The 115,343-nt window shown below is 38.2% G+C and carries 103 protein-coding genes, 10 tRNA genes, 6 rRNA genes and 4 pseudogenes (1 of these 123 only partly in view); 48 read left to right on the top strand and 75 right to left on the bottom strand.

Going from position 1 to position 115,343, the window contains the following annotated elements; genetic code table 11:
- A protein-coding gene (gene yafC, locus ACPT9C_RS01695; protein WP_038439516.1) for a DNA-binding transcriptional regulator YafC crosses the window boundary here: on the bottom strand, nt 1–617 show its 5' portion. Its footprint begins 271 nt before the window's first position; only the first 617 of its 888 coding nucleotides appear in the window; it begins with the start codon at nt 615–617; its stop codon lies beyond the left edge, outside the window.
- A 110-nt stretch (nt 618–727) separates the two neighbouring features.
- On the opposite strand from yafC, the gene ACPT9C_RS01700 reads away from it, so the two are divergent.
- Nucleotides 728–1,306: an NAD(P)H-dependent oxidoreductase gene (locus ACPT9C_RS01700; RefSeq protein WP_050949059.1), complete on the top strand. Its 579-nt coding sequence runs from the start codon at nt 728–730 to the stop codon at nt 1,304–1,306.
- Between the two features lie 62 nt (nt 1,307–1,368).
- Here the strand turns inward: ACPT9C_RS01700 and rimO are convergent, their stop codons facing one another.
- Nucleotides 1,369–2,706: a 30S ribosomal protein S12 methylthiotransferase RimO gene (gene rimO, locus ACPT9C_RS01705; RefSeq protein ID WP_425627474.1), complete on the bottom strand. Its 1,338-nt coding sequence runs from the start codon at nt 2,704–2,706 to the stop codon at nt 1,369–1,371.
- 152 nt (nt 2,707–2,858) lie between these two features.
- Between rimO and ACPT9C_RS01710 the strand changes: the two genes are divergently transcribed.
- The 9 genes from ACPT9C_RS01710 (at nt 2,859) to ACPT9C_RS01750 (ending at nt 10,646) form a co-directional block, all read left to right on the top strand.
- Nucleotides 2,859–3,575, top strand: a complete 717-nt coding sequence (locus tag ACPT9C_RS01710) for an MgtC/SapB family protein (protein ID WP_005650876.1) — start codon at nt 2,859–2,861, stop codon at nt 3,573–3,575.
- A gap of 165 nt (nt 3,576–3,740) precedes the next feature.
- Entirely contained in the window at nt 3,741–4,856 is a 1,116-nt protein-coding gene (asd, locus tag ACPT9C_RS01715; RefSeq protein ID WP_012055145.1) for an aspartate-semialdehyde dehydrogenase, read from the top strand.
- A gap of 53 nt (nt 4,857–4,909) precedes the next feature.
- A complete protein-coding gene (locus ACPT9C_RS01720; RefSeq protein ID WP_050949061.1) occupies nt 4,910–5,845 on the top strand; it encodes an alpha/beta fold hydrolase in 936 nt (311 codons plus the stop codon).
- 184 nt (nt 5,846–6,029) lie between these two features.
- Entirely contained in the window at nt 6,030–7,130 is a 1,101-nt protein-coding gene (locus tag ACPT9C_RS01725; protein ID WP_050949062.1) for a NapC/NirT family cytochrome c, read from the top strand.
- Nucleotides 7,131–7,155: 25 nt separating this feature from the next.
- Nucleotides 7,156–9,633, top strand: a complete 2,478-nt coding sequence (gene torA / locus ACPT9C_RS01730) for a trimethylamine-N-oxide reductase TorA (protein WP_050949063.1) — start codon at nt 7,156–7,158, stop codon at nt 9,631–9,633.
- Between the two features lie 280 nt (nt 9,634–9,913).
- Nucleotides 9,914–10,008: transfer RNA gene (locus ACPT9C_RS01735), tRNA-Ser, on the top strand.
- 20 nt (nt 10,009–10,028) lie between these two features.
- Nucleotides 10,029–10,105, top strand: a tRNA-Arg gene (locus tag ACPT9C_RS01740).
- 57 nt (nt 10,106–10,162) lie between these two features.
- Nucleotides 10,163–10,239, top strand: a tRNA-Arg gene (locus ACPT9C_RS01745).
- Between the two features lie 95 nt (nt 10,240–10,334).
- A complete protein-coding gene (locus ACPT9C_RS01750) occupies nt 10,335–10,646 on the top strand; it encodes a DUF5389 family protein (protein ID WP_044345235.1) in 312 nt (103 codons plus the stop codon).
- A 34-nt stretch (nt 10,647–10,680) separates the two neighbouring features.
- On the opposite strand, the gene glmU is transcribed toward ACPT9C_RS01750, so the two are convergent.
- The 5 genes from glmU to hflD form a co-directional block, all read right to left on the bottom strand.
- A complete protein-coding gene (gene glmU, locus ACPT9C_RS01755; protein ID WP_050949064.1) occupies nt 10,681–12,051 on the bottom strand; it encodes a bifunctional UDP-N-acetylglucosamine diphosphorylase/glucosamine-1-phosphate N-acetyltransferase GlmU in 1,371 nt (456 codons plus the stop codon).
- A 157-nt stretch (nt 12,052–12,208) separates the two neighbouring features.
- Complete coding sequence (gene rplL, locus ACPT9C_RS01760; RefSeq protein WP_005650892.1) at nt 12,209–12,580, bottom strand: 50S ribosomal protein L7/L12; 372 nt, start codon at nt 12,578–12,580, stop codon at nt 12,209–12,211.
- 54 nt (nt 12,581–12,634) lie between these two features.
- Entirely contained in the window at nt 12,635–13,126 is a 492-nt protein-coding gene (rplJ, locus tag ACPT9C_RS01765) for a 50S ribosomal protein L10 (protein ID WP_005626605.1), read from the bottom strand.
- 271 nt (nt 13,127–13,397) lie between these two features.
- The gene (purB, locus tag ACPT9C_RS01770) at nt 13,398–14,768 is read right to left on the bottom strand and encodes an adenylosuccinate lyase (RefSeq protein WP_050949065.1); all 1,371 of its coding nucleotides are present in this window, start codon (nt 14,766–14,768) and stop codon (nt 13,398–13,400) included.
- A 22-nt stretch (nt 14,769–14,790) separates the two neighbouring features.
- Complete coding sequence (gene hflD, locus ACPT9C_RS01775) at nt 14,791–15,408, bottom strand: high frequency lysogenization protein HflD (RefSeq protein WP_021034556.1); 618 nt, start codon at nt 15,406–15,408, stop codon at nt 14,791–14,793.
- 128 nt (nt 15,409–15,536) lie between these two features.
- On the opposite strand from hflD, the gene trpS reads away from it, so the two are divergent.
- From trpS to ACPT9C_RS01795, 4 genes and pseudogenes are all read left to right on the top strand, one after another.
- A complete protein-coding gene (gene trpS, locus ACPT9C_RS01780; RefSeq protein ID WP_050949066.1) occupies nt 15,537–16,541 on the top strand; it encodes a tryptophan--tRNA ligase in 1,005 nt (334 codons plus the stop codon).
- A gap of 22 nt (nt 16,542–16,563) precedes the next feature.
- Nucleotides 16,564–16,854, top strand: coding sequence for a YfcZ/YiiS family protein (locus ACPT9C_RS01785; RefSeq protein WP_050949067.1), 291 nt, complete (start codon nt 16,564–16,566; stop codon nt 16,852–16,854).
- Nucleotides 16,855–17,206: 352 nt separating this feature from the next.
- The gene (locus tag ACPT9C_RS01790; protein WP_425627475.1) at nt 17,207–20,470 is read left to right on the top strand and encodes a TonB-dependent hemoglobin/transferrin/lactoferrin family receptor; all 3,264 of its coding nucleotides are present in this window, start codon (nt 17,207–17,209) and stop codon (nt 20,468–20,470) included.
- A gap of 52 nt (nt 20,471–20,522) precedes the next feature.
- Nucleotides 20,523–20,627, top strand: a pseudogene (locus ACPT9C_RS01795) (DUF406 family protein); the annotation flags it as partial.
- Between the two features lie 53 nt (nt 20,628–20,680).
- On the opposite strand, the gene dusA reads toward ACPT9C_RS01795, so the two are convergent.
- The 7 genes and pseudogenes from dusA to ACPT9C_RS01830 form a co-directional block, all read right to left on the bottom strand.
- On the bottom strand, nt 20,681–21,664 hold the full coding sequence (dusA, locus tag ACPT9C_RS01800; RefSeq protein ID WP_050949453.1) for a tRNA dihydrouridine(20/20a) synthase DusA: 984 nt from the start codon (nt 21,662–21,664) through the stop codon (nt 20,681–20,683).
- A gap of 2 nt (nt 21,665–21,666) precedes the next feature.
- A pseudogene (locus tag ACPT9C_RS01805) lies at nt 21,667–22,023 on the bottom strand (chloride channel protein); the annotation flags it as partial.
- Between the two features lie 189 nt (nt 22,024–22,212).
- Nucleotides 22,213–23,397 carry an elongation factor Tu gene (gene tuf, locus ACPT9C_RS01810; RefSeq protein ID WP_005667564.1) on the bottom strand — a complete coding sequence of 395 codons (1,185 nt, stop codon included), beginning with the start codon at nt 23,395–23,397 and terminating at the stop codon, nt 22,213–22,215.
- Nucleotides 23,398–23,501: 104 nt separating this feature from the next.
- Nucleotides 23,502–23,577, bottom strand: a tRNA-Thr gene (locus ACPT9C_RS01815).
- Between the two features lie 3 nt (nt 23,578–23,580).
- Nucleotides 23,581–23,655 (bottom strand) — tRNA-Gly (locus ACPT9C_RS01820).
- Between the two features lie 42 nt (nt 23,656–23,697).
- A tRNA-Tyr gene (locus tag ACPT9C_RS01825) sits at nt 23,698–23,782 on the bottom strand.
- A 29-nt stretch (nt 23,783–23,811) separates the two neighbouring features.
- Nucleotides 23,812–23,887: transfer RNA gene (locus tag ACPT9C_RS01830), tRNA-Thr, on the bottom strand.
- A 214-nt stretch (nt 23,888–24,101) separates the two neighbouring features.
- Here ACPT9C_RS01830 and coaA point away from each other — a divergent pair.
- Nucleotides 24,102–25,037, top strand: a complete 936-nt coding sequence (gene coaA, locus ACPT9C_RS01835; protein WP_005667563.1) for a type I pantothenate kinase — start codon at nt 24,102–24,104, stop codon at nt 25,035–25,037.
- Nucleotides 25,038–25,130: 93 nt separating this feature from the next.
- Here the strand turns inward: coaA and rseB are convergent, their stop codons facing one another.
- From rseB to ACPT9C_RS01920, 17 genes are all read right to left on the bottom strand, one after another.
- Nucleotides 25,131–26,075: a sigma-E factor regulatory protein RseB gene (gene rseB, locus ACPT9C_RS01840; RefSeq protein ID WP_050949283.1), complete on the bottom strand. Its 945-nt coding sequence runs from the start codon at nt 26,073–26,075 to the stop codon at nt 25,131–25,133.
- Between the two features lie 79 nt (nt 26,076–26,154).
- A complete protein-coding gene (locus ACPT9C_RS01845; RefSeq protein WP_005651258.1) occupies nt 26,155–26,742 on the bottom strand; it encodes an RseA family anti-sigma factor in 588 nt (195 codons plus the stop codon).
- A 24-nt stretch (nt 26,743–26,766) separates the two neighbouring features.
- Entirely contained in the window at nt 26,767–27,336 is a 570-nt protein-coding gene (gene rpoE / locus ACPT9C_RS01850) for an RNA polymerase sigma factor RpoE (protein WP_005658683.1), read from the bottom strand.
- A 107-nt stretch (nt 27,337–27,443) separates the two neighbouring features.
- On the bottom strand, nt 27,444–27,701 hold the full coding sequence (locus ACPT9C_RS01855; RefSeq protein WP_005658682.1) for a succinate dehydrogenase assembly factor 2: 258 nt from the start codon (nt 27,699–27,701) through the stop codon (nt 27,444–27,446).
- Nucleotides 27,702–27,790: 89 nt separating this feature from the next.
- Nucleotides 27,791–28,177, bottom strand: coding sequence for a large-conductance mechanosensitive channel protein MscL (gene mscL / locus ACPT9C_RS01860; RefSeq protein ID WP_005658680.1), 387 nt, complete (start codon nt 28,175–28,177; stop codon nt 27,791–27,793).
- A 72-nt stretch (nt 28,178–28,249) separates the two neighbouring features.
- Nucleotides 28,250–29,626: a Trk system potassium transporter TrkA gene (gene trkA / locus ACPT9C_RS01865; RefSeq protein WP_042600616.1), complete on the bottom strand. Its 1,377-nt coding sequence runs from the start codon at nt 29,624–29,626 to the stop codon at nt 28,250–28,252.
- 12 nt (nt 29,627–29,638) lie between these two features.
- Nucleotides 29,639–30,991, bottom strand: coding sequence for a 16S rRNA (cytosine(967)-C(5))-methyltransferase RsmB (gene rsmB, locus ACPT9C_RS01870; protein ID WP_050949282.1), 1,353 nt, complete (start codon nt 30,989–30,991; stop codon nt 29,639–29,641).
- Complete coding sequence (gene fmt / locus ACPT9C_RS01875) at nt 30,991–31,947, bottom strand: methionyl-tRNA formyltransferase (protein WP_050949281.1); 957 nt, start codon at nt 31,945–31,947, stop codon at nt 30,991–30,993. Before fmt ends, rsmB begins: the two co-directional genes overlap by 1 nt.
- A 93-nt stretch (nt 31,948–32,040) precedes the next feature.
- A complete protein-coding gene (gene def, locus ACPT9C_RS01880) occupies nt 32,041–32,550 on the bottom strand; it encodes a peptide deformylase (RefSeq protein ID WP_050949280.1) in 510 nt (169 codons plus the stop codon).
- A 189-nt stretch (nt 32,551–32,739) separates the two neighbouring features.
- Entirely contained in the window at nt 32,740–33,162 is a 423-nt protein-coding gene (locus ACPT9C_RS01885) for a YbjN domain-containing protein (protein ID WP_041175255.1), read from the bottom strand.
- A 464-nt stretch (nt 33,163–33,626) separates the two neighbouring features.
- Nucleotides 33,627–33,742, bottom strand: a 5S ribosomal RNA gene (gene rrf / locus ACPT9C_RS01890).
- 152 nt (nt 33,743–33,894) lie between these two features.
- A 23S ribosomal RNA gene (locus ACPT9C_RS01895) occupies nt 33,895–36,792 on the bottom strand.
- A 421-nt stretch (nt 36,793–37,213) separates the two neighbouring features.
- Nucleotides 37,214–37,289 (bottom strand) — tRNA-Ala (locus ACPT9C_RS01900).
- Nucleotides 37,290–37,374: 85 nt separating this feature from the next.
- Nucleotides 37,375–37,451, bottom strand: a tRNA-Ile gene (locus ACPT9C_RS01905).
- A gap of 79 nt (nt 37,452–37,530) precedes the next feature.
- Nucleotides 37,531–39,069, bottom strand: a 16S ribosomal RNA gene (locus tag ACPT9C_RS01910).
- A gap of 355 nt (nt 39,070–39,424) precedes the next feature.
- Entirely contained in the window at nt 39,425–40,888 is a 1,464-nt protein-coding gene (locus tag ACPT9C_RS01915) for a TrkH family potassium uptake protein (RefSeq protein ID WP_423717195.1), read from the bottom strand.
- A gap of 2 nt (nt 40,889–40,890) precedes the next feature.
- Nucleotides 40,891–41,511, bottom strand: coding sequence for a YigZ family protein (locus tag ACPT9C_RS01920; RefSeq protein WP_050949416.1), 621 nt, complete (start codon nt 41,509–41,511; stop codon nt 40,891–40,893).
- Between the two features lie 115 nt (nt 41,512–41,626).
- Between ACPT9C_RS01920 and tusA the strand changes: the two genes are divergently transcribed.
- Nucleotides 41,627–41,866: a sulfurtransferase TusA gene (tusA, locus tag ACPT9C_RS01925; RefSeq protein WP_021034490.1), complete on the top strand. Its 240-nt coding sequence runs from the start codon at nt 41,627–41,629 to the stop codon at nt 41,864–41,866.
- A gap of 167 nt (nt 41,867–42,033) precedes the next feature.
- The gene (locus ACPT9C_RS01930) at nt 42,034–43,368 is read left to right on the top strand and encodes an NAD(P)/FAD-dependent oxidoreductase (protein ID WP_021034491.1); all 1,335 of its coding nucleotides are present in this window, start codon (nt 42,034–42,036) and stop codon (nt 43,366–43,368) included.
- 79 nt (nt 43,369–43,447) lie between these two features.
- Here the strand turns inward: ACPT9C_RS01930 and plsB are convergent, their stop codons facing one another.
- Nucleotides 43,448–45,883, bottom strand: a complete 2,436-nt coding sequence (gene plsB / locus ACPT9C_RS01935) for a glycerol-3-phosphate 1-O-acyltransferase PlsB (protein WP_050949415.1) — start codon at nt 45,881–45,883, stop codon at nt 43,448–43,450.
- A 253-nt stretch (nt 45,884–46,136) separates the two neighbouring features.
- On the opposite strand from plsB, the gene lexA reads away from it, so the two are divergent.
- Both lexA and dapF read left to right on the top strand, forming a co-directional pair.
- A complete protein-coding gene (lexA, locus tag ACPT9C_RS01940; RefSeq protein ID WP_005648504.1) occupies nt 46,137–46,760 on the top strand; it encodes a transcriptional repressor LexA in 624 nt (207 codons plus the stop codon).
- 142 nt (nt 46,761–46,902) lie between these two features.
- Nucleotides 46,903–47,727, top strand: coding sequence for a diaminopimelate epimerase (gene dapF / locus ACPT9C_RS01945; RefSeq protein WP_005648501.1), 825 nt, complete (start codon nt 46,903–46,905; stop codon nt 47,725–47,727).
- A 219-nt stretch (nt 47,728–47,946) separates the two neighbouring features.
- On the opposite strand, the gene tpx is transcribed toward dapF, so the two are convergent.
- The 7 genes from tpx to infA all read right to left on the bottom strand — a co-directional run bounded on the left by tpx (nt 47,947) and on the right by infA (nt 51,211).
- Nucleotides 47,947–48,444 (bottom strand): thiol peroxidase, encoded by a 498-nt coding sequence (gene tpx, locus ACPT9C_RS01950; protein ID WP_050949414.1) that lies wholly within the window; start codon nt 48,442–48,444, stop codon nt 47,947–47,949.
- Nucleotides 48,445–48,586: 142 nt separating this feature from the next.
- Nucleotides 48,587–48,802 (bottom strand): DUF1440 domain-containing protein, encoded by a 216-nt coding sequence (locus ACPT9C_RS01955; RefSeq protein ID WP_050949413.1) that lies wholly within the window; start codon nt 48,800–48,802, stop codon nt 48,587–48,589.
- Between the two features lie 602 nt (nt 48,803–49,404).
- Complete coding sequence (rplI, locus tag ACPT9C_RS01960) at nt 49,405–49,854, bottom strand: 50S ribosomal protein L9 (RefSeq protein WP_005660979.1); 450 nt, start codon at nt 49,852–49,854, stop codon at nt 49,405–49,407.
- A gap of 16 nt (nt 49,855–49,870) precedes the next feature.
- A complete protein-coding gene (gene rpsR, locus ACPT9C_RS01965; RefSeq protein ID WP_005598105.1) occupies nt 49,871–50,098 on the bottom strand; it encodes a 30S ribosomal protein S18 in 228 nt (75 codons plus the stop codon).
- Between the two features lie 12 nt (nt 50,099–50,110).
- A complete protein-coding gene (priB, locus tag ACPT9C_RS01970) occupies nt 50,111–50,437 on the bottom strand; it encodes a primosomal replication protein N (RefSeq protein ID WP_005639404.1) in 327 nt (108 codons plus the stop codon).
- Nucleotides 50,424–50,801 carry a 30S ribosomal protein S6 gene (rpsF, locus tag ACPT9C_RS01975; RefSeq protein ID WP_050949412.1) on the bottom strand — a complete coding sequence of 126 codons (378 nt, stop codon included), beginning with the start codon at nt 50,799–50,801 and terminating at the stop codon, nt 50,424–50,426. The genes priB and rpsF overlap by 14 nt, the downstream gene beginning before the upstream one ends.
- Before the next feature lie 191 nt (nt 50,802–50,992).
- Complete coding sequence (infA, locus tag ACPT9C_RS01980) at nt 50,993–51,211, bottom strand: translation initiation factor IF-1 (protein WP_005627617.1); 219 nt, start codon at nt 51,209–51,211, stop codon at nt 50,993–50,995.
- Between the two features lie 212 nt (nt 51,212–51,423).
- Between infA and ACPT9C_RS01985 the strand changes: the two genes are divergently transcribed.
- Genes ACPT9C_RS01985 through rsmA form a run of 3 tightly spaced genes read left to right on the top strand, consistent with a single transcriptional unit; the run spans nt 51,424 to nt 54,030 of the window.
- Nucleotides 51,424–52,101, top strand: coding sequence for a glycosyltransferase family 25 protein (locus tag ACPT9C_RS01985; RefSeq protein WP_050949411.1), 678 nt, complete (start codon nt 51,424–51,426; stop codon nt 52,099–52,101).
- Nucleotides 52,094–53,125, top strand: a complete 1,032-nt coding sequence (locus ACPT9C_RS01990; protein WP_080358491.1) for a glycosyltransferase family 9 protein — start codon at nt 52,094–52,096, stop codon at nt 53,123–53,125. Before ACPT9C_RS01985 ends, ACPT9C_RS01990 begins: the two co-directional genes overlap by 8 nt.
- Before the next feature lie 41 nt (nt 53,126–53,166).
- A complete protein-coding gene (gene rsmA, locus ACPT9C_RS01995) occupies nt 53,167–54,030 on the top strand; it encodes a 16S rRNA (adenine(1518)-N(6)/adenine(1519)-N(6))-dimethyltransferase RsmA (protein WP_050949409.1) in 864 nt (287 codons plus the stop codon).
- 39 nt (nt 54,031–54,069) lie between these two features.
- On the opposite strand, the gene ACPT9C_RS02000 is transcribed toward rsmA, so the two are convergent.
- Nucleotides 54,070–54,978, bottom strand: a complete 909-nt coding sequence (locus ACPT9C_RS02000) for a glycosyltransferase family 25 protein (protein WP_114893702.1) — start codon at nt 54,976–54,978, stop codon at nt 54,070–54,072.
- A gap of 118 nt (nt 54,979–55,096) precedes the next feature.
- Here ACPT9C_RS02000 and apaH point away from each other — a divergent pair, with 118 nt between their 5' ends.
- Together apaH and ACPT9C_RS02010 are read left to right on the top strand one after the other, a co-directional pair.
- Entirely contained in the window at nt 55,097–55,924 is an 828-nt protein-coding gene (gene apaH, locus ACPT9C_RS02005; protein ID WP_050949407.1) for a bis(5'-nucleosyl)-tetraphosphatase (symmetrical) ApaH, read from the top strand.
- A 9-nt stretch (nt 55,925–55,933) separates the two neighbouring features.
- The gene (locus ACPT9C_RS02010) at nt 55,934–56,557 is read left to right on the top strand and encodes a glucose-6-phosphate 1-dehydrogenase family protein (protein WP_050949406.1); all 624 of its coding nucleotides are present in this window, start codon (nt 55,934–55,936) and stop codon (nt 56,555–56,557) included.
- Between the two features lie 124 nt (nt 56,558–56,681).
- Here ACPT9C_RS02010 and gnd read toward each other — a convergent pair whose 3' ends face one another.
- The 8 genes from gnd to ACPT9C_RS02050 all read right to left on the bottom strand — a co-directional run bounded on the left by gnd (nt 56,682) and on the right by ACPT9C_RS02050 (nt 64,818).
- Nucleotides 56,682–58,136, bottom strand: coding sequence for a decarboxylating NADP(+)-dependent phosphogluconate dehydrogenase (gnd, locus tag ACPT9C_RS02015; RefSeq protein ID WP_423717202.1), 1,455 nt, complete (start codon nt 58,134–58,136; stop codon nt 56,682–56,684).
- A gap of 115 nt (nt 58,137–58,251) precedes the next feature.
- Nucleotides 58,252–58,794, bottom strand: a complete 543-nt coding sequence (locus tag ACPT9C_RS02020; RefSeq protein WP_005690234.1) for a transposase — start codon at nt 58,792–58,794, stop codon at nt 58,252–58,254.
- A gap of 60 nt (nt 58,795–58,854) precedes the next feature.
- Nucleotides 58,855–59,205, bottom strand: coding sequence for a DUF1304 domain-containing protein (locus ACPT9C_RS02025; RefSeq protein ID WP_005690236.1), 351 nt, complete (start codon nt 59,203–59,205; stop codon nt 58,855–58,857).
- Nucleotides 59,205–59,903 (bottom strand): 6-phosphogluconolactonase, encoded by a 699-nt coding sequence (pgl, locus tag ACPT9C_RS02030; protein ID WP_050949404.1) that lies wholly within the window; start codon nt 59,901–59,903, stop codon nt 59,205–59,207. The genes ACPT9C_RS02025 and pgl overlap by 1 nt, the downstream gene beginning before the upstream one ends.
- 84 nt (nt 59,904–59,987) lie before the next feature.
- Nucleotides 59,988–61,472 (bottom strand): glucose-6-phosphate dehydrogenase, encoded by a 1,485-nt coding sequence (gene zwf / locus ACPT9C_RS02035; protein WP_050949403.1) that lies wholly within the window; start codon nt 61,470–61,472, stop codon nt 59,988–59,990.
- A gap of 74 nt (nt 61,473–61,546) precedes the next feature.
- Complete coding sequence (cysQ, locus tag ACPT9C_RS02040; RefSeq protein WP_050949402.1) at nt 61,547–62,356, bottom strand: 3'(2'),5'-bisphosphate nucleotidase CysQ; 810 nt, start codon at nt 62,354–62,356, stop codon at nt 61,547–61,549.
- Nucleotides 62,357–62,360: 4 nt separating this feature from the next.
- Nucleotides 62,361–62,777: a hypothetical protein gene (locus tag ACPT9C_RS02045; RefSeq protein ID WP_050949401.1), complete on the bottom strand. Its 417-nt coding sequence runs from the start codon at nt 62,775–62,777 to the stop codon at nt 62,361–62,363.
- A gap of 52 nt (nt 62,778–62,829) precedes the next feature.
- The gene (locus tag ACPT9C_RS02050) at nt 62,830–64,818 is read right to left on the bottom strand and encodes an OPT family oligopeptide transporter (protein WP_061671432.1); all 1,989 of its coding nucleotides are present in this window, start codon (nt 64,816–64,818) and stop codon (nt 62,830–62,832) included.
- A gap of 227 nt (nt 64,819–65,045) precedes the next feature.
- Here ACPT9C_RS02050 and hslR point away from each other — a divergent pair, with 227 nt between their 5' ends.
- Nucleotides 65,046–65,444: a ribosome-associated heat shock protein Hsp15 gene (gene hslR / locus ACPT9C_RS02055; RefSeq protein WP_050949398.1), complete on the top strand. Its 399-nt coding sequence runs from the start codon at nt 65,046–65,048 to the stop codon at nt 65,442–65,444.
- A 24-nt stretch (nt 65,445–65,468) separates the two neighbouring features.
- On the opposite strand, the gene asnC is transcribed toward hslR, so the two are convergent.
- Nucleotides 65,469–65,921 carry a transcriptional regulator AsnC gene (asnC, locus tag ACPT9C_RS02060; protein ID WP_005649540.1) on the bottom strand — a complete coding sequence of 151 codons (453 nt, stop codon included), beginning with the start codon at nt 65,919–65,921 and terminating at the stop codon, nt 65,469–65,471.
- A 153-nt stretch (nt 65,922–66,074) separates the two neighbouring features.
- Between asnC and asnA the strand changes: the two genes are divergently transcribed.
- Nucleotides 66,075–67,067 (top strand): aspartate--ammonia ligase, encoded by a 993-nt coding sequence (gene asnA, locus ACPT9C_RS02065; protein WP_005692036.1) that lies wholly within the window; start codon nt 66,075–66,077, stop codon nt 67,065–67,067.
- Between the two features lie 64 nt (nt 67,068–67,131).
- Here the strand turns inward: asnA and ACPT9C_RS02070 are convergent, their stop codons facing one another.
- The 4 genes from ACPT9C_RS02070 to ACPT9C_RS02085 form a co-directional block, all read right to left on the bottom strand.
- On the bottom strand, nt 67,132–67,806 hold the full coding sequence (locus tag ACPT9C_RS02070) for a phosphoglycolate phosphatase (protein ID WP_050949397.1): 675 nt from the start codon (nt 67,804–67,806) through the stop codon (nt 67,132–67,134).
- Between the two features lie 45 nt (nt 67,807–67,851).
- Nucleotides 67,852–68,526 carry a ribulose-phosphate 3-epimerase gene (gene rpe / locus ACPT9C_RS02075; RefSeq protein ID WP_050949396.1) on the bottom strand — a complete coding sequence of 225 codons (675 nt, stop codon included), beginning with the start codon at nt 68,524–68,526 and terminating at the stop codon, nt 67,852–67,854.
- A 146-nt stretch (nt 68,527–68,672) separates the two neighbouring features.
- Nucleotides 68,673–71,093 (bottom strand): DNA topoisomerase (ATP-hydrolyzing) subunit B, encoded by a 2,421-nt coding sequence (gyrB, locus tag ACPT9C_RS02080; protein WP_050949395.1) that lies wholly within the window; start codon nt 71,091–71,093, stop codon nt 68,673–68,675.
- Between the two features lie 125 nt (nt 71,094–71,218).
- Nucleotides 71,219–73,531 carry a Tex family protein gene (locus tag ACPT9C_RS02085; RefSeq protein ID WP_061671431.1) on the bottom strand — a complete coding sequence of 771 codons (2,313 nt, stop codon included), beginning with the start codon at nt 73,529–73,531 and terminating at the stop codon, nt 71,219–71,221.
- Between the two features lie 94 nt (nt 73,532–73,625).
- Here ACPT9C_RS02085 and greB point away from each other — a divergent pair, with 94 nt between their 5' ends.
- The gene (greB, locus tag ACPT9C_RS02090; RefSeq protein ID WP_423717205.1) at nt 73,626–74,102 is read left to right on the top strand and encodes a transcription elongation factor GreB; all 477 of its coding nucleotides are present in this window, start codon (nt 73,626–73,628) and stop codon (nt 74,100–74,102) included.
- Between the two features lie 70 nt (nt 74,103–74,172).
- Here greB and fabR read toward each other — a convergent pair whose 3' ends face one another.
- The 3 genes from fabR to ACPT9C_RS02105 all read right to left on the bottom strand — a co-directional run bounded on the left by fabR (nt 74,173) and on the right by ACPT9C_RS02105 (nt 76,231).
- Nucleotides 74,173–74,790, bottom strand: coding sequence for an HTH-type transcriptional repressor FabR (gene fabR, locus ACPT9C_RS02095; protein ID WP_005629669.1), 618 nt, complete (start codon nt 74,788–74,790; stop codon nt 74,173–74,175).
- A complete protein-coding gene (gene oxyR / locus ACPT9C_RS02100) occupies nt 74,790–75,695 on the bottom strand; it encodes a DNA-binding transcriptional regulator OxyR (protein ID WP_050949392.1) in 906 nt (301 codons plus the stop codon). The genes fabR and oxyR overlap by 1 nt, the downstream gene beginning before the upstream one ends.
- Before the next feature lie 314 nt (nt 75,696–76,009).
- Nucleotides 76,010–76,231: a SlyX family protein gene (locus ACPT9C_RS02105; RefSeq protein ID WP_423717206.1), complete on the bottom strand. Its 222-nt coding sequence runs from the start codon at nt 76,229–76,231 to the stop codon at nt 76,010–76,012.
- Nucleotides 76,232–76,329: 98 nt separating this feature from the next.
- On the opposite strand from ACPT9C_RS02105, the gene fkpA reads away from it, so the two are divergent.
- The 5 genes from fkpA to ACPT9C_RS02130 all read left to right on the top strand — a co-directional run bounded on the left by fkpA (nt 76,330) and on the right by ACPT9C_RS02130 (nt 78,841).
- On the top strand, nt 76,330–77,055 hold the full coding sequence (gene fkpA, locus ACPT9C_RS02110; RefSeq protein WP_423717207.1) for an FKBP-type peptidyl-prolyl cis-trans isomerase: 726 nt from the start codon (nt 76,330–76,332) through the stop codon (nt 77,053–77,055).
- Nucleotides 77,056–77,143: 88 nt separating this feature from the next.
- Nucleotides 77,144–77,809 (top strand): helix-turn-helix transcriptional regulator, encoded by a 666-nt coding sequence (locus ACPT9C_RS02115; protein WP_021034516.1) that lies wholly within the window; start codon nt 77,144–77,146, stop codon nt 77,807–77,809.
- On the top strand, nt 77,809–78,189 hold the full coding sequence (tusD, locus tag ACPT9C_RS02120) for a sulfurtransferase complex subunit TusD (protein WP_021034517.1): 381 nt from the start codon (nt 77,809–77,811) through the stop codon (nt 78,187–78,189). Before ACPT9C_RS02115 ends, tusD begins: the two co-directional genes overlap by 1 nt.
- Nucleotides 78,186–78,545 carry a sulfurtransferase complex subunit TusC gene (gene tusC / locus ACPT9C_RS02125; RefSeq protein WP_423717208.1) on the top strand — a complete coding sequence of 120 codons (360 nt, stop codon included), beginning with the start codon at nt 78,186–78,188 and terminating at the stop codon, nt 78,543–78,545. Before tusD ends, tusC begins: the two co-directional genes overlap by 4 nt.
- Before the next feature lie 8 nt (nt 78,546–78,553).
- Entirely contained in the window at nt 78,554–78,841 is a 288-nt protein-coding gene (locus ACPT9C_RS02130; RefSeq protein WP_042593277.1) for a DsrH/TusB family sulfur relay protein, read from the top strand.
- Between the two features lie 120 nt (nt 78,842–78,961).
- Here the strand turns inward: ACPT9C_RS02130 and tuf (ACPT9C_RS02135) are convergent, their stop codons facing one another.
- The 5 genes from tuf (ACPT9C_RS02135) to mnmG all read right to left on the bottom strand — a co-directional run bounded on the left by tuf (ACPT9C_RS02135) (nt 78,962) and on the right by mnmG (nt 85,470).
- Nucleotides 78,962–80,146 carry an elongation factor Tu gene (gene tuf, locus ACPT9C_RS02135; RefSeq protein WP_005667564.1) on the bottom strand — a complete coding sequence of 395 codons (1,185 nt, stop codon included), beginning with the start codon at nt 80,144–80,146 and terminating at the stop codon, nt 78,962–78,964.
- Between the two features lie 64 nt (nt 80,147–80,210).
- A complete protein-coding gene (fusA, locus tag ACPT9C_RS02140; protein WP_021034550.1) occupies nt 80,211–82,313 on the bottom strand; it encodes an elongation factor G in 2,103 nt (700 codons plus the stop codon).
- Nucleotides 82,314–82,396: 83 nt separating this feature from the next.
- A complete protein-coding gene (gene rpsG / locus ACPT9C_RS02145) occupies nt 82,397–82,867 on the bottom strand; it encodes a 30S ribosomal protein S7 (protein ID WP_005626581.1) in 471 nt (156 codons plus the stop codon).
- A gap of 157 nt (nt 82,868–83,024) precedes the next feature.
- Nucleotides 83,025–83,399, bottom strand: a complete 375-nt coding sequence (gene rpsL / locus ACPT9C_RS02150; RefSeq protein WP_005543325.1) for a 30S ribosomal protein S12 — start codon at nt 83,397–83,399, stop codon at nt 83,025–83,027.
- Nucleotides 83,400–83,580: 181 nt separating this feature from the next.
- The gene (gene mnmG, locus ACPT9C_RS02155) at nt 83,581–85,470 is read right to left on the bottom strand and encodes a tRNA uridine-5-carboxymethylaminomethyl(34) synthesis enzyme MnmG (protein ID WP_118879956.1); all 1,890 of its coding nucleotides are present in this window, start codon (nt 85,468–85,470) and stop codon (nt 83,581–83,583) included.
- Between the two features lie 505 nt (nt 85,471–85,975).
- Between mnmG and ACPT9C_RS02160 the strand changes: the two genes are divergently transcribed.
- Together ACPT9C_RS02160 and ACPT9C_RS02165 are read left to right on the top strand one after the other, a co-directional pair.
- The gene (locus ACPT9C_RS02160; protein ID WP_112125160.1) at nt 85,976–86,653 is read left to right on the top strand and encodes a cation diffusion facilitator family transporter; all 678 of its coding nucleotides are present in this window, start codon (nt 85,976–85,978) and stop codon (nt 86,651–86,653) included.
- Between the two features lie 24 nt (nt 86,654–86,677).
- Complete coding sequence (locus ACPT9C_RS02165) at nt 86,678–87,070, top strand: MerR family transcriptional regulator (protein WP_112125162.1); 393 nt, start codon at nt 86,678–86,680, stop codon at nt 87,068–87,070.
- A 106-nt stretch (nt 87,071–87,176) separates the two neighbouring features.
- Here the strand turns inward: ACPT9C_RS02165 and cpdB are convergent, their stop codons facing one another.
- Complete coding sequence (gene cpdB, locus ACPT9C_RS02170; protein ID WP_118879955.1) at nt 87,177–89,150, bottom strand: 2',3'-cyclic-nucleotide 2'-phosphodiesterase; 1,974 nt, start codon at nt 89,148–89,150, stop codon at nt 87,177–87,179.
- Between the two features lie 228 nt (nt 89,151–89,378).
- Here cpdB and ACPT9C_RS02175 point away from each other — a divergent pair, with 228 nt between their 5' ends.
- The 4 genes from ACPT9C_RS02175 to potE all read left to right on the top strand — a co-directional run bounded on the left by ACPT9C_RS02175 (nt 89,379) and on the right by potE (nt 93,720).
- The gene (locus ACPT9C_RS02175; protein ID WP_076773263.1) at nt 89,379–89,528 is read left to right on the top strand and encodes a peptide transporter; all 150 of its coding nucleotides are present in this window, start codon (nt 89,379–89,381) and stop codon (nt 89,526–89,528) included.
- A 159-nt stretch (nt 89,529–89,687) separates the two neighbouring features.
- A complete protein-coding gene (gene speFL, locus ACPT9C_RS02180; RefSeq protein WP_197532058.1) occupies nt 89,688–89,882 on the top strand; it encodes a leader peptide SpeFL in 195 nt (64 codons plus the stop codon).
- A gap of 252 nt (nt 89,883–90,134) precedes the next feature.
- Entirely contained in the window at nt 90,135–92,297 is a 2,163-nt protein-coding gene (gene speF / locus ACPT9C_RS02185) for an ornithine decarboxylase SpeF (protein ID WP_111688826.1), read from the top strand.
- Nucleotides 92,298–92,403: 106 nt separating this feature from the next.
- A complete protein-coding gene (potE, locus tag ACPT9C_RS02190; protein ID WP_050949423.1) occupies nt 92,404–93,720 on the top strand; it encodes a putrescine-ornithine antiporter in 1,317 nt (438 codons plus the stop codon).
- Between the two features lie 103 nt (nt 93,721–93,823).
- Here potE and ACPT9C_RS02195 read toward each other — a convergent pair.
- The 4 genes and pseudogenes from ACPT9C_RS02195 to pepE form a co-directional block, all read right to left on the bottom strand.
- A pseudogene (locus tag ACPT9C_RS02195) lies at nt 93,824–94,078 on the bottom strand (transposase); the annotation flags it as partial.
- Nucleotides 94,079–94,118: 40 nt separating this feature from the next.
- On the bottom strand, nt 94,119–94,397 hold the full coding sequence (locus tag ACPT9C_RS02200) for a helix-turn-helix domain-containing protein (RefSeq protein ID WP_230304898.1): 279 nt from the start codon (nt 94,395–94,397) through the stop codon (nt 94,119–94,121).
- A gap of 154 nt (nt 94,398–94,551) precedes the next feature.
- Nucleotides 94,552–95,847, bottom strand: coding sequence for a C4-dicarboxylate transporter DcuC (gene dcuC / locus ACPT9C_RS02205; protein ID WP_042603616.1), 1,296 nt, complete (start codon nt 95,845–95,847; stop codon nt 94,552–94,554).
- A 17-nt stretch (nt 95,848–95,864) separates the two neighbouring features.
- Nucleotides 95,865–96,569, bottom strand: coding sequence for a dipeptidase PepE (gene pepE, locus ACPT9C_RS02210; protein ID WP_012055130.1), 705 nt, complete (start codon nt 96,567–96,569; stop codon nt 95,865–95,867).
- A 122-nt stretch (nt 96,570–96,691) separates the two neighbouring features.
- Between pepE and ACPT9C_RS02215 the strand changes: the two genes are divergently transcribed.
- Complete coding sequence (locus ACPT9C_RS02215) at nt 96,692–97,927, top strand: Zn-dependent hydrolase (protein ID WP_005692794.1); 1,236 nt, start codon at nt 96,692–96,694, stop codon at nt 97,925–97,927.
- A gap of 36 nt (nt 97,928–97,963) precedes the next feature.
- Here ACPT9C_RS02215 and ACPT9C_RS02220 read toward each other — a convergent pair.
- The 4 genes and pseudogenes from ACPT9C_RS02220 to ACPT9C_RS02235 form a co-directional block, all read right to left on the bottom strand.
- Nucleotides 97,964–98,431: pseudogene (locus ACPT9C_RS02220) on the bottom strand (Lrp/AsnC family transcriptional regulator).
- Nucleotides 98,432–98,520: 89 nt separating this feature from the next.
- Nucleotides 98,521–100,050 (bottom strand): YfcC family protein, encoded by a 1,530-nt coding sequence (locus ACPT9C_RS02225; RefSeq protein WP_050949420.1) that lies wholly within the window; start codon nt 100,048–100,050, stop codon nt 98,521–98,523.
- A 105-nt stretch (nt 100,051–100,155) separates the two neighbouring features.
- Entirely contained in the window at nt 100,156–101,088 is a 933-nt protein-coding gene (arcC, locus tag ACPT9C_RS02230; protein ID WP_050848028.1) for a carbamate kinase, read from the bottom strand.
- A 9-nt stretch (nt 101,089–101,097) separates the two neighbouring features.
- Nucleotides 101,098–102,102 carry an ornithine carbamoyltransferase gene (locus ACPT9C_RS02235; protein ID WP_050949419.1) on the bottom strand — a complete coding sequence of 335 codons (1,005 nt, stop codon included), beginning with the start codon at nt 102,100–102,102 and terminating at the stop codon, nt 101,098–101,100.
- A 414-nt stretch (nt 102,103–102,516) separates the two neighbouring features.
- On the opposite strand from ACPT9C_RS02235, the gene ACPT9C_RS02240 reads away from it, so the two are divergent.
- Together ACPT9C_RS02240 and crcB are read left to right on the top strand one after the other, a co-directional pair.
- Nucleotides 102,517–103,335, top strand: coding sequence for a Cof-type HAD-IIB family hydrolase (locus ACPT9C_RS02240; protein ID WP_021034534.1), 819 nt, complete (start codon nt 102,517–102,519; stop codon nt 103,333–103,335).
- Complete coding sequence (gene crcB / locus ACPT9C_RS02245; RefSeq protein WP_021034533.1) at nt 103,335–103,721, top strand: fluoride efflux transporter CrcB; 387 nt, start codon at nt 103,335–103,337, stop codon at nt 103,719–103,721. The genes ACPT9C_RS02240 and crcB overlap by 1 nt, the downstream gene beginning before the upstream one ends.
- On the opposite strand, the gene recX is transcribed toward crcB, so the two are convergent.
- Together recX and recA are read right to left on the bottom strand one after the other, a co-directional pair.
- Nucleotides 103,718–104,176, bottom strand: a complete 459-nt coding sequence (gene recX, locus ACPT9C_RS02250) for a recombination regulator RecX (protein ID WP_050949418.1) — start codon at nt 104,174–104,176, stop codon at nt 103,718–103,720. The genes crcB and recX overlap by 4 nt on opposite strands.
- A 78-nt stretch (nt 104,177–104,254) precedes the next feature.
- Nucleotides 104,255–105,319, bottom strand: a complete 1,065-nt coding sequence (gene recA / locus ACPT9C_RS02255) for a recombinase RecA (protein ID WP_050848032.1) — start codon at nt 105,317–105,319, stop codon at nt 104,255–104,257.
- Between the two features lie 371 nt (nt 105,320–105,690).
- Between recA and tfoX the strand changes: the two genes are divergently transcribed.
- The 7 genes from tfoX to ACPT9C_RS02290 all read left to right on the top strand — a co-directional run bounded on the left by tfoX (nt 105,691) and on the right by ACPT9C_RS02290 (nt 113,004).
- A complete protein-coding gene (tfoX, locus tag ACPT9C_RS02260) occupies nt 105,691–106,344 on the top strand; it encodes a DNA transformation protein TfoX (RefSeq protein WP_076773806.1) in 654 nt (217 codons plus the stop codon).
- A gap of 294 nt (nt 106,345–106,638) precedes the next feature.
- Nucleotides 106,639–108,177, top strand: a 16S ribosomal RNA gene (locus tag ACPT9C_RS02265).
- A 131-nt stretch (nt 108,178–108,308) separates the two neighbouring features.
- Nucleotides 108,309–108,384, top strand: a tRNA-Glu gene (locus ACPT9C_RS02270).
- A gap of 269 nt (nt 108,385–108,653) precedes the next feature.
- A 23S ribosomal RNA gene (locus ACPT9C_RS02275) occupies nt 108,654–111,551 on the top strand.
- Nucleotides 111,552–111,703: 152 nt separating this feature from the next.
- Nucleotides 111,704–111,819, top strand: a 5S ribosomal RNA gene (rrf, locus tag ACPT9C_RS02280).
- A gap of 180 nt (nt 111,820–111,999) precedes the next feature.
- A complete protein-coding gene (gene yihI / locus ACPT9C_RS02285; RefSeq protein WP_061671326.1) occupies nt 112,000–112,560 on the top strand; it encodes a Der GTPase-activating protein YihI in 561 nt (186 codons plus the stop codon).
- A gap of 3 nt (nt 112,561–112,563) precedes the next feature.
- The gene (locus ACPT9C_RS02290) at nt 112,564–113,004 is read left to right on the top strand and encodes a DUF2489 domain-containing protein (RefSeq protein WP_061671325.1); all 441 of its coding nucleotides are present in this window, start codon (nt 112,564–112,566) and stop codon (nt 113,002–113,004) included.
- 63 nt (nt 113,005–113,067) lie between these two features.
- Here ACPT9C_RS02290 and ACPT9C_RS02295 read toward each other — a convergent pair whose 3' ends face one another.
- The 3 genes from ACPT9C_RS02295 to lptM all read right to left on the bottom strand — a co-directional run bounded on the left by ACPT9C_RS02295 (nt 113,068) and on the right by lptM (nt 115,311).
- Nucleotides 113,068–113,694, bottom strand: a complete 627-nt coding sequence (locus ACPT9C_RS02295; RefSeq protein ID WP_021034485.1) for a response regulator — start codon at nt 113,692–113,694, stop codon at nt 113,068–113,070.
- 204 nt (nt 113,695–113,898) lie between these two features.
- Nucleotides 113,899–115,146 (bottom strand): diaminopimelate decarboxylase, encoded by a 1,248-nt coding sequence (gene lysA, locus ACPT9C_RS02300; RefSeq protein ID WP_061671324.1) that lies wholly within the window; start codon nt 115,144–115,146, stop codon nt 113,899–113,901.
- Nucleotides 115,147–115,194: 48 nt separating this feature from the next.
- Nucleotides 115,195–115,311, bottom strand: a complete 117-nt coding sequence (lptM, locus tag ACPT9C_RS02305) for an LPS translocon maturation chaperone LptM (RefSeq protein ID WP_021034483.1) — start codon at nt 115,309–115,311, stop codon at nt 115,195–115,197.
- Nucleotides 115,312–115,343: the final 32 nt, after the last annotated feature.

Raw genomic sequence — 115,343 nt, forward strand, 5'->3', positions numbered from 1 at the left:
TCTAGAACCGCCCATGTATTTAGAGAACTAGGTTCAGTGAAGCCTAAACATTGATGGTTGGCAAGATCTTCAGTTGATTGTGGTGTACCGTGTTTTGCCAAGTATTCTGGACTGGCAACTAATCGGAATTGGCTATCAAACAGATGACGAGCACGCAACCCAGAATCATTCAATTCTCCAGCTCGTAAAGCAATATCGACTTTGCGTTCAATCAGATTGATATAGCCTTCGGAAGAAACTAGCGAAAGTTGGATATGCGGATAACGTTCGTTGAATTTCGCTGCTAATGGCACTAGCAGATGTAACACCATCGGCATGGCGGAATCTACGCGTAGTACGCCTTGTGGTACTTCGTGCACAGCCAACATTTCAGCTTCTGCTGCAGCCATTTCTTGCAGAATTTTCTGCACTCGGCGAAAATATTGTGAACCTTCTTCTGTTAGTCTTAGCTGTCGCGTGGTGCGGTTGATTAGGTTAACGCCTAATTTTTCTTCTAACCTTTTCACCACACGGCTTACAGCAGAATTTGCCATCGCTAGCTGTTTGGCCGCACGGCTGAAACTACCATTTTCGACTACTTGTACAAATACGGTTAATTCTTCAGAAGTTGTTTTCATTTTATTATTCTGTTTAACGCAAAAGAGTTTTTTTATTTTTGCACTTTTTAAGTATAAAGTAAAACAGCATAATAAAGCTCTCTTTGGATTATTGCTTTAGGAGCAAAAAGATGAATATTTTATTATTAGACGGTGGTAAAGCGTTTGGACATTCTCACGGCGAGTTGAACCACACGCTTCATAAAAAAGCGAAAGAAGTTTTGACCGCACTTGGACACAATGTAAAAGAAACTGTGATCGATGCTGGCTATGATGTTGAAGCAGAAATCGAAAAATTCTTGTGGATGGATGCCGTGATTTGGCAAATGCCGAGCTGGTGGATGCACGAACCTTGGACAGTGAAAAAATACATAGACGAAGTATTAACCAGCGGACACGGCAAGTTATATCACAGTGATGGCAGACACAGCGTTAATCCAACCGAGGGCTATGGCACAGGCGGCTTGTTGCAAGGCAAAAAACATATGCTTTCACTTACTTGGAATGCACCGATTGAAGCCTTTACTCGCGAAGGCGATTTCTTTGAAGGCAAAGGTGTGGATGTGTTGTATATGCATTTCCACAAACTCAATGAGTTCATCGGCTTGACCCGTCTGCCGACATTCTTATGTAACGATGTGGTTAAAAATCCACAAGTAGAACAATATTTATCAGACTACCAAGCACATTTGGAAAAAGTGTTTGGCTAATAAAAAATCCATCTTCAATACGAAGATGGATTTTTTGTTTATTTCCTTGAGATTGTTGTTATTTAACAACTTCCCCACAAATCATATTCATCAGAATTTGTGATGGTTACTTTAATCACGTCGCCCACTTTGACATTGATTCCGCTTAAATTATCTACATAAACTAAACCATCCACTTCAGGGGCATCTGATTTGGAGCGGCCAATAATGCCTTCTTCGTCAATTTCATCCACTAATACATCAAGAGTTTTACTGATTTTTTGTTTTAAACGGTTTGCAGAAATTTCCTGTTGTAATTGCATGAAACGATGGAAACGTTCTTCTTTCACATCTTCTGGCACTTGGTCAGCCATATCTGTTGCAGGTGCGCCTTCAACGGGGCTGAATTTGAAACAGCCTACGCGATCAAGCTGGGCTTCTTTTAAGAAATCGAGCAATAATTGGAAATCTTCTTCTGTTTCTCCTGGGAAACCTACAATGAAAGTGGAGCGTAATGTTAAATCAGGGCAAATTTCACGCCATTGTTTAATGCGTTCTAAAGTGCGGTCAATACTGCCCGGTCTTTTCATTGCTTTTAAGATTTTCGGGCTGGCGTGTTGTAATGGAATGTCTAAATACGGCAAGAGCGTGCCGTCTGCCATTAATGGAATTAAATCATCCACATGCGGATAGGGATACACATAATGTAAGCGAACCCAAATGCCAAGTTTGCCAAGCTGTTTACAAAGGGTCATTAAATCATTTTTAATTGGCATGCCATTCCAGAAAGCCGTTTTTACACCGCCCTCTTGGCGTTTTAAATCCATGGAATAAGCGGAAGTGTCTTGTGATACCACAAGTAATTCTTTTACGCCTGCTTCGGCTAAACGTTTTGCTTCGTCCAAAACTTGCGTAATAGAGCGGCTTTCCAAATCGCCACGCATAGATGGAATAATGCAGAACGTACAACGGTGATCACAGCCTTCAGAGATTTTCAAATAGGCATAATGTTTTGGTGTCAGTTTTACGCCTTGTTTTGGTACTAAGCTGGTGTAAGGGTTATGTGTCGGCTTTGACACGTATTTGTGAACTTGAGCCATCACTGTTTCATAACTATGTGGGCCGCTAACTTCCAAAACTTTAGGATGCACTTCACGAATTTGGTCTTCTTTTGCCCCCAAACAGCCAGTTACAATGACGCGCCCATTTTCTTCTAATGCTTCGCCAATCGCTTCGAGGGATTCCTGCACCGCGCTGTCAATAAATCCACAAGTATTCACAATCACTAAATCAACATTTTCATAGCTTGGCACAATGTTGTAACCATCGGTGCGTAGTTCCGTTAAGATTCGTTCAGAATCTACTAAGTTTTTGGGGCAACCAAGGCTTACAAAGCCAATGCTTGGAGTTGAATTTTGCATAAAAATAACCGTTTTTTCGCTCTATAAAATTTCAAGCACAAGATTTTACTCAATTTTCGCAAGAAAGGCGATAAATTAAAGGCTTGGAAGAGTAAAGATTTTAAGCTAAGTGATGTAGAATAGATGGTTATGTCGGAATCATTTTTATCATTATGGAAAATTCATCCTTACTTTTAACCGCACTTTTCGATCCTGATCACTTAATTATTTTTAGCAAAATGCTATTGGCGATGGTGCTTGGTAGTATTATTGGCTTAGAGCGTGAACTTAAACGTAAACCTGTGGGTGTAAAAACCTGCGCTATTATTGCCGTCACCACTTGTGTGCTAACCATTGTTTCGATTCAAGCCGCAGAGCATTATGCACAAGTTTCAGACAATATTCGTACGGATCCGATGCGTCTTGCGGCTCAAGTGATTAGTGGAATCGGTTTTTTAGGTGCTGGTGTGATTTTGCATAAGAAAAATGATGCGATTTCAGGTTTAACCACTGCGGCGATTATTTGGGCTTCTGCGGGGATCGGTATTGCTGCTGGAGCAGGTTTCGTATTCGATGCGGTCATTGCAACTGTGATGATTTTGGTGTCTATTCGATTAAGTCCGTTGGTACAACGTTGGGTACATCGTAAATCGCAACGTCGTCGGACAAAATTCAATATTCTTGTCAATGGTGCGGAAAGTATTGGAAAAGTCACTCAATTGTTAGTAAACAATCAGTATCGTATTGAACATATACAAGTGAAAGATCAAAGTAGTGGTGAAGTGCGGTTACAAATCTGTTGTTTTTCCATTGATTCCACAATGTTGAAAGATGCGTATGCGTTGTTGAAAGCGGAAGAAGGTGTAATGAGTGTGGAAGTAGATAACTAGAAAAAGAGTGATTAAATTAAATTTTCTTTTAAATTAACCACACTTTTTTATTTTTTATTTAATTTCTTTCACAACAGATCAATTTTCATTAAAAATACTTGATTTTGCTAACGCTATCTTGTAATTAGTAATTCTATTCAAACACAACAAACTAAGGAAACAACAATGAAAAATGTAGGCTTTATCGGTTGGCGCGGAATGGTCGGTTCCGTATTAATGGATCGTATGTCGCAGGAAAATGATTTTGAAAATCTTAATCCTGTATTTTTTACAACTTCACAAGCAGGTCAAAAAGCCCCTGTATTTGCAGGTAAAGAAGCGGGTAAGCTTAAAAATGCATTCGACATTGATGAACTTAAAAAATTAGACATTATCGTGACTTGCCAAGGTGGCGACTATACCAATGAAGTCTATCCAAAATTAAAAGCAACAGGTTGGGACGGTTATTGGGTTGATGCTGCTTCCGCATTACGTATGAAAGATGATGCAATTATTGTTCTTGATCCAGTAAACCAACACGTGATTTCTGAAGGCTTGAAAAAAGGCATTAAAACTTTTGTAGGCGGTAACTGTACGGTAAGCTTAATGTTGATGGCTATCGGTGGTTTGTTTGAGAAAGATTTAGTGGAATGGGTATCTGTCGCAACTTATCAAGCGGCTTCGGGTGCAGGCGCAAAAAATATGCGTGAATTACTTTCACAAATGGGTTTATTAGAACAAGCGGTTTCTAGTGAATTAAAAGACCCAGCTTCTTCTATTTTAGATATTGAACGTAAAGTGACTGCAGAAATGCGTTCTGATAACTTCCCAACGGATAATTTTGGTGCAGCATTAGGCGGTAGCTTAATTCCTTGGATTGACAAACTTCTTCCTGAAACAGGGCAAACTAAAGAAGAATGGAAAGGCTATGCAGAAACCAATAAAATCTTAGGTTTAAGCGACAATCCAATTCCTGTTGATGGTTTATGTGTGCGTATCGGTGCATTACGTTGCCACAGCCAAGCGTTCACCATCAAACTGAAAAAAGACTTACCATTAGAAGAAATCGAACAAATTTTAGCGGCTCACAACGAATGGGTTAAAGTGATTCCAAACGACAAAGAAACCACATTGCGTGAATTAACGCCAGCGAAAGTAACTGGTACATTAAGCGTGCCAGTGGGGCGTTTACGTAAATTGGCTATGGGACCTGAATATTTAGCAGCCTTTACTGTAGGCGACCAATTATTATGGGGTGCGGCAGAGCCAGTTCGCCGTATTTTAAAACAATTAGTGGCATAGTTTTACTTTCACTACAAAGGGCGTATTTACTACGCCCTTTTCATTAGAAAATTATGATCAGAGAACCTTATTTTCATCAATTTGCTCTTAAAGAATTACTGCCTTTTTTTAAGCAATTTCCGACGCAATATCTTTCTGGTAAACAAAATATAAAATTAGCTTATCGTCATTTGATTCAACCTGAAAGTGCGGTCAGAAAATTGATGATTTTAGTAAATGGTCGAGCAGAAAATATGCTGAAATGGACTGAATTGGCTTATGATTTTTATCATCAAGGCTATGATGTGCTGCTATTTGATCACCGTGGTCAAGGCTATTCACAGCGTATTATTCCTCAAAAAGGGCATTTAGACGAATTTCGTTTCTATGTCGATGATATGGCGAAAATCATCGAAAAAGTAACCGCACTTTTCAGCTATTCAACACAGCATTTGCTTGCTCATTCAATGGGCGCATTGATTTCCACCTATTATTTGGCAAATTGTGATCATCGCATTAATAAAGCGGTACTTTCTTCGCCTTTTTACGGTATTCCTTTAAAACATCCAATTAGAGATGAACTGATTATTGCCCTAATGAATATTTTAGGACAAGGCGAGCGTTATGTTTTTGGCAAAGGCGATTATCAACAAACCCACTTGGAATACAATGAATTAACTTTCTGTAAAACCAGAATGAAATGGATGAATCGTGTAAATCGTAAAAATCCAGCAATTAATCTTGGCGGGCCAACATTCCGTTGGGTGCATTTGTGTTTGAATGCAATTAAACGTTTGCCGAAAGTTATTCCTAAGATTGAAATTCCAATCCTAATTTTACAAGCGGAAAAAGAAAAAATCGTAGATAACAAAAATCTTGAAAAATTAACCGCACTTTTTCCTCATGCAGAATCCATGCTTGTATCTCAAGCAAAACATGAAATCCTTTTTGAAAAGGATAACGTGAGAAAAGCAGTGCTTGAACGCATGAATCAATTTCTTCATTCTTAAATTTTCCTAATTAGATTAAATATAAAACATTATATATTTATTTATGTAATGTTTTTTTATTTTTATCTCATGAGTGTTTAAGCTTTTATTGAGCAAGATCATAGTTTCTTTCTCACTATATCCCTACAATCCATAATACTTATTTATAGTTATACTTTTTATTGTTTGTATAGTTGGAGTGTCTATGTCAAAAATGAAGAAAATTGTCACCGCACTTTGCTTGGTGGGTGTCGGTGCTGTAGCATTGTGGGGAACGCAGTGGGTTATGCATAAAACCAGTACAACTGAGTTTTGTGTAAGTTGTCATTCAATGAGCTATCCAAAAGCAGAATGGGAAGGTTCGAGCCACTTTGCGAATACAAAAGGCGTGCGAGCACAATGTTCAGACTGCCATATTCCAAAAGAAGGTTGGCATTATGTCAAAGCGAAATTTATTGCTTTAAAAGACTTGTGGTATGAAGCACAAGGCAAGATTGAGAATAAAGAAAAATATGAAGCTCATCGTGAGGAAATGGCACAACGAGTGTGGGACGATATGAAAGCCAACGATTCAGAAACCTGTCGCAGCTGCCACAGTTTTGATGCAATGGAGCTTTCAAAACAAACTAAATTAGCAAAACAAACTCATACAGATGCCCAAAAAAATGGCCAAACCTGTATTGATTGCCATAAAGGTATTGTTCACTTCCTTCCTGAAGCACATGGCGATCAAAATGCGCAAAAATCCTCTGCTGTACAAGGTGATACTCTCTCTGATGGTTCAGCCATTTTTGCCACTGAAATGATGAAAGCGACTAATGATAAAGGAAATGAGGTTCGCTTAATGCCTTATGCAGAATTAATGCAATGGAAAGTAAATGGCGATCAAGTTCAAGGCACCTTGCATGGTTGGCAACAAGTAGGAGCTGAAGCGCTTGTTTATCAAGAGTTAGGCAAACGTATCACGCTTGCTTTACTGGATGAAGATGCACGTAATCATGTTCAAGTATTAAAAACAGTTCATGATGCAGTAACAGATTCTGACTGGAAAGAAATCAATGTTGCGGTGAATGTTAAAAAAGAAAAAATGACATCAGATTTAGCCGCACTTAATCAATACGGTAGTCAGTTAAATCAAACTCAATGTAGTAGTTGTCACGCAGCAATTAGTGCGGACCATTACACGGCTAACCAATGGATTGGTGTGGTGAATTCTATGAAAGACCGTACATCAATGAACAAAGATGAAGTACGTGCATTAACTATTTATCTGCAACGCAATGCCAAAGATATGGCAAAAAAATAATTACTGAGTATCTAACGAGGCTGAAATGAAAAAAAATAACGTAAACGAACAACGTCGTGATTTTCTGAAAAAAACATCTTTAGGCGTGGCTGGTAGTGCCCTTTCCGGTGGTATGGTGGGCATTGTATCAAAAAGTGCTGTAGCAAAAGAAGCTGAAATGAAAACGGTAGTGACTGCCGCTCATTGGGGATCTCTTGGGGTTGTTGTACAAGATGGTAAGGTCGTGAAATCTGGTCCTGCTATTGAGCCTGCAGTGCCGAACGAATTGCAAACAGTTGTTGCCGATCAATTGTATAACGAAGCCCGCGTGAAATATCCAATGGTGCGTAAAGGCTTTTTAGCTAACCCAGGAAAAAGCGATACTACAATGCGTGGTCGTGATGAATGGGTGCGTGTTTCTTGGGATGAAGCGTTAGATTTAGTACACAATCAGCTTAAACGCATTCGTGACGAACATGGACCAACAGGTATTTTTGCCGGTTCTTATGGTTGGTTTAGTTGTGGTTCATTACATGCTTCTCGTACGTTATTACAGCGCTATATGAACGCTACTGGTGGTTTTGTGGGTCATAAAGGGGACTACTCTACGGGTGCCGCACAAGTCATCATGCCGCATGTGCTTGGTACTATTGAAGTCTATGAACAACAAACCAGCTGGGAATCCATATTAGAAAGTAGTGATATTATTGTGCTTTGGTCTGCAAATCCACTCACAACCATGCGTATTGCTTGGATGTCTACTGACCAAAAAGGGATTGAATATTTCAAAAAATTCCAAGCGAGTGGAAAACGCATTATTTGTATCGACCCACAAAAAAGCGAAACTTGCCAAATGCTGAATGCAGAATGGATTCCGGTGAATACAGCAACGGATGTACCATTAATGCTTGGTATTGCGCATACTTTAGTTGAACAAGGTAAGCACGATAAAGATTTCTTGAAAAAATACACGTCGGGTTATGCTAAATTCGAGGAATATTTATTAGGTAAAACCGATGGCCAACCAAAAACAGCAGAATGGGCGGCAAAAATTTGTGGTGTACCAGCAGAAACGATTAAACAGCTTGCAGCAGATTTCTCTAGCAAACGTACTATGTTAATGGGGGGCTGGGGTATGCAACGCCAACGCCATGGTGAACAAACCCACTGGATGTTAGTAACGCTAGCGTCTGTGTTGGGACAAATTGGCTTGCCAGGTGGTGGTTTCGGTTTAAGTTATCACTATTCAAATGGTGGGGTGCCAACAGCGACAGGGGGTATTATCGGCTCCATTACCGCAAGTCCATCAGGCAAAGCGGGTGCAAAAACATGGTTGGATGATACCTCTAAATCTGCCTTCCCATTAGCTCGTATTGCTGATGTGTTGCTCCATCCAGGTAAAAAAATTCAGTATAACGGTACTGAAATTACTTATCCTGACATCAAAGCGGTATATTGGGCAGGTGGTAACCCGTTCGTTCACCATCAAGATACCAATACCTTAGTGAAAGCTTTCCAGAAACCTGATGTGGTGATTGTCAATGAGGTGAACTGGACGCCAACTGCACGCATGGCAGATATTGTATTGCCGGCAACTACCAGTTATGAACGTAATGACTTAACCATGGCAGGCGACTACTCCATGATGAGCGTTTACCCGATGAAACAAGTAGTTCCACCACAATTTGAAGCGAAAAATGACTACGATATTTTCGTTGAACTCGCAAAACGAGCAGGTGTGGAAGAACAATACACTGAAGGTAAAACGGAAATGGAATGGCTGGAAGAATTCTACAATGCAGCCTTTACTGCCGCACGTGCAAACCGTGTAGCAATGCCACGTTTTGATAAATTCTGGGCAGAAAATAAACCATTAAGTTTTGAAGTGGGCGAAGCCGCGAAGAAATGGGTGCGTTATGGTGAATTCCGTGAAGATCCATTGCTCAATCCGCTCGGCACGCCATCAGGCAAAATTGAGATTTTCTCTGATGTTATTGAGAAAATGCATTATAACGACTGTAAAGGTCACCCAAGCTGGATGGAGCCAGAAGAATTTGCGGGTAATGTGACAGAAGAATATCCGTTAGCTTTAGTGACGCCACATCCTTACTATCGTTTACATAGCCAATTGGCACATACTTCATTACGTCAAAAATATGCGGTAAATGATCGTGAGCCAGTGATGATTCACCCTGAAGATGCCACTGCTCGCGGTATTAAAGACGGTGATATTGTTCGCATTCATAGCAAACGCGGTCAAGTGCTTGCAGGTGCGGTTGTCACAGAAAACATCATCAAAGGTACTGTCGCTCTCCATGAAGGCGCGTGGTATGACCCAATGGACTTAGGTGAAAGTGAAAAACCATTGTGTAAAAATGGTTGTGCAAATGTCTTAACTAGAGATGAAGGTACATCTAAATTGGCACAGGGTAATTCTCCAAATACTTGTATCGTTCAGATTGAGAAATTTACAGGTGTAGCACTAGAAGTTACGGTATTTAAACAACCTAAACAGGTGGCGTAAAACTATTAAAAATATAACCGCACTTCAAAAAGTGCGGTTCTTTTTTAATAATAGAACGAAGAAGCATTAACAGCACTAAATTCTAAACATGAGGTGTTATTTGAGCAAGATGAATTAAGACGGGAAACAATGTCTAAGATTTTAGTATTTTTGAATGATAAGTAGATTTTTATTCAATAGTATATTTAATGTGTAGATAAAATATTCAAACAGGTGTGTTTTTCAAAAAATGGTTTGACATATTTTCTAAAAAACGTATTATACCGCTCACACTGATTGTGGTGAGATGGCCGAGCAGGCTGAAGGCGCTCCCCTGCTAAGGGAGTATGGGGTTAAAAAGCTCCATCGAGGGTTCGAATCCCTCTCTCACCGCCATTGTTTGTTTTATTTATTCTGCACCCGTAGCTCAGCTGGATAGAGTACTCGGCTACGAACCGAGCGGTCAGAGGTTCGAATCCTCTCGGGTGCGCCATTTTTAAAACGGCTCTATCTTATTAAAGTGGTTATGAATAATTAAAGCATCATCTACGCACCCGTAGCTCAGCTGGATAGAGTACTCGGCTACGAACCGAGCGGTCAAAGGTTCGAATCCTTTCGGGTGCGCCATTTCTACATTATTACTTTCATTAAAATATTCTTTACTATTCAATATATTTGTTATATTTATTTCTTGCATCTATTTATTTTTAATCATTTAAAATATGAAAAAACAATCTTTACCAACTAAATTTAGTCCATTTGCTTGGGGGCTTGCTGCTTTTTGTTCGCCTATATTATTGTGTCCAATGGCACTGTTAATTTCTACGGCATTCAGTAAAAACCCTTATCTAACAAACTGGCAAATCAATTTATTTTCAATACTTTTTTGGGTTTATCCCTTTATTCTAGCCATTACAGCTCGAATACTATACCTTATTCATCAACATAAACCTAAACTAGCAAATAAATTATTAATATTAAGTGCGGTCATTTTTTATGTGGTTTTAATTACGATTTGTAAAATTGGTTTATAAAAAAATCCTACGATAAAACGTAGGATTTTTTATTTTATTTTTTCTTTATTGGTCGCTGCCAACCTTGAATATGTCGTTGAGCAACTCTTGTAATCACTAATTCATTTTCGCCTACATCACGTGTAATTGTTGTGCCTGCACCAATAGTTGCACCACTTGCGACTTTCACTGGCGCGACTAATTGTGTATCAGATCCCACAAATACATCATTACCGATGATCGTTTTAAATTTATTTGCACCATCGTAGTTACAGGTGATAACACCCGCACCAATATTACAATTTGAACCGATTTCTGAATCGCCAACATAAGTTAAATGATTTACTTTAGAGCCTTTACCAACGGTAGATTTTTTAATTTCTACAAAGTTACCGACATGCGTTTCAGCTGCGAGTTCTGCACCTGGGCGTAAACGAGAAAATGGACCAATTGCGGCTTTTTCTCCCACTACAGAATCCTCTAGCACAGAATAGGGTTTTATTTCTACATCATTGCCAATAACAACATTTTTCAATACGCAACCTGCGCCAATTTTTATGCGATCGCCGAGTTTAACACGACCTTCGATAATAACATTAACGTCGATTTCCACATCTTTTCCATGCTCTAATGTTCCACGTAGGTCAAAGCGAGCGGGATCGTAGATCATTACGCCTTCAAGTAATAATTTGGAGGCTTGTTTATTTTGAAAATAACGTTCAAGTGCGGCTAATTGTAAGCGATTATTTGCACCTTCAACTTCCATGACATCTGTTGCTTGTACGGCAATCACTTGGCAATTATCCTGGTTTGCGAGAGCAATAAGATCCGTTAAGTAATATTCGCCTTGAGCATTATTATTGCCTACACGAGCTAGCCATTTTTTGAAACTTGCACCATCGGATACCATCACGCCAGTATTTACTTCTTTAATATTTAGTTGATCTGCATTTGCATCTTTTTGTTCTACAATTGCTACAACATTCCCATTTTCACGGATAATTCGTCCATAGCCTGTTGGGTTATCTAAATTTACGGTAAGCAATGCAATGCCATTTTCTGGTTTCGCTTCAATTAATTTTTCTAATGTTTCTTTCGTTATTAACGGTGCATCGCCGTAAAGCACAACAATATTTTCGTTATCTTTAAAGAAAGGTGCCGCTTGTTGAACTGCATGTGCTGTGCCAAGTTGTTCTGTTTGTAATACCCAGTTTACTTGTTCATTTGCAAGATGGGTACGCATTAAGTCCCCACCGTGACCATAGATTAAATGAATATTTTCTGAGCCTAATTGATGGGTGGTATCAATCACGTGTTTTACCATTGGTTTACCAGCGATTGTATGTAGCACTTTAGGTAAATCAGAATACATGCGAGTTCCTTTTCCAGCTGCTAAAATTACCGCACTTAATGCTTTTTTTGTCATAGATTTTCTCTTTATTCATCAATAATGGGTAATATTCTATCGTAGAAAGATAGCGAATGGTAAGTTTTTAAGTAAAAGCTATAACAGACTTTTAGATAAGAAAAAAACCGACGGTTTCCCATCGGTTTTTTGAATTTTAAAGTGGTTAAAATAGAAATTATTTAACTTCTACTTCTGCACCCGCTTCTTCTAATTCTTTCTTAAGTGCTTCAGCTTCTTCTTTAGAAACGCCTTCTTTTAAGTTAGCTGGAGCAGATTCAACTAAATCTTTAGCTTCTTTTAAGCCTAAACCAGTTGCACCACGTACTGCTTTAATTACTGCTACTTTGTTAGCACCTGCAGATTTAAGTACAACGTCGAATTCAGTTTTTTCTTCTGCTGCCGCTGCACCGCCTGCTGCTGGAGCTGCTGCTACTGCTGCCGCTGCTGAAACACCGAATTTTTCTTCCATCGCTGCGATTAATTCAACGATTTCAGTTACAGTTTTTGAAGCAATCGCTTCAATGATTTGTTCGTTAGTTAATGACATAACAATCAATTCCTAAAATAAATAAAGTTAGATGAAGTAAGAAACGCTTAATGATTAAGCTGCTTCTTGTAATTTGTCGCGTAATGCCGCGAAGGTGCGAGCAAGTTTGCCTGCTGCAGCTTCTTTCATTGTGCCCATTAAACGTGCAATCGCTTCTTCGTAAGTTGGTAATGTTGCCAAGAATTCAACATCTTGGATTTTACCTTCAAAGGCTGCACCTTTAATTTCAAACTTATCGTTTGCTTTAGCAAACTCTTTGAACAAACGAGCAGCTGCGCCCGGGTGTTCGTTAGAGAACGCGATAAGTGTTGGACCTACAAACGTATCTTTTAAGCATTCGTAATCTGTGCCTTCAACTGCGCGACGTAATAAAGTATTACGAACTACACGCATTGTAACGCCAGCTTCACGTGCTGATTTACGTAATTCAGTCATTTTCTCAACAGTTACACCGCGAGAATCCGCGATTACTGCTGAAAGTGCACCTTTGGCTGCTTCATTTACTTCAGCAACAATTGCTTGTTTGTCTTGAAGATTTAATGCCATTGGCTTTTAGCTCCTGAATACACTCCGATTACTCGGAATTAATTTACCTAATCCTAAGACTAGGATGACTTCGGCGCCCAGAAGCAAGAAAAATTCTTATTCTGTTCACCATCTACGTAGGATAATTAAGATTACTCCCCTACGGTCTTGGATGGGGCTTGAATAGGTCAAGCACCAACCAGAAATTTGTTAGATTGACTAACACAGGCACAGGATTATAGAGAAAAGCTATGTTCTTGTAAAGAATATTGTTGGAAAAAGAGCCAAATTCCTATGATAGCTTCTCTACTAATTCCACTGCAGCCCCAATATAAGTAGCGGGTGTTAATTTTTGTAAACGTAATTTTTCTTCTTGTGGAATAGCCAACTTATCAATGAATTCACGCATAGCTTGTTCTGTCACTCGTTTACCTCGCGTTAATTCTTTTAATTTTTCGTAAGGTTTTTCTATTCCATAGCGGCGCATTACGGTTTGAATTGGTTCAGCTAAAACTTCCCAGTTTTGATTGAGTTCTTCTAATAAGTGCGGTTGATTTACTTCAAGTTTACTAATTCCTTTGCGCGTTGAAGCATAAGCAATCAAACAATAACCTAATCCTACGCCTAAATTACGTAATACGGTTGAATCCGTTAAGTCACGCTGCCAGCGAGAAATTGGTAATTTTTGACCTAAATGGGTCATTACTGCATTGGCTAACCCTAGATTGCCCTCTGAGTTTTCAAAATCAATTGGATTGACTTTATGTGGCATGGTTGAAGAACCAATTTCGCCTGCAATAGTTCGTTGTTTAAAGTGATTTAATGCAATGTATCCCCATAAATCACGATCAAAATCAATGATAATGGTATTAAAGCGTACTACTGCATCAAAAAATTCAGCAATGTAATCGTGCGGCTCAATTTGCGTGGTATAAGGATTCCATTGAATACCTAATGAAGTGACAAATTCTTCGCTGAATTTATGCCAATCAATATTAGGATATGCTGATAAATGTGCATTGTAGTTACCTACCGCACCATTGATTTTACCTAAGATTTCCGCGTTCTGAAGTTGTTTAAATTGACGTTTTAGGCGGTAAACGACATTCGCCATTTCTTTGCCCACTGTGCTTGGTGAAGCTGGCTGACCATGTGTGCGAGAAAGTAATGGGATCGTTTTATATTCTTCTGCAAGACGAGTGATTTCATCAATCAATTTTTTCCATTCTGGTAAAATCACTTCGTCACGAGCGGTACTTAACATTAATGCGTGAGAGAGGTTGTTAATATCTTCTGAGGTGCAAGCGAAGTGAATAAATTCGGAAACGTTCATTAGTTCCACTTCATTTTGAATTTTCTCTTTCAGAAAATATTCAACGGCCTTTACATCGTGATTAGTTGTGCGTTCAATTTCTTTAATATGCGCAGCATCTGTTTCATTAAAATTAGCCACAATTCCATCTAAAAAAGCATTTGCTTGCATAGAAAATGTCGGTACTTCAGTAATGTCTGCCGTTGAAGCTAATTTTTGTAACCAACGAACTTCCACAGCTACACGGAATTTCATTAACCCGAATTCGCTAAAAATAGCACGTAATGGCGTTACTTTATCTTGATAACGACCATCAAGAGGAGAAAGTGCGGTCAGTGTAGAGAGTTGCATAAATGTTTGCTCCAGAATTGTATTAATAAATAGAAGAATAAATCTGTTTTGCGGTGGCAAGTAATTTTCTGCGGAAAAATAAAATTTGCCATTTTGTTCCGCCCATTTGTTTCCATAGCACAGCAGAGCGAATGCCTGCAAGTAGCACTGCACGAATTTTATTTTGCACGAGTTCTTGTCGCAAATAATCAGGTGAGCCTAGTATGTGAATTTTTTTGCCCAATGGGCTAATAACGTCGCTGTAAATATTTGCCATAATAGATAGCATTGTTTCACTATCGCGAGCGTAATGAATTTCCTGTTCTTTTAGGCGAGAAATTCGATTGCCTAATGTTTGTTTGGCATCGGGATTTTTCGATAATTTCCCTTCTAATGCCAAAAGGCTTAGCCAATAGCGAGTTAAATTTTGATCACCTTGCGCGTTGAGCTGATGAATTAAGGTTTCTAGACCTAATTTTAAATGACGAACTTCCCCACCAAAAACATCTTCGATTTGTTGTGGTTGGGTAATGAAAAGGCTATTAAGTGCGGTTAAAAATGTATCTGAATCTGCTCGGCTTTCTGTTGCAAGTTGATGAACCAATTTTGCTGATTGGCACACGCCAGCAAGGGCAAGAACAATATCGTGGTAGTTTTTCATTAGAAAATAGTAGGAAAACGTTTCCGTTAAATATAGCATTTTTAACCTAGCTTTTGAACTCGAACATTAAAAAAGCCTAGAGTTTCTGATATGATGAGCGAACAGTTTTAAGGTATTAAGGATTGATTATGGCAAAACCAATTGTTTTTAGTGGCGTGCAGCCTTCTGGTGAATTAACTATCGGAAATTATTTGGGCGCGTTGCGCAACTGGGTGAAAATGCAAGAGGATTATGAATGTATTTTCTGCGTAGTTGATTTACATGCGATCACTGTGCGTCAAGATCCTGTTGCCCTTCGCAAAGCAACGCTTGATGTGCTTGCTCTTTATTTGGCGTGCGGAATTGATCCAAATAAAAGTACTATTTTTGTTCAATCTCACGTTCCAGAACACACGCAATTAAACTGGGTGTTAAACTGCTACACTTATTTTGGTGAAATGAGCCGAATGACGCAATTCAAAGATAAATCAGCGCGTTATGAAGAAAATATTAACGTGGGTTTGTTTGATTATCCTGTGTTAATGGCGGCGGATATTTTACTTTATCAAGCAAAAAGCGTGCCTGTTGGCGATGACCAAAAACAACACTTAGAAATTACGCGTGATATTGCAAATCGCTTTAATGCGCTCTATGGCAATATTTTTACCATTCCTGAAATTTTCATTGGAAAAGCAGGTGCGCGTATTATGTCATTGCAAGATCCTGAAAAGAAAATGTCAAAATCAGATGATAACCGCAACAATGTAGTGACACTTTTAGAAGATCCAAAATCTGTGGCGAAGAAAATTAAACGTGCCGTAACAGATTCAGATGAGCCGCCAGTTGTTCGTTATGATGTGCAAAATAAAGCGGGGGTATCCAATCTTTTAGATATTCTTTCTGCGGTTACGGATAAGCCAATTGCTGATCTTGAAAAAGAATTTGAAGGTAAAATGTACGGACATTTAAAAACTGCAGTAGCGGATGAAGTCTCAACTTTACTTGCTGGTTTACAAGAACGTTTCCATCAATATCGTGATGATGAAGCTTTATTAGATAATATCTTACGACAAGGTGCGGAAAAAGCGCGTGCAAAAGCCCAAGAAACCTTGGCGAAAGTGTATGAAGCAGTAGGTTTTGTTGCTGCAAAATAATCTGAATAAAAGGGATAATATTATGGCAATTCAAACTGAAAAACCGATTGAATGTGTAGGTTGTAACACATTTGATATGAAATCACTTTTCGATAATCGTGATTGTAGTCAGGTTATTGAATATATTTATGACGGTGAAGAACAAGCGCAAGAAGCGCTCGCATTTTTTACCCAGAAAGCGCGTGATGTAGAAAGTGAACCTTGTGAAATTCAATCTGAAATTACAAAAGTGGATGATGGCTATTTATTAAAGGCAGATTTCACTTTCTGTTGTCAAGCTGAATTGGTGATTTTTCAAATGCGTATTGCGTAAGAAAAACAGCTGAAAAATAAGCCGCACTTTTGCGGCTTATTTTGAACCTATCCCAAACGTAGGGTGGGCTTCAGCCCACCAAAATATCTTACGATTGTTTGTTGGTGGGCTAAAGCCCACCCTACAATTACTAAAGAAATCTACGCAGTCGATAAAAGAGTGATTAAAATTTGCATTTTGATGATTTTAAAATACGGCTTACAAACAAAAGTGCGGTCAAAATAATTTTCTTTTATGCTCATACAAAGCAATTAGGATTTTGTACTTATTATACTTTTTCATTTTGATATTGATTAGATAAATTGAATTATTTAATATATGACAATTATTATCATTAAAAATAAGGAAACCTATGACCAACTTTAAATTCAGCCTGCTTGCTTGCTCTATTGCATTTGCATTAAATGCAAGCACAGCCTATGCTGCCCAACCAACCAACCAACCAACCAACCAACCAACCAACCAACCAACCAACCAACCAACCAACCAACCAACCAACCAACCAACCAACCAACCAACCAACCAACCAACCAACCAACCAACCAACCAACCAACCAACCAACCAACCAACCAACCAACCAACCAACCAACCAACCAACCAACCAACCAAAATAGTAATCTTTCTGAACAACTAGAACAAATAAATGTATCTGGTTCTACCGAAAATAGTGATTCGAAAACACCACCAAAAATTGCTGAAACAGTAAAATCAGCAAAAAAATTAGAAAAAGAACAGGCACAAGATGTTAAAGATCTCGTACGTTATGAAACAGGGATTACTGTCGTAGAGGCGGGACGTTTTGGGAATAGTGGCTTTGCCGTTCGAGGAGTAGATGAAAATCGTGTAGCCGTTCAAATAGATGGATTGCATCAAGCAGAAACAATTTCCTCACAAGGTTTTAAAGAGCTTTTTGAAGGCTATGGAAACTTCAATAACACGAGAAACACTGCAGAGATTGAAACCCTCAAACAAGTAACTATTCGTAAAGGCGCAGACTCGCTAAAATCAGGGAGTGGTGCATTAGGTGGTTCAGTAAGTTTTGATACAAAAGATGCAAGAGATTATTTACTTAACAAAAATTACTATGCTTCCTATAAAAGAGGCTATAACACAGCAGATAACCAAAATCTTCAAACACTCTCTCTTGCTGGGCGTTATAAATATTTTGATGCAATTGCAGTAATTACATCACGTAAAGGCCATGAATTAGAAAACTATGGTTATAAAAATTATAACGATAGAATACAAGGTAGAGAAAGAGAAAAAGCCGATCCTTATCGAAGAACGCAAGAAAGTAAACTGTTAAAATTTGCTTTTCAACCCACTGAAAATCACCGCTTGTCTGTAGTGGTAGATTTATATAAACAAACGTCTAAAGGTCATGACTTTTCTTATACTCTAAAACCAAACACGGAGTATATGACCTATGACGAGGTAGAATTACGCCATACCAATGATAAAGTGGATCGTAAAAATCTTGCGTTTACTTATGAAAACTTCACAACAACACCGCTTTGGGATACATTGAAAATCACCTATTCCCAACAAAAAATTACAACCCGAGCAAGAACAGACGATTACTGTGATGGGAATGACAAATGTGCCTTGGCTGGAAATCCGCTTGGAATGAAATATAACAATGAAAATAAACTTATTGGGAAAGATGGTAATCCTGTTAAATATAAAGATATTGATCAAAAGAATACAGCAAAAGAAAAAACAACGGAATTAACCCAAACAGGGAAATATCCTTGGAAAAGAGTTGATTGGGATAAAATTAGATCCAAACATCCAAATGCCACCATTCAGAAATATTGTGAAGAAGATGATGGCGATGCTTGTACTTATATAATAGAAACTCGTCAAAAAGAAAACACCTTTGAAATCAATGGCAAAAAATACGATCTATTATCTGAAGCACATAAAAACGTTATCTCTGATGAACAAAGATTGCCGACTAACGTCAATTATCTTTTTAGTTGTGATGGCTTAAATTGCGACTATGGAAAAATTCAAGGCTTTAACAAAGATGGAACTACTGAAGATATTCCTTTTGAGGTAATTTACAAAAACGGCAAAAAATATGCCAAAACAGCAGTTAAAGCTAATAATCAGCTATCTGGGCCATACCTATTTATGCCAAATAAAAAAGGTTATCAGACTAATCTTTGGTCGCAACGTGACTTAACAAGTGAAACTAAACAAATTAACCTTGACTTAACAAAACATCTTGAATTAGGTAAAACACAGCACGATTTGTCTTATGGTGGCTTGTGGTCTGAAATGGAAAAATCAATGACCAATATTTCTGGTGATTCCCCAATGAATGTAAAATGGTGGGCACAATATCCACATAGTTGTGAGACCTTTTTGCCACCTTCAACAACGGTTCTTAATGCGAAACCAACGTTAAATCCAGAACGGACGAGTACATTATGTAATAATGTCAATGTGTTCTCTTTCCTCATTCCAGTGAAAACGAAAACAGGTGCGTTATATTTTATTAATGATTTCCGTGTGAATAACTATGTAGCTTTTAATTTAGGTTATCGTTATGATCGAGTGAAATATGAACCAGAATATATTCCTGGAAAAACACCAAAAATCCCTGATGATATAGTCGCTAATCTTTATGTAAAAAAGCCTGAATTTAAAGAGGAAGAAACCCCCGAAGAATTAAAGAAAAAAGAAGCCAATGCTGCCGCAAATATTAAAGAATTTGCTCAACCCAAAAAATTCTCTGCAAGCTCTTACTCTGTGGGGACAACGCTTGATCCATTAAGTTGGTTACGCTTACAAGCAAAATATGGTAAAGCATTCCGTGCACCAACAAGTGATGAAATTTACTTCACTTTCTTGCATCCAGATTTTTCTATTCGACCAAATAGAGATCTTCAAGCAGAAACGGCAAAAACAAAAGAGCTAGCTTTAACCTTACATAACGAAATAGGTTACGTGACGACTTCTGTTTTTGACACACGCTATCGTAATTTTATTGATTTAGCCTATAAAGGTCTTTATAACGTTCAGAGACATTCAAAACTGACGCCATATCACACATATCAAAATGTAAATAGACCAAATGCTAAAGTAACTGGTTTGGAAATTGCGTCGCAAATCTCTTTAGGAAAGATGACTCAATTCCTTGATGGTTTGAGCCTAAGTTATAAGTTTACTTATCAAAAAGGTAAAATAGATGGCAATGTACCAATGAATGCTATTCAACCAAAAACCTCTGTTTATGGCGTGAGTTATGCTCATCCTGCTGATAAATTTGGCTTAGACCTGTACTTTACTCACGTCTCTGCCAAAAATGCAGAAGATACTTATAATATGTTCTATAAAGAAGAAAGAAAAAAAGACAGCACAATTAAATGGAGAAGTGAATCTTATACAACCATTGATTTGTTAGGATATATCAAACCAATTAAAAATCTTACTTTAAGAGCAGGGGTATATAATTTAACCAATAGAAAATATATTACTTGGGACTCTGCGAGATCAATTAGACCATTTGGTACAAGTAATATGATTAATCAAGATACGGGATTAGGTATCAATCGTTTCTACGCTCCAGGCAGAAACTATAGAATGTCAGTTCAGTTTGAGTTTTAGTTATCTCTAAAACCCAAAGTGATATTATTTATAGGGTCGGCTTATGCCCCCTATAACAACTGAAATTACAAAAGTGGATGATGGTTATTTATTAAAGGCAAATTTCACTTTTTGTTGTCAAGCTGAATTGGTGATTTTTCAAATGCGTATTGCGTAAGAAAAACAGCTGAAAAATAAGCCGCACTTTTGCGGCTTATTTTGTTTTTAGGATTAGCTTTCTACAAAGCTTAAGGCTGTTTCAACCACTTCAATTCCTGCGCCTTGTTTAAACGCATTTTCGCTTAAATAGCGTCGCCATTGACGAGCACCTTTGCAATTTTGGAATGCGCCTAATATATGACGGACGATATGATTCAGGTGTATGCCTTGGCTAAGTTGTTGTTCAATATAAGGAAGCATTGACCGTACCGCTTCATGAGCGGTAATAATTGGTGCGTTAGGATCAAATAAGGCTTGGTCAATTTGCCCAAGTAAACTTGGATTTTGATAGGCCTCTCGCCCAACCATCACGCCGTCCACATATTGCAAATGTTGCTTCATTTCTTCAATGGTTTTTATACCACCATTAATTGCAATAGTTAGATGTGGAAAATCACGTTTTAGTTGATACACCCGAGTATAATCTAATGGCGGAATTTCTCGATTTTCTTTGGGACTTAACCCCGAAAGCCAAGCTTTTCGTGCGTGGATAATAAACTCTTGGCAACCTTTTCCTTGAACTTTTTCAATAAAATCACATAAAAATTCATAGCTGTCTAATTCATCAATGCCAATACGCGTTTTCACAGTGACTGGAATTTTGACCGCACTTTGCATTTGTTCTACACAGTCTGCCACCAAATCTGCTTTCGCCATTAAGCAAGCACCAAACATTCCATTTTGTACGCGATCAGAAGGGCATCCTACATTAAGATTAATTTCGTGATAGCCTCGTTCCTCAGCAAGTTTTGCGCAATATTTGAGTTGTTCAGGATCGCTTCCTCCCAGCTGTAACGCAACGGGATTTTCTTGTAAATCAAAATCCAAGTGGTCATATTTTGCGTGGATAATCGCTGGTGCTGTGACCATTTCAGTGTAAAGTAATGCGTGCTTTGAAAATTGGCGATGAAAATAACGACAATGGCGTGTTGTCCAATCTAACATTGGTGCAACAGAAAAACGGCCGCGGTAAAAGTGCGGTAGATTTTGAGGCATTTTTATTTCTCTTGTTCGGTTTTGCTACGTAATTCTTCGGCTTGGCGAGCTTGCATTTGCTGGAGAAAACAGCCTGCAGCAAAGTGGTAAAATGGTTTTGGGCTAAATTGGTGCGAGATTATGGATGCAATAATGCTGGAAATCAAGAGCCAAATGAGAACGGGTTGTGCACCTGTCATTTCCATTACAATAACACTGGCTGTAACTGGCGATTGTGTGCAGCCAGCTAAAAATGCCACCATACATAAAATCACCAAAAAACGTTGATCAACCATACCACCACTTAGATCCCAAAGCATTGTGCCAATGCCTGCGCCTGTTGTCAGTGATGGGGTAAAGATACCACCGGCAATACCATTCCTAGGGGTAACATAAACCAAACTGCAACAGGATATTTAGATGACCAGTGAGCATTTAGTTCTAATCCAAAATCAGATAATTTAGTAAATATTTACATATATAAAATAAAAAAGTGCGGAGAATTTTCCCCGCACTTTTCTTTTTGTTTCTTCTGTCTTTTATCTTTAAGACATTCAGGAATCCATCAATTATTTGATGATTTTCGCAACAACACCCGCACCTACTGTACGGCCACCTTCACGGATTGCGAAACGTAAACCTTGGTCCATCGCGATTGGGTGGATTAAGCTTACTGTCATCTTGATGTTATCACCAGGCATTACCATTTCCACGCCTTCTGGTAATTCGATTGTACCAGTTACGTCTGTTGTACGGAAATAGAATTGTGGACGGTAACCTTTGAAGAATGGAGTATGACGACCACCTTCATCTTTTGATAATACGTATACTTCTGATTCAAAATCAGTGTGTGGTGTGATTGAACCTGGTTTCGCTAATACTTGACCACGTTCGATTTCTTCACGTTTGGTACCACGTAATAATGCACCGATATTTTCACCTGCACGACCTTCGTCAAGTAATTTACGGAACATTTCAACACCTGTTACAGTAGTTTTCGCTGTATCTTTGATACCGACGATTTCTACTTCATCGCCTGTACGGATGATACCACGTTCTACACGACCAGTTACTACTGTACCACGACCTGAGATTGAGAACACATCTTCGATTGGAAGAAGGAACGGTTGGTCAATCGCACGCTCTGGCTCTGGGATGTAAGTATCTAAGTGGTTTGCTAACTCAAGGATTTTTTCTTCCCATTCTGCTACGCCGTTTAATGCTTGTAATGCTGAACCACGTACGATTGGCGTGTCGTCACCTGGGAAGTCATATTGAGAAAGAAGTTCACGTACTTCCATTTCTACTAATTCTAATAACTCTTCGTCATCTACCATATCGCATTTGTTTAAGAATACGATGATATATGGTACACCTACTTGGCGACCTAATAAGATGTGTTCACGAGTTTGCGGCATAGGACCATCTGTTGCTGCTACTACTAAAATAGCACCATCCATTTGCGCCGCACCGGTAATCATGTTTTTAACATAGTCGGCGTGTCCTGGACAGTCTACGTGTGCATAGTGGCGAGTTGGTGTATCGTATTCAACATGTGAAGTGTTGATGGTAATACCACGCGCTTTTTCTTCTGGCGCGTTATCGATTTGGTCAAATGCACGCGCTGCACCACCGTAATGTTTTGCTAATACGGTTGTGATTGCTGCTGTTAAAGTTGTTTTACCGTGGTCAACGTGGCCGATTGTACCCACGTTTACGTGCGGTTTTGTACGTTCAAATTTTTCTTTAGACATTGAAATAGTCCCTCTAAATAGACACGGTTATCGATGGGTAAATTAAACCACATTAACCAATAAATTTATTTGCTGATTGATATAAGGATGAGGAATTATAAGACTGGTGCTGATAGGCGGATTTGAACCGCCGACCTCACCCTTACCAAGGGTGCGCTCTACCAACTGAGCTATATCAGCGTCTGGAGCGGGCAGCGGGAATCGAACCCGCATCATTAGCTTGGAAGGCTAAGGTAATAGCCATTATACGATGCCCGCAAGTCCTAAATTCGTCTGTCCCATCAGGATCCATCTAAAAGATGGTGGAGGGAGAAGGATTCGAACCTTCGAAGGCTGAGCCAACAGATTTACAGTCTGCCCCCTTTGGCCGCTCGGGAACCCCTCCACACTAAATGAATACTTGATACGAAAGAATGGTGCCGACTATCGGAATCGAACTGATGACCTACTGATTACAAGTCAGTTGCTCTACCTACTGAGCTAAGTCGGCGTGTCGTAAGCAAGTGAGGCGTATTATATGGAAAAAACTTTAACTGACAAGTATTTTTTATAAAAAAGTTTATTTTTTTGATTATTCGTTTAAATCACAATCAAAAAAGTGATTTTTTAATCAAATTAGCGTACATTTAATGAAAAATGAATGCTAAATTTTTATTTATAGCGTATATTTTTCTCTGTTTATTTAGCCATCAAATAAAATTATTGTGGAATTTTCAACTCAGCAAACACCTTTTTTAAGCTTTAATCGTGAACAATGGGCGGAATTACGTAAATCCGTTCCATTAAAATTGACAGAACAGGATCTCAAACCACTCTTAGGCTTTAATGAAGACCTTTCATTAGATGAAGTAAGTACAATTTACCTACCATTAACTCGTCTTATTAACTATTACATTGATGAAAATTTACATCGCCAAACGGTACTACATCGTTTTTTAGGCAGAAATAATGCCAAAACACCTTACATAATTAGTATTGCTGGCAGTGTCGCTGTTGGGAAAAGCACTTCTGCACGTATTCTACAATCTCTACTTTCTCATTGGCCAACTGAAAGAAAAGTTGATCTCATCACAACAGATGGGTTTCTTTATCCATTAAACAAGCTTAAACAAGATAATCTTTTACAAAAGAAAGGTTTTCCCGTTTCTTATGACACACCTAAACTCATTCGCTTTTTAGCGGATGTAAAATCAGGTAAAAGCAATGTTACAGCACCAATTTACTCTCATTTAACATACGATATTATTCCCGATAAATTTGATGTGGTAGATAAACCTGACATTCTTATTTTAGAAGGCTTGAATGTACTTCAAACGGGTAATAATAAAACCGATCAAACATTCGTATCAGATTTTGTGGATTTCTCTATTTATGTTGATGCTGAAGAAAAATTATTGAAAGAATGGTATATCAAACGATTTCTGAAATTCCGCGAAAGTGCATTCAACGATCCTAATTCTTACTTTAAACATTACGCAAGCTTATCAAAAGAAGAGGCTATCGCGACGGCAAGTAAAATCTGGGATGAAATTAACGGATTAAATCTCAATCAAAACATTCTTCCAACCCGTGAGCGAGCAAATTTAATTCTAAAAAAAGGTCATAATCATCAAGTAGAATTAATAAAATTAAGAAAATAAAAATTCGCACGTAAAAACGAGCGAATCTTAGTCAATGCCTAACTCAAAATCAGTTATTGATAAAAATATCGTAAAAAATTACCGCACTTTTTATCAAAATTTGACTTCTTGCACAATGCGCTTTGCCGTCGAGATTGGTAATTGCCCAATAAAAGTAATTTCTTTTCCACCGATCACTTCACTATAAATCGTATAGGCCCCTTGTTTCCAAGTATTTTCTGGTAAGTCATTAGAGCCTACATTAGAAACAAACAACGTAAAAGTAAATAAACCATCGCTATATAATGCGCTATCTATGATTTCATTTTCTAATACTTCTTGTGTATACCGCCTCAAAGAAAAACCTCTTGGTAACCATCCCGCTGACCAAGTTATATTTGAAGTTTGTTTATTTTTACTTTCTTTCAATAAAGGTGGCATTGACACTTTATTAATATAATCGGTTAATCCTCTTAATCTGTCATCAATATAAAGTGTTACGACTCTGAATTGATCGAGTAGCTTGCCTTCACGATCAAGCATATCACTGCGCAATAACAAGCCATTTTCTTCATCGACAAACACCAAATATTGATACCGAAAATCATCTTTAGGCACAATTCTAATCGTATCAACGAAACGCCCAGCAACACGATCTTTACCTAATTTTACGAAATCATAATCAGAAGAAAGCTTATCAAAATTTGCACGCACAACTGCTGGCATCGCATCAACTATATTGCCACTATTAAGCGTAAATGCTTGTGCATTTGGCTGAAAATAACTGACTAAATTATCACGCTGAATAATTTCTTGCTGATGGCCATCTAAAGTAACTAATTGTGCGTAAGTTTTGTTATCTTGTTTGATATGTCGATAACGAAACGAATCCATATTTGCGGGAGTAGTTTGCACAAAGGCAATTTCATAATTGAGATTATCCAATGCTTGTGTCATTTTATCTAAAGACTGCTTCGCAGAAAGCTCTTCAGCAGAAGCAATGCTACTTAATAGCAAAGAAAGAGAAAGTGCGGTAAATTTTAATGGGATTTTTTTCATAGAAATCTAAAGGATAAAAATTCACCACACTAAATAACAATTAGGTGGTGAATCAATAATCTGAACAAAGGAAACCAATTTATCTTACTTGACTGCTACTTACATCTAAAGCATCAGAGTGCATTCGACGTTGCAATTCATAATTTTGCAACATTGCACCAATGCGACGACTTTTTTTCTCAAGCTGATCTGAAGTTAATGTATCTTTACTTGGCGCATTATAGCTAACCTCTTGAACCGCATTATTAAATGGCAAGGTTTGCAATACTGGAGTCTCAGGTAAATTAGACGCATCGTTTTTATTATTGAAAGATTGAACACCAAGTACTGCCACTAAACATACACCAGCAGCAACAGCAACTTGCGTCATTGGTGCAAAGAACGCTTTTAATTTTTGCATAAATACAGAATTATGTGCGTCTTCTGGTTCAGGTTGAGACACAGCAATGACATCAACTTTCTTCACGTCTTCTAACTCAATCAAATCTGCCATTTTAGCGGTAAAATCAGCCCCTAAAAAGACCGCACTTTCTTTACGCATTACTGAACGAACGGTATGAAATGAATGCCAAGACGCTTGTAATTCTTCGTCTCTTAATAAAGCATCTATCAAGTCAGTTTCGACTTGTTCTCCATCCATATAGGCTGAAAGCTGCTCTTTTTGCATAGTAAACTCCGATTGTTATTCGCTCTACATTAGAGGTTGAATTTTATTTTCGATCATTTCCCTTGCTCGGAAGATTCGGGAACGAACCGTACCAACAGGACAATCCATAATTTCTGCAATATCTTCGTAACTTAAACCTTCTAGTTCTCGTAACGTAATCGCAGTTTTTAAATCTTCTGGTAAGTTATGAATAGTATCAAAAACAATTCTTTCTAACTCACTAGACAACATCTCATTTTCGGGTGTATCCACATCCCTAAGGTGTGTTCCCACATCATAATTTTCAGCATCTTCTGCCAAAATATCTTCATTTGGTGGACGGCGACCTTGAGCCGTTAAATAATTTTTTGCCGTATTAACGGCAATTCGATAAAGCCATGTATAGAAAGCACTTTCGCCACGAAAAGATTCAATTGAGCGATAAGCCTTTATAAAGGATTCTTGCACCACATCAGGAATATCGTTACGCGATACATATCGGGTCAAAAGCCCTGCTACTTTATTTTGATAACGCGAAACCAACAAATTGAAGGCTTTTTTATCCCCTTGCTGTACTCTTTCTACCAAAGCCTGATCTGTTAGCTGTTCAGCCATATTTCTCCCATGCCAATATCTAACACGCCTTAATATCAAGACAGCAAGCTCTTGTTGCTTGTTCAGACAAAAGCGTGTTAAAAAAGTTCATTCGCTAATCAATAATTTTAATTTATGATGATTTTCTGCACTTTTTGAATATATTCAACCATCATTTGAAGCTCTACATCTTGTGATTTCGCAAGATTAAAAAACCACGAAAATAACTGCAAATCCGTACTTGCTAATAAACGAATAAAGATATCTTTTTTGTCATCCGTTAATTCATGAAAATGCGTCAAATAAAAAGGCATTATGATTTTATCTAACTCCAGCATTCCTCGACGACAATCCCATTCAATGCGAAGTTTATTATATTTTTCCATTTTATTTCCCTAAAATTGAGGGCTGATTATAGCTTAAAAAATAGTAATAAAAAAAGTCAGCATTTCTGCTAACTTTCATTCTTTAAATATTATTTATTCTTTAATAAATCACGGATTTCAGTAAGCAATGTTTCTGCCTTTGGTGCAGTTTTTTTCTCCTCTGGTTTTCTTACCTTATTGATTACTTTGATCATCATAAAGATTGCAAAAGCAATAATAATAAAATCAATCACATTTTGAATAAACAAACCATAATTTAACGTAACTGCAGGAACATCGCCTTGTGCTTGTGCTAATACAAATTTCATATCTTTGAAATCAATACCACCAGTTAAAATCCCCAACACGGGCGTAAAAATATCACTAACAAGTGAACTTACGATCTTGCCAAATGCGCTACCAATAATCACACCGACAGCCATATCTACGACATTGCCACGCATTGCAAATTCGCGAAATTCTTTAATAAAATTCATAATAATGTTCCCCTTCAAAAATTACATAAAAAGAGCGACTATTATAATAAATCACTCTGAAAAGTAAAAAAACTAAATAAAGAATGCGCTTGGTTGGAATAATTTCTCAATTTCTGGCACATTTTTCTTATCACTTAAATAAATCACTATATGATCGCCTTCTTCAATAATCACTTGACGACGAGCAATAATTACATCATTCCCTCGTAATAAAGCACCAATAATGATTCCCATCGGCAAACGCAACTCACCAATTTTTCGCCCTACTATATTTGAAGTATTGACATTACCGTGTGCAACAATTTCAATGGCTTCGGCAATGCCATGTCGTAATGTTGCCACATTTTTTACATCGCCTTTACGCACGTGACCTAACAAAGCAGAAATCGTTACTTGTTGTGGAGAAACCGCAATATCAATCGTGCCTCCCTGAATAAGATTAATATAAGCAATCCGTTGAATCAGTACCATTGCTTTTTTCGCACCTAAACGCTTGGCTAACAAAGCTGACATAATATTCGCTTCATCGTCGCTACTTAATGAAAGAAATACATCCACACTTTCAATATGTTCTTCAAAAAGCAAGTTTTGGTCTGAGGCATCTCCATTAAATACTAACGTTTTTGGCAACTTTTCTGCTAAGGCTTGCGCTCTGTTTGAATCTCGTTCAATAAGCTTTACAGTACAAGAATTTTCCAAACGTTTTGCTACGCCAAAAGCAACATTTCCTCCACCAACAATCATTACTCGCTTATAAGGTTTCTCCAAACGTTGTAACTCTCCCATTATCGCCTTAATATGTTCAGTAGCGCAAATAAACGTGATTTCATCGCCAGCTTCTACAATGGTTGAGCCTTGTGGACGAATCGGTTTGCCATTACGTAAAATAGACATAATGCGACAATCAATATGTGGCATATGTTCGCGAAATGCGGAAAGTGCATATCCAACCAAAGCCCCCCCATAATAAGCTTTCACTACAACAATACTAATACGATTATTGGCAAAATGGGCAACTTGTAATGCACCTGGATAAGCAATTAAACGCGTAATTTCATCAGTGACAAGATTTTCAGGCGAAATTAAATGATCAATAGGTATATTTTCATTGTTGAACAACTTGTCTTTTTCACGTAAATATTCTGAATTACGGATACGTGCAATTCGCATTGGCGTATTAAATAATGTATAGCCCATTTGGCAAGCGACCATATTGATTTCATCGGAGGCTGTCACGGCAACCATTAAATCGGCATCTGCCGCGCCTGCGTCACGAAGCACTTTTGGAGATGATGGAGAGCCTTGTACCACACGCAAATCGTGCTTTTCTTGCAATGTTTGTAACTGAGGAGATTCATTATCCACTAAGGTAATATCGTTATCTTCACTGACTAAGTTTTCTGCAAGCGTCGTTCCTACCTGACCTGCACCCAAAATGATAATTTTCATTATCGCTCTCCTTTATGCTCGTTTAAGCAATTTAGCATAATAGAACCCATCGCCACTATTTGGTTGTGGAATGAATTGAAAACCCACCGCACTTTTATCATCACTAACAGGTAATGGCAATAACTCCGCATCTGCGTGAGCATTTAAAAATGCTTGGATTTGTTCGCCATTTTCTTCTGGCAATACAGAACAAGTCGCATAAAGCAAAACACCGTTTGGCTTCAGTTTTTCCCAAAGTGCACTCAGGATTTTCTTCTGTAATTCAACGAGCTGAGCGATATCGGTTTCTTTGCGTAACCATTTTATATCGGGGTGACGGCGAATCACTCCAGTTGCAGAACAAGGTGCATCAAGTAAAATTCGGTCAAATTTTACCGCACTTTTACCAATTTCAGCTAACCATTCGTCAGGTTTACTCGCATCGCCGCAAACCACTATCGCTTGCTGATTTAAACGTTCAAGATTTTCTTCTACTCGTTTTAAGCGATGAGATTCTACATCTAATGCAATCACATTAGCTTGAGGTGCCAGTTCTAAAATATGGGTCGTCTTACCACCGGGTGCAGCACAAGCATCGAGGATCCATTCCTCATTTTTAGGCTCAAGCAACATTGCCGCCCATTGCGCACTCAAATCTTGTACCGTTACAGCACCTTCTTCAAAGTGCGGTAATTTTTGCACCGCAATCGGTATATCTAAACATAGCGCATTAGGATGGTGGCTTGTTTTCAAAGAAACACCTTGTTCTTCAAGTAAAGTGCGGTAAGTTTCAAGGGCGTTTTTTTGTGAATTCACACGTAGCCACATTGGTGGTTTCTGATTGTTCGCCTCAATAATCTCACGCCAATTCGGATAGGCTTTTTTTAATTTATTCACAAACCATTCAGGGTGAAGCGTTTGCCAATTTTTATCGATAATCGCCAAAATTTCATCTTGCTCACGTAAAAATCTACGCAAAACCGCATTCACTAATCCTCTAAAACTATCAGATTTTAATGATTTTGTTGCGTTCACAACTTCATCAACTGCCGCATGAGCAGGCACTCGCATATAAAGCAATTGATATAACCCAACAAGTAACAGGCAATGAACAATACGAGTTTTACCTTTAAGCGGTTTATCTACAAGACGTTTGATAATTTGCTCTAAGCGAGGCAATACGCGACACACGCCAAAACAAATTTCTTGTAACAAAGGCAAATCTTGGGCTTTTACAGAAAGTTGCACTTCTGGGATTAACGCTGACAAGGATTTGCCCTCATCCAATACTTGCAAAATTAAGTTTGCTGCGATAGCCCTGGTCGAAAGTGCGGTCATTTTTACTGAATTTTTTACTTTGATAGTTTTAGAAGAGAATTTTTTCATTATGCAAGCACCTTACCAATAGTAAACCACTCTGCACGGCCATTTAATAAATCTTGTGCAGACATAGGCTTTTTACCTGCTGGCTGTAATTGCAATAAGTTTAAGATGCCATCGACAGTCGCAATTTGAATGCCATTTTTATCTGCACTTAAAATAGTTCCCACTGGTTTATCTTGATGAGGCAATACTTCTGCTTGATATACTTTTAACGTTTGAGCATTGCCATCCTTATCTTCTGTTGAAAAATAAGCAATAGGCCAAGGATTAAAGGCACGGATATTACGCTCAAGTTGCATTGCAGAAAGAGACCAATCTAATTGAGCCTCTTCTTTAGAAAGTTTTTCTGCATAATTGCTTTGGCTGTCATCTTGTTTTTCGGCTATAAATTTACCATTTTCAAGATTATCTAAAACATCGATTAACGCCGATGGAGCAAGCTCCGCCAGTTTGTTATAAAGACTCGTTGAAGTTTCAGTCGGTAAAATATCACAATAGACTTTGTGTAACATATCGCCAGTATCTAAACCTTCATCCATTTGCATAATGGTTACACCAGTTTGTGCATCACCAGCCCAAATTGAACGCTGAATGGGTGCTGCACCTCGCCAACGTGGAAGAATAGAACCATGCACATTCAAACAACCTAAACGAGGGGCATCTAATACAGCTTTCGGTAAAATTAATCCATAAGCCACAACAACCATTACATCTACATTTAACGCTTTTAATTCAGTCTGTGCCTCTTCTTTACGTAAGGATTTAGGTTGATAAACGGAAATGTTATTTTGCTCAGCAAGTTGCTTGACTGGGCTTGCTTGCAGTTTTTTACCGCGACCAGCTGGTTTATCTGGTTGAGTATAAACAGCGATCACATTATGTTGAGAATTTAGAATAGCTTGTAAATGCTGTGCAGCAAAATCTGGCGTGCCAGCAAAAATAATATTAAGTGATTTCATAATGTTCTACGTTATGGTAATTGATAGGAAGTAGGATGGGCTTCAGCCCACCATTTTTTGAAATGATTGGTGGGCTAAAGCCCACCCTACGTTTTAGCTTTTCGCAATCTGCTTCTTATATTTAATCAACTTTTCTTTAATACGTTGGCGTTTAAGTGGAGAAAGATAATCAACAAATAAAATTCCATTAAGATGATCGATCTCGTGTTGAATACAGATCGCAAGCAAACCATCAGCCTCTAAAGTAAATTCTTTACCATCACGATCTAACGCTCTCACTTTCACTTTTTCTTTACGAGGAACCAATGCACGGAACCCCGGAATGGATAAACAGCCCTCTTCAATTCCCGTTTCGCCTTCAGAAGCCAAAATTTCAGGGTTAATCAAAACAAACTGATTCTGTTTATCGCCTTCAACATCAATAGTAATAATACGTTGCAAAATATCTACTTGAGGTGCAGCTAAACCAATACCTTTCTCTTGATACATCGTATCAAACATATCATCAACAATTTTACGAATTGCATCATTAACTTCAGTAACAGGCTCACAGACAACCTTCAAATGATCATCAGGATAAATTAATACATTAAGTGCGGTCATAATTTCTCTTGTTTTTAAGGGTAGAATTTTAGTGGGATTGTAGCACAGGTAGAAAAAGATGTGTAGAAAAACCCCGAATGGGGCTTAGATTAATATTCGAATTTGGAGAGATTTTTTTAATTCTTCTAAGACAGATGTAAAATAACCTGCAGCATATTTGATTTGATCTTAGGATATGGAACTAATAACTTACCAAAATTCTTTCTTAGCTAATCCATTTAATAAAGAAATATCTGATAGTCCTTGAATAATTTGAGACTTAGTTACACCATTACCATCATTGCGCAAAAGAAGCTCGATTCCTAATTTATCATCATCTGTTAAATAAAATTTTCCGAGTCTATAATCAATATTTATTTTATTCACTTTTCTTAATGAAAATCGGTTCTCATCATCGTCATACATGATACAAAATTGAATATCACCTCCATCATGGGGAACAACTACAACATTCGTACCTTGTAATCTAAACACCAAAAAATTATCTTGTATTACATTAATAGAATAACCTTCTTCCTTAAGAATATCTACGATTTCAGATACAGAATATTGATTATCAATACCTTTAATTTCTCCTTTATCAGAAAATAAAGAATTAAAGAAATTACTCATAAATTCCCCCTCCATTTGGATTTCGTGTTGTCGTAATAGATGATTTATCACGCATTTGTGCACTGAGATCTGTAGAATAAGAAAATTGATCCATTGAATTGGTTAAATCATACTGGTACTTATTACCAGAGCTATCTTAGTGTATTTTCTTACCATTTTCAAAAATTGGGATAAGCATACACTTTTCTCCTGATTTAAGTTCATTATTTACAAGATGTTTGTTTATTCCTGTAAAGGAATAAACACTCTCATTATAATGAGAGCAAATTGATTATTTTTTATTCTATCTTAGTAAATAAGGTACTGATGTAAGGACAAGAGGTATCCCTGCCCAGTATTGCTATTGAGATATCGCCAGACACAAAGAGTGTTCTACTAATTTTTTAAAATTTAAAGATAGAAAAAACCCCAGCCTTTCGACCGGGGTTCTTCTTTTTTTATGTGATTTAGATTTGTATTTGATAACCCGGCGGTGCCCTACTCTCACATGGGGAAACCCCACACTACCATCGGCATTACAGCGTTTCACTTCTGAGTTCGGTATGGTCTCAGGTGGTTCCACCGCACTATCGCCGCCGGGATAATTCTTTGATAACTTCTCTCTTTGTTTCTTCTCTTTTACGACTTCACTTTTTTCGTCTCTCTTCTTATCGGCAACAAGCTGAATAGTTAGTTTAGTTTAGTTAATTTCTCTTCTCTTTCGCTCTTTTCCCAAAAACACTTGAGCGTTGTATAGTTAAGCCTCTCGGGCAATTAGTATCTGTTAGCTCAATGACTCACATCACTTACACACCAGACCTATCTACGTCTTCGTCTTAAACAACCCTTACTGTCTTAAAGACAGGGAGAACTCATCTCTTGGCAAGTTTCGTGCTTAGATGCTTTCAGCACTTATCTCTTCCGCACTTAGCTACCCGGCAATGCGTCTGGCGACACAACCGGAACACCAGTGGTGCGTCCACTCCGGTCCTCTCGTACTAGGAGCAGCCCCAACCAATTCTCCTACGCCCACGGCAGATAGGGACCGAACTGTCTCACGACGTTCTAAACCCAGCTCGCGTACCACTTTAAATGGCGAACAGCCATACCCTTGGGACCTACTTCAGCCCCAGGATGTGATGAGCCGACATCGAGGTGCCAAACACCGCCGTCGATATGAACTCTTGGGCGGTATCAGCCTGTTATCCCCGGAGTACCTTTTATCCGTTGAGCGATGGCCCTTCCATTCAGAACCACCGGATCACTATGACCTACTTTCGTACCTGCTCGACTTGTCTGTCTCGCAGTTAAGCTTGCTTATACCATTGCACTAACCTCACGATGTCCGACCGTGATTAGCAAACCTTCGTGCTCCTCCGTTACGCTTTGGGAGGAGACCGCCCCAGTCAAACTACCCACCAGACACTGTCCGAGACCACGTTCCGCAATCTTCGTTAGAACATCAAACGTTAAAGGGTGGTATTTCAAGGATGACTCCATAATCACTGGCGTGACTACTTCTAAGTCTCCCACCTATCCTACACATCAAAATTCAATGTTCAGTGTCAAGCTATAGTAAAGGTTCACGGGGTCTTTCCGTCTAGCCGCGGGTACACCGCATCTTCACGGCGATTTCAATTTCACTGAGTCTCGGGTGGAGACAGCCTGGCCATCATTATGCCATTCGTGCAGGTCGGAACTTACCCGACAAGGAATTTCGCTACCTTAGGACCGTTATAGTTACGGCCGCCGTTTACTGGGGCTTCGATCAGGTGCTTCTCTTTCGATTACACCATCAATTAACCTTCCAGCACCGGGCAGGCATCACACCCTATACCTCCACTTTCGTGTTTGCAGAGTGCTGTGTTTTTAATAAACAGTTGCAGCCAGCTGGTATCTTCGACCGGTTCAACCTTCGAGAGTAAATCTCTACAATCTACGCCGGCGCACCTTCTCCCGAAGTTACGGTGCTATTTTGCCTAGTTCCTTCACCCGAGTTCTCTCAAGCGCCTGAGTATTCTCTACCTGACCACCTGTGTCGGTTTTCAGTACGGTTTAGTAAAGCCTGTCGCTTAGTGGCTTTTCCTGGAAGTGTGGTATCAGTTACTTCAGCTCCTTAGAGCCTCGTCATCATCTCTCAGTGTTTAATAGAAGTCCGGATTTGCCTAAACTTCCCACCTACCAACTTAAACGCACATATCCAACAGTGCGATAACCTAACCTACTCCGTCCCCACATCGCAGCTTTACCAAGTACAGGAATATTAACCTGTTTCCCATCGACTACGCTTTTCAGCCTCGCCTTAGGGGCCGACTCACCCTGCCCCGATTAACGTTGGACAGGAACCCTTGGTCTTCCGGCGAACGGGTTTTTCACCCGTTTTATCGTTACTTATGTCAGCATTCGCACTTCTGATACGTCCAGCTAACCTCTCGATTAACCTTCATCCGCTTACAGAACGCTCCCCTACCCAACAGACTTTCGTCTGATGCCGCAGCTTCGGTGCTATATTTCAGCCCCGTTACATCTTCCGCGCAGGCCGACTCGACTAGTGAGCTATTACGCTTTCTTTAAATGATGGCTGCTTCTAAGCCAACATCCTAGCTGTCTAAGCCTTCCCACTTCGTTTCCCACTTAATATAGACTTGGGGACCTTAGCTGGCGGTCTGGGTTGTTTCCCTCTCCACGACGGACGTTAGCACCCGCCGTGTGTCTCCTGAGTATCACTCTTTGGTATTCGTAGTTTGCATCGGGTTGGTAATCCGGGATGGACCCCTAGCCGAAACAGTGCTCTACCCCCAAAGGTGTCACCTCAAGGCTCTACCTAAATAGATTTCGGGGAGAACCAGCTATCTCCCGGTTTGATTGGCCTTTCACCCCCAGCCACAAGTCATCCGCTAATTTTTCAACATTAGTCGGTTCGGTCCTCCAGTTAGTGTTACCCAACCTTCAACCTGCCCATGGCTAGATCACCGGGTTTCGGGTCTATACCTTGCAACTATTCGCCCAGTTAAGACTCGGTTTCCCTTCGGCTCCCCTATTCGGTTAACCTCGCTACAAAATATAAGTCGCTGACCCATTATACAAAAGGTACGCAGTCACCCTTTCAGGCTCCCACTGCTTGTACGTACAAGGTTTCAGGTTCTATTTCACTCCCCTCACCGGGGTTCTTTTCGCCTTTCCTTCACAGTACTGGTTCACTATCGGTCAATCAGGAGTATTTAGCCTTGGAGGATGGTCCCCCTTCTTCAAACAGGATATCACGTGTCCCGCCCTACTTCTCGTTAGCTTAGTACCACAATATGGTTTTTAGATACGGGATTATCACCCTCTTTGATTGTGTTTCCCAACACATTCTCCTAACTATACTGCTATCACTTACTGGCTCTTTCGCTTTCGCTCGCCGCTACTGACGAAATCTCGGTTGATTTCTTTTCCTCGGGGTACTTAGATGTTTCAGTTCTCCCGGTTTGCCTCAACAAGCTATGAATTCACTTGTTAATAGTAGATTCTTCATCTACTGGGTTTCCCCATTCGGATATCTTGGATTAAACGCCTCTTATCGACTCATCCAAGCTTTTCGCAGATTAGCACGTCCTTCTTCGCCTCTGATTGCCAAGGCATCCACCTTGTACGCTTAGTCACTTAACTATACAACCTCAAATGTTTTCAATCACTTTAAGTTTTCACTTCAAAGTGCGGTCAATTTGATGCGTATCTTCATTCAACTAAACACTTGATTGCTTTTGTTCAATCAAGATTTTATGCAAAACAGGTTTTGTTTTTAGAGTTTCCTTTTCAGTTCTCTCTTTCACTTTCCTATCTTGCCTACTCAGACTTTCTCTCGAAAATCTCTTGTTTTCAGCTTGTTTCCAATTTTTTAAAGAACAGTTGATAAAACTTTTCAGTTATCATCGTTAAATAAACTAAAAAAAATTAAAATTAAAATTAAAATTAAATTTAAAATTAAACTTAAAACTAAGAATAAAATAACCTAATATTTAAAATAGTTTAATCACTACCTTAATACATTATTAATTTATCTTTTTCTAATTTACTTAACGATGATAAGTGGTGGAGATAAGCGGGATCGAACCGCTGACCTCCTGCGTGCAAGGCAGGCGCTCTCCCAGCTGAGCTATATCCCCATTTCATCATAATTTAATAACTAATTATTTACCTTTTAGTTATTATTTATTTACACTACACCTTTCGCTTCACTCACTCTCAGAGTGGTGGGTCTGAGTGGACTTGAACCACCGACCTCACCCTTATCAGGGGTGCGCTCTAACCACCTGAGCTACAGACCCAAGGGTAATGTTTTCTCCTGCTCATTTGTCTACAATTATCAGCCAATCTGTGTGAGCACTCGCTGTCTCTCGTCTTTGGTAAGGAGGTGATCCAACCGCAGGTTCCCCTACGGTTACCTTGTTACGACTTCACCCCAGTCATGAATCATACCGTGGTAAACGCCCTCCTAAAGGTTAAGCTATCTACTTCTGGTACAACCCACTTCCATGGTGTGACGGGCGGTGTGTACAAGGCCCGGGAACGTATTCACCGCGACATTCTGATTCGCGATTACTAGCGATTCCGACTTCATGGAGTCGAGTTGCAGACTCCAATCCGGACTTAGACGTACTTTATGAGATTCGCTCCACCTCGCAGCTTCGCTTCCCTCTGTATACGCCATTGTAGCACGTGTGTAGCCCTACTCGTAAGGGCCATGATGACTTGACGTCATCCCCACCTTCCTCCAGTTTATCACTGGCAGTCTCCTTTGAGTTCCCGACCGTATCGCTGGCAACAAAGGATAAGGGTTGCGCTCGTTGCGGGACTTAACCCAACATTTCACAACACGAGCTGACGACAGCCATGCAGCACCTGTCTCAACGTTCCCGAAGGCACTCCAATATCTCTATCGGATTCGTTGGATGTCAAGAGTAGGTAAGGTTCTTCGCGTTGCATCGAATTAAACCACATGCTCCACCGCTTGTGCGGGCCCCCGTCAATTCATTTGAGTTTTAACCTTGCGGCCGTACTCCCCAGGCGGTCGATTTATCACGTTAGCTACGGGCGCCAGAGTTAAACCCCAACCCCCAAATCGACAGCGTTTACAGCGTGGACTACCAGGGTATCTAATCCTGTTTGCTCCCCACGCTTTCGCACATGAGCGTCAGTACATTCCCAAGGGGCTGCCTTCGCCTTCGGTATTCCTCCACATCTCTACGCATTTCACCGCTACACGTGGAATTCTACCCCTCCCTAAAGTACTCTAGTTACCCAGTCTGAAATGCTATTCCCAGGTTAAGCCCGGGGCTTTCACACCTCACTTAAATAACCGCCTGCGTGCCCTTTACGCCCAGTTATTCCGATTAACGCTCGCACCCTCCGTATTACCGCGGCTGCTGGCACGGAGTTAGCCGGTGCTTCTTCTGTATTTAACGTCAATTTGATGTACTATTAACACATCAACCTTCCTCAATACCGAAAGAACTTTACAACCCGAAGGCCTTCTTCATTCACGCGGCATGGCTGCGTCAGGGTTCCCCCATTGCGCAATATTCCCCACTGCTGCCTCCCGTAGGAGTCTGGACCGTGTCTCAGTTCCAGTGTGGCTGGTCATCCTCTCAGACCAGCTAGAGATCGCAGGCTTGGTAGGCCTTTACCCCACCAACTACCTAATCCCACTTGGGCTCATCCTATGGCATGCGGCCTTACAGTCCCGCACTTTCATCTTCCGATTCTACGCGGTATTAGCGACAGTTTCCCGTCGTTATCCCCCTCCATAAGCCAGATTCCCAAGCATTACTCACCCGTCCGCCACTCGTCAGCAAGAAAGCAAGCTTCCTCCTGCTACCGTTCGACTTGCATGTGTTAAGCCTGCCGCCAGCGTTCAATCTGAGCCATGATCAAACTCTTCAATTCAAGTTCAATCGCTCAATATACTGCTTAGCTATAAATAAACACTACTTAAAAAAGTAATTATGAATTTTCAGTTAAGCACCTATTAAGACTTCAAAATTAAAAAATATTTTTAAAACAAGTCAATCAACAAGTGCCCACACAGATTGTCTGATATATTGTTAAAGAGCAAAAAAGAACGACGCACTTGGAAACTTAAAAAACTTCACAACAGTGCGTCGTTGTGTGCGGTGCATTATAGGGATTTTAAAAACCCTTGCAAGTACTTTTTGTAAAAATATTTAAAAAAATGATCTTTTGATGGAAATATAAACATTTCATTAAAAGTGCGGTCAAAAATACAATAATTTTTCAAAAATTATTTTTTCCAATAGCTTGGAATAAACAGCACGATTAATGAAAACATTTCTAAACGTCCACAGATCATAGCAAAACTAAAGACTAATTTAGCACTTTCTGGAACATCAATAAAACTTTCGTGAATAAAACCAAGTCCCGGTCCTGCATTCGTTAATGTGGCGAATACTGCCCCCATCGCATCAAAAACATTCATTCCACAAAGAATAACAGCAAAAACACACCCCCAATAAACTAGTATAAAAATAATGAAAAATGCCCAAATACTTTCTATCATTCTTAGTGCTAGACGATTTTTACCTATTCGAATTGGTTGTACTAAATTTGGATGAATTAGACTATGCAGTTCTCGATCGATTTGTTTCCACAATATAAGTGTCCGTATCGCTTTTAATCCCCCAGTTGTTGAACCACCACAACCACCAATTACCGCAGAAATTACCAGTAAAAGCCCAATAAATGGAGGAAGATTATCAATATCAAAAATCGTATAACCAGCAGTCATTGACATTGATGTTAATTGTAATGCACCTTTTGTTACAGCCTCGTTCATATCTGAAACTAAACCGTAACTATATAAAGATAGAGATACAATACCGATAAAAATAATTTGCATTGTTAGAAAAAAACGAAATTCGGGATCTTTCCAATAATTTCGCCAAATATTTCTTTTACCTAATGCAAGAAAAGCAGAAATATGTAAACTAAAATTAACACCGCCAATCAGCATAAAAATTGTTGTAACCCAATAAATGGAAGCTTGATTAAAATAGCCGATACTTGCATCGTGCGTTGAAAATCCTCCATTTGAAATTGTTGAAAAACTATGCCCAATGGCATCAAAAAGATTCATTCCTGACAGCCAATATGCAATGGCACAAAGAACAGTTAATGAAGCGTAAATAATCCATAGAGCTTTTGCCACTTCTGAAATTTTAGGCAAAGATTTTTGATCTTTAAGAGGGCCTGAAGATTCTGCTCGATATAATTGTGTCCCACCAATTCCCAACAGCGGAATTATCGCCACAGCCAATACGATAATCCCCATACCACCTAACCATTGTAAAAACTGACGATAAAACAAAATAGATTTAGGTAAATTATCCAGCCCCTTCATTACCGTTGCACCAGTAGTAGTTAAGCCAGAAAATGCTTCAAATACGGCTGAAGCAATAGTTAAATGTGGTGAATCGAACAATAAAAGAGGCAATGTTGCCAAGCTTCCTAAAACTAACCAAAAAGCCACAACGATCAAAAAACCATCACGAGATCGTAATTCTTGCTTATGATGATGGCATGGCCACCAAAGCAATGTGCCTGCCGTCAAACTCAACACAAAAGCCTGCATAAATGCCTTACCGCCCCCATCGCCATAAATCAGAGCAACAAATGCAGGAACTAGCATCGTACCTGAAAAACACATCACAAGAATACCAATAATTCGGATAATCGATAAAATACGCACAACTATTCGCCTATCTCTAAAAGTTGAATAACTAATCTACCTGAAGACTTTTCCGTTAATTCTGAAGAAAACGCCTTTATTGTTTTTTCACTAATACCTAAAATCAAATGAATATTTACCTGAAAATCTTGAGATAAAATCTCAACCTGATATTTTTCACAAAGTTGTTGGACTAAATTTAGCTGCCCATAGTCACAATTAAGTTTAAAAAGGGTTCGTTCAACTTTAATTTCGCTTTCAATCAGCTTTAACGCTTGTTGAACGCCATTACCGTAAGCACGAACCAATCCGCCCGTTCCAAGCAAAATACCGCCATAATAGCGAACCACCACCGCACTGATTTCACCTAATTGACTACCTTGCAATGCACTCAACATTGGCTTTCCTGCCGTTCCAGCAGGTTCGCCATCATCAGAAAAACCAAATTGTAGAGAATCTGATGGCTTGCTTGCTACGGCAGCCCAACCATGATGCCGAGCATTTGGATGTTCTTGTTTAATCTTTGCCCAAAAAGCTCTTGCATCTTCTAAACCTTCGGTGTGCTGTAAATAAGTAATAAAACGGCTTTTTTTAATTTCTTCTTCAAAAACAACCGCACTTTTAGGAACGAGGTATTCCGCCATTTCTTTTTTCAAGGTAATTTCAATGACACTAGTCTATCACTGATGACTGGGATTTGTCGAAATTTTGCCGTAAGCGCGGTATGATATAGCTCTGTTTTTCAAAAGAAAAAAGAATATGTCTGAAATTTCCGTCACACAAATCCTAGATGCTTTAGGATTACGTTGCCCAGAACCTGTCATGCTTGTTCGTAAAAATATTCGTCATCTTAACGATGGAGAAATACTTTTGGTTATTGCTGATGATCCTGCAACAACAAGAGATATTCCAAGTTTCTGTCAATTTATGGATCACACCTTACTGCAAAGTGAAGTGGAAAAACCACCGTTCAAATATTGGGTAAAGAAAGGAAAATAAAAAATTTACACCTTGATTAATTGATTATTTGGTCTAACTTTAAGAGGTAGAGCACTTTGATATATAAGTGCGGTTATTTTTATGAAAGTTTTCCGCCCTGTTTCGTTGTTATGTTATCATTACATTAATGTAACATTTTTAACACTTTAAACTTTTAGGAGAGCTTTATGAAAAACGTCGTGATCGTTGGTGGGGGTGCTGGCGGTGTTGAATTAGCGACATTTTTGGGTAATAAATTAGGTCGTCAAAAACAAGCTAAAGTAACGCTGGTTGATCGCAATGCCACCCATTTATGGAAACCCTTATTGCATGAAATTGCAACTGGTGTAATGGATGATGGCGTTGATTCTTTAAGTTATCGTGCGCACGGTAAAAATCATTTTTTCAGTTTTGAGCAAGGTTTAATTATACGTATTAATCGCGAACAAAAATATGTTGAACTTGCACCTGTTTATGGGCAAGAGGGCGATATGCTTGTCATTGCTCGTCGAATTCCTTACGATTATTTAGTGATTGCCATTGGAAGTAAATCTAATGATTTCAATACAAAAGGTGTGGCAGATAATTGTATTTTTTTAGATAGTTCAAAACAGGCTTTACGTTTTCAACATAAACTGTTGGAATTATTTTTAAAATTTTCAGAAAACCGCGCGTTAGATGATATTGGCGAAGAAGAGTTTAAACAAAAATTAGTAGACGAAAATAAAGTAAATATTGCTATTGTGGGAGGTGGAGCAACTGGTGTGGAATTAACTGCAGAACTTTATCATGCCGCTGAAGATTTATCTTCTTACGGTTATGGTAAAATTGATAGCTCTTGCTTACAAGTTACTTTAGTCGAAGCGGGAACACGTTTATTGCCAGCATTACCTGAAAATTTATCTGCTGCAGTGCTAGATGAATTAAAAGAAATGGGCACCAATGTTCAATTAAACACAATGATTACTGAAGCTCAGCCAAATACACTTATTACCAAAGATGGTGGGGAAATTAAGGCTGATCTTATTGTTTGGGCGGCTGGGGTTCGCGTTTCAACAGTAACGCAGCAATTTGATGGATTGGAAATTAATCGTATCAATCAATTAGTGGTTAAAGATACACTTCAAACTACTGTTGATGATAGTATTTTTGCAATTGGTGATTGTGCTGCATTAATACAATCAAATGGTAAATTGGTTCCGCCAAGAGCGCAAGCTGCACATCAAATGGCAAAGGCTTGTGCAAAAAATATTTTTGCATTGTTTGAAAATAAACCACTGAAATCTTTTAAATATAACGACAAAGGTACTTTAGTTTCGCTGTCAGATTTTACCGCACTTGGTAGTCTAACCAATAAGTTTGGTAAAAATCCACTTACCGTTCAAGGTAAATTTGCTCAGTTTGCTTATGTTTCTTTGTATCGAATGCACCAACACGCTTTGCACGGTTGTATTAAAATTGGTTTGATTATTCTCGTTGATAAATTAAATCGTTATTTAAAACCAAGATTAAAATTGCATTGATTAAGTATAATTTTCTTGTTAAATGCGATCTAAATCATTTATATAAAAGAAAGGGCATCAATGATGCCCTCAGTATTTTTTATGAAGAATGATCCTCAGCTTTTTCAATTGTTCCTTTCACAGTTAAGCAAATTTCTGTTGAAATCAAATGGGAAAGCGTTGAAGCTAACTCTTCTATTTTATCAAGAACAGCATAACCAGATTCATCAAAGTAACGTTGTTCTTTCAAGTTTGCAATAAAGCTTGAAAAAACCGCTTTATCAAAGAATTCTGGTGCATTTATGCCGTGTAATACGGATAAACGTTGAGCAACAAGCTGGCTTTCTTTTTCAAGTTCAGCTCGAGAAATAACAGGTTGTTTTTGTAAAATAGTGACAGTAATGTAATAACGTTGCAAGATTTCACGCATTCCCGCAGCAGACCAAAGCTGTAAAATTCGTACTTTTGATTTATTAATAGATAAGAAGTTATCATTTGAATTAATAACGCTTTGGCGTGCAAATTCATCAATGATTTGATGGATTTGTACATTCAATTCATCTTCATTGAAATGTAAGAACAATTCGCCTTGTAAGAAAGGGTAAATTTTTCTAATCGCATCTAATAATAAATCTTTTTGGATCGCTTCGTAATGCAAAATAATACTTGCAACTAAAGATGGTAATACAAATAGGTGCTGAATATTATTACGATAATAAGTCATTAGTACAGCAGATGAACGCTCTAAGCGTACAATTTCGCCAAAATTATCTTTTTCAATTAATACACCTACGCGATCTAAAGCTAATACGTGTTCTAACATTGCTTGCGGTGTCACATTTGGTAGCACTACGTCCGTTGAATAAGGAACATTTTGTAACAATTGTTGATAGCTGCCAAGTTGTTCTAACAGTTGCTCACGTGAAAGAGCTCGCTGACGAGATGAAAGTAGTGCTGTACCCACAAGGTTCATTGAATTAACTGCAGCTGCTTTGTTAATATTAATCATCACTTGTTTAGAAATATTATTTACCGCGGGTGTAAACCATTGTGGTTTTTCTTCGTGATTTTGCTCTTTCCAATTAGGGAAATGTTGGCTCAAATAGTTTGAAAGCGTGATTGGCTCGCCAAAATTTACAAAACCTTGACCAAGATTACGTAATTTTTTAATTACACGAAGCACTAAACCCGCATTTTCTTTTTCTTTCGCTGCACCACGTAACTCTTTTGCATAAGTGTCTACTTCTAATACGTGTTCATAACCAACGTAAACAGGAACAATCGAAATCGGGCGAGTTTGACTATGTTGCAATGCTTGAAGTGTCATAGACATCATACCTGTTTTTGGTGCAAGTAAACGACCTGTACGAGAACGACCGCCCTCAATAAAATATTCAACGGAATAGCCTCGATGGAATAGTTCTGATAAATATTCGCGAAAAATGGCAGAATATAGCCGATTTCCCTTGAAAGTGCGGCGAATAAAAAATGCGCCCCAACTACGAAACATTCTACCTACAGGCCAGAAATTTAAGTTAATTCCTGCCGCAATATGTGGCGGAACAAGACCTTGATGATAAAGCACATAAGAAAGCAATAAGTAATCGATATGACTACGGTGGCAAGGCACATAAACAATTTCATGACCTTCTAACGCTAATTTACGGACACGATCCGCATTTTGCACATCAATACCCGAATAAAGTTTATTCCAAAGCCAACGTAAAAAACGATCTACTGCACGTAAACTTGAATGGCTGACATCAGCTGCAATTTCATCTAAAATTTTATGTGCTTCTTTTTGTGCTTTTTCAATACTGATATTTTTTGATTTTGCTTCATCTTCAATTGCGCGTCGGATTGCTTCTGATTGCAATAGTTTATTAAACATTGCTTGACGATTTGGTAAACGAGGGCCTGTTGCTGAAATACGTTGTTTTGCGAAGTGCATTTTTGCAACTCGAGCCAGCTTTTGTGCAATTTTTTCATCTGAGCCATGTTCAACTACCATATAACGTAATGAAACCGCTTGAGAAAAACGCACAAAAGTATCACGTCCAAACCAAATTGCTGCAAATGTTTTTTGTATACCATTTAATAAACGCAAATTGGGCAAATCTGATTTATCTTCTTGTCCGGGAGAGCGTCCCCAAAGAACAGAAACAGGAATAAGTTGCACATCTAAACTTTCAGAAGTGCGGTGTAATTCAAGGTATTTATTAAAAATGGTGGTGGTCTCGTCTTTCGCACCTTTCGATTTAAAAATTCGACGACCTTCGTCTAAATATACATAACGTGGTAACTTAACGTCATTAATTTCATTTTTCTCTGCGGGATCGGGCAAGCCTAACGCTAAGCAATTTCGGCGGAAAATAACGAAATCAGTTTGAGATGTATAAGGCAAAACATAAACAATAGGTTGATGAATATTAAGTGAAAGCTCTTCGATTGGATTGGCGGGAATAGGATTATTTTTCACCAATGCAGACAGCGGCAAGCTCAATAATTGGCGATACATATTTATAAAATTTGCCATAATAAATTTTCTCTTTGTTATAAGTTTGTCGATCTTATAGACGTTTAAAAGCAGTTTGTGAATAGAACTATTTTTAGTTCTTTGGTGTTTTTATCATCTAAAAACTCAAATATTTTAACACATCCGATCTCAACTAATTTAGAAAATTTGGCGACAAAATGTAACTTAATACACAGATTTAAAAAATAACAGTTGCAACTTTACATAATCTGTATACAATACCAGTTATCTGTATTTAAAAACAGGAGTGTATATGAGACCATTAACCGCACGCCAACAAGAAGTGTTGGATTTATTAAAACGCCATTTGGAAACAACAGGTATGCCACCAACACGGGCAGAAATATCTCGTGAATTAGGCTTTAAATCTGCAAATGCCGCAGAAGAACATTTAAAAGCACTTTCACGTAAAGGTGCAATTGAAATTATTCCCGGCGCATCTCGTGGTATTCGTATTTTAGACAATAGTTCGAATGATGAATTTGACGGTTTACCGCTTGTAGGACGCGTAGCTGCTGGAGAACCGATTCTTGCAGAGCAACATATTGAAGCGACATATCGAGTAGATGCAGATATGTTTAAACCACAAGCCGACTTCTTACTTAAAGTCTATGGGTTATCAATGAAAAATGTTGGTATCTTAGATGGTGATTTACTAGCTGTGCATAGTACTAAGGATGTACGTAACGGACAAATTGTGGTTGCACGTATTGAAGATGAAGTAACAGTAAAACGTCTTGAGAAAAAAGGTTCTATCATTTATCTACACGCAGAAAATGAAGAATTTGATCCTATAGTTGTCAATCTTGAAGAACAAAAAAATTTTGAAATTGAAGGTATTGCAGTAGGAATTATTCGTAATAACGCTTGGATGTAATCTGATACCAAGAATGAATAAAGTGCGGTAAAAATTTACGGTATTTTTACCGCACTTTGCTTATACTAGAGTTCTTTATTTGCCATGATTTTTGCTGCTCTTTATAATGCAAAAATCTTGAATTTATACAAAGGATGGAAAAATGCAGTTTTCCAAAATGCACGGATTAGGTAACGATTTTGTTGTGGTTGATGGAGTCACTCAAAATGTGTTTTTTACTCCGGAAACGATTCAACGTTTAGCCAATCGCCATTGTGGAATTGGGTTTGATCAACTTTTAATTGTTGAAGCTCCTTACGATCCCGAACTCGACTTTCATTATAGAATTTTTAATGCTGATGGAAGTGAAGTTTCACAATGCGGAAATGGAGCTCGTTGTTTTGCTCGTTTTGTGACATTAAAAGGATTAACTAACAAGAAAGACATCTCGGTTAGTACACAAAAGGGTAATATGATTTTAACGGTAAAAGATGATAATCAAATTCGTGTGAATATGGGCGAACCAATTTGGGAACCTGCAAAAATTCCATTTACCGCAAATAAATTTGAGAAAAATTATATTCTGCGTACAGATATTCAAACCGTATTATGCGGTACAGTTTCAATGGGCAATCCTCATTGTGTTGTACAAGTAGATGATATTCAAACAGCCAATGTTGAACAACTTGGTCCCTTACTAGAAAGCCACGAACGCTTTCCTGAGCGTGTCAATGCTGGTTTTATGCAAATCATCAACAAAGAACATATTAAGCTTAGAGTTTATGAACGTGGTGCAGGAGAAACTCAAGCCTGTGGAAGTGGTGCTTGTGCAGCTGTTGCAGTTGGAATTATGCAAGGCTTATTAAACAACAATGTCCAAGTAGATTTACCAGGCGGTTCGCTAATGATCGAATGGAATGGTGTTGGTCATCCACTTTATATGACAGGCGAGGCGACCCATGTTTATGATGGGTTTATAACTCTTTAATATTTTTCCCCATTTATCTTAAAAAAAGATGGGGAGTTTTTCTTAAATAAGCGTAAACATTTTGTATCTAAATATATTTTTATTGAACTGTTTGATAACTTTAAGTAATCAGAACAAGCATATTTCATACAATCTCTAGATTTTTTACTCAAAGAAATAGATTATTAGCATAATAAAAAAACCGCCTCTCGGCGGTTCTTGTTTTAAATCTTCTATCTACTACGCTAACACTGCCAATGCAGCTTCATAGTTTGGTTCTTCTTTAATTTCTTCAACTAACTGGCTGTGTAAAACATTGTTTTGTTCATCTAACACAATAACCGCACGAGAAGTTAAACCTGCTAACGGACCAGTCTGAATATCTACACCTAATTGTACGTGTAATGCATGGTTACGAAAAGTCGAAACTGTTTTGGCATTTTCAATCCCTTCTGCTCCACAAAAACGAGCTTGAGCAAAAGGTAAGTCTGCTGAAATACAAAGCACAACAGTATTACTTAATTTTGCTGCTTGTTGGTTAAATTTGCGTACTGAAGTCGCACACACACCGGTGTCGATGCTTGGAAAAATATTTAGGACTTTGCGTTTACCTGCAAAATCGTTTAATGCAACATCGGCTAAATCATTACCGACTAAAATAAAGTTTTCTACTATTTCGCCCACTTGAGGGAAATGTCCACTAACTTCAATAGGGTTTCCTGCTAATGTAACTGTCATAAAATCCTCTTTATTTAGATTAAGTGAAAAGTGTTTAAACTATACCACGCTTTCTAATTATGTCCACCAATTAAAGCTATCTAAAATGATGGCATAAAAAACCACAATCATTTGATTGTGGCTTTTTAAATTTAGAAAAGAATTATCTATTGTGATTTACTTCATCAACGTCTGGTTGGCGAGTAATGCGATTACGCAAATCACGACGAATGACCTCAATTGTCCAGAACCAAAAGATATGACCAACTAATTCTGAGATATGTTCATATAATGGCCATTCTGCTACTGGCGGGGTTAAACCTAATGCAGGGAATGTAAATAAGACCTGCAATAATACCAACAAAAATTGCAACGCCATAACGACGTTTAGATGGTTCTGAAAATAAGCTTATTGTTGTATCCTTAAATTAATTAAAAGTATAAAAATTCCCGAGTTAATGGAAATATGCGATTTTACGCCTGTTATATCACATTATCAAACAAAAATACTTCAATTGGGTTATCTTTAGCCGGCTGTTCATAGGGTTTTAACATTTGTTAAAATTTATTAACAAAAGAGAAATTCATTATTCTGATTTTATCAGCAATTGCATCTAAAAATACAAAATTAATATTAATCAATAGAAAATGTGGAGAAGTAGCTAGTTTTATCCATCTTATCATAGTATTTAACCAACATATTGAAAATTTACACATACAAATAAAGGATCTTAACCTACTAATATTTCATTTATTGTCCCCACCCACCTTATATCTTCAATACCATTTCAGAACTTACTTAGCAAAAATACTGAGCAAAATAGTAATATGAATAATCATCGTTATATTATCAAAGAGTAGTTAAAATACTATATTAATTCAGACTTAAAATACATTTTTATTACCCTATTCTAAATTTATATATGATAAAAATAAAAAAACCCAGTTTTAAACTGGGTTTTATTTTGTCTATCTGACAAATTATTCTGCAACAACAATTACATCTAATGTTGCAAATACTTCACCGTGAAGTTGGAAACGAACATCGTGGTCACCAAGAGTACGGATTGGACCGTTTGGTAAACGAACTTCACTTTTCGCAATTTTAACGCCTGCTGCAGTTACTGCTTCTGCCACATCACGAGTAGTGATTGCGCCGAATAAACGACCTTCATCACCTGCTTTAGATGCGATAGTCACAGAACCTAATGCAGTAACTTCTGCTGCACGAGCTTGAGCTGCTGCAAGATTTGCTGCCGCTGTCGCTTCTAATTCTGCACGACGTGCTTCAAAGTGTTCAATGTTAGCTTTAGTTGCCATAACTGCTTTACCTTGTGGGATTAAGAAGTTACGTGCAAAACCTGATTTAACATTTACTTGATCGCCCACTTGACCTAAGTGAGCAATTTTATCTAAAAGAATTACTTGCATTACCGTGTCTCCTTAATTACTGATGATTGTCAGTGTATGGAAGTAACGCTAAATAGCGAGCGCGTTTGATTGCACGAGCTAATTGACGTTGGTACTTCGCACGAGTACCGGTAATACGGCTAGGTACAATTTTGCCGCTTTCTGAAATATAGTTCTTTAATGTAGCGATATCTTTGTAATCGATTTCAACAACATTTTCCGCTGTGAAACGGCAGAACTTACGACGACGGAAATAACGTGCCATTTGGCTAGTCTCCTAATCTATAAATTCGATTTGCTCGGCATGTAAAACTAATTGGCATAACCCACTTTGGGTTTTATGTGAGGTAATAAATCCCACCACCAAAATTTTACTACCGACCGTAATGCTTTGAGTTTTTTCTATCAATTGATTACCACTAATTTGAACTGGCATTTTTAACCAAGCTTGACGTGTAAAACCACTCTCAATCTGATCAGAACGATGTTCTAACAAAAACTTGCAATGCTCAATTCCACTAGGGCTCTTTAATCGCTTTGGTAACTGAGAAACGACTCCCATAACCGAAAAACGATTATCAATTTTCAAATTACTCTTCAGCATCCTCAAAATCGTTGTTTTCAACTTCAGCTAAAGGTTTACGTTCTTCTTTAGCCGCTTTCATTGGGGACGCTTCGGTTACGGCGTGCTTAGTATGGATAACAAGACTGCGTAATACAGCATCGTTATAACGGAAAGTCGTTTCTAGCTCGTCGATGACTTGTTGAGGCGCTTCTACATTCATAAGCACATAGTGTGCTTTGTGTAATTTATTAATTGGGTACGCTAATTGGCGACGACCCCAATCTTCTAGGCGATAAACTTGACCACCAGCTTCTTTTACAGAACCGGTGTAACGTTCGATCATACCTGGTACTTGCTCGCTTTGGTCCGGATGAACCATAAACACGATTTCGTAGTGACGCATTACTGCTCCTTACGGGTTAATCAGCCTTTGACGTAGATTAGCCACCAATCTGCAAAGGCAAGGAACGAAAAATTCAATGTGGCTAAGGGTTGCGGATTATACCGATTTTTTTACGTTCCGCAACCAGTTTGAGTTCTTTTTGAGCAAAAAAGAAGACCGATATATATCGGTCTATCTCACATATTCTGCAATTAACGGCTGCGGAAAATAATACGTCCTTTACTTAAATCATAAGGCGTCATTTCTACAGTCACTTTATCCCCAGTCAAAATACGGATATAGTTTTTACGCATTTTTCCTGAAATATGCGCAGTAACCACGTGACCGTTTTCCAACTCCACGCGGAACATAGTATTCGGTAAAGTCTCTAAAATTGTGCCTTGCATCTCAATGCAATCTTCTTTCGCCATTGTATCCTCTAAAAATAATCGATTTTTTATCCGCACTTTAGGCGGAAAAGTTAAGAAAAACGGGCGGATTATAGCCGTTTTAGCGAAAGGAAGAAAGATAAAATGGCAGGAAATAGAAAAATAACTTTGCACATTAATAATAACAAGTTACACTGCCCTCAAAAAGATCCAACGTAGTTTATTCTTGTATAACAACTAAAGGTTTAGATCAAATGCAATTTCCAAAAATTATTGTTATCAGTTTAAAAAATTCATCAAGAAGATCAATTATTTCAAAACGACTTTTAGGACTCGGATTAGAATTTGAATTTCTTGATGCAACTTATGGAAAAACATTACCACAAGAAATATTAGACTCCGTTGATTATGATTTTTACCCAAAACATTATTTATCCCCGAAACCTTTAACTCTAGGTGAAATTGGATGCGCAATCAGCCATATACGAGCATACGAGCATATTGTAGAAAATAAAATTGAAAGTGCAATTATTTTAGAAGATGATGCGATAGTTTCACATTTTTTTAAAGAAATTGTTCAAGATGCATTAAATAAAGTCAAAAAAAACTATGACTTAATCTTTTTAGATCATGGTAAAGCTAAATCGTATCCTTTTAAGAAAAAACTTTATGAAGGCTATCGACTTGCTCATTATAGAGCTCCCTCCAAAAATTCTAAAAGATGTATTATTTACACTACAGCATATTTAATTACACAATTGGGAGCCTCAAAATTACTTAATTATGCTTATCCCGTAAGAATGCCTTCAGACTACTTAACTGGGTTGATTCAAAAAACAAAAATTAATGCCTATGGAATTGAACCACCTTGTATATTTCGAGGATTGAGCATTGATTCTGAAATAAATCAAATTGAGCATCGATATGAATAAGCTAAAAGCACTAAGGTTAAAAGTGGGAAAATGGATGCTCGATAAATCATCAAGAGCAAACAATCCTCAAAGTTTAAAACATCCTAAGAGTTTCTTATTTTTGCGACAAGATGGAAAAATTGGCGATTATATCGTGAGTTCTTTTGTTTTTAGAGAAATAAAGAAATTTAATCCTTTGATAAAAATTGGTGTCATCTGCACGAAAAAGAACGCTTATCTGTTTCAAAGAAACCATAACATTGATGAGATTTATCTTGTAAAGAAAAGAAACATTCTCGATTACGTCAAGACGGCACTACTTATTAGAAAAGAAAGATATGATGTTGTCATTGACCCAGCCATAGTACTTAGAAATCGAGACTTATTGCTATTGAGAATAATCAATGCCCGAAATTATATCGGCTATAGAAAAGCAGATTATAATATTTTTAATATAAATATTACTAAAGACGGCCATTTTTCAGAAATTTACAAAGAGGCTTTAGCTCAGTCAAACATCAGTCTAAGTGATGATAACTATGACATTCCACAAGATGGCTCAACCAAAGAAGAAATCCTTCAGTTTATTACTGATAACCAGTTAAATAACTTTATTACAATTAACTTTTATGGTGCGGGGAAAAATAGAAAATTTAACGATACTCACATTATAGATTACTTAGCATATATTAGAAGTCATCATAAATATCCATTGGTCTTACTCTCAACACCAGATACTCATAAGCATTTAAGTAAAATCGCTAATCAATTTGATGACGTATTTGTTTATTCAAAGCCTCACACAACGATCTATCATACAATTGAATTGATTAGAAATTGCTCTCTACTTATTTCAGTTGATACATCAACAATTCATATAGCTTCAGGGTTAGATAAACCTATGATTTGTTTTTACTCGCAAGATAAAGAAAATTTTATACATTGGCACCCTAATTCTAAGAATGCATGCCATATTCTTTATTACCACGATAATGTGAATGAGATATCCCCAAGAGAAATAAAACCAGAGTGGCTAGATATTTAAAGATGCCAACCACAAACTTTATCATTTATTAGATTATTTTTATGAATTCAAAAAAACACTTAGGCCATACGGCGCGTAAACGCTTTGGTCAAAATTTTTTACATGATACTTCTGTGATTCAAGGTATCGTGGCGGCGATTTACCCACAATCCAATCAATTCTTAGTGGAAATTGGTCCGGGACTTGGCGCATTAACAGAGCCTGTTTGTGAGCTTGTCGATCATCTGACTGTGGTAGAGCTTGACCGAGATCTTGCAGAACGTTTACGTCATCATCCATTTTTACATCAAAAGCTCACTGTTATTGAAACAGATGCGATGCAATTTGATTTTCGTGAGCTTTACACAAAAGAAAATTTAGCAGAAAAAGGGCAAAAATTACGTGTATTTGGTAACTTGCCTTACAACATTTCTACCCCATTAATGTTCCACTTGTTTAAGTATCATGATGTGATTCAAGATATGCACTTTATGTTGCAAAAAGAAGTGGTAAAACGCCTGTGTGCCGCACCAAATAGCAAAGCTTACGGCCGCTTAACTATTATGGCTCAATACTTCTGCCAAGTGATGCCTGTACTTGAAGTACCTCCTTCTGCATTCAAACCAGCACCGAAAGTGGACTCCGCAGTTGTGCGTTTAATTCCGCATAAAGAATTGCCGCACCCTGTAAAAGATTTATATTGGTTGAACCGTGTTTGCTCCCAAGCGTTCAATCAACGCCGCAAAACATTGCGTAATGCACTTTCAACACTATTTTCACCTGAAAATCTGACCGCACTTGGTATTGATTTAAATGCACGTGCAGAAAATTTGGCTATCGCAGATTATGTGCGTTTAGCGAATTGGCTGGCGGATAATCCACCAGCAGATGTTAATAACGATGAAATATTAGATTCAGAAGAGTAAAAATAATAAAAGGTGTAATCCTTGTTACACCTTGGCTTTCTACATAAAACGCACAATTTCTTTACCTTGCATTTCTTTAATACGTTGTTGTTCTTTCCATTTTTTTCTATTTAAAGCTCGTATAATATTTTCTTTTATCCGAGTTAAACGCTGTTTCAATGTCTTTTTCTTACGGATTTTTGGACGTTTTTCTCGTTCTTTTTCCAATCCACTTGTTAATACACTTTTACTTTGATTCGCTTGGAGTTCTTGAATACAAATTGCTGGATTAAGTTGATAGACAATATAATTATCAACATCAACTAATTTATTAAAAATAAGTTCATCAACTGCAACAATTTCATCAGAAGGAATATTCTTTAAATATTCAATTACATATTTAGCCGCACCTTGAGAAATAATATAACCAGCCGTCCCCCAGTGAGTCGATTTTAAAATATCAAAGTTCCTAGAATAAAAAGGTGGAATTTTAGTTTGTTTCTCAAGTTTAACTGTCTGTAAAAAAGTTTCTAAACGAATAATAAAAATATCATTAAAATCAAAACGTGTTTTTAACCATTCATCTTGTGCCAAAAATACTTCCGCATTCTCGCCAAGAATTACATCATCTTCAAAAATTGTGAGATATTCCAAATTTTCATTCACACACTTATTCCATAATAAGAAATGGCTAATTAAACAGCCTTTTTCTCCTTTAGTAAGTATTCTAGATTCCTCTATATTATGTAATATGGAGTTTGATTGATTGATTGATTGATTGATTGATTGATTGATTGATTGATTGATTGATTGATTGATTGATTGATTGATTGATTGATTGATTGATTGATAAGTGTACGCATTAAAGAAACTAAATGAAAGTTTTTTTGATTCAAATTGCTTAGTAATATGTTTGCGACGTTCAGTTGCATTTTCCATACTAATGACAATATTTTCAATAGCACTCATATTTAAATAAAAATGGAAATAACTAAATTTTTTGCATTCTACTATACCAAAAGAATAAATCAACAATAAAAGTCTGTGTTAAAATTCTCAAAATTTGTTTATAAAAGAGCGGTCAAAAATGGCAACTTATTTCGTTGGTGATTTACAAGGTTGTTATGATGAATTACAGCTTTTATTAGAGCGTGTAGATTTCAATTCTACGCAAGATAAACTTTATCTTGTGGGAGATCTTGTGGCTCGTGGGGATAAATCACTTGAATGCCTTCGTTTCGTAAAATCACTTGGTAATGCGGCGCAAACCGTACTAGGTAATCATGATTTGCACTTAATTGCGACTGCACTGGGTATTAAAAAAGTAAAACCGCGTGATCGTGTTGATGCTATTTTTAATGCGCCCGATTTTGATGAACTGATTCATTGGTTACGTCATCAGCCATTACTTGTCCATAGTGAAGAGTTAAACTTCCTGATGGCGCACGCGGGCATTTCCCCAGATTGGGATTTGGAAACTGCGAAATCTTGTGCGGCTGAAGTTGAACAGATTTTACAGCACGGCGATTTTTATTATCTCATTGAAAATATGTATTCTGAACAGCCTGATCGTTGGTCGTCCGATTTACAGGGTTTGGATCGCCATCGTTACATTATTAATGCTTTCACTCGAATGCGTTTTTGCTATTTTGACCATCGCTTTGATTTTGCCTATAAATCTCCTTTAAAAGATGCGCCAGCGGAGCTCACGCCTTGGTTTAATTTAGATAATCCACTTTATAAACAAATTCCCATTGTATTTGGACATTGGGCAAGTTTAGTCGATGAGCCAACTCCGCCAGGTATTTATGCCTTGGATACCGGTTGTGTGTGGAATAATCGAATGACTATGTTGCGCTGGGAAGACAAGCAGTTCTTCACACAAAGTGCGGTCAAAAATTACAGTGATTTTTAAGGAAACGCTATGCTCTCGCTCACTGCTGAATCTTGTGAACTGTTCAATATTCCTTTCTATCAATTCGCCCAAATGAAAAAATTCTGCCCAGAAGATATTCCAGCGATTAAAGCGGATTACAAATTACATTGGGATAATTGGAAAGCGATAATTCAATCTGTTTCAGCACAACTCGGTACGCCTTTTGCGAAACCGCATATTGAAAGCTGGACCAATGGTTGGCAGGTACGGGCGCATTTCTTCGCTTATTTTAAATACGAATTTAACCAAAATTCTGCAGCCATTTTTTCTGTGTTATTAAATCGTCGCCGACTAAGAGTGTGTTTAGATTGGCATTGCTATCGTGCAGATCGCTCACAAATTAATGTGCAACAATACAATCAGTGGCTTGATCAATTTGATTTCAAACAATTTGCTGATTTTGATATTTGGCAAGAAGATGAAAGTGAATATGATGATTTTCGCCAAGTAAAGAACATTTCTGAAAAAGATCTTCTCTTACGTTCAGATGAAGATTTTTGGTGCATTGGAAAAAGCATTGAAAAAGCCGAATTAAATCAAATAGATCCCGCTTTATTTATTACACACACCATTCAACAATTACAACCGCTTTACGATCGTTGCCATCAATAAAGCATCCTCTTATTATAAACAATTGAGCTCTACATTATGCAGAGCTCAATATTTTAGCGAATTAATAAGCTATCCAAATTTACCGCAACAGTTCAAAGTGCGGTAATTTTTATCAATGTTTTAACTACACATCATAAGTAGTTGATGCTGTATTACCGCCACGACCAGTCCAGTTAGTGTGGAAAAACTCTCCACGTGGTTTATCTGTACGCTCGTAAGTGTGTGCACCGAAATAGTCGCGTTGAGCTTGCAATAAGTTTGCAGGTAAACGTGCTGAAGTATAACCATCTAAGAAGGTGATTGCAGACGCCATACAAGGCATTGGGATACCCACTTCGATAGATTTTGCCACCACTTTACGCCAGTCACTTAATGCGTTTTCTAAAATGCCTTTGAAGTAGCTATCTGAACCTAAGAAAACAAGATTTGGATTGGCTTCATAAGCATCGCGAATATTACCTAAGAAACGGCTACGGATAATACAACCTTCACGCCATAATAATGCCGTTGCACCATAGTTAATATCCCAACCAAATTGTTCAGAGGCTTCACGAATCAGCATAAAGCCTTGTGCGTAAGAAATAATTTTTGACGCCAATAATGCTTTACGCACTGCTTCAATCCATACTTTTTTGTCGCCTTCAACTGGGGCAATGGTTTTGCCGAATAATTGATTAGCCGCAACACGTTGATCTTTAAATGAAGATACGCAGCGTGCAAAGACTGATTCAGTGATTAAAGTTAATGGAATACCAAAATCTAACGCATTGATACCCGTCCATTTACCTGTCCCTTTTTGACCCGCAGTATCCAAGATTTTTTCGACTAAAGGTTCTCCACTTGCATCTTTATAGCCAAGAATGTCGGTAGTAATATCAATCAAATAACTATCAAGTTCCGTTTTTTTCCATTCTGCGAAGATGGCTTGCATTTCGTCATAGCTCAAGCCTAAACCTTCTTTTAAGAATTGGTATGCTTCGCAAATTAACTGCATATCGCCATATTCAATACCATTGTGAACCATTTTCACAAAGTGACCAGCACCTTCGCTGCCAACCCAGTCACAACAAGGTTCGCCTTGTTCTGTTTTAGCTGAGATTGCTTGGAAAATAGGTTTCACATACTGCCACGCTTCTTGATTACCGCCTGGCATAATTGAAGGCCCGTGACGCGCCCCTTCTTCGCCACCAGACACACCAGAACCAATAAAGCGAATGCCTTTTTCAGCCAATGCTTTTACACGGCGATTTGTATCTGGGTAGTTTGAGTTACCGCCATCAATAATGATGTCGCCTTCTTCCAAGTGTGGTAGTAATGCGTCAATAAATTGATCCACTACATCGCCTGCTCGCACCATTAACATCACTTTACGTGGTTTTTCTAATTTGCTCGCGAAATCTTCCAAAGAATAAGCACCGATAATATTCGTGCCTTTTGCCACACCTTGTAAAAATTCATCCACTTTTGAAGTAGTGCGGTTATACGCCACCACTTTAAACCCGTGATCGTTCATATTTAAAATGAGGTTTTGCCCCATTACGGCTAAGCCGATAACACCGATGTCGCCTTTTACTGACATTGTTTTCTCCTGTTGGATTACTAAATCTTTGTTTATGATGGGGGCTAATATAATTAGCCCCTACATGTTTGTCTATGATGTAGATAAATTGTAGGAGGGAATTACATTCGCCCTTTTAATCTACATATAATTGATCTTGTTCCCATAAAATAGGATTATTTTGAATATATTCATAAATCTGCAAATAGGATTTTTCATCACGAATAATATGTTCATAATAATTTCGCTGCCAAACATCAAAAATTTCACTATTTTTTCTTGCCCAAGATGTTACACCTGCTTTAAATCCACGAACTATTGAGCCAATTGTTTGAGATGTTCCCTTTTGTGGCAACTGTGTTGCTCTCGATTGTAGGGGCAAATTACATTTGCCCTTTACCTGTTCAATAATTTCAATAATACCGTGTAAATGATTTGGCATAATAACAAATTCATCAATTCGTACTTGTGGAAAGAACATTGGAATATTTTCCCAACACTGTTTTACGTAATTCCCTAAATCATTTAATTGCATTTGTTGATTAATGATATGCCCAAATAGACATTCTTTATTTTTACAACAAATGGTGATGAAATAAAATCCTTCAGAACGATAATTATAATGTTTTAAACGAATCGATCTTCGATGATGAATACCTGCATTATATTTCGTAGTCATACATTCCGCTGTAATTGTTTTTATAGGGCAAGTGTAATTTGCCCCTACAAGCGATCAATTTTATGCAACCATTTGCAAAACTATTGCCAACACTGCAGGCAACCCCTGCTTTACCAATATCCCCTTATTCTTCGTCGTAACCACCCCAAAAACTGCGGCGATAATCACACAACTTAAAAAGAAATAAATCACCGAAATTTGGTTGATGGCATAACCAAAAATAATCCCTGCTGCCAAAAAGCCGCCGTATAACCCTTGATTGGCGAACATAACTTTTACTTTCTGTTGGGCGATAAATTCATCCGTTAAGCCGAAAATGCGTTTCGCACTTTTGCTTTCAATGGTTAACATTTCTAAATAGAGAATGTAGAAATGTTCAAGGGTGACTAAAATATGGGCTAAAATTTCCATTAGAGCAGCCTTGCCGCCGTTTTATCCAAATACCACTCCGTCACGCCATTTTTTGCTTTAATTTTTGCTGCAGGGTAAGAAAGGTTTTCAGCTGGAGTCGTTTGAATTTCTTTTAAAATATCCGCTTTGCTTTCACCCGTTACCAAATAGGTAATGCGTTTGGCTTGTTCAATGAGTTTAGCTGTTTTAGAAATGCGAATTTGACCACTTTCAGGGTGCTTAGCAATGACAGCTAGGTTTTCATCATCAAAATTGGTTTGATATGGGAAGAGAGAAGCGGTATGACCGTCTGTCCCCATACCTAAAATGATCCAATCAAAAACACCGTTTGGAATGACCGCACTTAATTCTTCTTTGAAGCGTTTTAGTTCAAAGTGCGGTTCATTTTCGCCACGAATTCGATGGATGTTTTCCGTTGGAATTTGAATATGATCGAATAAAAGTTTTTGCACCTCACCATAGTTACTTTCAGGATCAGATGATGGAACCATACGATCATCACCCCACCAAAAATGCAGGTTTTTCCAGTTCATTTGTTCAGCATAAGGTGATTTGGCTAAGGTTTTAAATAATAACTTAGGCGTTGAACCACCAGAAAGGGAAATATGTACGGGATGATTTAATTGACTATAAATCAAAAACTCTTGTGCAATTTTATCGACTGCGTGTTGAGCCGTTGGGAAGCTGATATAATTCATTGATTTTCCGTTGGGCTTAAGCCCACAATTTATTATGTTAGATATTAAGAGCGGTGGGCTCAAGCCCACCCTACATTAGATTAATTAAACTTTTTTCTTCATTAAACCTGTTGGTTTACGCCAAACTTTACCTTGTTTTGCGATTAATTTATCGGCTGCCACAGGCCCCCAAGTGCCAGCTTCATATTCGTGAATGCGACCACCATTCGCTTTGTAATCTAAAATCGGTTGCACAAATTTCCATGCCGCATGCACAGCATCAGTACGAGCAAACAAGGTTGCATCGCCTTTCATCGCATCTAGCAATAAGCGTTCATAGGCAGTTAATACTTGCGCACCTGCTAAATCTGCATAACGGAAATCCATTGATACTTCTTTCGCTTCAAAGCCTGCACCTGGTTTTTTCAAACCAAAACGCATTGAAATCGCTTCATCAGGTTGAATACGAATAATCAATTTATTCTCTGGTGCATTTTGGCTGAATACAGGATGTGGCGTGGTTTTAAAATGGATCACAATTTCAGTCACACGAGCTGGTAAGCGTTTACCCGTGCGGACATAGAACGGCACACCAGCCCAACGCCAGTTTTCAATTTCACAACGCAATGCGATGTAGGTTTCAGTGCGAGAATCTGTCGGTACGCCTTTTTCTTCTAAATAGCCATTTTCCATTTTGCCGTTAATTTCAGCCGCAGTGTATTGACCTAAAACGAGATTATGCTCCATATCTTCGGCGGTTAATGGACGCAAACTATGCATCACTTTTGCTACTTCATCACGCATTGAATTCGCATTAATAATCGCTGGCGGCTCCATTGCCACCATCGCTAATACTTGCAATAAATGGTTTTGGAACATATCGCGCATTGCGCCAGAACCATCATAATAGCCACCGCGCTCTTCCACGCCGATAGATTCTGCGCCAGTAATTTCTACATAATCAATGAAATTACGGTTCCAAAGCGGTTCAAACCAACCATTTGAAAAACGTAATACAAGCAAGTTCTGAACGGTTTCTTTACCTAAATAATGGTCGATACGATAAATTTGGTGTTCTTCAAAGAAACGGTGGATTTGTACGTCTAATGCTTGTGCTGTTTTTTCATCGTAACCAAAAGGTTTTTCAACGATAATACGTTTCCAGCCATATTCTTCCGTATTTAAACCATGTGCAGCCAAACACTCAGGAATCAAGCCATAAAGACTTGGCGGAGTGGACATATAGTAAAGGGTGTTACCACAGGTTTGATATTTATCGTGAAGCTCGTCTAAACGTGGAACAAGTTTGCCATAATCTTGAGCATCAGATGTATTCACAGCTTGGTAATAAAGATGAGAGCAGAAAGCATCTAAGGTTTCTGGTGTTGTTTCTTCATTATGGATTAACGCCTCACGCATTTTTTCGCGGAAAGTTTCATCGTTCAGGTCAGAGCGAGCAACACCTAGAACGGAAAAGTTTTCACTCAAACGCCCGATTTTGTAGAGATTATAAAGAGCTGGAATGAGTTTACGGTGAGTTAAGTCACCAGACGCGCCAAAGATGACGATACAGTTATTATCTGTTTGCATAATTATTCCTTATAAGATTCCGAGTAATATCGAAAATAATGCCGTATTCTAGAGAAAAAAACCAATCGAACCAATCAATTAAATTGAAAGACAGAACGCCAATCGAGTGATTGATCGCCCACCATGACAAAATGCGGATTAATCAAGGTTTCACGCTGGTTATAGGTTAAAGGCTCAAAATGAGAGTCAAAAATGGCACCGTGAGTTTCAGCAAGCAGAACTTCTGCCCCAGCGGTATCCCATTCGCCTGTTTGTCCTAAACGAACATAACAATCTACTGCGCCTTCAGCCACCAAACCGCTTTTTAAGCTACTTGAACCAACCACAACAAATTCACAAGGAAAATCCTTCGGCAAAATCGACCGCACTTTTTCTTGTGAAGTCGTTGCACCTACCGCAATTCGTAAAGGGCGGTCAAAATTTGTCGTGTTTTTAGTGAGTTTTTTTACCTGATCCAGTTGTTTTTTAAACGCGCCGAAATCACGCATTGCATAATAAGTTGTCGATAAAATTGGTGCATGAATAATGCTTAACACTGGTTTATTTTTACGAACTAAGGTAATCAACACAGAAAATTGATCGGTACGATTAATAAATTGTTGTGTGCCATCAAGAGGATCAATCAACCAATATTCTTTCCAATTTTTACGTTCTTCAAAGGAAATATGGCAATTTTCTTCCGAAAGAACTGGGACATTAGGGAAAAGTGCGGTCAATTTTTCTGTTAAAAATTGGCTCACAAAAAGATCCGCTTCCGTCACAGGCGTGTTGTCTTCTTTCAATTCAACATGAACCTGTTTTTGATAAAACTGTTGCAAATGCTTACCTGCTTGATAAGCAATCAGCAAGATTTGGTTGAGTAAATGTTCATTTAACGTCAGCATAAAATCATTCTCTTGTTTTTGGCAGCAACCACGGCATAACAAATAGAGCATAAAATACCATTCCGCATGTGCTCACTAATCCGAGAGATAACCCCCCTTCGGTCAACCAGCCCCAAAAGGACGTTTCTTGTTCGCCGAGCAATAACAAATAAAAATAAGATGCCATATTGCAATAAACAAATGAAATGATCGATGAAACTAATACAATCGAGGCAATATTATAACGTGTGTAACGGAATTTTGCGGCTAAAAGTGCGGTTAAAAATGCGGGAATTGTGGCGAGAAGAAATGCTGTGAGAGCATAGCTAGAAAAAGGAACGATAACACCACTTGAATCATCATCGAACCAAATCAAAAGTGCGGTAACGATGACCTGTAAAATCAGAGGGAAAAAAATAAGTGTTTTTAAGTAAAATTTCATAATGAAAAATAGGTTATCCAGAAGATAACCTATTCTAAAATAAATTTAAGGATTAATCAGATTTTTTCGCACGTAATACGCGAGATGCAAAAATCACAATGCCCACGATAAATACGATTAAACCTAACCACTCGCCAATCGTATCCCAATTTTCAAGATTTAAGGATAATGGCGCTTCAGAACCACCGGTGGTAACAGAAGCCGCAATAATAAATGCTAAAATGACACCCATTAAACTTTCGCCTACAATTAAACCTGCAGAGAAAAGCGTACCGAAACGTTCTGCTTTAGCTGACATTTCTTTGTTTCCAAGTTTTGCAATATGGCGGGCCATAATCCACGCTAAGAATGCCCCGACAATCACAGGCATATTAATTGATGGCGGTAAGTAAATACCAATCCCCACAGCAATGACTGGAAAGCCAAAGGCTTTGTTGCTGACTTTTTTCAAGAATGCATCAATCGTAATTAACACTGCACCTAAACCTACACCAGTTAAGATATAAGTCCACTCCAATTTATTTGTGAAAATACCTTGAGAAATGGTGGTCATTAACGTTGCTTGTGGCGCAGATAAGGCTTGTGACGGATCCATATCTGGGCGTGGTAATGCACCGCTGAAACCATATGCGTGATATAAGATTTCCAATACTGGTGCGATAACAAGCGCACCTACAAAGCAGCCGATAATTAATGCGACTTGTTGGCGCCAAGGTGTCGCTTCAACTAATAAACCTGTTTTTAAATCTTGTAGATTATCATTAGAAATACAGGCGGTAGTGATTACAATAGATGCCGTAAACAATGTAAGTGCGGTTAAAAATTTCTGACCATCTACGGTTTCAAATAAGCCCGAGGCATTACCGATTGACACCAATACTAATGAAATCACGATAACAGAAATAATTCCGATACCAGAAATTGGGCTTGAAGATGAGCCTACTAAACCTGCCATATAACCAGAAGCCGCTGCCACAAAGAAGCCGATAAATACAGCTAAGAAAGTACAAACTACCACTAATAAAATGGAAAGCTCAGGCGAAATTGGTGCCGCTGCAATAAAGTGATGTAATGAAATAACAATTAACGCAACCGTCGCAATTAAGATATAAATCATTGTTTTTGGAGAAAGGTCAATATCAATACGATTTTCCGATGCCTCTTGTCCACCTTTCAGCATACGGAAAGAATGAACCATCCCTTCAATCATTGGTTTCATTAAAATCAGCAATGTCCAAATCGCAGCAATACCAATTGTACCCACACCAATATAACGTACTTTGGTTTTCCAAACAGTCATCGCAGCATCAATTAAACTTGCATCCGCGGCAATATCTCCTGACATTGTGAAATATGGCACAGCCACACCCCAAGTCAAAATAACACCCACTAACATAGCGATACCGCCCACGATACCAATCAAATAACCCGCACCAAGTAATGCAAGAGAGAAACCCATTGGTAATTGGAACGCTGCTTTACTCGTTTGAATCCAAGCACTTGCACCATCAGCCATAACGCGTAAACCGTTAGTTAAAAATGCAACTAAGCTCGCTAAAACACCACCGTAAGCAATATCTTTCACTCCGCTGTCGCCATCTGTATGATTACCCGCTTTTAAGATTTCTGCAGCCGCTACACCTTCAGGATAAGGTAAATCACTATTTACCACCATCGCACGGCGTAGTGGAATAGTGAACAAGACACCCAATGTACCACCAGCAGAACAAATCAACATAGTTTGCCAGAATGGGAAGTCTTGCCAGTAACCCATCATTAATAAACCAGGTAAGACGAAGATCACAGAAGAAAGCGTACCAGCTGAAGATGCTTGAGTTTGCACCATATTATTTTCAAGAATGCTAGAATCTTTGAAAAATTTGAGTACTGCCATAGAAATCACAGCAGATGGAATAGATGACGCAAATGTCACCCCCACTTTTAGACCGAGATACACATTGGATGCAGTGAAAATTACCGTAATCAATGCGCCGAGGATAATTCCTCTAACGGTCAATTCTTTTAAGTTTTCGTTATGCATAAATTGTTCCTTGAGCTTAAAAAAGAAAACCGCTCAACCTTGTCAAAAACTTGACCATTTTTCAAGTTTTTTTAACATAAAATTTGTTTTATTGAAAAATATTTAAATTAACCTGTTTTAATTTTTTTTCATTTAATAAAAATCCTATTAAAGAATAAAATTTTTAATAACAGTTCATCAACATACTTTGTGGTACTATTTTGTCGAATCAAAATAAGGAGAAAATAATGGCAGAAAAAGAAGGTATTCGTTTAGATAAATGGTTGTGGGCTGCCCGATTTTACAAAACACGGAGCATTGCTAAAGCGATGATTGAAAGTGGTAAAGTGCATTACAACAATCAACGTGCGAAAGTAAGTAAAATTGTAGAAGTGGGTGCAATGTTAAAACTTCGTCAAGGAAACGAAGAAAAAGAAATTCAAATCCTTGCGTTAAGCGATCAACGCCGAGGTGTGCCAGAAGCGCAATTACTTTATCAAGAAACCGAAAGTAGCATGAAAAAAAGAGAAGAAATCGCGTGGGCAAGAAAAAATAATTCCCTTTCAATGCCCCATCCTGATCGTCGCCCAAATAAAAAAGAGCGGAGAGATTTATTGAAATTTAAACATCAAGATAAATTTGAATAAAATTTTACCGCACTTTCTGTGTTTTTAAGGTTTAATATCTCGCAAAATTGGATTTTGCATTGAAATCAAGGTTTCAGTGGATTGAATTTCATCTATTAACTGAATCTTGGTCGCCAAAACAGAATGTAGTTCTGCGATTGTGTGCGTCATCACCTTTAAGAAAATCGAGTAATTGCCCGTTGTATAATAGGCTTCCACTACTTCATCAAAACTTTCTAGCTTTTTGATTACCTTTTCATAATCTTTTGCACTTTTTAGAATAATGCCGATAAAACAACATACATCATAGCCTAATTTGCGTTCATCAATGATCACTTTTGTGCCTTTAATAATGCCCGATTGACGCATTTTTTCTACTCGCACATGAATCGTTCCTGGACTAACTCCAAAATTTTTAGCCATTTCTGCGTATGGTGTTCTCGCATCTTTAGTGAGTACACGTAATATTTTTTGATCTAAACTATCGATGTTGTGCATAAAACCTTCTCCTTTAGATTTTATTTAATTTTTTCCCAATGAATTGGATAATATTCAACCAGAAAAAGAAAGTAAACAAAATACTTGAAATAAAATCATCATTTACTGAATAATACTCAAAAATATTACTCCTCGTTAAAAAAGGTTATCAAAATGAAAAAGACATTTATTTTACAACAACAAGAAATTAGCTTTGTAAAGAACACTTTTACCCAAAATCTTATTGAGCAACTTGGCATTATTGAAGTGCAAGGCCCAATTTTGAGCCAAGTGGGTAACGGAATGCAAGATAACTTATCAGGCATTGAAAAAGCCGTACAGGTTAATGTGAAATGTATTCCAAATGCGGTGTTTGAAGTTGTGCATTCTCTTGCGAAATGGAAACGCCATACATTGGCTCGCTTCCACTTTAAAGAAGGCGAAGGCTTGTTTGTTCATATGAAAGCATTACGCCCAGATGAAGATTCTCTTGACCCAACTCACTCTGTTTATGTGGATCAATGGGACTGGGAAAAAGTGATTCCTGAAGGTCATCGTAATTTCACATACTTAAAAGAAACGGTAAATTCTATTTATCGTGCTATTCGTTTAACGGAATTAGCCGTAGAAGCACGTTTTGATATTCCTTCCATTCTTCCAAAACAGATTACCTTTGTGCATAGCGAAGATTTAGTCAAACGCTATCCAGATTTAAGCAGTAAAGAACGTGAAAACGCAATTTGTAAAGAATACGGCGCAGTATTCTTGATTGGAATTGGTGGCAAACTTTCAGATGGCAAACCTCACGATGGCCGCGCACCAGATTATGATGACTGGACAACAGAATCTGAAAATGGCTACAAAGGCTTAAATGGCGACATTTTGGTATGGAATGACCAATTAGGCAAAGCCTTTGAACTCTCCTCAATGGGTATCCGAGTAGATGAAAGTGCATTACGCTTACAAGTTGATCTAACGGGCGATGAAGACCGTTTAAAAATGGATTGGCACCAAGATTTATTAAACGGAAAATTACCATTAACTATCGGCGGTGGTATTGGTCAATCTCGCTTAGCAATGCTTTTACTTCGTAAAAAACATATCGGTGAAGTGCAATCAAGCGTATGGCCAAAAGAAATGTTAGAAGAATTTTCAAACATTCTTTAAAATCAATTAAGTAGATAACAAAAGTGCGGTAAAAATTAACTGCACTTTTTATTAGATAGAAAACTTAAAGAATACTTAATAGCTGGGAAAAATCATCAAACACCCAATCTGGATTGGATTCGCTGATAGGGATATTGTAATTGTAGCCGTAAGTTAAACCAACAACTGCACAGCCCGCAGCGTGAGCCGCAATAATATCATTTTTAGAATCGCCCACGAAAAGCACTTGGCGTGGTTCAAAACCAAATTTTCCGCATAAATAATAAAGTGGAGCTGGATGTGGCTTAATTGCAGGTAAGGATTGACCGCCCAACATTTCACTAAATAAATGATCAATGCCAAACGCTGCCAACACAGGTTGAACATGTCTTGTGGGTTTATTGGTAACAACCGCTAAGACATAGCCTTTTTCTTTCAAGGTTTCTAAGGTTTCTTTTACATTCGGATACAGGCGACTAACATTACATAAATTCTCGCCATAATAAAAATTAAAACGTTCCGTTACTTGCTTAACCTCTGTTTCAGTTAGCACTTTTCCTGTTTGTTTTTTCGCCCAATCTAACGCTCGGGCAATTAATACAGGCGCACCATTGCCGATCCAGGTTAAAACTAATTCTTCAGGTGCTTGCGGTAAATCAAATTCAGCCAAAGCAGAATTTACGGATAGTGCTAAATCAGGCAGGCTATTTACCAAGGTGCCATCTAAATCAAAGCCAATAAGTTTAAATTGTGTATTCATTGTTTTTCTCTATTTTGTTGCAATCCTATTCCATTAAAATGACAGTTATGCACTAACTCTCGCTAACTGTATACGCATTTGGTCAATAACTTGTTTATAATCTGGCTTACCAAAAATTGCGGAACCTGCTACAAACATATCTGCTCCAGCCGCGGCAATTTCTGCGATGTTATCAACTTTCACACCACCATCTACTTCAAGACGAATGTCATAACCACTTTCATCAATGATCTTACGAGCCTGTTGTAATTTCTTCAACGTTGCTGGTATAAAAGATTGTCCGCCAAATCCGGGATTCACTGACATTAATAAAACCACATCCACTTTATCCAAAACGTAATCTAAATAACTCAACGGCGTCGCAGGATTAAAAACTAATCCAGATTTACAACCACAATCACGAATAAGCTGCAAAGAGCGGTCAATATGTTCGCTAGATTCTGGGTGGAAAGTAATGTAGTTTGCACCTGCTTTAGCAAAATCGGGAATAATACGATCGACGGGTTTTACCATTAAATGCACATCTATCGGTGCGGTAATGCCATAATCACGCAAGGCGTGACATACTGCAGGCCCAAAAGTGAGATTAGGTACATAATGATTATCCATAACATCAAAATGAATAACATCCGCGCCCGCGTTAAGTACGTTTTGTACGTCATCGCCAAGACGTGCAAGATCAGCAGAAAGAATTGAGGGAGCGATAAGATAAGGTTTCATAAAGGTTCTCCGTTGAGAAAATGATTGCACTTAGTTTACTCACTTCAGTTCAAAAAACCAATAGCCATCCTGAGATGAAATAACAAGATAAACGAAGAAAGGGCACTTTGGTGCCCTTTCAGTTATGAATATAAATAGACGGAAATTTACACGTCCAAATTTGCTCTCAAAGCATTCAGTTCAATGAATTCACGGCGTGGCTCCACTTCATCTCCCATTAAGGTTGTGAAGAGTTGATCCGCTGCAACGGCATCCTTAATGGAAACTTTCAACATACGACGTGAATTTGGATCCATTGTGGTTTCCCAAAGTTGATCTGCGTTCATTTCCCCAAGTCCTTTATAACGTTGTACTTCAAGACCTTTACGAGATTCTTTCACTAGCCATTCAACGACTTGTTCAAAAGTACGCACTGGTTGTACTTTTTCGCCACGAATAACATAAGCGCCTTCTTCTAATAAACCATTGAGTTGTTTATTAAGAGAAACAATTTTCGCGTATTCATTGCCGTGAACAAAATCAAAATTCAAGAAATAATCGGTATCAATACCGTGTTTACGAACCGTAATCACCGCTTCATACACTTGGCGTTCTGCGTTAAATTGTGTACGCACTGAATATTGATGCGCTTCTGTTTCTTTTGCAGTCAGTTGTTCAACAAAAGATTTACCCCAATTTTCCACCGCACTTTCGTCTTTCATCATTTCAACAGAAATTGGCGACTGATAAATTAATCCTTGCAACACTGGGGTTGGATAATGGCGGCTTAAACGACCGATAAGTTTTTGTACGCTGTTATATTCTGCTACCAATTTTTCAAATACAAGGGCATTCATTGCTGGTGCATTTGCGCTGATATGTAATTCTGCGCCATCTAAAGCAAGCGTTAATTCATATTGCTCCATTTCATCCGCATCTTTAATGTAGCGTTCTTGTTTTCCTTTTTTCACTTTATAAAGTGGTGGCTGAGCAATGTAAACATAACCACGTTCAATAAGCTCAGGCATTTGACGATAGAAAAACGTTAAAAGCAACGTACGAATGTGAGAACCATCCACATCAGCATCGGTCATGATAATGATATGATGATAGCGTAATTTATCTGGGTTATATTCATCACGACCAATACCGCAGCCTAAGGCAGTAATCAATGTCCCCACCTCTTGGGAAGACAACATTTTGTCAAAACGTGCTTTTTCTACGTTTAAGATTTTACCTTTCAATGGCAAAATTGCTTGAGTTTTACGATCACGACCAACTTTTGCAGAGCCGCCTGCGGAGTCCCCCTCCACCAAGTAAAGTTCAGAAAGCGCAGGATCTTTTTCTTGGCAATCTGCAAGTTTACCCGGTAAACCTGCAATATCTAATGCCCCTTTACGACGCGTCATTTCACGGGCTTTGCGTGCTGCTTCACGCGCACGAGCTGCCATAATAATTTGGTTTACAATGATTTTTGCATCTGCAGGATTTTCCAATAAATATTCCTGCATTTTTTCATTCATCGCAGATTCCACCGCACTTTTAACTTCTGAAGACACAAGTTTGTCTTTAGTTTGCGATGAGAATTTTGGATCAGGCACTTTAACTGAAATAATCGCCACCAAACCTTCACGTGCATCATCGCCTGAAGTCGCCACTTTTTCTTTTTTCAGCATACCCTCGTTTTCCATATAGCTATTTAAGCTACGGGTTAAAGCCCCACGAAAACCTGCTAAGTGAGTACCGCCATCACGCTGAGGAATATTATTGGTAAAGCAATACACGTTTTCATTTACACCATCATTCCATTGCAATGCAACTTCTACGCCAATGCCATCTTTCTCAGCGGTAAAATAAAATGGTTTAGGATGAATTGGGTTTTTATTTTTGTTCAAATATTCGACGAATGCTTGAATACCGCCTTCGTAATGGAAATGATCTTCAGAGCCATCACGTTTATCAATTAAACGAATAGATACGCCTGAGTTCAAGAAAGAAAGCTCACGTAAGCGTTTTGCTAAGATTTTGTAATCAAAGGTTGTGATAGCAAAAATATCTGAGCTTGGCCAGAAACGCACTGTTGTACCTGTTGTTTCTGTATTACCAATTACAGTTAATGGTGCTTGTGGCTCCCCTAAATGATAGAACTGCTCGTGAACATGACCTTGACGACGAATAGTTAATTGTAATTTATCAGAAAGCGCATTCACTACAGATACGCCCACGCCGTGTAAACCGCCCGATACTTTATAAGAATTATCGTCAAATTTACCGCCAGCGTGAAGCACAGTCATAATCACTTCTGCTGCAGAAACGCCTTCTTCAGGATGAATATCCACAGGAATTCCACGCCCATCATCTTGTACCGACACAGAATTATCATCGTGAATTGTCACGATAATATCGGAACAATGGCCAGCGAGGGCTTCATCAATGGCATTATCCACCACTTCAAATACCATATGGTGCAAACCAGTACCGTCATCGGTATCGCCGATATACATACCAGGACGCTTACGCACTGCATCAAGGCCTTTTAATACTTTAATGCTCGATGCACCATAGTTATCATTGGTCGTTTCTGACATAATTTATCTCATTCTTTTGTAAATAAAAATTGGGCGGGATTATAGCAAAAAATCGCCGTTTTGGCGATGCTTTTCGGGAAAGGAAAGCTATAAAAAAAGGGCGAATAATTTCGCCCCATAACTTGTTATTTTTTCCAATTTTTTAACGCATCAGCAAAAGCATTGCCCATCGCATTATTACCTCTTGAACTACGCTCCTCTCGCAGCGTATTTCCACGAGGTCTGGCAGATAAAGTGCGGTCAGATTTACTGTCATTTTTGACCGCACTTTCATCTAATCGCATCGTCAATGCAATGCGTTTACGTGGCACATCCACTTCTAACACTTTGACTTTTACAATGTTGCCTGTTTTTACCACTTGATGGGGATCTTCCACGAATTTATCGCTTAATGATGAAATATGCACTAAACCGTCTTGGTGAACACCAATATCCACAAATGCGCCAAAATTGGTTACATTAGTAACAGTTCCTTCTAAAATCATTCCAGATTTTAAATCCGTGATTTCTTTCACCCCTTCAGCAAATACAGCAGTTTTGAACTCGCCGCGTGGATCACGACCCGGTTTTTCCAATTCTTTAAAAATATCTTGAACCGTTGGTAAACCGAATTGTTCATCAATAAATTGTTTCGCATCAAGCTGACGAACCACACCCGAATTACCCATTAAATCTTGGATAGATTGCGCGGTAGCTTGCAATATTTTTTCGACCACAGGATAAGCCTCTGGGTGAACACCTGAAGCATCAAGTGGATTTTTCCCGCCTGCAATACGCATAAAGCCCGCACATTGCTCAAAGGCTTTTGGCCCTAAACGTGGCACTTTTTTTAATTCTGTACGGCTTTCAAAACGCCCATTTTCATCACGATATTCCACAATGTTTTGTGCTAAGGTTTTTGTCATTCCAGCCACACGAGCGAGTAATGGCGCGGATGCCGTATTCAAATCCACCCCCACCGCATTTACACAGTCTTCCACCACCGCATCAAGTTTACGTGCTAATTGGGTTTGGTTTACATCGTGTTGATATTGCCCTACACCAATGGCTTTCGGTTCGATTTTCACTAATTCTGCTAATGGATCTTGTAAACGACGGGCAATAGAGACTGCACCACGTAAAGATACATCTAAATTTGGGAATTCATTTGCGGCAAATTCAGAAGCAGAATAAACCGATGCGCCCGCTTCGCTCACTACAACAGTTTGCGGTTTATTTTCTTTAATTTCTTTAATGACTTCTTTCGCAAAACGTTCGGTTTCACGAGAAGCTGTACCATTACCAATAGCAATTAATTCCACATTATGTTTGCGGATCAAGCTGAAAATAGCCACTTGTGCTTCGGCTTCACGCCCCGTGTGTGGATAAATAGTGGTGGTATCTAATAATTTACCTGTGTTATCCACCACCGCAACTTTAACCCCTGTACGCAAGCCTGGGTCTAAGCCCATGGTGCTTTTCGCGCCAGCGGGTGCAGCCATTAAAAGTGCGGTCAGATTTCGAGCGAAAACATCAATGGCCTCTTCTTCCGCTTTTTCACGTAAACTCGCCATTAATTCCGTTTCTAAATGCAACGACACTTTGATTTTCCACGTCCACGCAATCACTTGCTCACGCCATTTATCCGCAGGCTGCCCCGTGAAACGTACATCTAAATAATCACGAATAATTTCTTCACAATAACTTTGGTGAGTTCCCTCTTCTGCATCAGGATCAGCATTTAAGCTTAATTGTAAAATACCCTCATTACGTCCACGGAACATGGCTAATGCACGGTGAGAAGGCACATTTTTCAATAATTCTTGATGATCGAAATAATCTTGGAATTTTGCCCCTTCCGTTTCTTTGCCTTCAATCACTTTCGATAAGATAACCGCATTTTTCGCTAAATAATCACGGACTTTCGCTAATAAACCTGCATCCTCAGCAAAACGCTCCATTAAAATATAACGTGCACCGTCTAACGCAGCTTTGCTATCAGCTACACTTTTTTCAGCATCAACAAAGGAAAGTGCGGTTAATTCTGGATCATTTTTTGGCTCGCTCCAAAGTAAATCAGCCAATGGCTCAAGACCTGCTTCAATGGCAATTTGCCCTTTGGTGCGGCGTTTAGGTTTGTACGGCAAATACAAATCTTCTAATTCGGTTTTGCTTTGTGTTGCATGGATTTTATCACGCAATTCATCGCTCAATTTCCCTTGTTCTTCAATGGATTTCAAAATGGTTTGACGACGATCTTCTAATTCACGCAAATAAATTAAACGGGTTTCAAAATGGCGAAGTTGGGTGTCATCCAAGCCACCTGTGGCTTCTTTACGATAACGTGCAATAAATGGAATGGTGTTGCCATCATCTAATAATTGAATAGCAGCAAGGATTTGTTGGGGTTGAACGGTTAATTCTGCCGCAATAATTTGGCTAATTTGTTGATTTAACATTGTCGTACTTCTTTATTATAAAAAAACGAAGATAGAATACTGGTTTTAGCGGGCTGGCTCAAATATAATTCAAAAAACATTCTTTTATTTTATTATGGCAAAATCAAATTATATTACCCGTCAAGGCTGGCTTACGCTTGACCAAGAACTCAAGTTTTTGTGGAAAGAAGAACGCCCAAAAGTTACTCAAGCCGTCTCAGATGCAGCCGCACTAGGCGATCGTAGCGAAAATGCCGAATATATTTATGGTAAACGTCGCTTACGTGAAATTGATCATCGTGTACGTTTTTTAACTAAAAGATTGGAAATGCTACAAATTGTCGATTACAACCCAAAGCAAGAGGGAAAAGTTTTCTTCGGTGCGTGGGTGGAATTAGAAAATGAAGAAGGCGAAATCAAGCAATATCGTATCGTCGGTTGTGATGAATTTGCCCCTGCGAAAAATTGGATCTCCATTGATTCCCCAGTTGCTCGAGCTTTAATCGGAAAAACATTAGACGACGAAGTGCGGGTAGAAACTCCATCAGGTTTTATTACCCTTTATATAAATAAAATTTGGTATGAAAAATAACTTGGAAGAATAAAAGATAGCAAATACCTAAGCACAAAGAAAAATTAATTGACTAGATATAAAAACTATCTTACTTGCCTCTTTCCTTATTCGCTGCAAAATCAGCACCTTTTGCAAGCATTCTCAATTGCAAAATCACACGCGCTTTAAGTTGCTCACGCTCAGCTTTACTCATATCTAAAGCATTCGCCCCTGCAGTGAATACGATTGTTACGATGCCTTCCGCTTGAACATAAGCAACATATTGCGAATATTGATGTTTGTAGGAAATATATTCTGCTAACTCATCAACAAAATGCTTAATTTCTCGTGCTGCCGCAGTACGAAAAGCTTGGGAAGTGCCTGAACTTTCGCGTAATAACAAGCGAAAAACGTTCGTGCTATTAGTAATAAATTCAAAAAACGTATCCACAGAAACAGAAATAACGCTACCGCCCGCATCAATACGTTTACGCGCTTGACGCATTAATTGGCGCAACATCAAACCTGCTTCATCCACCATTTCTAAGCCAAGTTCATCCATATCGCTAAAATGACGATAGAAAGATGTAGGCGCAATTCCAGCCTCGCGCGCCACTTCTCGTAAACTTAAATTAGAAAAACTTTTTTCTGCGCTAAGTTGATTAAATGCCGCATCCACTAAAGCGCGGCGAGTCTTTTCTTTTTGAACAGCACGAACACCAGCCATTATTTCAACCTACCAAGAATAGATTTAACCTCATCACTTACCACTCTTGCAATACGTTCATAACGATTACGTAATGGCGAGCCGGGACGATAAACCAAAACGATAGCTCGTGACGGTTCTGGCGAATGACAAGAAATATATTTCACACCTTTACGCGTACCTTCATTAAGTACCGCCAATTCAGGCATAAACGTAATACCAGCATCTGCCGCTACCATATTGCGCAAAGTTTCAAGGCTAGTTGCTTGGAAATGGGAATTTTCTTTTGCACCAGCAGTAAAGCAATAATCTAATGCTTGATTACGCAAACAATGGCCATCATCAAGCATTAACATTTCTTGACCATTTAATTGATTCATAGGCACTTTACTTTCTACAGCCCAAGGATGATGCTCTGATACGGCAAGTAACATTTTCTCGTTGAAAATAGGCACTTCAATAAAAGATTCTGTTTCTGACACTGTAGCAACAATCGCACAATCTAAACGCCCTGTTTCCAATTGTTCTAATAATTGCTGCGTTTGTGCTTCATAAAGAAAAACTTCTAAATCAGGAAATGCCGCTTTTAATGTTGGAACAATATAAGGAAGTAAATAAGGCCCAATAGTTGGAATTAAACCAATGTGCAACGGCCCTGTCATATCCTTACCTTGATTACTTGCCATTTCTTTCAATAGTTTTACTTCTCGAAGCACTTTACGAGCTTGCTCAACCAATAACATTCCAGATTGAGTAAATAATACTTTACGGCTAGTACGTTCTAACAAAATAATACCAAGCTCATCTTCTAACTTACGAATTTGCCCACTTAATGTGGGTTGGCTCACATTACAAGAATCAGCAGCACGACGGAAATGTTTATATTCAGATAAGGCAACAAGATATTCTAAATCACGGATATTCATTCGATTTTCCCTGTGGAAAAATTCACTTCAAAGAATGGAATTAATAGCTTGGACTATACCATAGTTTTATGCATAATTCAGCCGATAATTTTTAATGGCAAGAAGAAAAACAATATTGAGTATGTAAGGAAAATATGGAAATGCGAGTAGCAGCTGTAGCCTGTTGTAAAAGGTTTCAGACCACTCATTAAGGCGTGATGTCAGAATATTTTTATATAATTTCCGTAAGGTGGGCATAAGCCCACGCGTTTGTTATATCCCGAGTGGGCTTATGCCCACCCTACAATTACTTTTCATTTTTTACATTACAGAAATTAATAATGGGGCGGTGGCGTTTCTTCAGATTGGCTTGCAATATTATAGGGTTGAAAATCTTTTAATTTATTTGCCATATAACGCAATTGGACTTGCATTTTATCTATATCAAATTGCTGTTGAACTAAAGCGTGATTTAATTCATCTAATAACTGTTCCTGAAATGCAATTTTCATTTCAAGTTCTTCAATGCGATTTTCTAACATTTGTTGAATTTGCATAAATTTTTCTCTAAATTCTAAAAAAAAGTTGAGAATAGATAGAAAGCAATTTAATCTATTCCCCGTAGTATTTCATTCATTATAAAGGATTAACTTATATGTTAAAAATTCAAAAATTATCTATCGCAGCATTAATGGTAAGCGCGGTAATTTCTGGTCAAGTTTTTGCAGAAGATAACACATTCGATGAAAAAGCGGCATCTTATGCTGTAGGTACGTTAATGGGCAGTCAAATGAAAGATCTTGTTGATTCCCATAAAGATGTTATCAAATATGATAATGCGCGTATTTTAGATGGCTTAAAAGATGCTTTAGAAGGCAAAGTGGATGTGCGTAAAGATGAAAAAATCCAAAAAACCTTAGAATCTATTGAAGCAAAATTAGCGGCTGCAGCAAAAGCAAAAGCAGAAGCGATTGCTAAACAAGCAAAAGAAGAAGGCGATAAATTCCGTGCTGAATTTGCTAAAGGTAAAGATGTAAAAACGACGCAATCTGGTTTAATGTACAAAATTGAAAACGCAGGTAAAGGAGATGCAATCAAAGCAACAGATACGGTTAAAGTACATTACACGGGTAAATTACCAAATGGAAAAGTATTTGATAGCTCTGTCGAGCGCGGACAACCTGTAGAATTCCAACTTGATCAAGTAATTAAAGGCTGGACTGAAGGTCTTCAATTAGTGAAAAAAGGCGGAAAAATTCAATTAGTTATTGCCCCTGAATTAGGCTATGGCGAACAAGGTGCTGGTGCATCTATTCCACCAAATTCAACATTAATTTTTGATGTAGAAGTATTAGACGTCAATCCAAAAGCAGAAAAATAACGGATAAGTTTAACAGCACGCATTCTTTAATGCGTGCTTTTTATTATAAAAACGAGCGAAATTTTTACCGCACTTTTAACCTAAAGCTATGACATTAAACGATAAATATCCTTTCACTGACGAAGATCACGCTATCATAAATTCCTACAAAGCGGTCGTTGATGGTGTCAGCGCACTGATTGGTGAGCACTGCGAAATCGTGCTTCATTCTTTAGAAGATATTGAACATTCTGCTATTTGTATTGCCAACGGACATAACACGAATCGACAAGTTGGTTCGCCAATTACCGATCTTGCCTTACGTTCGCTACGAAATATGCAAAGCGAAAGTGTTTCAAAGCCTTATTTTACACGAGCAAAAGGTAGCGTACTGATGAAATCAGTCACTATTGCCATTCGTAATAAAACTCAACGTATTATTGGTTTGCTTTGTATCAATATCAATTTAGATGTACCCGTGTCTCAATTTTTACAATGCTTTATGCCAACGGAGCATACGAATGAAACATCTTCGGTTAATTTTGCCAGTTCAGTGGAAGACTTGGTTGCGCAGACTATTGAAAAAACAATAGAAGAAGTCAATGCAGATCGTGCTGTTGCCAATAATACTAAAAACCGACAAATCGTCCTTTCTCTTTACGAAAAAAGTATTTTTGATATTAAAGATGCGATTAATTTAGTCGCAGAACGTTTAGATATTTCCCGACATACGGTTTACCTATACATCCGCCAAATCAAACAAGAGCAAGAATAATGCGCTATGTTATCGCTGTCAAAAGCCCTATTTACGGAAAACAAGGGGCATTTTTAGCTTATCAATTTGCAAACGCCTTAATCAAAAAAGGGCACGAAATCTCACAGATTTTTTTCTTTCAAGATGGAGTGAGTAACGGAAATGCATTAGTGTATCCAGCCAATGATGAAGTTAATTTACAAAAACATTGGCAAATGTTTTCTATTACCCACAATGTTCCTTTGCATTTATGTGTTGCAGCATCTCAAAGGCGAGGTGTTGTTGATAGCTTAACTACACCAACTACAGATCACTATAATCTTGCAGAGGGATTTATAATTGCAGGTCTTGGAGAATTTATAGCAGCGAGTTTAAACGCAGATCGAGTGATAACCCTATGAAAATAGCCTTTTTATTTCGCACATCTCCACATGGCACATCCATTTCACGAGAAGGCTTAGATGCAATTCTTGCCGCAACAGCTTTTTGTGAGCCAGATGACATTGGCGTATTTTTTATAGATGATGGAGTACTAAACCTTATTAATCATCAGCAACCTGAAATCATTCAACAGAAAGACTTCATTAGAACCTTTAAATTATTAGATTTATATGATGTAGAACAACGTTTTATCTGCACGGAATCTTTACAGAAATTTAAGCTAGAGGATAAACAACTCATCCTATCTTGTGAAAAAATTGACCGCTCTTTATTGATAGAAAAGCTTAATCAAACAGAAAAATTATTTACTTTCTAAGGAATATTATGCTTTATACATTTTCTCAATCAGATTATCCCAAAACTGAACTAGATGATTACTTTTTATACATCACAGAAAAAGATGCGGTAGTATTATGGCAAGATGGTGTGTTATTGGCAGTAAAATACCCTGATTATTTTGTCAAATGTAAAGGGAATTGCATGATATTGAAACAAGATATTTTAGCAAGAAATCTTACCGCACTTTTACCTCAAAGCAGCAAGATAAAACTAATTTCAATAGAAGAACTTGTTGGAATCACTGAGAATTATTTACCACAACTATCACTATAAAAATCAAATAATTTAGTAAATATTTACATATATAAAATAAAAAAGTGCGGAGAATTTTCCCCGCACTTTTCTTTTTGTTTCTTCTGTCTTTTATCTTTAAGACATTCAGGAATCCATCAATTATTTGATGATTTTCGCAACAACACCCGCACCTACTGTACGGCCACCTTCACGGATTGCGAAACGTAAACCTTGGTCCATCGCGATTGGGTGGATTAAGCTTACTGTCATCTTGATGTTATCACCAGGCATTACCATTTCCACGCCTTCTGGTAATTCGATTGTACCAGTTACGTCTGTTGTACGGAAATAGAATTGTGGACGGTAACCTTTGAAGAATGGAGTATGACGACCACCTTCATCTTTTGATAATACGTATACTTCTGATTCAAAATCAGTGTGTGGTGTGATTGAACCTGGTTTCGCTAATACTTGACCACGTTCGATTTCTTCACGTTTGGTACCACGTAATAATGCACCGATATTTTCACCTGCACGACCTTCGTCAAGTAATTTACGGAACATTTCAACACCTGTTACAGTAGTTTTCGCTGTATCTTTGATACCGACGATTTCTACTTCATCGCCTGTACGGATGATACCACGTTCTACACGACCAGTTACTACTGTACCACGACCTGAGATTGAGAACACATCTTCGATTGGAAGAAGGAACGGTTGGTCAATCGCACGCTCTGGCTCTGGGATGTAAGTATCTAAGTGGTTTGCTAACTCAAGGATTTTTTCTTCCCATTCTGCTACGCCGTTTAATGCTTGTAATGCTGAACCACGTACGATTGGCGTGTCGTCACCTGGGAAGTCATATTGAGAAAGAAGTTCACGTACTTCCATTTCTACTAATTCTAATAACTCTTCGTCATCTACCATATCGCATTTGTTTAAGAATACGATGATATATGGTACACCTACTTGGCGACCTAATAAGATGTGTTCACGAGTTTGCGGCATAGGACCATCTGTTGCTGCTACTACTAAAATAGCACCATCCATTTGCGCCGCACCGGTAATCATGTTTTTAACATAGTCGGCGTGTCCTGGACAGTCTACGTGTGCATAGTGGCGAGTTGGTGTATCGTATTCAACATGTGAAGTGTTGATGGTAATACCACGCGCTTTTTCTTCTGGCGCGTTATCGATTTGGTCAAATGCACGCGCTGCACCACCGTAATGTTTTGCTAATACGGTTGTGATTGCTGCTGTTAAAGTTGTTTTACCGTGGTCAACGTGGCCGATTGTACCCACGTTTACGTGCGGTTTTGTACGTTCAAATTTTTCTTTAGACATTTCTAATGTTTCCTAAGAAGTGCGGTATAAAACAATCATATTTTACACCGCTGGTTTACAAAAATTATTTTTTACGCGCTTCAATTACTGCAGCCGCAACACTTGTTGGAGCTTCAGCATATTTTAACGGTTCCATTGAGTAAGATGCACGACCTTGAGTTTGTGAACGTAAGTCTGTTGCATAACCGAACATTTCTGAAAGTGGAACTTCAGCGTCGATCTTAACAACGAACTCGTTCGCTTCTTGACCGTTTACCATAGCACGACGACGGCTTAAGTCACCAATTACATCACCAACATATTCAGGCGGAGTTTCAACTTCAACTTTCATAATTGGCTCAAGTAATACTGGGTTTGCTTTTGAGAATGCCGCTTTAAATGCTAAAGATGCAGCAAGTTTAAACGCTAACTCAGATGAGTCCACATCATGGTATGAACCGAAGTGTAAACGTACACCAAGATCAACTACTGGGTAACCCGCTAATGGACCAGATTTAAGCTGTTCTTGAATACCTTTATCAACCGCAGGAATGTATTCACCAGGAATTACACCACCTTTGATTTCGTTTACAAATTCATAACCAGGGCCTTCTGGATCTAATGGGTATAAGTCGATAACAACGTGACCATATTGACCGCGACCACCAGATTGTTTTGCGTGTTTACCTTCCACATCATTAACACGAGTGCGGATAGTTTCACGGTAAGATACTTGTGGTTTACCGATGTTAGCTTCCACTTTAAACTCACGTTTCATACGGTCAACGATGATATCTAAGTGTAATTCACCCATACCAGAAATAATGGTTTCGCCAGATTCTTCATCAGTGTGAACACGGAATGAAGGGTCTTCTTGTGCTAAACGACCTAATGCTAAGCCCATTTTTTCTTGGTCAGCTTTAGTTTTTGGTTCTACCGCAACAGAAATTACTGGCTCTGGGAATTCCATACGCTCAAGGATAATTGGCGAATCAATTGCACATAATGTATCACCAGTAGTTACATCTTTTAATCCGATAGCTGCTGCGATATCACCTGCACGAACTTCTTTAATTTCTTCACGTTTATTAGCGTGCATCTGTACGATACGACCAAAACGTTCACGTTTTTGACGTACAGAATTCAATACTGTATCTCCAGAATTAATCACACCAGAATATACACGGAAGAATGTTAAGTTACCTACAAATGGGTCAGTTGCAATTTTAAATGCTAATGAAGAGAATGGTTCTTCATCACTTGCATGACGCTCACCCTCAGTTTCATCTGGGTTGATACCTTTAATTGCAGGGATATCAGTTGGTGCTGGTAAGTATTCAACAACTGCGTCAAGCATTGCTTGAACACCTTTGTTTTTGAATGCAGAACCACAGGTTACCAAAATAATTTCATTTGCTAATACGCGCTGACGTAATGCTGACTTAATTTCTTCTTCAGTTAAGTCTTCACCACCTAAGTATTTTTCCATTAATTCTTCTGATGCTTCAGCTGCCGCTTCAACAAGATTTTGACGCCATTCTTCACAGTCTGCTTGCATATTTGCAGGCACTTCTTCATAAGTGAAAGTCATACCTTGGTCTGCTTCATTCCAGTTGATCGCTTTCATTTTGATCAAATCAACTACACCAGTGAAGTTTTCTTCTGCACCAATTGGAAGTTGAAGTGGAACCGCATTAGCACCTAAGCGGGTTTTTAATTGTTCAACAACACGTAAGAAGTTCGCACCAGTACGGTCCATTTTATTTACAAACGCAATACGTGGAACTTCATACTTGTTAGCTTGACGCCATACGGTTTCAGATTGTGGTTGAACACCACCAACCGCACAGTAAACCATTACTGCGCCATCAAGAACACGCATAGAACGTTCTACTTCAACAGTAAAGTCCACGTGTCCCGGAGTATCGATAACATTGATACGATGTTGTGGGAATTGTTGTGACATACCAGACCAGAATGCAGTTGTTGCCGCAGAGGTAATGGTGATACCACGCTCTTGTTCTTGTTCCATCCAGTCCATCGTTGCTGCACCATCGTGCACTTCACCGATTTTGTGGCTAACACCAGTATAGAATAAGATACGCTCAGTAGTAGTGGTTTTACCCGCATCAATGTGCGCACTGATACCGATATTACGATATCTTTCAATAGGGGTTGTACGAGCCATTATTATAACCTTGTTTATTTAATATCAGTTTATATAAGGGTAAGGCTTCATCAATGATGAAGCCCTTTAAATTCAAAAACTTATTACCAACGGTAGTGAGCAAATGCTTTGTTAGCTTCAGCCATGCGGTGAACGTCTTCACGTTTTTTCACTGCTGCACCTTTATTATCTGAAGCATCAGATAATTCGTTTGCAAGGCGTAAAGCCATTGATTTATCACCACGTTTACGTGCCGCTTCAACGATCCAACGCATACCTAATGCGTTACGACGTACAGGACGCACTTCAACTGGTACTTGGTAAGTAGAACCACCAACACGACGAGATTTAACCTCAACAGTTGGACGTACGTTTTCAAGTGCAACTTCAAAAGCTTCTAAAGGCTCTTTACCTGTGCGTTGTGCTAAAGTTTCTAAAGCACCATAAACGATTGATTCAGCAACGGATTTTTTACCGTCTACCATGATTACATTAATAAATTTTGCAAGTAATTCTGAACCGAACTTCGGATCTGGAAGAATCTTGCGTGCTTCAACACTACGACGACGTGGCATTGCGAATTTCTCCGTATTTTAATCTTCAGGATATCCAAAACCCATCAGCAATATTTCTCTTTGAGAAAATTTGCAGCACAAAGTGCTTTTTGACTGGAGTTTATGGTTTAAATTTTTTTGCTAATTTAGACGTTTGGCCTTACTTAACGGAGAACCATTAAGCTTTAGGACGTTTAACGCCGTATTTAGAACGACCTTGTTTACGATCTTTAACGCCTGCACAGTCTAATGCACCGCGTACTGTGTGGTAACGCACACCTGGTAAGTCTTTAACACGACCACCACGGATTAATACAACACTATGCTCTTGAAGGTTGTGACCTTCACCACCAATATAAGAAGTTACTTCAAAACCGTTAGTTAAGCGGATACGACATACTTTACGTAACGCTGAGTTTGGTTTTTTAGGAGTTGTAGTATATACACGAGTACATACACCACGTTTCTGCGGGCAAGCCTCTAATGCAGGAACGTTGCTTTTTACAACCTTTTTCACACGCGGTTTGCGTACTAGCTGGTTGATAGTTGCCATTAAAAAAGCTCCAGTTTAAATGTTATTCAATAATAGAATGTTGTTCAAAAAATCTACTTCCATATAGAAATAGACGGCGAATTTTAATAGTTTTACGCTTTATTGTCAATAATTAAACAATATACTCTAGGCTTAAAACTAGATTAAAATTTACCGCACTTTTGTTTTTTAATAAAAAACTTTATTCCCCACGTTTTAGCATGCCTTGTTTTTTCAAATTAATCAGAATAATTGAAATAGCAGCAGGCGTTATACCTGAAATTCGGCTCGCTTGTCCAATGGAAACCGGACGATGTTGTTCTAACTTCGCACGTACTTCATTAGATAAACCAGACACTTTACTATAATCAAAGTTAGCTGGAATAGCCGTATTTTCGTGGCGTTTTTGTTTTTCAATTTCTTCTTGTTGATGCTCAATATAGCCTTGATACTTAATAGCAATTTCCACTTGTTCTACGGCTTCTCTATCTTCCATTGCAGGTTTGTATGGCGTTAAAGAAGTTAAAATATCGTAGGTCATTTCTGGACGGCGTAATAAATCTTCACCGCTAGCTTCACGCACAAGTGGACTGCCAAGCACTTTATTGGCTTCTTCTAAATATTCAGAACGCGGATGCAGCCAAATGCTGCGTAAGCGCTGGCGTTCTTGCTCAATCTTTTCCATTTTTTGATTAAAGCGTGCCCAGCGAGCCTCATCAATCAAACCTAATTCATGGGCAATTGGCGTTAAACGAATATCTGCATTGTCTTCACGTAATAACAAACGGTATTCAGCACGAGAAGTGAATACACGATACGGTTCTTTGGTACCGAGCATACAAAGGTCATCAACCAATACTCCAGTATAAGATTGATCACGACGTGGATACCATGCCTCTTTCTCTTGTACATAAAGACCTGCGTTAATCCCCGCCAATAAGCCTTGTGCCGCTGCTTCTTCATAACCGGTTGTACCGTTAATTTGGCCTGCGAAGAATAAACCTGAAATAGCTTTTGTTTCTAACGTTGGTTTTAAATCACGTGGATCAAAATAGTCATATTCAATGGCATAACCTGGTTTGATAATGCGAGCTTTTTCTAAACCTTTCATAGAATTAACAATACCCATTTGCACATCAAATGGCAAACTGGTAGAAATCCCATTTGGATACACTTCGTTACTGGTTAATCCTTCTGGTTCCAAATAGATTTGATGTGAATTACGATCCGCAAAACGCATTACTTTATCTTCAATAGATGGGCAATAACGTGGACCGATCCCTTCAATCACACCTGTATACATTGGACTGCGATCCAAGTTATTACGGATCACTTCATGGGTTTGTTCATTAGTGTGGGTGATATAACAAGGAATTTGTTGCGGGTGATCAGATACCGATCCCATAAAAGAAAATACAGGTAATACAGCATCACCATGCTGTTTAGCTAAAATATCAAAATTGATCGTGCGTGCATCAATACGCGGTGGTGTACCTGTTTTAAGGCGATCTACACGTAATCCGAGATCTCTTAATCGATGTGAAAGATTTACAGAAGCAGGATCGCCTGCTCGACCACCTTCATAATTTTCCAAACCAATATGAATTTTACCAGCTAAGAAAGTACCTGCAGTTAATACCACTGATTTAGCACGAAAAATTAATCCCATTTTTGTGCTAACGCCTGTAACTCGATCTTGCTCAATTAGAATATCTGTCGCTTCTTGTTGGAAAATATCTAAATTAGGTTGATTTTCTAATGCTGTACGAACAGCTTGACGATATAAAACTCTGTCAGCTTGAGCTCGAGTAGCACGTACTGCTGGACCTTTACTACTATTTAAAGTACGAAATTGAATTCCTGCTTTATCTGCAGCATGCGCCATCAAACCACCCATAGCATCTACTTCTTTTACTAAATGACCTTTACCGATCCCACCAATTGCAGGATTACAAGACATTTGCCCTAAAGTATCTACATTATGTGTTAATAAAAGGGTTTTTAATCCCATTCGAGCTGGTGCAAGCGCAGCTTCTGTACCCGCATGGCCACCACCGATCACAATCACATCATAAGTTTCAGTGTAAAACATATCTATCTCTATTTATTCGGATCAAAAAATTGGCGTTATTCTACAGAAATTTAAAACACCTGACAAAAAAAGAATGGATCTATTGATCCTTTGAAAGATCAGGTTTGTATTAGTAAATAAGATCTCTTTTTATATATAAAGATCTTATTATTGTTACTATTAAGATCCTTTGTGATTGTGAGTAAACTTATTAGATCCTTACGGAAACTGGTGTTATAGGATCTAAAGATCTTGTGAATATGCGATCATTTTCTTTAAAAATCTTGTGTGTAAAATGGAAAGTTATTAACAACTTTATTTTTTCTCAAAGTTATCAAGTGAGTAAAAACAGTTTTATGACAGATTATTTATGAGTTATCCACAGATAAAAATGAATTTTTATTGAAATCTCTATAATTTAGCTTTTTTTAAATAATTAATTTTATTAAATGTAAGTTTTATGATTTGACTTTGTAGTTACTACAGGTTTTATGCTTCTTTCAAATCAAATAGTTAAGGAAATAAAATGAAAGAAGTTTCTCTAGTAAAAAATTATACTCCTAAAGAATATCAGCAGCATGCATCTTGCCCTCATAGTCAAATTTCTAAAAATAAAATGGTATTAGGCATTAGTTTTGCAATTATTACCTTTTATATGGTTGTTGAATTTCTAGGGGGATATTGGTTTAACAGCCTTACTTTGATGGCTGATGCTGGGCATATGGCAAATGATAGTTTATCTCTTTTTTTAGCATGGATTGGGTTATTTTTAAGTCTAAAATGGCAAAAATGGTTAGCTTTAATCAATGGAATTTCATTAGTTTGGGTCGCTATTTGGATTTTTATCGAGGCTGTAACACGTTGGCAGGCTCCGATAGAAATAGCCGCTTTGCCAATGTTAGGTGTAGCTTTACTAGGGTTTGGGATTAATTTGTTGGTAGCTTTTATAATGCTAAAAAGTAATCGCCATAATTTGAATATTCGTGCAGCATATTTGCATGTTTTAGTCGATTTATTTGGTTCGGTTGTTGCTATTATTGCAGGAATCAGTGCTTGGTGGTTAAATTGGCAGTGGGTTGATGTTGTCGCTAGCGGTATTTTAAGTCTTTTTGTCTTACACAGCGGTATTTCAACAGTTTTTCAAGCTGTTAAATCCTTGTATGATAGTAATACACATTTCTTATTAGATGATCATTCTCATTAAAGTAAAAAATTGCTTGAGGAAATAATGAAAATTAGCGAATTAAGTAAATCTACGCATACTAATATTGAAACTATCCGCTATTATGAAAAGCAAGGAGTATTGCAGTCACCTAAGCGATTGGCTAATGGTTATCGATATTATGATGAAGAGACTATAGAGCAATTAAACTTTATCAAAAAATGTCGAATGTTGGGTTTCTCTTTAGATAATATTAAGGCACTCAATCGTATTAAATTCAGTATGGAAGATCATTATCAAGCGGATCAATTAGTACTGAATCAACTGATTCAAGTGGAAAATAAAATATCTCAATTATTAGAAATTAAAGCTTTTTTACAGTCTATTGTTACCGAAAGTGAACATAATGAAGAGGAATGTAAAGCAATAGAAGGGTTGAAAAGTGAATGCAATTTGTAAAAGAAAAGGATACATTAATAAAAATACTTAAAAATTTGACCGCACTTTAAAAGAAAAAATGCCACTTAAATTTTAATTTTCAGGCGGCATTTTATTTTCCTAATTATTATTTAGACAAATCAATTTGATACACTGCAAAACCAATTTCATCTGTACCCACCTGTTTCATCGGGTATTGTGCTTTTTCAGTGATAAATTTCGCCGCTTGTTCACTTGGCGATGTTTCAAAACGGACATCTAATTTATCGTTACCTGTGATAGGCACAAAACGCCAGTTTTTATCCGCGCTAGGGTTTACAGAACCTTCTTTTTCACTGGTTACTTTAATGTAATCAGCTAAAATTTGACGGTTTTCATCTGGTGATGCGTAAACAATATGTTGATCGCCAGTACCTGGGAATTTATTACCGTAAGCACGATAGTTATTCGTTGCAATCAAGAATTCTGCTTTTGGATCAACTGGTTTGCCTTGATAAGTGAGGTTTACTACACGATGCGATTCTGGGTTGATCAATTTACATTCACCATCATAACGTGCAGGTTTAGTTAGATCATATTCATAATTGACACCATCAATCACATCAAAGTTGTAAGTACGGAAACCTTCCCAGTCGATTAATGATTGTGGTTTATCACTTGTAGGGTCAATTTGTTTAAACATACCTGCACTGCACTCTAACCATTCTTTTAATTGTTCGCCTGTCGCTTTCACTACCACAAGCGTGTTCGGGTAAAGGTATAAATCCGCCGCATTACGGAAAGTTAATTCACCTTTATTTACTTCGGTATAACCCGTTGGGTCATTTTTACGACCACCAGCTTTAAATGGTGCTCCTGCACTTAAAATAGGTAAGCCAGCCATTGCTGCAATACTTGGTGCAACTTTTTCTACATACGCTTTTTGTGCTTGGTTCACTATTTGGATGGTTGGATCATCTTGCACCAACGCCAAGAAGCTGTACATATTATCTGTTGCTTTACCAATAGGTTGAGAAACAAACTTACGTGTAGCTTCGTGAACTGGTTTTAAAAGTGCGGTAATTTCTGGGTCATTTTCTGCAAGCACTTTTTTATTTTTAGCATCATAGATTGGACGAAGTACCGCTTTTCCAGAGGTAACAATCCATTTGCCTTTGTGTTCTGTTAAGCCTAAATCCACCACGCTGATATTATTTGCCCAGTAACCAGCCATACTTTCTGGTACGCCTTTTACGGTACCATTTACGATGTCTGCATTTGGTGATTTCGCAAATTCTTTATTTGGGAATAAACGGTGTGAGTGACCAAAAATAACGGCGTCAATATGTGGTACATCAGCTAGATAGAATGCTGAGTTTTCAGCACCTTCTTGATAAGGTTCATCAGATGGGCCTGTGTGAGCTAATGCAACGATAATATCAGCCCCTTTTTTCTTCATTTCAGGTACATATTTTTGTGCTGTTTTTACAATATCATGGGTTTCCACTTTACCTTGAAGGTTCGCTTTATCCCAAACCATAATTTGCGGTGGCACAAAGCCGATGTAACCAATTTTTAATTTATGTGTTTTGCCATTATTATCCACCACAGATTTTTCTTGAATGACATAAGGTGTGAAATAAGGTTCTTCTGTCCCCGCTTTTACTACGTTCGCATTCACAATTGGGAATTTAGCTTGTTTGATGGCATCTGCAAGATAATTGAGACCATAGTTAAATTCGTGGTTACCTAATGTACCCACTTCATAATTCATCGCATTTAAACAATCGACCGCAGGGTTAGATTTACCCTCTTTATAGCCTTGTGCAGCTTGATAGTCGGCAATTGGATTACCTTGAATTAGGTCACCGTTATCTACTAATACATTATTTTTCACTTCAGCACGTGCTTGACGAATAAGGCTTGCCGCACGAGTAAAACCGAATTTATCGGTTGGTGCATCTTTATAATAGTCAAAATCGGTCAAGAAACTATGAACATCTGTTGTTGCCACAATGCGTAAATCGACTTGTGTGTCGCTTTTCGCAAAAGCAAAACGGCTCGCACTTAACGCTAAAATGCTGCTTGCGCCAAGCTGGATGAAATATCTTCTGTTGATCATATGAGCTCCTGTTGTGTAAGAATCGGCAAGATTTTAAAGCTCTTTTATATATAAAGAAAGTGAAATATAAAGTTATGAAATGAAGTGTGATATGCATCACAAAATAAGGGATTGAATTTGGTTGCAAAACTTCACGTTTGGGACAAAAATAGGGTATCCAATCCAGTAAAAATAACTTCATTCACAGTAAGGTAGCCATTATTGATGGCATCCGATAAGGAGATCTCTATGGCTTTTAATCTTAAAAATAGACACTTATTGAGTCTTGTTCATCATTCAGAACGCGAAATTAATTATTTGTTAGATTTATCACGTGATTTGAAACGTGCTAAATATGCAGGCACAGAACAACAAAAATTAAAAGGCAATCAAGAATAATTTATCTCCATACTTTTTGTGGTTTTATTTTTATATAAAAATTAAATTTATTTTTTGATAATGATCACATTTTTTGAAAAATATTATTGACATGATATTTACACAAGCAGAGAATATACCTAACTAAGGTTAGTTTAGATAGAAAGAGGGAATTTTTCTATGCTACTTCGTACATATATACACAGATACGTCTATACGAAAGTATTGAGACTTTTATGGTTTAATCCGATAAAAGGTCGTTCTTTGATGGCGCATATCCGTCGTACACGCCATATTATGATGCCATCGCATCGCTCTTGCTTCTCATACTCAGTATTCGCTTCTCAAAATAAACCATCCAACACGGCTCTCTAAACAGAGTTGTTCTCTCTGTTTAGAGAGTCTCCATAGATTAATTTCTGAATATTTTTGTATTGTCTAGAACAGGCAAGAAATATTTTGTGAAATTAACTTAATCTTATTTAATTTAAAATAAAAATTCTTACTTTAGTTTTTTATATTAAAAAACTAGAGCGAGTTGTTTTATTCTAAATAAATCTATTGCGTTATTAAAATTAATAGCGCAGGGTAACTTTACGTCGAAAAAATAAATAAAAGGAGTTTATTATGCCAAACTTAAAAATTGCATATAATCCAAAAGTTGAACAATATTTCTCTACAAATAGAGAATTAGTTGAAATTACCAAAACAGACTTTACTGATGTTGCAGCTATCATGTTGACATCAGGGGATGTAGGTGAATACCTTGAACGTATTCAAGCAACAAATTTTGGTATCCCAGTATTTGTTGTTCAAACTGAAGAAGAACAAGTTGATCCGAAATTCTATGATGCTATTTATCATATTCAAGATTTAAATGGTTATGACATTAAGCTTTATAGCCGTCAAATCGAAACTGCTGCAAGACTTTATGAAGAAAAAATGTTACCTCCATTCTTCAAAATGTTAAGTGAATATGTAGAAATGGGTAATATTGCTTTTGACTGTCCGGGACATCAAGGTGGTCAATACTACCGTAAACACCCAGCAGGTCGTTTCCTTTATGACTTCTACGGTGAAAACATTTTCCGTTCAGATATTTGTAATGCAGACGTGAAATTAGGTGACTTGTTAATTCACGAAGGTGCAGCTTGTGATGCACAAAAATATGCTGCTCAAGTATTCAATGCAGATAAAACTTACTTCGTATTAAATGGTACATCTTCTTCAAACAAAGTTGCATTAAACGCAGTACTTGCTCCGGGCGATTTAGTATTATTTGACCGTAATAACCATAAATCAAACCACCATGGTGCATTAATTCAAGCGGGTGCAACCCCAATTTACTTAGAAACTGCACGTAATCCATTTGGTTTCATTGGTGGTATCGATAGTCACTGCTTCGAAGAAGATTATTTGAAATCATTAATTAAAGAAGTGGCGCCTGAAAAATTAAACCAAAAACGTCCATTCCGTTTAGCCGTTATTCAATTAGGTACTTATGACGGTACAATTTATAACGCACGTCAAGTGGTAGATAAAATTGGTCATCTTTGTGACTACATCTTATTCGACTCTGCATGGGTAGGTTATGAACAATTTATTCCAATGATGAAAGACTGCTCTCCATTATTGCTTGAATTAAATGAAAATGACCCTGGTATTTTAGTGACTCAATCTGTTCATAAACAACAAGCAGGTTTCTCACAAACTTCACAAATTCACAAAAAAGATAAACACATTAAAGGTCAAGATCGTTATGTAAACCACAAACGTTTCAATAATGCCTTTATGTTACATGCGTCAACCAGTCCGTTCTATCCATTATTTGCGGCGTTAGATGTGAATGCAAAAATTCAAGGTAGCGAAGCGGGTCGTCGCTTATGGCATGAATGTGTGAAAGTAGGTATCGAAGCGCGTAAATTAGTGTTAAATCACTGTGAATTAATTCGTCCATTTATTCCAACCACAATTAAAGGTAAAAAATGGCAAGATTATGACACAGAAGAAATCGCAACTAATCTCGAATTCTTCAAATTTCACCCAACAGATACATGGCATAAATTTGAAGGCTATGCTGATGAACAATACTTCGTTGACCCTTGTAAATTCTTGCTTACCACACCAGGTATTAGCTTAGAAACAGGCGAATATGAAAAATTTGGTGTACCAGCAACTATTCTTGCTAACTACTTACGTGAAAACGGTATTATTCCGGAAAAATGTGACTTGAACTCAATCTTATTCTTGCTCACTCCGGCAGAAACCCTCACCAAAATGCAAACTTTGGTCGCTCAAATCGCCTTGTTTGAAAAACACATTAAACAAGACTCTTTATTAAAAGATGTATTGCCAACTGTGTATAAAAACAATGAAGACCGTTACAAAGACTATACTATCCGTCAATTATGCCAAGAAATGCATGACCTTTATGTAAGCCGCAATGTAAAACAACTTCAAAAAGACCTATTCCGTAAAGCAACATTACCGGAATATGCGTTAAATCCACACGATGCGAATATTGAATTCGTTCGTAACAAAGTTGAACTCGTTCCATTGACTGATATTGTTGGTCGTGTGGCTGCGGAAGGTGCATTACCTTATCCTCCAGGTGTGTTATGTGTGGTGCCTGGAGAAAGATGGAGTCCAACTGCACAAAAATACTTCCTTGCATTAGAAGAAGGTATCAACACATTACCTGGTTTCGCACCTGAAATCCAAGGGGTTTACTTACAAAAAGACCCTGATGGACGTACTCGTGCATATGGCTATGTTTTAACTGACTATTAATAAAGTGAGGTTGTGAGGATCTTCCTCATAACCCTCTCAGCACAAACAAAAGAAAGTGCGGTTAAAAACATCTGATTTTTTGACCGCACTTGTAGGAGTATAAATTATGAGCGCTAAAAGTAATAAAATTGGTGTAGTACAACTCACCATTCTTACCATGGTTAATATGATGGGTTCCGGTATCATTATGTTACCGACCAAATTAGCCGAAATTGGGACTATTTCCATCGTTTCTTGGCTTGTAACAGCCGTTGGTTCAACAGCCTTAGCTTATGCATTCGCACAATGCGGTATGTTCAGTAAAAAATCTGGTGGTATGGGCGGTTATGCGGAATACTCTTTCGGTAAAGCCGGTAACTTCATGGCTAACTACACTTACGGTGTATCATTAGTTATTGCGAATACAGCAATCGCGATTTCTGCGGTGGGTTATGGTTCAGAGCTTCTCGGCGCAACCCTTTCTCCACTTTCTATCGCATTATGGACCATCTTCACCCTTTGGCTTGCAACCGTTCTTAACTTTGGTGGTGCAAGAATCACCGGTAATATAAGTTCATTTACTATCTGGGGCGTAATTATCCCTGTAGTTGGTATTTCTATCATTGGTTGGAAATGGTTTGATGGTTCAATGTATGTAAACTCTTGGAACCCACATAATGTACCAACTTTTGAAGCGATCGGTGTATCTATTTCAATGACATTATGGGCGTTCTTAGGGTTAGAATCAGCTTGCGCTAACGCAGATGCAGTTGAAAATCCAGAGAAAAACGTACCAATCGCAGTACTTGGTGGTACTTTAGGGGCAGCGGTAATTTATATTGTTTCAACTAACGTGATTGCAGGTATTGTACCTAACCTTGAACTCGCTAATTCAACAGCACCATTCGGTTTAGCCTTTGCTCATATGTTTGATGAAATTGTCGGTAAAGTTATCATGGTCTTAATGGTGATGTCTTGCTTTGGTTCATTATTAGGCTGGCAGTTCACTATTGCTCAAGTATTCAAATCTTCAGCAGAAGAAGGTTATTTCCCAGCATTTTTCAAAAAAGTTACCAGTAAAGATGCGCCTGTTGTTGGTATGATTACTATTACTGCGTTACAAACTTTACTTTCTTTAATGACAATCAGCCCATCATTAAATAAACAATTCAATGTGTTGGTGGACTTAGCAGTGGTTACAAACGTCATCCCATACTTGCTCTCAATGGCTGCTCTCGCAGTATTATTGAAAGAGGAAAATGTTGCGCCACAAAAATATAAAACAACCGTTTTTGTTGCCTTTATTGGTTCACTCTATAGTATCTATGCACTTTATGCAGCCGGTGAACAAGCGATGTTATATGGTTCAATTGTGACCTTTATCGGTTGGACATTGTATGGTTTTGTTTCTTACAAATTTGACCTTAAAAAATCTCAAGCTTAATTAAAAAAAGAAAAGCCTACATCTTAATGTAGGCTCTTTCGAGTAGTAATAAGCTAAGTACAAAAGAGCGGTTGAAATGATCTGACCCCAAAAAGTTAGACTGTCATTTAAAGGATTGTTTTCGATATTGTACCGGACTCAGTCCTTTTAATTTTAGTTGAATCCGTCGGTGATTATAGTAATCCAAATAATCCCTGACGGCATCAACTATCTACTCTCTATTGTTAAATTCCCGACCATAAAAACATTCCGTTTTTAATCTCCCAAAGAAACTTTCCATCGCAGCGTTATCCAAGCAATTCCCTTTTCTAGACATACTTTGAATGATACCATGTTCAGCCAAGATTCGACGATAAGCTTGTCATCCCAGGTCTGAATGTAAAATGACACCACAAGCTTTATTTAATCCTTTGCTCGGCTTCGTCCTGAAGTCTGAGTCTTCTCAACTCCTTTAGGTAAGCTACCTCCTCTTCAAGCTGTAAAATTCTCAAACGTAAACGGTCTTCTTCAGTTTTGGGTGGTGGCATTTTTGCATATTTAGGTTTCATCGGCAGTCGTCCTGATGGTTTACTGGGAATAAGTCCTTTTATGCTACTTTTTTCAAACCGTTTCAACCACGTCCCGACTAAGGCGTTGGAAGGAATATTATAAAAACGTGCAGCTTCTCTAATACTCATTTTCCTATTCCTATTCAAAATAGGTTGAATAACCTGTAATTTAAATTCGATTGTGTAGTGTTTACCCATAAAAAATCTGCACCTCAATTGTTGGTTTGGTTAGCCCAACTTTTGGGGTGCAGATCAATAAAGTGCGGTCAATTTTTTACTATTTTTACAACATAAATAATGCTAAGAATAAAACAGCAAGTATCATGCCTGGTGCGGTACGTTTTACCATTTCTACTGGGCTTACCATAGCAAGGCCTGCACAAACAATGGTTACACCTGCAATTGGTGAAGCTGTACGACCGATTGCACCAGCAATTGCTGCTGCCATACCAAGATTTACGTGAGTGTAGCCGAGTTCTACAGCATGTGGCGTGACGGCTGTATTAAAAGCGATAGCTGCTGCATCGCCAGAACCTGTAATTAATCCCATTAAGAATGGTCCAATTGTTGCACCCCAACGTACAAATTCGTTGGATTCTTTTAAGAAAGAAATTGCCGCATCCACTGCGCCCGTAGATTTTAATCCTGCCACAAATACACTGGCTGCAATGATAATACCAAGTACGTTTGCATAAGAATTTCCCATACCATTGAAAAATTCTTCAGTAATTTTTACTGGAGAAATACGAGTGACGATAATGCCGTAAATTGCACCAATCAGCATCGCTTGAGGAACGCCCATTTTAGTCCATTCAAGACCCGGTACTTGTTGTAATGATGTTCCACCAATCACTAAAATAACTAATGGTATTAATGGTGCAAGGGCATAAAGTACATTGACACCTTCAACAACTTTAATTTCATTTTCTTTTTGTTCTGCAAGATAAGCTTGGCGATGTTGTTCACCATAATCTTTAAAAACAAGCGCAAGAATTGTTAAAACAACAGCACCTATTGCTCCCGCAATCATGTTATATGGCGCATGTGAAAGGTTTACTTGAGTGATAGTTAAGCCTGACATTTCACTAATCATTGCTGAGTGAGAAGAACCTGGGCTCATCATTGATCCAAAAGTTCCTGCTAAAATAGCTGCACCAGCAGTAGCTGGTCGAACACCCGCACTTTTTAAAACAGGAATTAATGTTGCACCAACCGCAGCTGCACAACCAGCAGCAGAAGGAATAGCAATATTGATGAAAAAGGTGATGACTGTTGCAATCGGAATTAAGAAGAATTTTAATCCGCTTAATGGTTTGGTAAGTAAATGCACTAGATGAGTGTCACATTGAGTGTATTTCATTACATAAGCAAAACCCATACTAGAACAGATGGCCATAATTAATCCGCCAGATGTCATGCTTTTGGCAAAAGCATCTAATGCACCCATTGGATTCAGCGTCAGAATGGACATTATTAAACCGACACCAATCAAAACTGTTCGGGTTTCGGCTTTTTTAATCAGAAAATAAATTGTGGCAATAATGCCAATCACTGCAACGATGGATTTGAATAATTCCATTATATGTTCCTTTTAAGTTAATAAGAAAAAGTTGTATTGATATCAAATGTGCCACATTCCATATTTTCACTGAAGCACAAAATAGGATTTTCACCCAACACAGTTGCCATTTCATTTTGTATATGAAGTGCAGAACCTTCAGGCAATGCATATACAAGTGCGGTTGGATTAACGAGTAAAAATTCAGCCAAACGTTCTTCTCGGCTTTCGCCATTATGACCTTGCATTTTACCTGAAATAAAGTGCGGATTAATTTGATGAGGAAAAAGCTGTAATGCTTGAAATGAAGGAGGATAAGTAATCGGCATATCATTCGTTGTCATAATGGATGCACCCACTACATTTGCCCCAGCACTCCAACCAAAATAAGGCGTACTGTTATTCACTTTTTCACGAATGATATCAATTAAATTGTGTTCATAAAGCTGTTTTAACAAACAAAATGTATTCCCGCCGCCAATAGCGATGACATCTGCTTGTTCAATAATATCTCGATGCTGTTTACCATGATGAACGGAAACAATATTCATCTCTAAATAAGAAAGTGCATTTTGCACAGTTTTTTCGTATTCATCAAAAGTGCGGCGTACCCCAGCATAAGGCACAAAAGCAATTGTTTTACCACGATAATCCGCCAAGAAATTTTGTAACCAAGGTAGAGTGTGTTCAAGATAACCTGTGTTCTTGTATTTTGAGCTACTGAGCAGTAACATGTTTTTCATTTTCTACTCCTTTTTATAGGTATTTAGAAATACCGATATTACGCTTAGAAAAGGTTAATTTTCAACGAAAAATTATTATTGTTTGACGAATATCAAAAAATAAATCATATCAGGAGAAAACTATGTCAATTAATCTTAATCGTGTTCAAAATTTAATTGAAAAACTGGCTTTTATTTCATCAGTACCAAACGAGCTGACTCGCTTAGCTTTTACAGAGGAGGATGAAAAGGCCCATAATATGATTATTGAATTATGTAAAGAATATGATTTATCTATTCGTCGAGATTCAATTGGAAATCTTTTTATTCGTAAGGCAGGTAAAGAAGATTTTTTACCTGCAGTTGCATTCGGATCGCATATTGATACTGTTGTGAATGCGGGTAAATTTGATGGTCCTTTGGGATCTGTTGCTGGGTTGGAAATTCTTTTGCAATTGTGTGAACAGAATATTCAGACTCGTTATCCTTTAGAATTGATAATTTTTACTTGTGAAGAATCGAGTAGATTTAATTTTGCTACATTGGGTAGTAAAGTTATGTGTGGCATAGTAAATCAAGAAAAATTAAGTTTGTTACGTGATAAACAAGGAAAGGGTTTATCAGAAGCTATGGCTGAAGTAGGAATGAATTTTAATTTGATTAATCAAGCAAAACGTGATGCAAAGGAATTTAAATGTTTTTTTGAACTTCATATAGAACAAGGCCCTCGTTTAGAGAATGAAGGAAAAACAATAGGTGTTGTGACAGGTATTGCTGCTCCAATTCGTGCAATTGTTAAAATTAAAGGACAAGCGGATCATTCAGGAGCAACAGCAATGCATTATCGTCATGATGCATTGTTAGGAGGAGCTGAATTATCACTTGCTATTGAGCAAGCGGCTATTCAAGCTGGACATTCTACAGTAGCTACTGTAGGTAATATTACAGCTAAACCAGGAGTAATGAATGTTGTGCCAGGATATTGTGAATTATTAGTAGATATTCGAGGTACACATGTACAAGCTAGAGATTCTGTATTTGAATTATTACAAGAGGAAGTTAGTAAAGTTTCAGAAAAAAGAGGATTATTAATTGAGTTGCAACTTATTTCAAAAGATAATCCAATAGTATTACCTGAAAATATGGTAAACCAAATAGCTGAAACTGCACATTCCCTTGGTTATTCTTACGAAATAATGCCAAGTGGTGCTGGACATGATGCAATGCATATGGCAACACTTTGTCCGACAGGTATGATTTTTGTTCCATCTCATTTTGGAATTAGTCATAACCCTCTTGAATTTACAGATTGGAAAGATATAGAGGCAGGAATTAAAGTTTTACAAAAAGTTATATTAGAACAGGCTGAAGTTTGTTAATTATTATAAAAACTCGTATAAATAATACGAGTTTTTTTATAAAGGCAACTCAGTTGTTGACTTAACCTTTTTTAGAGTAACTTCTGATTTTAAGGTTTTAATGCCAAGCCTGGAATTAAGATAGGTGGTTTTAATGTGGTTAAACTCTTCTAAATCTGATACACAAAGTGTCAGAAGAAAATCGAAGGTTCCTGCCATAAAATGGCATTCGGTAATTTAAAGGATTAGTTTCACTTCAAAAATAAACCGCTCTTTTAATTCTGGATCTTCTTCAAAGAAAGAACCTAATGCATAAACGATAAGATGACAATTTATTTTCTTGGGATTCAATAAGGCAACATAACTATCAATTACGCTGCTTTCTTCCAGTTGATTTACTCGGCGTAAACAAGCTGAATTTGAAAGCCCTATTTCGTTGGCAAGTTCATTATTTTGTAATCGACCATTGCGTTGCAATGCTTTAAGAATACGGGTATCGATATTATCGAAGCGTTTTTTAAGCATAGTAAATCTTTTTTATGCTAACAAAAAAGATAACCTAGTATAAAAGAAACCGCCTAGAAAAACTGTGATCTAGGCGGCAATTTGACTAATTAAACGCTATATAAGGATACTTGTACTACCAGTAAAATAGATCCGATTAGTAATAAACATCCAATCATAGGCATCACGAATTTAACCCATCTATCAAATGGAATATGCAACATTTGGAGTGTCACCAATACTAATCCTGTTGGTGCTAAGAATAGCATTGCATATTGTCCCCAGTTGTAAGCAGAAACCACGATATCGCGTGGAATACCCACTGAGTCAGCAAGTGGAGCCATAATTGGCATTGAAAGCACGGCTAAGCCTGAAGAAGACGGCACGATTAAGCCTAGGAAAATAAATACGACTAATTGACCTAAGATGAATACGCTACCTGGCATACCACTAACTACATTAGACATATAATCAAGGATGGTGTCAGAAATCATACCTTGTTCGAGTACTAAGTTTACGCCACGAGCAAGACCAATGATTAAGGATACGCCTACTAATTCTGATGCACCTTCAGTGAAAGATTCCACAATATCTTTTTCAGACAAGCCACTGATAAACATAATGATGATAGTAATGGAAAGGAAAGATGCAGCCATTTGAGGGAACCACCATCCGCCAACCATTACACCCCAAATCATAATAGGGAATGCAATGCAGAAAAGCGTTAAGATTAATTTGTGACGAGCTGAGAATGCGATAGTTGCATTTGGATCAAAGTTCTTCATATAACGTTGGCGAAATTCTTCGCGATCGTCATAAGTGAAAGAAAAACTTGGGTCAGCTTTGATTTTTTTACAGTACCAATAAAGATATACGATTACGCAAGTTGCGCCTAAAGCTAAACCTAGAGCACGGAAACCAATACCTTCAGTAAATTGAATACCAGCTGCATTTGATGCGATAACAACGGAGAATGGGTTAATTGTAGAGAATGCAGATCCCATAGATGAAGCAAGGAATATAGCTCCTACACAGACTATTGCATCATATCCCAGAGCTAAGAATACTGGCACCAGAATCGGATAGAATGCCACTGCTTCTTCTTCGATACCACAGGTTGTACCGCCTAACACCATTAAAACAGATACGCTGAATACAATAAAAAACTCATTGCCTTTGGTTTTTTTCACGAGAGCCATCAAACCGGCATTAAAAGAACCGGTACGGTTAATGACACCAATCATACCACCTAATACAAAGATAAAGACCATAACATCAACGGCTTCGATGGTGCCTTCAACCATACTTTTGGTGATATCTTCAATGCCTTTATGGTGTTGTTCTACACGTTGATAAGTACCAGGAATAGCGATTGGTTTTTTGATCACGCCTTCGGTGAAATTGGAGAGTTTAATTTTTATATTGAGATTATCAAGAGTGTCTGTTGTGGCGGGATAAGTTTTATCATCAACGCCATAAGCTTTGACCACAAAGACATTATCAGTGGAATTATATGTTAATTTTGAATATGAACCAGATGGAATTATCCAGGTTAATCCAACAGCGAGAATTAATATTGCAAATAAAATTGTAAACGCTGATGGGAAATTAAACGTTTTCTTCTTTTTGGACGCATCCATAGCGAGCTCCTTATGTGTAACGTTTAAAGTGCGGTTGGTAAAAACATCGGTTAAACCGACCGCACTTTTTACTTTGAGAATGATTTCACAAAGCACCTTTATTATTTAAGCGTAATAGGATATGCCTTCAGCTTTTTTCGTAATACGTGTACCAGCTTTGCCTTTCACAATATCCACAATATCAGATAAAGAACCTATTACTGCATCTTTTCCTGTTTGTTTCGCAAAGTTGATGGCTGCTTGTACTTTTGGTCCCATAGAACCTGCTGCAAAACCAAGTTCTGAAATCGCTTTAGGTGAGGCAACTGAAATTGCTTTTTGGGTTGGTTTTCCCCAATCTACGAAGGTTGCGGAAACGTCAGTTGCAATGATGAATAAATCAGCATCAAGATTTTCTGCAAGTAAAGCTGAACATAAATCTTTGTCTATAACAGCTTCAACACCTTGTAAATTATGCTGTTCATCATAATAAGTTGGAATACCACCGCCACCCGCACAAATGACGATACTGCCTTTTTCAAGCAACCATTTTACTGGGCGAATTTCAAAAATACGTTTTGGCAATGGGCTTGGCACAACGCGACGATATTTATCTCCATCTTGTGCGATAGACCAATTTTTTTCTTTTGCCAAACGTTCAGCCTCTTCTTTCGTATAAACAGGACCAATTGGTTTAGTTGGATTTTTGAAAGCTGGGTCGTTGATATCAACTTCTACTTGAGATAATAACGTTGCAAATGGCACTTCAAATGGAACTAAATTACCGAGTTCTTGTTGAATCATATAACCAATCATTCCAGCTGTTTCTGCTCCCAATACATCTAAAGGATAGGTTGGCACATCAGTATAAGCAGCACCTTGTAAGGCGAGCAAACCCACTTGTGGACCATTACCGTGTGCTATCACTAATTCATTATTTGGCCAAATCTTAGCAATTTGCTCACAAGCAATGCGAACATTTTGTCGTTGATTTTCGGCTGTCATTGGTTCTCCGCGTCGTAATAACGCATTACCGCCTAATGCAATCACTATTCTCATACGTTTTCCTTATGCCAAACTTGCTACCATTACAGCTTTAATTGTGTGCATACGGTTTTCTGCTTGTTCAAATGCAATGTTCATTGGCGATTCAAATACATCTTCAGTCACTTCAATACCATTAGCTAATTCAGGATATTTTTCAGCAATTTGACGACCAACTTTGGTTTCGCTGTTATGGAAGGCTGGCAAGCAGTGCATAAATTTCACTTTTGGATTATCAGTGCGTTTCATTAATTCAGGGGTTACTTGATAAGGAAGTAATAATTTAATGCGTTCGCCCCAAGTTTCTAATGGTTCACCCATTGAAACCCACACATCAGTATGAACAAAATCAACACCTTTCACCGCTTTGTCAATATCTTCAGTTACGGTAATACGAGCGCCGCTTTCTTTCGCAAATTTTTCGCACATTTCCACAAGACTTGCTTCTGGTAATAATGTTTTAGGTCCACAAATCCGCACATCCATACCCAATTTTGCACCAATTAATAAAAGTGAATTACCCATATTATTACGAGCATCCCCAATATAGACATAGCTAATTTCGCTTAATGGTTTGTCGCAATGTTCAATCATGGTAAGCACATCAGCAAGCATTTGTGTTGGGTGGAATTCATCGGTTAAACCATTGAATACTGGCACACCAGCATAATCAGCAAGTTCTTGAACGATACTTTGTTTAAAGCCACGATATTCAATGCCATCATACATTCTGCCTAATACGCGGGCGGTATCTTTCATACTTTCTTTGTGGCCAATTTGGGAGGAGTTAGAGTCGATATAGGTGACTTGTGCGCCTTGGTCATAAGCGGCGACTTCAAATGCACAGCGTGTGCGAGTGGAGGTTTTTTCAAAGATGAGTGCGATATTTTTGCCTTTTAATTTTTGTTGTTCTGTGCCTGTATATTTGGCTCGTTTCAAATCTCGGGAGAGATCTAAGAGATATTTAATTTCACGTTCTGTGTGATGAACAAGACTAAGTAAATGTCTGTTTTTCATATTGAAAGCCATAATAATCTCCTTGTTTTTTGACTATCCATTGGGGAATAAACATACATCATTCGAGGTACTGCTTGTTGTTCGAACACTTGTATTATAAGAGAGGTAAAATGAAATTTGTTATCGTTTTTCAACTGGTAATTCCAGTATGTAGAATTTTATTGCGAGATTTTTAGCTTTATTAGAATTTATATTCATTCTAATAAAAATAAACTAACTCTTTATTGGTATTTGTTTAATTTCTAATAGTAGATCAATTTAAACGAAAATATGTTTTAGCTTATTATTGGATAAAGAGGAATGTGTCTATTGATGCTTAATAAAAGTGCGGTTATTTTTATTACAGTTTTTAATACATTGATCTTCAGCAAGTACCATTTGTATATTTAGTGATATGATAAGCATAGTTTATTTTTTGAGGTTTTTATGAATTTACCTTTTCGAGCAATGGTGTCTGATTTAGATGGCACGCTTTTAACACCTGAACATTTAGTGGGTGATCTTACCATTGATACGCTGAGAGCATTAGAGCAAAAAGGCGTAGATATTATTTTGGCAACAGGACGTAATCATACCGATGTGTCATCCATTCTTGGAAAAATTGGTGCGGAACGTGCGGTTATGATTACATCAAATGGTGCTCGTGTACGGGATTTACAGGGTAATTTGCTTTATAGCAATAGCTTGCCTGAAGAATTAGTTCTCGAGCTTTACAAAACGCCATTTGATACGTCCAAAGTATGCATGAATAGCTATCAAGATGAAGGTTGGTTTACTAATAAAGATATTCCTGCAATGCGTCAGTTCCACAAAGAATCAGGATTTGATTATAACGTAGTTGATTTTTCCAAACATCATGGACGTGGGACAGAAAAAGTCTTTTTTATTGGTAAAACTCCAGAGGATTTAGTTGAAGTAGAAACCTATTTACGAGATAAGTTTGGTGACGTGACGACAATTGTTTATTCTGCATTAGCTTGTTTGGAAGTAATGAATAAGAATGTTTCAAAAGGGGATGCATTAAAACATTTACTCGAATCACGAGAATATGAGTTAAAAGACTGTATTGCTTTTGGTGATGGAATGAATGATGTAGAAATGCTTTCTTGGGCTGGAAAAGGTTGCATTATGAAAGATGCTGATATTCGTTTAAAAACGGCTTGTCCAGATTTAGAAGTTATTGGCTCAAATAAAGAAGAATCAGTCGCTTGTTATTTGCGAACTCAATTTGGATTAGATTATTAATGCAGGCATTATTATTCATAAGTTGTGGTGCAATATTAGGCGCGTCATTGCGTTGGACTATAGGATTGTTATTTAATCCTTTATTTTCTTCCTTTGCTTTTGGGACTTTAATCGCTAATTTGCTTGGTTGTTTAATTATTGGTGTATTACTTGGGATTTTTTGGCAATTCCCACAAATTAGTTCTGAATGGCGGTTATTTTTAATTACTGGTTTTTTAGGATCGCTAACTACATTTTCGTCTTTTTCTTCCGAAGTTGTGGAATTATTTTTTAATGACAAGTGGTTAAATGGATTTTGTGTATTGATTATGCATTTATTTGGATGTTTAGCTATGACTGGGTTGGGTATTTGGATATATAAAATTTGTTCTCAACTTTTACATTAATCCCATTCACTTTGGTTTTGCCCAATTAAATCAGCAAATTCATCGCTACGAAATCCATGTGATAGCATATATTGCCAAATTTTTTGTTTCATTTTAGGCGTTTGCTGTTCGTTATAATTTGGGAATTTTTTACGTAACAAGTTCTCAGCCATTTCATACCAATCAATTTCTGATTCCATTAAAACTTCATCAATAATATCAGAAGACACACCTTTTAATTGGAGTAATTCTTGTCGAATTCTTACTACACCATAACCTTTTTGCGCGCGTGAATTTAGATAATTTTCTGAAAAACGACGATCACTTTGCCAATTTTTTGCTTGGCATTGAGATAAAGCTTCATCAATTTCTTCTTCCGAAAAGTTCTTTTCCTGCATTTTATTGCGGAGCTCGAATTCACTATATTCTCTGCGTGTAAGAAGATTGACTATGTAATTAAAAGCAAGAGATGACAAGGAATGATTCCTTCATTTTATTGAATTGATATAGAGTGCGGTCATTTTTAACCGCACTTTTAGCATTTGTAATTTTCTTTATTCAAAATCACTTTCTGATTCTGAACTATTTTCAGATTGTTCAATGTCAGCCATTAAGGCTTGTTCTGGATTAGCTACTAATTCAGCACGTAAACGAGCTTCTAATTCATCTGATTTTTCTATATTTTCGTTAAGCCATTTCATTGAATTAGCCTTTCCTTGACCAATTTTTTCGCCATTATAGGAATACCACGCACCTGATTTTTCTACAAGTTTGTGTTTTACCCCAAGTTCTAATAATTCACCTGCTTTTGAAATGCCTTCTCCATAGAGAATTTGGAAATCCACTTGGCGGAATGGTGCTGCTAGTTTGTTTTTTACTACTTTTACGCGAGTTTCATTTCCTATAATATTTTCCCCGTCTTTTACAGAACCTGTACGGCGAATATCTAAGCGAACGGATGAATAGAATTTTAATGCATTACCGCCTGTAGTGGTTTCAGGATTACCAAACATTACACCTATTTTCATACGGATTTGGTTAATAAACACAACTAGACAGTTTGCATTTTTAATTTGACCTGTGAGTTTACGCAAAGCTTGAGACATTAAACGCGCTTGCAGACCCATATGAGAATCCCCCATATCGCCTTCAATTTCAGCTTTTGGTGTCAGTGCGGCAACGGAGTCCACAATAATTACATCAATTGCGCCAGAACGAACTAATGCATCACATATTTCAAGTGCTTGTTCTCCATTATCTGGTTGAGAAACAAAAAGTTCTTTTACATCTACACCTAGTTTTGCTGCATAAATAGGGTCAAGTGCGTGTTCTGCATCAATAAATGCACAGGTTTTTCCTGCTTTTTGCGCTTGAGCAATGACGGAAAGAGTTAATGTTGTTTTACCAGATGATTCGGGTCCGAAGATTTCTACAATTCGACCCATAGGTAAACCACCAATTCCCAGTGCAACATCTAAGCCAAGTGATCCGGTAGAAATAGATTCTACATCCAACGTTTTAGTATCGCCTAATTTCATAATTGAGCCTTTACCAAATTGTTTTTCTATTTGCCCTAATGCAGCCGCTAGTGCTTTTTGTTTTTCTTCTTGAGTTGCCATAATTAAATTCCTGTTTGAATGTCCAATTTTTTATGATTATATCTGTATTGATGTACAGATCAAGAAAAATATTTATATTAATAAAAAATATGGGGTATACATTCTAGTAAAAAAGGTGAGTTAGTCTAAAAATAAAAGTTTTGATAGAATAATTAGATCAAATTATGTACGATTTTTAATCGCAAAAAAAGTTTTAAATATAGTATATTTATATATAAACCAATCGTTTACATAAAAATAAATTTCAAATTTACGATCTGCTTCACAAATCTGAGATTTATATTTAGGTGTAGTAAAAATGTCATGATATAAATGAAATCAGAAGTACTTCTACTGATTCTTTTAAAATAATTATTCATTGGAGGTTATATATGAATATAAAGGATGGGCATATAGATAAAGTTTGCTCTTTGCTAGACCTGTTAGTAGGAAATGTTACCTTTAAAAATCTTTTTACTGGTTACGGTTTGTTTCACAAGGAAGAGACAATGTTTGCCATCTGGCAAAATAAAAAGCTTTATTTACGAGGTGAAGATGAGCTTGCAACTCAATTAATAAAATTAGGTTGTGAACCTTTTACAACGAATGAATTGAATAAACGGTTTGTGCTTTCACAATATTATGCACTTACTGAACAGGTTTTACGTAATAATATGTTATGTAGAAAATTGATTATTCTTTCTATTAAGCAGATTCTTGAGCAGAAGCTAGAATATACGTTAAGAAAGTTAAATCGATTAAAGGATTTACCCAATTTAACGATTAAACACGAAAGAGCTTTAATAAAAGTTGGTATTACAGATGTTGTGATGCTAAGAGAAATTGGTGCAGAAAATGCATTGGTAGAATTAAAGAAAAATGGCAGTGGTGCTACGCTTGATTTTTATTGGAAGTTAGTATGTGCTTTGCAAAATAAAAATAGTCAGATGTTAAGTCAAGCTGAAAAAGAGCGTTTATTGAAGAAATTAAACGAAGTTTTGAGAAAAAATGGCTTGAAAGGCTATAGAAAATTAGATGATGAATAAAATTTGCTCATTCAAATAAATTTTTGTAAAAAGTACTTGCAAGGGATTTGAAAATCCCTATAATGCACCGCACACAACGACGCACTGTTGTGAAGTTTTTTAAGTTTCCAAGTGCGTCGTTCTTTTTTGCTCTTTAACAATATATCAGACAATCTGTGTGGGCACTTGTTGATTGACTTGTTTTAAAACTATTTTTAATTTTGAAGTCTTAATAGGTGCTTAACTGAAAATTCATCATTACTTTTTTAAGTAGTGTTTATTTATAGCTAAGCAGTATATTGAGCGATTGAACTTGAATTGAAGAGTTTGATCATGGCTCAGATTGAACGCTGGCGGCAGGCTTAACACATGCAAGTCGAACGGTAGCAGGAGGAAGCTTGCTTTCTTGCTGACGAGTGGCGGACGGGTGAGTAATGCTTGGGAATCTGGCTTATGGAGGGGGATAACGACGGGAAACTGTCGCTAATACCGCGTAGAATCGGAAGATGAAAGTGCGGGACTGTAAGGCCGCATGCCATAGGATGAGCCCAAGTGGGATTAGGTAGTTGGTGGGGTAAAGGCCTACCAAGCCTGCGATCTCTAGCTGGTCTGAGAGGATGACCAGCCACACTGGAACTGAGACACGGTCCAGACTCCTACGGGAGGCAGCAGTGGGGAATATTGCGCAATGGGGGAACCCTGACGCAGCCATGCCGCGTGAATGAAGAAGGCCTTCGGGTTGTAAAGTTCTTTCGGTATTGAGGAAGGTTGATGTGTTAATAGTACATCAAATTGACGTTAAATACAGAAGAAGCACCGGCTAACTCCGTGCCAGCAGCCGCGGTAATACGGAGGGTGCGAGCGTTAATCGGAATAACTGGGCGTAAAGGGCACGCAGGCGGTTATTTAAGTGAGGTGTGAAAGCCCCGGGCTTAACCTGGGAATAGCATTTCAGACTGGGTAACTAGAGTACTTTAGGGAGGGGTAGAATTCCACGTGTAGCGGTGAAATGCGTAGAGATGTGGAGGAATACCGAAGGCGAAGGCAGCCCCTTGGGAATGTACTGACGCTCATGTGCGAAAGCGTGGGGAGCAAACAGGATTAGATACCCTGGTAGTCCACGCTGTAAACGCTGTCGATTTGGGGGTTGGGGTTTAACTCTGGCGCCCGTAGCTAACGTGATAAATCGACCGCCTGGGGAGTACGGCCGCAAGGTTAAAACTCAAATGAATTGACGGGGGCCCGCACAAGCGGTGGAGCATGTGGTTTAATTCGATGCAACGCGAAGAACCTTACCTACTCTTGACATCCAACGAATCCGATAGAGATATTGGAGTGCCTTCGGGAACGTTGAGACAGGTGCTGCATGGCTGTCGTCAGCTCGTGTTGTGAAATGTTGGGTTAAGTCCCGCAACGAGCGCAACCCTTATCCTTTGTTGCCAGCGATACGGTCGGGAACTCAAAGGAGACTGCCAGTGATAAACTGGAGGAAGGTGGGGATGACGTCAAGTCATCATGGCCCTTACGAGTAGGGCTACACACGTGCTACAATGGCGTATACAGAGGGAAGCGAAGCTGCGAGGTGGAGCGAATCTCATAAAGTACGTCTAAGTCCGGATTGGAGTCTGCAACTCGACTCCATGAAGTCGGAATCGCTAGTAATCGCGAATCAGAATGTCGCGGTGAATACGTTCCCGGGCCTTGTACACACCGCCCGTCACACCATGGGAGTGGGTTGTACCAGAAGTAGATAGCTTAACCTTTAGGAGGGCGTTTACCACGGTATGATTCATGACTGGGGTGAAGTCGTAACAAGGTAACCGTAGGGGAACCTGCGGTTGGATCACCTCCTTACCAAAGACGAGAGACAGCGAGTGCTCACACAGATTGGCTGATAGTTGTAGACAAGATTAAAAACGAAGCGAAAGCAACGTTGAAAAATAAACGTTAAAAGATAAAAAGAAGATAGAGTATCTTTAATTGATGTCCCCATCGTCTAGAGGCCTAGGACATCGCCCTTTCACGGCGGTAACCGGGGTTCGAATCCCCGTGGGGACGCCAATTAAAGATAACTTTGTTAGATTATCTTGTTGTTCTTTAAAAAATTGGAAACAAGCTGAAAACAAGAGATTTTCGAGAGAAAGTCTGAGTAGGCAAGATAGGAAAGTGAAAGAGAGAACTGAAAAGGAAACTCTAAAAACAAAACCTGTTTTGCATAAAATCTTGATTGAACAAAAGCAATCAAGTGTTTAGTTGAATGAAGATACGCATCAAATTGACCGCACTTTGAAGTGAAAACTTAAAGTGATTGAAAACATTTGAGGTTGTATAGTTAAGTGACTAAGCGTACAAGGTGGATGCCTTGGCAATCAGAGGCGAAGAAGGACGTGCTAATCTGCGAAAAGCTTGGATGAGTCGATAAGAGGCGTTTAATCCAAGATATCCGAATGGGGAAACCCAGTAGATGAAGAATCTACTATTAACAAGTGAATTCATAGCTTGTTGAGGCAAACCGGGAGAACTGAAACATCTAAGTACCCCGAGGAAAAGAAATCAACCGAGATTTCGTCAGTAGCGGCGAGCGAAAGCGAAAGAGCCAGTAAGTGATAGCAGTATAGTTAGGAGAATGTGTTGGGAAACACAATCAAAGAGGGTGATAATCCCGTATCTAAAAACCATATTGTGGTACTAAGCTAACGAGAAGTAGGGCGGGACACGTGATATCCTGTTTGAAGAAGGGGGACCATCCTCCAAGGCTAAATACTCCTGATTGACCGATAGTGAACCAGTACTGTGAAGGAAAGGCGAAAAGAACCCCGGTGAGGGGAGTGAAATAGAACCTGAAACCTTGTACGTACAAGCAGTGGGAGCCTGAAAGGGTGACTGCGTACCTTTTGTATAATGGGTCAGCGACTTATATTTTGTAGCGAGGTTAACCGAATAGGGGAGCCGAAGGGAAACCGAGTCTTAACTGGGCGAATAGTTGCAAGGTATAGACCCGAAACCCGGTGATCTAGCCATGGGCAGGTTGAAGGTTGGGTAACACTAACTGGAGGACCGAACCGACTAATGTTGAAAAATTAGCGGATGACTTGTGGCTGGGGGTGAAAGGCCAATCAAACCGGGAGATAGCTGGTTCTCCCCGAAATCTATTTAGGTAGAGCCTTGAGGTGACACCTTTGGGGGTAGAGCACTGTTTCGGCTAGGGGTCCATCCCGGATTACCAACCCGATGCAAACTACGAATACCAAAGAGTGATACTCAGGAGACACACGGCGGGTGCTAACGTCCGTCGTGGAGAGGGAAACAACCCAGACCGCCAGCTAAGGTCCCCAAGTCTATATTAAGTGGGAAACGAAGTGGGAAGGCTTAGACAGCTAGGATGTTGGCTTAGAAGCAGCCATCATTTAAAGAAAGCGTAATAGCTCACTAGTCGAGTCGGCCTGCGCGGAAGATGTAACGGGGCTGAAATATAGCACCGAAGCTGCGGCATCAGACGAAAGTCTGTTGGGTAGGGGAGCGTTCTGTAAGCGGATGAAGGTTAATCGAGAGGTTAGCTGGACGTATCAGAAGTGCGAATGCTGACATAAGTAACGATAAAACGGGTGAAAAACCCGTTCGCCGGAAGACCAAGGGTTCCTGTCCAACGTTAATCGGGGCAGGGTGAGTCGGCCCCTAAGGCGAGGCTGAAAAGCGTAGTCGATGGGAAACAGGTTAATATTCCTGTACTTGGTAAAGCTGCGATGTGGGGACGGAGTAGGTTAGGTTATCGCACTGTTGGATATGTGCGTTTAAGTTGGTAGGTGGGAAGTTTAGGCAAATCCGGACTTCTATTAAACACTGAGAGATGATGACGAGGCTCTAAGGAGCTGAAGTAACTGATACCACACTTCCAGGAAAAGCCACTAAGCGACAGGCTTTACTAAACCGTACTGAAAACCGACACAGGTGGTCAGGTAGAGAATACTCAGGCGCTTGAGAGAACTCGGGTGAAGGAACTAGGCAAAATAGCACCGTAACTTCGGGAGAAGGTGCGCCGGCGTAGATTGTAGAGATTTACTCTCGAAGGTTGAACCGGTCGAAGATACCAGCTGGCTGCAACTGTTTATTAAAAACACAGCACTCTGCAAACACGAAAGTGGAGGTATAGGGTGTGATGCCTGCCCGGTGCTGGAAGGTTAATTGATGGTGTAATCGAAAGAGAAGCACCTGATCGAAGCCCCAGTAAACGGCGGCCGTAACTATAACGGTCCTAAGGTAGCGAAATTCCTTGTCGGGTAAGTTCCGACCTGCACGAATGGCATAATGATGGCCAGGCTGTCTCCACCCGAGACTCAGTGAAATTGAAATCGCCGTGAAGATGCGGTGTACCCGCGGCTAGACGGAAAGACCCCGTGAACCTTTACTATAGCTTGACACTGAACATTGAATTTTGATGTGTAGGATAGGTGGGAGACTTAGAAGTAGTCACGCCAGTGATTATGGAGTCATCCTTGAAATACCACCCTTTAACGTTTGATGTTCTAACGAAGATTGCGGAACGTGGTCTCGGACAGTGTCTGGTGGGTAGTTTGACTGGGGCGGTCTCCTCCCAAAGCGTAACGGAGGAGCACGAAGGTTTGCTAATCACGGTCGGACATCGTGAGGTTAGTGCAATGGTATAAGCAAGCTTAACTGCGAGACAGACAAGTCGAGCAGGTACGAAAGTAGGTCATAGTGATCCGGTGGTTCTGAATGGAAGGGCCATCGCTCAACGGATAAAAGGTACTCCGGGGATAACAGGCTGATACCGCCCAAGAGTTCATATCGACGGCGGTGTTTGGCACCTCGATGTCGGCTCATCACATCCTGGGGCTGAAGTAGGTCCCAAGGGTATGGCTGTTCGCCATTTAAAGTGGTACGCGAGCTGGGTTTAGAACGTCGTGAGACAGTTCGGTCCCTATCTGCCGTGGGCGTAGGAGAATTGGTTGGGGCTGCTCCTAGTACGAGAGGACCGGAGTGGACGCACCACTGGTGTTCCGGTTGTGTCGCCAGACGCATTGCCGGGTAGCTAAGTGCGGAAGAGATAAGTGCTGAAAGCATCTAAGCACGAAACTTGCCAAGAGATGAGTTCTCCCTGTCTTTAAGACAGTAAGGGTTGTTTAAGACGAAGACGTAGATAGGTCTGGTGTGTAAGTGATGTGAGTCATTGAGCTAACAGATACTAATTGCCCGAGAGGCTTAACTATACAACGCTCAAGTGTTTTTGGGAAAAGAGCGAAAGAGAAGAGAAATTAACTAAACTAAACTAACTATTCAGCTTGTTGCCGATAAGAAGAGAGACGAAAAAAGTGAAGTCGTAAAAGAGAAGAAACAAAGAGAGAAGTTATCAAAGAATTATCCCGGCGGCGATAGTGCGGTGGAACCACCTGAGACCATACCGAACTCAGAAGTGAAACGCTGTAATGCCGATGGTAGTGTGGGGTTTCCCCATGTGAGAGTAGGGCACCGCCGGGTTATCAAATACAAATCTAAATCACATAAAAAAAGAAGAACCCCAGTCGAAAGGCTGGGGTTTTTGTTTTTTAGAAGTTTATACTTTAACAAAATAAGTTTAGATAAAGTTTGTATTTGTTAGTGAGAAAATCCCCCACCAATGATACAATCCACCAAATTTTTTCAAAAGGATAACCTTAAATGGCTCGTAAGAAAAAAACGCGCAAAATTAGTGATATTATGCCAATCCGCAAAGCGGATAAAAAACCGGAAATGCCGAAATCGCGTTCGGGTAAAAAACTCACACGTTATGAATTAGATGCTAAAGCTCGTGAAGATAAGAAAAAACGTAAGCATAAAGGTTTAGCTTCTGGATCTCGTCATAGTGCGGTTGAAGAAAAAGCGAATAAACTTCAAAATGAAATTAAAGATCCAAAAATTGGTAGTAAGAAAAAGATACCGTTGGTTGTTGAATTTGTTAATAAGCCCGAAAAAGGTCAAGTAATTCCTGTAATAAAACAGGCGAAAAAACAAGATCCAATGAAAGAGCTTGAAAATCTGGAAAATAATGAAATTCTTAATGAATTATTGGATGCTTTAGATGCAGGTAAAGCTATTAGTAAAGCAGATCAACAATTTGTAGATGAATGCTTAGATAGAATTTCTGAATTAATGGAAGAACTTGGCATTGAAGACGAAGATGAAAGTGAAGATGATTTATACCGCACTTTTGAACGCATTGATATTAACCAATTTAGATAATTTATGATTTGGATACTTATTGTAATTGCATTTTCTTTATTGATTGGATTAAGTTTATATACAATACGTTTATTAAAACAGTTAAAAATTCAAAAGGAATTGATTGCTAAAGCTAAGAATAATCGGGTTATACGATTAAAAGAGAGTATTGATATTATTGCTAGAGCAATGCAGTCTGGAGAATGTAATCTTTCTGAAGGCGTAATTCGTCTTACAATGCTATTAAGGCCTTTTGGTAAGAATTTATCATCTTATCCTGCGATGGCTAATTTATATGAAGTGGTGCGTGATATGCCTACACATGATGATCGTAAACTACTTGATAAAAGAGAAAGAATGCGTCTGGATTTAGCTCGAGAAAGTTCAGAAGCACAGTTTGAAAAAAATATTAAACAAGAATTGTATATTTTATTAGAAGATATTAAATCTATTGAGCTAATTTAAATATTATAATTTTAAAGAAAAATGCGCTAAGTCTCTCCTAGCGCATTTTTTATGATTATTTTTTTAACGATTTTGTTCAAAAAATAATACCGTTGCGGCAACACGAGAATGAACATTTAATTTACGCAATAAATTACGGATATGTACTTTCACGGTTTCTTCTGAAATAAACAGTTGTGCTGCAATTTGTTTATTTGATAAGCCTGTCGCAATTTGACGAAGTACGCCCATTTCACGATCCGTTAAGCTGTCTAACGGATTCTCTTCGTGAGTACGTTCTAACAATAAATTTTTAATAGAATCACTCAGAATGACTTCGCCTTGTGCAATACGCTTGATTTGCTCTAGCAATGTATCTGGTTCCGTATCTTTTAATAAATAACCATCTGCACCAGCATCAATTAAAGTATAAATATCATTTTTTGCATCAGACACTGTTAAAATTAAGATGCGTGCATCAACGCCTTCTGTGCGTAATCCTTTGAGTGTATCTAACCCAGAAAGTCCTTTCATGTTGAGATCTAAAATGATCACATCAGGTGATGTTTGTAACGCCACTGAAATCCCTTCTGTGCCGCTGCTTACGTCAGCCACCACTTCAAAGTTATCGTCTAATTCTACAAGTTGTTTAATGCCACGACGCATTAACGGATGGTCGTCAATCAATAAAACTTTTAGTTTATCTTGCATAATTTCTCCTTTAGTGGTTAGAAGTCCACTTTAAAAAGCATGACATTTTATAAAGAATTCAATTCTATGCCAATCTAGAATAGAAAAAAATTTGATTTATCTCACAAACTTACTATTTGAGGTAGGTTTATTGATGGATAAAAATAGAAAAGTGCGGTAGAAAAATAGATAATTTTTTACCGCTCTTTTTTAAGATAAGAAATATTAAATGGTCGATTCCAATGCCCAAAGTTCCTGTAAGGTTTCTCGGCGACGAATTAGATAGGATTGATCGCCATCTACTAAAACTTCTGCAGTGCGAGGTCTTGAGTTATAGTTTGATGACATACTTGTGCCATAGGCACCAGCAGAACATTGAGCAATATAATCCCCTTCGGCAATTGAAAGCTCACGTTGTTTTCCTAAGAAATCTGATGTTTCACAAACAGGCCCTACAACATCATAAATCGCTTTTTCTCTTGCTAAAGTGCGGTCAATTTCTATGATGTTCATATAGGCTTCATACAATGCTGGGCGAATCATATCATTCATTCCTGTATCGGTAATCGCGAAATTACGGCTTTCATTGCTTTTTAAGTATTGTACTTTTGCTACTAGAATCCCTGCATTTGCAGAAATTGCTCTGCCGGGTTCAAGAATAATTTCAAGTTCAGGATAATTTTTTAGTTTTTCTAACAATGCATTTGCGTAATCGCTTGGATGCGGTGGTGTTTCATCCGTATAAGTTACGCCTAAACCACCGCCCAGATCGAGATGTTTTAATGTAATTCCATCCTCTTTTAATTGTTCCATTAGGACAATTAAGCGATCTGTGGCATCTAAAAATGGTTGTAATTCAGTGAGCTGTGAGCCTATGTGGCAATCCATCCCTGTTATTTTTATGTTTGGCAGCGTTGAGGCTAATTTATATACTTCTCGGGCTTCATCTACACTTACGCCAAATTTATTTTCCTTTAATCCTGTTGAAATATAAGGGTGTGTATGCGCATCAACATCTGGATTTACACGTAAAGAAATAGGTGAGATTTTACCCATTTCTCCCGCGATTTGGTTAATGTGCTTGAGTTCAGAAACTGATTCCACATTAAAGCAACGGATTCCAACTTCTAATGCGCGCATAATTTCTTCTCGAGATTTCGCAACGCCAGAAAAGACCACTTTTGACGCATCGCCACCTGCTGCCAGTACACGCTCAAGTTCGCCTTGCGAGACAATATCGAAACCTGAACCAAGTTTTGCCATAATATTTAACACGCCAATATTTGAGCAAGATTTCACGGCAAAACAAATTAGGTGAGGGTGCTTACCGAAAGCAGAGTCAAAAGCGTGCCAATGACGTTCAAGTGTTGCCCGAGAATATACATAGAGAGGCGTGCCAAATTGTTCAGCAAGTTGTTGAACTGGAATATCTTCGGCATAAAGTTTGTTGTGTTTATATTGGAAAAAATTCATGTTGTGTGCCTGTTTTAGTTATTTTTGGAATTATCATTGGATAATAGATTATTGAGTTTGTTGAGCTTGATCTTTTTCAGGAAAATATAAAGAACCTTTTACGCCACATCCTGTAGCTAATATGCACACTGAACTAAGTACTAAAATTAATAGTAATTTTTTCATTTTTTCTTTCTCACTTATCGGTAAATCCGCCT

It is taken from the genome of Haemophilus sp. HN_Hi16 (genome assembly GCF_049823435.1).
In the GTDB taxonomy this organism is placed as follows: Bacteria; Pseudomonadota; Gammaproteobacteria; order Enterobacterales; family Pasteurellaceae; genus Haemophilus; species Haemophilus influenzae_D.

Excerpts from the sequence above, each read along its gene's own strand:
- ACPT9C_RS01700 (WP_050949059.1), top strand. The coding sequence starts at position 728 with ATGAATATTTTATTATTAGACGGTGGTAAAGCGTTTGGACATTCTCAC.
- rimO (WP_425627474.1), bottom strand. The coding sequence starts at position 2,706 with ATGCAAAATTCAACTCCAAGCATTGGCTTTGTAAGCCTTGGTTGCCCC.
- ACPT9C_RS01710 (WP_005650876.1), top strand. The coding sequence starts at position 2,859 with ATGGAAAATTCATCCTTACTTTTAACCGCACTTTTCGATCCTGATCAC.
- asd (WP_012055145.1), top strand. The coding sequence starts at position 3,741 with ATGAAAAATGTAGGCTTTATCGGTTGGCGCGGAATGGTCGGTTCCGTA.
- ACPT9C_RS01720 (WP_050949061.1), top strand. The coding sequence starts at position 4,910 with ATGATCAGAGAACCTTATTTTCATCAATTTGCTCTTAAAGAATTACTG.
- ACPT9C_RS01725 (WP_050949062.1), top strand. The coding sequence starts at position 6,030 with ATGTCAAAAATGAAGAAAATTGTCACCGCACTTTGCTTGGTGGGTGTC.
- torA (WP_050949063.1), top strand. The coding sequence starts at position 7,156 with ATGAAAAAAAATAACGTAAACGAACAACGTCGTGATTTTCTGAAAAAA.
- ACPT9C_RS01750 (WP_044345235.1), top strand. The coding sequence starts at position 10,335 with ATGAAAAAACAATCTTTACCAACTAAATTTAGTCCATTTGCTTGGGGG.
- glmU (WP_050949064.1), bottom strand. The coding sequence starts at position 12,051 with ATGACAAAAAAAGCATTAAGTGCGGTAATTTTAGCAGCTGGAAAAGGA.
- rplL (WP_005650892.1), bottom strand. The coding sequence starts at position 12,580 with ATGTCATTAACTAACGAACAAATCATTGAAGCGATTGCTTCAAAAACT.
- rplJ (WP_005626605.1), bottom strand. The coding sequence starts at position 13,126 with ATGGCATTAAATCTTCAAGACAAACAAGCAATTGTTGCTGAAGTAAAT.
- purB (WP_050949065.1), bottom strand. The coding sequence starts at position 14,768 with ATGCAACTCTCTACACTGACCGCACTTTCTCCTCTTGATGGTCGTTAT.
- hflD (WP_021034556.1), bottom strand. The coding sequence starts at position 15,408 with ATGAAAAACTACCACGATATTGTTCTTGCCCTTGCTGGCGTGTGCCAA.
- trpS (WP_050949066.1), top strand. The coding sequence starts at position 15,537 with ATGGCAAAACCAATTGTTTTTAGTGGCGTGCAGCCTTCTGGTGAATTA.
- ACPT9C_RS01785 (WP_050949067.1), top strand. The coding sequence starts at position 16,564 with ATGGCAATTCAAACTGAAAAACCGATTGAATGTGTAGGTTGTAACACA.
- ACPT9C_RS01790 (WP_425627475.1), top strand. The coding sequence starts at position 17,207 with ATGACCAACTTTAAATTCAGCCTGCTTGCTTGCTCTATTGCATTTGCA.
- dusA (WP_050949453.1), bottom strand. The coding sequence starts at position 21,664 with ATGCCTCAAAATCTACCGCACTTTTACCGCGGCCGTTTTTCTGTTGCA.
- tuf (WP_005667564.1), bottom strand. The coding sequence starts at position 23,397 with ATGTCTAAAGAAAAATTTGAACGTACAAAACCGCACGTAAACGTGGGT.
- rseB (WP_050949283.1), bottom strand. The coding sequence starts at position 26,075 with ATGAAAAAAATCCCATTAAAATTTACCGCACTTTCTCTTTCTTTGCTA.
- ACPT9C_RS01845 (WP_005651258.1), bottom strand. The coding sequence starts at position 26,742 with ATGCAAAAAGAGCAGCTTTCAGCCTATATGGATGGAGAACAAGTCGAA.
- rpoE (WP_005658683.1), bottom strand. The coding sequence starts at position 27,336 with ATGGCTGAACAGCTAACAGATCAGGCTTTGGTAGAAAGAGTACAGCAA.
- ACPT9C_RS01855 (WP_005658682.1), bottom strand. The coding sequence starts at position 27,701 with ATGGAAAAATATAATAAACTTCGCATTGAATGGGATTGTCGTCGAGGA.
- mscL (WP_005658680.1), bottom strand. The coding sequence starts at position 28,177 with ATGAATTTTATTAAAGAATTTCGCGAATTTGCAATGCGTGGCAATGTC.
- trkA (WP_042600616.1), bottom strand. The coding sequence starts at position 29,626 with ATGAAAATTATCATTTTGGGTGCAGGTCAGGTAGGAACGACGCTTGCA.
- rsmB (WP_050949282.1), bottom strand. The coding sequence starts at position 30,991 with ATGAAAAAATTCTCTTCTAAAACTATCAAAGTAAAAAATTCAGTAAAA.
- fmt (WP_050949281.1), bottom strand. The coding sequence starts at position 31,947 with ATGAAATCACTTAATATTATTTTTGCTGGCACGCCAGATTTTGCTGCA.
- def (WP_050949280.1), bottom strand. The coding sequence starts at position 32,550 with ATGACCGCACTTAATGTATTAATTTATCCTGATGATCATTTGAAGGTT.
- ACPT9C_RS01885 (WP_041175255.1), bottom strand. The coding sequence starts at position 33,162 with ATGAGTAATTTCTTTAATTCTTTATTTTCTGATAAAGGAGAAATTAAA.
- ACPT9C_RS01920 (WP_050949416.1), bottom strand. The coding sequence starts at position 41,511 with ATGGCGGAATACCTCGTTCCTAAAAGTGCGGTTGTTTTTGAAGAAGAA.
- tusA (WP_021034490.1), top strand. The coding sequence starts at position 41,627 with ATGTCTGAAATTTCCGTCACACAAATCCTAGATGCTTTAGGATTACGT.
- ACPT9C_RS01930 (WP_021034491.1), top strand. The coding sequence starts at position 42,034 with ATGAAAAACGTCGTGATCGTTGGTGGGGGTGCTGGCGGTGTTGAATTA.
- plsB (WP_050949415.1), bottom strand. The coding sequence starts at position 45,883 with ATGGCAAATTTTATAAATATGTATCGCCAATTATTGAGCTTGCCGCTG.
- lexA (WP_005648504.1), top strand. The coding sequence starts at position 46,137 with ATGAGACCATTAACCGCACGCCAACAAGAAGTGTTGGATTTATTAAAA.
- dapF (WP_005648501.1), top strand. The coding sequence starts at position 46,903 with ATGCAGTTTTCCAAAATGCACGGATTAGGTAACGATTTTGTTGTGGTT.
- tpx (WP_050949414.1), bottom strand. The coding sequence starts at position 48,444 with ATGACAGTTACATTAGCAGGAAACCCTATTGAAGTTAGTGGACATTTC.
- ACPT9C_RS01955 (WP_050949413.1), bottom strand. The coding sequence starts at position 48,802 with ATGGCGTTGCAATTTTTGTTGGTATTATTGCAGGTCTTATTTACATTC.
- rplI (WP_005660979.1), bottom strand. The coding sequence starts at position 49,854 with ATGCAAGTAATTCTTTTAGATAAAATTGCTCACTTAGGTCAAGTGGGC.
- rpsR (WP_005598105.1), bottom strand. The coding sequence starts at position 50,098 with ATGGCACGTTATTTCCGTCGTCGTAAGTTCTGCCGTTTCACAGCGGAA.
- priB (WP_005639404.1), bottom strand. The coding sequence starts at position 50,437 with ATGCTGAAGAGTAATTTGAAAATTGATAATCGTTTTTCGGTTATGGGA.
- rpsF (WP_050949412.1), bottom strand. The coding sequence starts at position 50,801 with ATGCGTCACTACGAAATCGTGTTTATGGTTCATCCGGACCAAAGCGAG.
- infA (WP_005627617.1), bottom strand. The coding sequence starts at position 51,211 with ATGGCGAAAGAAGATTGCATTGAGATGCAAGGCACAATTTTAGAGACT.
- ACPT9C_RS01985 (WP_050949411.1), top strand. The coding sequence starts at position 51,424 with ATGCAATTTCCAAAAATTATTGTTATCAGTTTAAAAAATTCATCAAGA.
- ACPT9C_RS01990 (WP_080358491.1), top strand. The coding sequence starts at position 52,094 with ATGAATAAGCTAAAAGCACTAAGGTTAAAAGTGGGAAAATGGATGCTC.
- rsmA (WP_050949409.1), top strand. The coding sequence starts at position 53,167 with ATGAATTCAAAAAAACACTTAGGCCATACGGCGCGTAAACGCTTTGGT.
- ACPT9C_RS02000 (WP_114893702.1), bottom strand. The coding sequence starts at position 54,978 with ATGAGTGCTATTGAAAATATTGTCATTAGTATGGAAAATGCAACTGAA.
- apaH (WP_050949407.1), top strand. The coding sequence starts at position 55,097 with ATGGCAACTTATTTCGTTGGTGATTTACAAGGTTGTTATGATGAATTA.
- ACPT9C_RS02010 (WP_050949406.1), top strand. The coding sequence starts at position 55,934 with ATGCTCTCGCTCACTGCTGAATCTTGTGAACTGTTCAATATTCCTTTC.
- gnd (WP_423717202.1), bottom strand. The coding sequence starts at position 58,136 with ATGTCAGTAAAAGGCGACATCGGTGTTATCGGCTTAGCCGTAATGGGG.
- ACPT9C_RS02020 (WP_005690234.1), bottom strand. The coding sequence starts at position 58,794 with ATGACTACGAAATATAATGCAGGTATTCATCATCGAAGATCGATTCGT.
- ACPT9C_RS02025 (WP_005690236.1), bottom strand. The coding sequence starts at position 59,205 with ATGGAAATTTTAGCCCATATTTTAGTCACCCTTGAACATTTCTACATT.
- pgl (WP_050949404.1), bottom strand. The coding sequence starts at position 59,903 with ATGAATTATATCAGCTTCCCAACGGCTCAACACGCAGTCGATAAAATT.
- zwf (WP_050949403.1), bottom strand. The coding sequence starts at position 61,472 with ATGCAAACAGATAATAACTGTATCGTCATCTTTGGCGCGTCTGGTGAC.
- cysQ (WP_050949402.1), bottom strand. The coding sequence starts at position 62,356 with ATGCTGACGTTAAATGAACATTTACTCAACCAAATCTTGCTGATTGCT.
- ACPT9C_RS02045 (WP_050949401.1), bottom strand. The coding sequence starts at position 62,777 with ATGAAATTTTACTTAAAAACACTTATTTTTTTCCCTCTGATTTTACAG.
- ACPT9C_RS02050 (WP_061671432.1), bottom strand. The coding sequence starts at position 64,818 with ATGCATAACGAAAACTTAAAAGAATTGACCGTTAGAGGAATTATCCTC.
- hslR (WP_050949398.1), top strand. The coding sequence starts at position 65,046 with ATGGCAGAAAAAGAAGGTATTCGTTTAGATAAATGGTTGTGGGCTGCC.
- asnC (WP_005649540.1), bottom strand. The coding sequence starts at position 65,921 with ATGCACAACATCGATAGTTTAGATCAAAAAATATTACGTGTACTCACT.
- asnA (WP_005692036.1), top strand. The coding sequence starts at position 66,075 with ATGAAAAAGACATTTATTTTACAACAACAAGAAATTAGCTTTGTAAAG.
- ACPT9C_RS02070 (WP_050949397.1), bottom strand. The coding sequence starts at position 67,806 with ATGAATACACAATTTAAACTTATTGGCTTTGATTTAGATGGCACCTTG.
- rpe (WP_050949396.1), bottom strand. The coding sequence starts at position 68,526 with ATGAAACCTTATCTTATCGCTCCCTCAATTCTTTCTGCTGATCTTGCA.
- gyrB (WP_050949395.1), bottom strand. The coding sequence starts at position 71,093 with ATGTCAGAAACGACCAATGATAACTATGGTGCATCGAGCATTAAAGTA.
- ACPT9C_RS02085 (WP_061671431.1), bottom strand. The coding sequence starts at position 73,531 with ATGTTAAATCAACAAATTAGCCAAATTATTGCGGCAGAATTAACCGTT.
- greB (WP_423717205.1), top strand. The coding sequence starts at position 73,626 with ATGGCAAAATCAAATTATATTACCCGTCAAGGCTGGCTTACGCTTGAC.
- fabR (WP_005629669.1), bottom strand. The coding sequence starts at position 74,790 with ATGGCTGGTGTTCGTGCTGTTCAAAAAGAAAAGACTCGCCGCGCTTTA.
- oxyR (WP_050949392.1), bottom strand. The coding sequence starts at position 75,695 with ATGAATATCCGTGATTTAGAATATCTTGTTGCCTTATCTGAATATAAA.
- ACPT9C_RS02105 (WP_423717206.1), bottom strand. The coding sequence starts at position 76,231 with ATGCAAATTCAACAAATGTTAGAAAATCGCATTGAAGAACTTGAAATG.
- fkpA (WP_423717207.1), top strand. The coding sequence starts at position 76,330 with ATGTTAAAAATTCAAAAATTATCTATCGCAGCATTAATGGTAAGCGCG.
- ACPT9C_RS02115 (WP_021034516.1), top strand. The coding sequence starts at position 77,144 with ATGACATTAAACGATAAATATCCTTTCACTGACGAAGATCACGCTATC.
- tusD (WP_021034517.1), top strand. The coding sequence starts at position 77,809 with ATGCGCTATGTTATCGCTGTCAAAAGCCCTATTTACGGAAAACAAGGG.
- tusC (WP_423717208.1), top strand. The coding sequence starts at position 78,186 with ATGAAAATAGCCTTTTTATTTCGCACATCTCCACATGGCACATCCATT.
- ACPT9C_RS02130 (WP_042593277.1), top strand. The coding sequence starts at position 78,554 with ATGCTTTATACATTTTCTCAATCAGATTATCCCAAAACTGAACTAGAT.
- tuf (WP_005667564.1), bottom strand. The coding sequence starts at position 80,146 with ATGTCTAAAGAAAAATTTGAACGTACAAAACCGCACGTAAACGTGGGT.
- fusA (WP_021034550.1), bottom strand. The coding sequence starts at position 82,313 with ATGGCTCGTACAACCCCTATTGAAAGATATCGTAATATCGGTATCAGT.
- rpsG (WP_005626581.1), bottom strand. The coding sequence starts at position 82,867 with ATGCCACGTCGTCGTAGTGTTGAAGCACGCAAGATTCTTCCAGATCCG.
- rpsL (WP_005543325.1), bottom strand. The coding sequence starts at position 83,399 with ATGGCAACTATCAACCAGCTAGTACGCAAACCGCGTGTGAAAAAGGTT.
- mnmG (WP_118879956.1), bottom strand. The coding sequence starts at position 85,470 with ATGTTTTACACTGAAACTTATGATGTGATTGTGATCGGTGGTGGCCAT.
- ACPT9C_RS02160 (WP_112125160.1), top strand. The coding sequence starts at position 85,976 with ATGAAAGAAGTTTCTCTAGTAAAAAATTATACTCCTAAAGAATATCAG.
- ACPT9C_RS02165 (WP_112125162.1), top strand. The coding sequence starts at position 86,678 with ATGAAAATTAGCGAATTAAGTAAATCTACGCATACTAATATTGAAACT.
- cpdB (WP_118879955.1), bottom strand. The coding sequence starts at position 89,150 with ATGATCAACAGAAGATATTTCATCCAGCTTGGCGCAAGCAGCATTTTA.
- ACPT9C_RS02175 (WP_076773263.1), top strand. The coding sequence starts at position 89,379 with ATGGCTTTTAATCTTAAAAATAGACACTTATTGAGTCTTGTTCATCAT.
- speFL (WP_197532058.1), top strand. The coding sequence starts at position 89,688 with ATGCTACTTCGTACATATATACACAGATACGTCTATACGAAAGTATTG.
- speF (WP_111688826.1), top strand. The coding sequence starts at position 90,135 with ATGCCAAACTTAAAAATTGCATATAATCCAAAAGTTGAACAATATTTC.
- potE (WP_050949423.1), top strand. The coding sequence starts at position 92,404 with ATGAGCGCTAAAAGTAATAAAATTGGTGTAGTACAACTCACCATTCTT.
- ACPT9C_RS02200 (WP_230304898.1), bottom strand. The coding sequence starts at position 94,397 with ATGAGTATTAGAGAAGCTGCACGTTTTTATAATATTCCTTCCAACGCC.
- dcuC (WP_042603616.1), bottom strand. The coding sequence starts at position 95,847 with ATGGAATTATTCAAATCCATCGTTGCAGTGATTGGCATTATTGCCACA.
- pepE (WP_012055130.1), bottom strand. The coding sequence starts at position 96,569 with ATGAAAAACATGTTACTGCTCAGTAGCTCAAAATACAAGAACACAGGT.
- ACPT9C_RS02215 (WP_005692794.1), top strand. The coding sequence starts at position 96,692 with ATGTCAATTAATCTTAATCGTGTTCAAAATTTAATTGAAAAACTGGCT.
- ACPT9C_RS02225 (WP_050949420.1), bottom strand. The coding sequence starts at position 100,050 with ATGGATGCGTCCAAAAAGAAGAAAACGTTTAATTTCCCATCAGCGTTT.
- arcC (WP_050848028.1), bottom strand. The coding sequence starts at position 101,088 with ATGAGAATAGTGATTGCATTAGGCGGTAATGCGTTATTACGACGCGGA.
- ACPT9C_RS02235 (WP_050949419.1), bottom strand. The coding sequence starts at position 102,102 with ATGGCTTTCAATATGAAAAACAGACATTTACTTAGTCTTGTTCATCAC.
- ACPT9C_RS02240 (WP_021034534.1), top strand. The coding sequence starts at position 102,517 with ATGAATTTACCTTTTCGAGCAATGGTGTCTGATTTAGATGGCACGCTT.
- crcB (WP_021034533.1), top strand. The coding sequence starts at position 103,335 with ATGCAGGCATTATTATTCATAAGTTGTGGTGCAATATTAGGCGCGTCA.
- recA (WP_050848032.1), bottom strand. The coding sequence starts at position 105,319 with ATGGCAACTCAAGAAGAAAAACAAAAAGCACTAGCGGCTGCATTAGGG.
- tfoX (WP_076773806.1), top strand. The coding sequence starts at position 105,691 with ATGAATATAAAGGATGGGCATATAGATAAAGTTTGCTCTTTGCTAGAC.
- yihI (WP_061671326.1), top strand. The coding sequence starts at position 112,000 with ATGGCTCGTAAGAAAAAAACGCGCAAAATTAGTGATATTATGCCAATC.
- ACPT9C_RS02290 (WP_061671325.1), top strand. The coding sequence starts at position 112,564 with ATGATTTGGATACTTATTGTAATTGCATTTTCTTTATTGATTGGATTA.
- ACPT9C_RS02295 (WP_021034485.1), bottom strand. The coding sequence starts at position 113,694 with ATGCAAGATAAACTAAAAGTTTTATTGATTGACGACCATCCGTTAATG.
- lysA (WP_061671324.1), bottom strand. The coding sequence starts at position 115,146 with ATGAATTTTTTCCAATATAAACACAACAAACTTTATGCCGAAGATATT.
- lptM (WP_021034483.1), bottom strand. The coding sequence starts at position 115,311 with ATGAAAAAATTACTATTAATTTTAGTACTTAGTTCAGTGTGCATATTA.